Raw genomic sequence first — 101,910 nt, forward strand, 5'->3', positions numbered from 1 at the left:
CCGTCCTTCGTGACGCTCACCAGTCTTTAATCGCAACCAGAATGACGACAGAGCAGATGCTGCCAATCGTCGACAAGATGGATAAAGTTGGTTATCATGCAGTGGAGTGCTGGGGCGGCGCGACCTTTGACGCGTCCCTGCGTTTCCTGAAGGAAGACCCATGGGAGAGACTGAGAAAGTTAAGAGCCGGATTTAAGAACACCAGACTCCAGATGCTGTTCCGTGGACAGAACATTTTGGGCTACAACCACTATGCGGACGACGTGGTAGAGTATTTCGTACAGAAATCCATCGCCAACGGAATTGATGTCATTCGTATTTTCGACTGCCTGAATGATATCCGCAACCTGGAGACAGCTGTGAAGGCATGTAATAAAGAAAAGGGCGAGGCCCAGATCGCTCTGTGCTACACCCTGGGAGATGCCTACACCCTGGATTACTGGAAAGATATCGCTAAGAGAATCGAGGATATGGGAGCGGATTCCCTGTGTATCAAGGATATGGCAGGACTTCTGACTCCGTACAAGGCAGAGGAGCTGGTAGGCGCGCTGAAGGCGTCCACCAAACTTCCGATTGACCTGCATACCCACTATACATCCGGTGTGGCTTCCATGACCTACTTAAAGGCCGTAGAGTCAGGCTGTGACATTATCGATACGGCGATGTCACCGTTTGCCCTGGGTACCAGCCAGCCGGCTACCGAGGTTATGGTAGAGACCTTCCGCGGAACACCGTATGACACAGGCTTTGACCAGAATCTTCTGGCTGAGATTGCCGATTACTTTGCTCCGATGAGAGAAGAGGTATTGAAAAATGGCCGCCTGAATCCGAAGGTGCTTGGCGTAAACATCAAGACTTTACAGTATCAGGTGCCTGGCGGTATGTTGTCCAACCTGATTGGCCAGCTGAAAGAGGCGGGCAAGGAAGACAAGTACAAAGAGGTTCTGGAGGAAATTCCGAGAGTTCGTAAGGACTTCGGCGAGCCGCCGTTAGTAACCCCGTCTTCCCAGATTGTAGGTACTCAGGCTGTTATGAATGTCATCAGCGGCGAGCGCTACAAGATGGTTCCGAAGGAGTCCAAGAAGATTATGCTTGGCGAGTTCGGTCAGACGGTAAAACCGTTCAACCCGGAGGTACAGAAGAAGATTATCGGCGACGAGACACCAATCACATGCAGACCGGCCGATTTGATTCCACCGCAGCTGCCGCAGTTCGAGAAAGAATGCGCCCGCTGGAAACAGCAGGATGAGGATGTCTTATCCTACGCTCTGTTCCCGAAGGTAGCGGAAGAGTTCTTCAAATACAGAGAAGCACAGCAGACCAAGGTAGACCCTGCCACCGCGGATACGGCGAACAAGGCTTATCCGGTATAAATAAAAGAAGAGAAGAGCCATGGGAAGTTTCCTGTGGCTCTTTTTATGTAAATAACTGTTGGAAGATGTGGGAAAATGTAGTATAATTTGTAACAGGGTATTTTTAAGATAATCTTACAAAACTGGCAATTATTTGAAGTTTTTCTCTTTTTATTGACGGGGGATTGAATTATCCTTATAATGGGTAATATGTCATAATATGTAAAATAACGATGAAACGTGTACTGGAGAACGACACATGAGAAAAATGAGATACAAACATGGCCTGGCGATGTTTATGGCTATGTTGTTGGTTATAAATGCATGTCTATTTTACGTCAAGCCGTCTATGGAGAGCTTCGCCTATACGGCGCGCTCGGCCACCATCAACGCTTCCAATCTGAATGTGCGAAGCGGTCCGGGTACTACATATTCCGCTATTACAAAGTTATCGCAGGGAACGGCAGTCACAGTTGTCGGGGAGAAGACCGCGTCCAACGGCGCCCTGTGGTATGAAATCAGGTTCAGCGGCACAAACGGTGCGGAGACCACCGGCTACGTGCTGAATACCTACGTGAAATTCCCCGTCTCCTACCAGACCTCAGCGGATTTTGAGGCGTATCTGACGGCTCAGAAATTCCCGGACAGTTATAAGGATGGACTGCGGCAGCTTCACGCCCAGTATCCCAACTGGGTCTTCACCGCCCACCACACCAATCTGGACTGGAACACCGCGGTGGACAATGAGAGTGTAGTAGGACGAAACCTGGTGGCGACCGGAAGCGTTTCCTCGTGGAAATCCATCGCCGACGGCGCTTACGACTGGGACGCCAGCAAATGGCCCGGATTCGACGGCAGCAACTGGGTGGCGGCATCCAGAGACATTGTAGCCTACTATATGGACCCAAGGAATTTTCTGGATGATACCTATATCTTCCAGTTTCTGCTTCAGAGCTACGACAGCTCCGCCCACACGGCGGCAGGTCTGGAAACCATGGTGAAGGGAACCTTTCTGGAGAGCACGGCAAGCGGCGGGGGAAGCCCCTCCGGAGGGAGCAGTCCAGGAGGCACAAGCTCCGGCGGCTCTTCAAGTGTAGGGCCAGGAGGCGTATCCTCCGGCACGGACAAGAACAACAGCGGCAGTTCCGGAGGCGCCAGCGGCGGACCGGGAACTTCCATCAATAGTAATGAGGTAAAACTGGAGGCGCCAGGCGCTTCCATCAGCAGCAAGGACAGAGACCGCCTGATGGTTGCCCTTGGACCGGGAATGACAGGTGGGCCGGGAAGCGTCGGCTCCGGAAGCAGTCCTTCCTCCGACGGCTCCGGCAGTGCGCCTCTTTCCGGCAGCAGTTCCTACGTGGACATTATCATGAATGCAGGCGCCCAGTCGGGAGTGAATCCCTACGTGCTGGCGGCCATGATTCTCCAGGAGCAGGGCAAGGGAACCAGCGGGCTGATATCCGGCACCTATTCCGGATACGAGGGCTACTATAACTTCTTCAACGTGGAAGCTTACCAGTCCGGCTCCATGAGTGCCATCGAGAGAGGGCTCTGGTACGCGTCCCAGTCCGGCACCTACGGCCGGCCCTGGAATTCCGTGGAGAAATCGATTCTCGGCGGAGCGCAGATATATGGGGAGACCTACGTAAAGGCGGGACAGAACACCTTTTATTTGAAGAAATATAACGTACAGGGAAGCAATCTCTACAAGCACCAGTACATGACCAACGTGCAGGGAGCGGCCTCCGAGGGCGCCATCTACGCCAAGGCATACAGCAGTGAACTGAAGAACACGGCGCTGGAGTTCCGGATTCCGGTTTACAACAACATGCCGGCTGCGGCCTGCGCGAAACCGACCCAGGATGGCAGCCCCAACAACAAGCTGGCAGGGCTTGGCGTAAATGGATTTGCATTGACGCCGACCTTCAACAAGGATACCACCTCCTACAACCTGATTGTGGATACGTCCGTATCCCAGGTAACCATCAATGCGGCAGTCATTGATTCCACCGCGTCCGTAAGCGGCGCCGGAACCGTGAACCTGCAGGGAGGCGGCAACGATATCACCATAGCGGTGACGGCACAGAACGGTTCTGTGAGAAATTATGTGATTCATGTGGTTCGTCAGCAGAATGGACCGACCAATGACGGAAGCGTCAATTCCGGAATCACGGGCAACAGCCCAGGCACCAGCCCAGGCACCAGCAGTCCGGGTGGAAATACCGGAAGCAGCGGCACTGGCAGTCCGGGCGGCAGTCCCGGAAACAGTGGCGGCAGCGGCACCAGCAGTCCGGCGGCTGGTTCCACCGGCGGTCCGGGAGCCAGCAGTGGTTCCGGCTCCTCGACAACGAACAGCGGCCCGGGCGGCAGTGACATTGTCATCATCCCGTAAGGGGAGGCCCGGACAGGAGCAGTTTCAGTGGATAACATGGATATAACAGGAGATATTATGAAAATTAAAATGAGACAGTTTTTATCAAGTGTGGTAATCGCCGCCGTCATGGCGGTTGTGATGCCGCTCGGAACGGTGACTTCCTATGCGGCCACCGAGGGGCGGATAGCATTTTCCGATAAGACAGCTTCCGTGGGAAGCGAAGTTGAGATTAATATGAAGGTGACAGTGAGCGGGAACGGGGCGTTGAACAATGCCACGGTGGTGCTTTCCTATGACAGCTCCACGCTGCAGTTCATCAATGGAACAGGCGCCAGCGGCGGTGCGGGTACCGTCCGCATTTCCGTGGGCGGAGATACCGCGGATGCCAAGGAGCTGTCATCTACCCTGAAATTCAAGGCGATTCAGGCTGGCGCCTCCAAGATATCCGTCAATACCCAGGAGGTATACGATTCGGAAAACCAGGTCGTGAACATCAGCCAGCTGGGCAGTTCCACCATCACGGTGCAGGCGCCGGAAAATGCGTCCACCGAGGCGGCGCTGGCGAATCTGCAGGTGTCTCCGGGCACGCTGACGCCGGCATTTTCCCCGGATGTGTTTGTGTACTCGGCAAGCGTTGACGCCGATGTGAGCAAGATTACCGTCGATGCCCCGGCAAAGGATGAGAAGGCTTCCGTTGTTCTCTCCGGCAATGAGGATTTACAGCCTGGGGAAAACCAGGTGGTGTGCCGGGTTGTGGCGGAGGACGGAGCTACGGTCAAGGAGTATGTGATTACCGTGACCCGTGCAGGTGGAGACGCGGCAGGCACAGAGGTGCCGTCAGGCTCTATCGCGGTGGAGACACCGGCCAAGACCGTGACCATTATCCCGCTGGATGAAGGGGTGACGATTCCGGCAGGCTTTGCGGAATGCACGATTAAGATTGACGGACAGGATGTACAGGGCTGGATTTGGGCGACAGATACGGAGCACAAGTACTGCGTCTTCTACGGAATGAATGAAGCGGGCGAGAAGGGATTCTACCGTTATGATTTGGCGGAGAAGACCATGCAGAGATATTTCCAGGATCCGGCTGCTGAGACGAACGTGTCCATGGAGGATTACGCGAAGCTGGCGGAAGAGCACAACTCTCTGCTGGAGGATTACAAGCTGCGTCTGTATATTATTGTTGGTCTGGGTGTTGCGGCGGCGCTGCTGCTGATTATTGTGATTGTCCTTCTCTCCACCAGAAGAAGAGGCGGCGGGGATGACGAGTACACCAACTATGAAGAAAAATTAAATGATAAGAGGGAGCCTATCCGCCGCGCGGCGGAGGGACTGCCAAGCCAGAGAGCCAGAATCCAGGCGGAGAGGCTGGAGGAGGAACCGGTGAGGGAACCCGTAAGGGAGCCAGCCAGGGAGCGCGTCAGAGAGACGCCGAGGGTGGAGAAACCTGTGGTTCCTGAGGAAGAGCCGGTACCGGCATCCACTCAAGGTCCGACGAAGCAGACCACCTTTGTGCCGAAACCAATTGTGACTGTTTCGGCGGTTCAGAGGACGCAGAGACCTCCGTCACCGGAGCCTGCATCCCAGATGGAACCGGTTCGTCAGCCGGCGCCGCAGTCACAGCCACAGCCGGCGCCACAGTCAAGGCCGCAGCCTAAACCGCAGCCACAGCCGGCTCCGCAGTCTAGGCCACAGCCAAAACCACAGCCGGTTCAACCGCCGACCTTCGGTTACCAGGTGGACGATGACGATGATGAGTTCGAGGTACTGGATTTAGATTAATAAGCAACAAGCAGGGCTGTCAAAGCGATTTGGCAGCCCTTTCCTGTGGAAGCTAGAAAGAAATATCTTGACGGAATTCCATTCTTGTTATAGAATCACTATAACAGGTATAACGAAAGATGGTGAAGGTATGGTATTAACAATTGATTTTAACAGCGATGAAGCAATTTATATCCAGCTCAGGAACCAGATTATCCTGGAGATAGCCATGGAGAGAATCCATGAAGGGGATTCCCTGCCCTCTGTCAGGCAGCTGGCAGACAACATCGGAATCAATATGCACACGGTGAACAAAGCCTATTCCGTGCTGCGTCAGGAGGGCTTTGTGAAGCTGGACCGCAGAAAAGGGGCGGTCATCTGCCTGGACGTGGATAAGCTGCAGGCCTTAGAGGAGATGCGGCAGCGTCTGGCCGTGGTGCTGGCCACCGGCATCTGCAAGGATATCAGCCGGGAGGAAGTGCACCAGATTGTGGACGAAATTTATGACATTTTCCAGAATGGAGGAAAATAGACTGGTAACAGCCACCAAATATCAGAGATGGAGGAGCCTTATGTTATGCGAGAGATGTAAGATTCGGGAAGCGAATATTCAATATACGGAAGTGATTAACGGTGTGAAGACAGAGCACCATTTCTGCGCCCAGTGCGCAAAAGAGATGGATTTTGGAGCTTATTCCGCCATATTTGACGGGGAGTTTCCGCTTGCCAAGCTGCTGTCCGGGCTTTTGGGGGCGGAGGCGCCCACGGAGCGCCAGGACAAACGCCAGAAGATTGTGTGCCCCACCTGCGGTTTAAGTTATGAGGAGTTTGTGAAGGACAGCTGTTTTGGCTGTGCTGACTGCTACGGGGTGTTTGACGTGCTGATTAATGAGAATATCAAGCAGCTTCAGGGCAGTGACTGCCACAAGGGCAAACGGCCTGTGTACCAGCGCGGGAGTGCTCCGGAGGATAAGGTGGAGGAGACGGCGGGAGTTCACAGCTCCGTGGAGGAAGAAATGCGAAGCCTGGAAATCCGCCTGCGGGACGCCATCCGTCTGGAGGAGTACGAGATAGCCGCCCAGTGCCGCGACAGAATCCGGGAGTTGAAGCAGACCGTGGATACCCACGAAAATACGGAAAAAGGGGAGGAGACCAATGCGTAGATGGTTTGAAGAGATAGAGACGGGGAAACCCAATATCATTTCCAGCCGCATCCGTCTGGCACGGAACTGGAGCGAATACGTATTTCCTTCCAGATTGAGCGCTGAGGCCAGCGCCGAGGTGGTGGAACGGCTTCACCGGGGGCTTTCGGACCTTGGGGAGCTGGATGACAGAACCTATGTGTATGCCGGCCTTGACGAGCTTTCGGAGTTGGACCTTAGGGCCCTGAAGGAGCGGAGAATCCTGAATTCCTCTATCCTGGCAAAGAAATCCCCGGTGGGACTGCTGTTGTCGGAGAAGGAGGATGTGAGCCTGGTACTCAACGGGACGGACCATATCCGTCTTCAGGTGTTGTCGGCAGGCATGCATTTAAACGAGTGTTATCAGACGGCGGAGCGGATTGACGACTATATCAATGCCAGATTTCCCTACGCCTTCGACGATAAATATGGCTATCTGACCTCATTTCCAACGAATGTGGGGACGGGTCTTCGGGCGTCGGTTATCATCCACCTGCCATCCCTTTCCCTGGGCAAAAAGTTCGGAAGCCTGCTCTCGGACATGAGCCGTTTTGGCGTGTCGGTGAAGGGTGTATACGGGGAGGGCCGGGAAAATTACGGCGCCCTCTACGAGATATCCAACCAGACCACCATGGGGCGGACGGAGAAGGAACTGATCGAGCTGGTGGCGAGAGTGGCCGGCCAGTTGAACGACCAGGAGAACCAAGTCCGCCAGATGGCGTTAGAAAGCCACAGGCTGGAGCGGGAGGATGAGGTATATAAATCCTATGGCGTGTTAAAATATGCCAGAAGGCTCAGCATGAAGGAGGCCCAGACCTTCCTATCCCAGTTGATGGCGGGTGTCGCCGACGGGATACTGGAGCTTTCGGAGCCATGCCCGGTATACCGGCTGATGCTGGGGATTCAGACGGCCAATTTACAGAAATTATCGGACAGACCTCTTGACAAGGAAGAGCTGGATATGGTGAGAGCCGCCTATCTTCGCAAGGAGCTGCCGGAGATTAAGGACTAGATTGAGGAGGAAAACAACATGACAGATAGATTTACGGCGAAAGCCAAGGAGGCCATCAGTCTTGCCGTGGACGTGGCGGAGGGCCTGGGCCACAGCTATGTGGGCACCGAGCATCTGCTGCTGGGACTGATACAGGAGGGGACAGGCGTTGCCGCCAGAGTCCTGGAGGAGTGCGGCGTCAAGGAAGAGAAAGTGATGGATTTGGTGAGCCAGCTTATCACCCCCAACCAGTCGGTGCGGGTGTTGGAGCCGAGCAGCTACACTCCAAGCGCCAGACGGGTGCTGGAGAACAGCTACAAGGAGGCGGTGCGGTTCAAAGCCCAGCTGATCGGCACGGAGCATCTGCTGATAGCCATCATCCGGGAAAATGACTGCGTGGCGTCACGTCTTCTCAACACCATGGGAATCAGCATCCAGCGTCTCTATGTGGACTTGCTGGCGGCTATGGGGGAGGACGCCCCCACCATGCGGGAGGAGCTGGCCAACGCCAGAACCTACAAGGGAAAGGCCAACACACCGACCCTGGACAGTTACAGCCGGAACCTGACCGAGCTTGCCAGGGAAGGGAAGCTGGACCCGGTGATTGGGCGGGAGCAGGAGATTCAGCGTCTGATTCAGATTCTGAGCCGCCGTACTAAGAATAACCCCTGTCTGATTGGGGAGCCGGGCGTTGGAAAGACCGCCGTGGTGGAGGGACTGGCCCAGCTGATTATCGAGGGCAATGTGCCGGAGACCATCGCCAGTAAGCGGGTGGTAACTCTGGATTTGTCCGGCATGGTGGCCGGCTCCAAGTACCGGGGCGAGTTTGAGGAGCGGATTAAAAAGGTGCTGGCCGAGGTGATGGAGGACGGCGAGGTGCTGCTGTTTATCGACGAGATTCACACCATCATCGGCGCGGGCGGCGCGGAGGGGGCCATTGACGCCTCCAACATTTTAAAACCGTCCCTGGCCCGTGGGGAGATTCAGTTAATCGGAGCCACCACCATCGAGGAGTACCGGAAGTATATTGAGAAGGATTCGGCTCTTGAGCGGAGATTCCAGCCGGTGACGGTGGAGGAGCCGTCGGAGGACGAGGCATTTGCCATCTTAAAGGGACTTCGCGGACGGTATGAGGAGCATCATCACGTGAAGATTACGGATGAGGCGCTGAAGGCGGCTGTGAAGCTGTCGGCCCGCTACATTAATGACAGATTCCTGCCGGACAAGGCCATCGATTTGATTGACGAGGCGTCCTCCAAGCTGCGTCTCACCAGCTTTGTGGAGCCGGAGGAGATCAAGAGCCTGGAGCAGGATATTGTGAACCTGGAGAGACAGAAGGAGGAGGCCATCAAGGCTGAGGCCTACGAGAAGGCCGGGGATATCAAGAAGAAACAGGCGAAGAAGCAGGAGAAGATTGAGAAGCTGCGTGACAAGTGGCAGAAGGATAAGACTACCAGAAAGCTGGTGGTGAGTGAAAATGAAATCGCCGACGTGGTGTCCGGCTGGACCAAGATTCCGGTGCGGAAGCTGGAGGAGGAAGAGTCCGAGCGTCTGCGCCAGCTGGAGGGAATCCTCCATGAGCGGGTGATTGGCCAGGAGGAGGCGGTTTCCGCGGTGGCCAGGGCTATCCGGAGAGGCCGTGTGGGCCTTAAGGACCCGAAGCGTCCGATTGGCTCCTTCCTGTTCTTAGGGCCTACTGGCGTGGGAAAGACGGAGCTTTGTAAGGCATTGGCGGAGGCCATGTTCGGCACGGAAAATGCCCTGATCAGGGTCGATATGTCGGAGTATATGGAGAAGCACAGCGTCTCCAAGATGATTGGCTCCCCGCCAGGATATGTGGGCTACGAGGAGGGCGGCCAGCTAAGCGAGAAGGTGCGCCGGAATCCTTATTCCGTGATTCTGTTTGATGAGATTGAGAAGGCCCATCCGGATGTCTTCAACATTCTCTTACAGGTGCTGGACGACGGCCATATCACCGACGCCCAGGGGCGGAAGATTGACTTTAAGAATACCATTTTAATCATGACCTCCAACGCGGGGGCGGAGAATATTATCTCGCCGAAGCGTCTGGGCTTTGCGTCGGTGGACGACAAGAACGAGCGGTACCGCTTCATGAAGGAGCGGGTGATGGAAGAGGTGAAACGCCTGTTCAAGCCGGAGTTTTTAAACCGGATTGACGAGATTATCGTCTTCCACCCGCTGACGAAGGAGAACATGAAGGATATCGTTTCCATCATGCTGGAGGTGATCCGGAAGCGGACGAAGCAGCAGATGGATATCGCCATCCAGGTGACCGACGACGGCAAAGAATTCCTAATTGAGAAGGGCTATGACGAGAAGTACGGGGCGAGACCGCTTCGGAGAACCATCCAGAGCCAGGTGGAGGACAGACTGGCGGAGAAAATCCTGGATGGGGAGATTCATTCCGGCGACGAGGTGGAGATAACCAAGGCGGATGAGGGGCTTCACTTTGAGGCGAAAACATTGCTTAAGAAGTAATTAAGAAGTGATAAAATGTCTAGCCATTTGAAACAGTTTAGTGTATAATCTAGATAAACCCAAGGGGCATGCCGTTCTGGTTTCTGCCCCGCGGGGAAGATGCGCCAAGCGCAGATAAAGAGTGCAGAATCAAGGGGATTTGCACGACGGCCTGTAAAGGATAAGCGAGAACAATATACTAGGAGGGCAAACAAATGCCGGTAATTGAAGAATTAATCCGTTCCGAGTCAGACGGAAGCATCAGTTTTGGTAACTACAAGCTGGATAAGAAATCCAAGTTGGAGAACTTTGAGCATAATGGGGACTTATATAAGGTGAAAACCTTCTATGAGATTACAAAATTGGAGAGAAACGGCATGTTTGTCTATGAGTCCGTTCCAGGCACCGCGGTGGAGCATTTTGAGGCGGCGGACTGGGGCGTGGAGTTCCTGGTGGAGAGCGATAAGGATGCCCAGATTACCGTGCAGCTGGAGGATGACGTGGAGTATGCGGTCACCGTTGACGGCGTGTCCGTAGGCGGGATGAAGACCAATATGAGCGGCAAGTTAAATGCCAGCGTGGAACTGAACGAAGGAGTTCCGGTACAGGTCCGGATTGTGAAACGGGAAGAATAAGAAGAATAGAAGAGGGGCTGGCAGACCTGCCAGTCCTTTTTTGGAGCTTGGAGGTCATATATGGCGAAAGCGAAGGCAACCGCGTTTTTCTGCAAGGAGTGTGGTTATGAGTCTAGCAAATGGATGGGGCAGTGCCCCGGATGCCGGGAGTGGAACACGTTTGTGGAGGAGCCGGTGGGAAAAAAGGAGCCGGTGTCAGGGCGGAAGACACCGCTGGTGAAGATCAAGCCCTCCCGGATCGAGGAGATTAATATTGAGGAGCAGGACAGAATCCGGACCGGGTATCCGGAGCTTGACCGGGTACTGGGAAGCGGCATTGTGGCCGGTTCTTTGATGCTGGTGGGCGGCGACCCCGGAATTGGCAAATCCACCCTGCTGTTACAGGTATGCCGCAATCTGGCGGCCCAGGGGCAGAAGGTGCTCTATATCTCCGGTGAGGAGTCCTTAAAGCAGATTAAACTGCGGGCGAACCGCATCGGGGAGATCACCGGGGCCCTGCTGTTTCTGTGTGAGACCAATCTGGATGTGATTCAGGGGACCATCGAGGAGGAGAAGCCGGACGTGGTGGTGATTGACTCCATTCAGACCATGTTCCGGGACGAGGTGTCCTCGGCCCCGGGCAGTGTGAGCCAGGTGCGGGAGTCCACCAACCTGCTGATGCAGATCGCCAAGGGCCAGGGCATCGCTATCTTTATCGTGGGTCATGTGACGAAGGAGGGCGTGGTGGCCGGGCCTAGAGTGCTGGAGCATATGGTGGATACGGTATTGTATTTTGAGGGGGAGAGAAATGCCTCCTACCGGATACTGCGGGGCGTGAAGAACCGGTTTGGCTCCACCAATGAAATCGGCGTGTTTGAGATGCAGGAGGCCGGGCTTGTTGAGGTGGCCAACCCGTCGGAGTATATGTTAAGCGGCCGGCCGGAGGGGGCCTCAGGGGCCGTGGTGGCCTGCTCCCTGGAGGGAACCAGACCCATCCTTTTGGAAGTCCAGGCATTGGTCACCCAGACGAACTTCGGTATGCCAAGGCGGACGGCGGCCGGTACGGACTACAACCGGGTCAACCTGCTGATGGCGGTGCTGGAAAAGCGCTGTCACTTTGAGATGTCCCGCTACGACGCCTACGTCAACATTGCCGGCGGCATGAAGATGAACGAGCCGGCCCTGGACTTGGCCATCGTGATGGCGCTGGTGTCCAGCTTGAAGGACCGGCCGGTGGACGCCAAGACCATTATCTTCGGCGAGGTGGGACTCTCCGGTGAGGTCCGGGCAGTCTCCATGGCGGACCAGCGGGTCTACGAGGCGGTGAAGCTGGGCTTCGACACCTGCGTCCTGCCCCAGATCAGTCTGGACAAGATGAAGAAGACGGATAAGATACGGCTGGTAGGGGTGAAGAACATCCGGGAGGCCATTGCGCTGTTATAGGTATCAAGTACGAATTGTGTCAATTTTTTGAAAAATTTTCTCCAAAAATGTTGACACTGCTCTATTATTATGGTATTATACTCAGGCATGCGAAAATAACGCATCGAAGGGGAATAGTTCAATGGTAGAGCAACGGTCTCCAAAACCGTAAATGGGGGTTCGAGCCCCTCTTCCCCTGCTTGAAGAAACAGACAAAAAAGACGGCCAAAGTCCTTATTAAAAAGGGGTTGGCCGTCTTTCTTTGTTTCATGGCTTTTTGTTCCATTCATAATGATACATCTCCAAGCATTTTTCGCCCTGTTCTTCATAAACGCTTTTATATGCCTACTTTGTTGTCTGCGTTCTGGTGATATCAAAGGCTATGGTATCACTACCATAAGATATCATTTGTATTTTATACCCGTCAAAGTCTAAATAGACAGCGCCATAATAATTACGCGCCGGATATCCTTTGGAAATCAGTTCCTCCGCATATGCTTTGCTTTCTTCATTGGACGTAAATACCCAGCTGGGTGCGTCTTTGATCACGTCTTGAATGCAGCCGCCAAATTTCTTTTGTGCCCAGCTGCCCTTTGGATAAGCAAAACAGGATACCTTTAAAGCCATATTGTCCTCTGTATAAGAGACCTTATAATGTGTCTTTTCATATGTTAAACTACCACCAAATGTTTGACTTCCTGTTTCTCTATATTTTGCATTATTTTCTTCACGTGAATGCGTCAGTAAATCACAGGCAATCAAATCAATTCCATCTTTGTTATATATTCCATCCTGGCTCTGCATATTCTCGGACTGGCGCAAGTCATCTATTCCAACATATCCTTGATAACCTTCATTCATAAGAAATACTTTATCGGTACAGTACCAACGCATACTTAATTTATAATCGCCGCTGTCTACCTTCCACCATACACTATCCAATATATCAGGAATTCTACTTTTTAGTTCGAATCCCATGTCTCTTAACAATGCGTCCTTTTCTATTGTGTCGGCAACTCCGTCTCCATTTGCTTGATGATTTGGATAGTAAAACTTTAATAACCATGTATGATTCAGATCAGTACGGCTTGGAGAAACCGTTAAAGAGGAAGCCCGTTCGGAGTATAAAGGCGAAGTCTTTTCATAGTTTATGCCAGAGTATGTCACTTCAAATCCATTTGCGTAAGTTACAATCTTGTCATATCCATATTGTGAGCTTTCAGACACTTCACCGTATTTGGCATTTTCCCCACGGGTATGCATAATCATCTCCATGGCAATTTTATTGACGCCATAGTGATCATAGACATTGTCTTCCAAATTTGTTGTTATACTGCCTTTTGAATTATCATGTTCTGTTTCGAATCTTTGAGTCTGTATCACGCCAGTAACTGTCCAAGCACCATTATCGTTAACGGTATAACCATCCGGTGTTGTGGTATTGGTCAACAAATAGCCGTCAGCACCGAAGTAATAGCATTCCGCCACACCATCCTGATTTCCGTCGATCCACTGCCAGGTATTTGCCGGGTGCGTGCCGTTATCCTCCTGCCACTTCCAGCCGGTCGTGTCCTGTGTCCACTGTCCTGCCAGTGCCGTCATGCTCATGGACGCTGTCATCATGATTGCCGCAAAAAACTGTAATCGTGTTTTTTCTTTTCATAAGGTATTTCTCCTGTTCGATATTGGTTATTTAACTACATTTTATCGCTATTATTCGATTATTTCAATAGCTGAAATAAAACAATCCTTTTTTAGTACTGTAATATGTGGTTGGACTCATGCAGCTGGGTGATACATTTGAAATTACATTGTCACAGTTCTAGAAGATCGTTGTGGGGCAAGCTTGAAAAGGTAATTATTTGATGCTATAATTTAGTTTCTAAAGGAGACTAAAATAGTCTTGTGTTACATCTCCAAATAACGCTTGTAGCAGTAGACCGGAATTCCAGAAACAGCATGGAACAGCAGAGGAGGTAATTGTAGTACCTGGGTACTATAAGGAGGCGAAATGGTTTGAATATGGAAGACAATCAGCAGGAAAACCGTTCTGACGGTTTGGATATCATAGCAGCCAAACGCTGTCTCCGTCAGGAGATCAAGGAGCGGCTGAAGACATTGACGGAGGAGGAATGCCAAAAGGCGGACCGGGAGATAGGGGAGCGGTTGTTTGGGTTGGAAGCGTGGCGGGAGGCGGACGTGGTCTTTTGCTATGTCAGCACCGGGCGGGAGGTCGACACATCGACTATTATCGCCCGCGCCCTGGAGGAGGGAAAACGGGTAGGGGTTCCTCTCTGCACCGCCCCGGGAGTGATGGAGGTGCGGCAGATTGAGGGGGCGGAGTCATTGATTCCCGGTCTCTATGGAATACCGGAGCCGAAGCGGGACTGTCCCCTGATTGACCCGGAGGAAATCCATCTGGCTGTGGTTCCGGGGCTGTCCTTCACGGCGGACGGATTCCGGCTGGGGTACGGCGGTGGTTATTATGACAGGTATCTGCCCCGGGTAAGCGGCCTGAAACTGGCTCTCTGCCGGGAAAAATGCTTAAGCAGCCAGCTGCCAACGGAGCCCCACGATATGCCGATGGACGGTGTTCTCACAGAACATTCGACATGGATTTCATTTCATAGTGTAAAAGTATGATATTTTTCACTAAAATTTACGGATTTTTAGAAACACTGTGACGGGAAACGATATAGAAAATAGCGTAATTTTTCAAAATCATAAACTGATGACATCCAAAATCACTAAAAGAGAGCACAAAATCTGGGCGGTTCACATAAAAAATATACAACAAATTGTTGATTTTCGGGCCATGAAACGAAATTTGACATATTGGCCCAATCATGATATAAATAATTCAGCACCTTTGAAATGGTTTGTTTTGTAAAGAAGGAGTGATATGATGAAACAGAGAAGAATTATGTTGCCGACCCTTGAAGATGCGAAGGAGTTTGTTGCAGAGGCTTCCAAGTGCGATTTTGATATTGACTATTTTTTATAATCGAGTAGTGATAGATGCAAAGTCCATTTTGGGAGTATTGAGCTTAGACTTAACTCGAGTGCTGACCGTAGAATACAACGGGAACAACGAGGACTTCGAGGCTTATCTCGACACCAGGGCGGCAGGAAAAATGACAGCAGCGTAGTACTTGAAGAAAAAGAGGGAATTGTAAGAATACTTACAGTTCCCTTTTTTCGTATCTTCTTATATAATGGTAGAAGACGAAATGAGCGCAGAGGAGGAACCCGTGATGGCGGATGAAAAAACATGTATCAGAATATCGGTCCGCAATCTGGTGGAGTTTGTCTTAAGCTCAGGCGATATAGACAACCGGCGGACCTCCGGGGCGGAGAAGGACGCCATGCAGGCGGGGAGCAGAATCCACCGGAAGATTCAGAGGCGGATGGGGGCCAACTACCAGGCGGAGGTCACCATGAAGCATGTGGTGGAGGCCGACGAGTTTCAGATTGCGGTGGAAGGGCGGGCCGACGGCGTGATCAAGGAACTGACCGGCGGCGTCACCATCGATGAGATTAAGGGCGTCTATATGGATATCGGCCACCTGGAGGCGGCCATCCCGGTTCACCAGGCCCAGGCCATGTGCTATGGGTATTTTTACTGTTATGACAATCAGCTGGATGTCATTACCATCCAGGTGACTTACTGCAATATCGAGACGGAGGAAATCAGGCGGTTCCAGGTGGACAAAACCTTTGAGGAACTGGAATTCTGGTTCCAGGGACTGATTCACGAGTATTTGAAATGGGCCACCTACCTCTACCAGCACGGCATCCGGCGGAAGGAGTCGTTGAAGGAGCTGGATTTCCCCTACCCTTATAGAGAGGGGCAGAAGGAGCTGGCGGTGTCGGTGTACCGCTCCATTGCCCGGGGGAAGAATCTGTTTATCCAGGCGCCCACGGGCGTGGGAAAGACGTTGTCCACCGTGTATCCGGGACTGAAAGCCATGGGGGAGGGGTACGCGGAGAAGCTGTTTTATCTGACGGCTAAGACCATCACCAGGAGTGTGGCGGAGGAGACATTTACCATTTTACGGGAACATGGGCTCTATTTCCGGACGGTGACGATTACGGCAAAGGAGAAATTGTGCTTTCTGGAGAAGCCGGAGTGCAACCCGGACGCCTGTCCCTACGCGAAGGGGCATTACGACAGGGTCAATGACGCGGTGTATGAGATTATCCACCGGGAGTTCGGCATCACCAGGGAGACGGTGCTTTCCTACGCCATGAATTACCAGGTGTGTCCCTTTGAATTCTGTCTGGATATCACTAACTGGGTGGACGGGATTGTCTGTGATTACAATTATGTGTTTGACCCCAATGTGAGGCTGAAGCGGTATTTCGCCGAGGGAGTGCCGGGGGGCCGTTACCTGTTTCTGGTGGACGAGGCCCACAATCTGGTGTCCCGTGCCAGGGAAATGTTCAGTGCCCAGGTGATAAAAGAGGATTTCCTGCTGATGAAGAAGCTGCTAAAGGGCCGTTCGCCCAAGCTGGTGAACTTGTCGGAGCGGTGCAACAAAATGCTTCTGGAGATGAAGCGGGAGTCGGACGGCTATGTGATACGGGAAAGTATCAACCTGTTTGTCCAGGCGCTGATGACGCTGTTTGGGGAGCTGGAGACCTTCATGGAGGAGAACCGGGAATTCCAGGACAGGGAGCAGGTGCTGGATTTTTACTTTGAGGTACGCAATTTCCTGGGGATTTTCGACCGGGTGGATGACAATTACCGGGTTTACACGGAAATGCTGCCAGACGGCAGATTTATGCTGCGCCTGTTCTGCATCAATCCGGCCAGGAATCTGGCGGAGTGTCTGGATAAGGGGCAGAGTACGGTATTTTTCTCGGCGACACTGCTGCCGGTGCAGTATTATAAGGAGCTGCTCAGCGGGAATCTGGAGGACTATGCTGTCTACGCGGAGTCGCCATTTCCAAAGGAGAACCGTCTGCTGATGGTGGCCTCCGATGTGAGCAGCAAGTATACCAGGCGGAATCAGCGGGAGTATGAGAAAATCGTGTTCTATATCAAGGAGACTGTCCGCGGACGGGAAGGCAATTATATGGTATTCTTTCCCTCCTACCAGTTTTTGCGGGAGGTGGAGGAGGTATTAAACGCCATGCCGGAGGAGGAGAGGACCTTCCACTGGATTGCCCAGGAGAGCAAGATGAGAGAGCAGGAACGGGAGGCATTTCTGGAGGAGTTTGAAAGCTTCGGACAGGGACAGTCCGGGACGCTGGTGGCCCTGTGCGTCATAGGCGGCGTGTTCTCGGAGGGGATTGATTTGAAGGAGGACCGGCTCATCGGCGCCATCATCGTGGGAACCGGCCTGCCCATGGTCTGTACGGAGCAGGATATTCTAAAGAACTACTTTGATGAGAAAGAGAAGCAGGGCTTCGACTTTGCCTACCAGTATCCGGGCATGAACAAAGTCATGCAGGCAGCCGGCCGCGTCATCCGCACCATGGAGGACAAGGGGATTATCCTGCTGTTAGATGAGCGCTTCCTGCGAAACGATTACCAAACCCTGTTCCCCAGGGAGTGGGGCGAGTATTATGTGGTAAACCGTGGCTGCGTGGGGCAGGCGGTGGAAGATTTCTGGAATGGGGTGTCATAGGGGAGAGATATGTTGGGAGAGGTGTCATTGCCATGGCTGGTATGGTCAGTTATGGGATGGCACTTTTTTCATAATTAGAACGTTTTATGCAACGCTTTGCACTGATTTTCCGACTATATAGGTAGAAAGCGGCACAACCATCCGCTTCGCAAAGCCGGCCGGAAGGGCGGCAATTCATGCAAAAGAGGTGAACGATGAACAATCAGGAAATTATTGAATTATTCTGGCAGCGCTCGGAGCGGGCGATTACGGAGACAGCCGCCAGATTTGGCGTTTACTGCCGTTCCATCGCCTGGAACCTGCTGGGAAACCGGGAGGATGTGGGGGAATGTCTCAATGACACCTGGCTGGCGGCCTGGAATCAGATACCGCCGGACCGCCCCCGGAATCTCGCCATCTATCTGGGGAGGATTACCAGAAACATCGCTCTGGACCGCTATGACTACTATCATGCAAAAAAGCGGGACTGCCAGATGAGCCAGCTGCTGTCGGAACTTCAGGAATGTACCGCGGCGGTGGACAGTGCGGAGCAGGTGTATGTGGCAGGGGAGGCATCCCGGCTCATTAGCCGATTTTTGCGGGAGCAGGAGCCGGAGAGGCGGACCGTCTTTATCCGCCGATACTGGTATGGAGATTCCATCCGCACAATTGCAAAGAATACGAAAACCAGTGAGAGCTATGTCAAATCCCTGCTGTTTCGCATGCGCAAATCGCTTCGGGAATATCTGGAGCAGGAAGGAGTGAGTATATGAATCCGAGGGAATTGTTTTTGGAAATCGGGGAAATTGACGAGGAACTGATAGAGGAGGCTATAGGGGCTGACCGGGACATGAGGTTGTCACAGCGCCACCGGACGCCAAATCGCCCAAATCGCCATTTATTATCTCATAAAAAAGGAATCACGGCCGCCGCGGCTGTCCTGATTATCGTCCTGGCCACCGTAACCTGGTCGGGAGGATTTACCGCCCTGGCATCCAGAATCAGCAATTACATCAGTGGAATCGTCCGAACGCCCGATGATGTGACGGATTTGGGCTCCGCCGGCTCTCTGAATATAGGAAGAGTGGATGGTCTGGACGAGACACTTTGCAAATACTACACCTCTTTTCAGGATATGGAGAAGGATTTGGGGCTGAATCTGTTGGAATACAGCGAGCCCTATGAGCTGACTATGGGAGGAAAGGCACGGCCAATTCTGTTACAATATTTTGACTACAATGAATCCGCCTCGATTTCCGTTCCGGTCACCATCACGGAGGAGGATGGCAGTTCCTACACCTTCTCCTACGAGATGGACTTCCTGACGGGAAACGATGGACGGCTGGGAACGTTCGGATTTGCGGGAGAGGTGGAGATGGAACTGGAGACCTACCCCCACCCCAATCTGGATGTCCCCGTGGCGCTGGTCCGCCAGTCAGACGGCTACGCCAACGCCTGCTTTATCTATGAGAATGTCCGATATTCCATCCTTGGAATCCGGAATGAGGAAACACTGAAAGACATAGTGGAAAAATTAAAATAATTTATCACAAAATATCCATAAACTGTCTGGCCGCCTGGGAAATGGGCAGATTCTCATTGAAGGCTACCACAATCTGTCTGGCGGGCAGATCCTGTTCCAGTTTCAGCACGAAGAGGTCTCTGTCATCTTCCGGGATGCAGAAATCCGGGACAAAGGCAATGCCTAAGCCGATGCGGGCCAAATCAATCAGCAAATCATTGCTGCTGAGCTCGATCTCCGGAACCAAATCCAGCTGTGATTTCTGGAACATGGCGTGGAGGAATTCGCTGGTGGTGCTCTTGCGGTCCAGCATCAGGATGGGGTAGGGCTGGAGTTCCAGCAGGCTCATCACCTTATCCTGAAGCGGGAAATATTCCCGGTTGGCGACAAACACGTCCCGGAACTCCCTGAGAACCCGGGGCGTGTGGGCGGTTGAGAGGGCGGAGTTGGGGTGGTTGATAATGATAAAGTCAACCTGCCCGTGCTCCAGCAGTCTGGCGCACTCGATGGAGGTCTGGTTCGTCACCTTGATATGGACATGGGGATACATCTTATGGAACTGGTTTAAGTAAGGCAGCAGGTAATACCGGCAGATGGTGTCGCTGGCACCGATGCGCAGCTGGCCGCCGTTTAGGGTGTTAGCCTCCAAAAGCTGGTTCTCCCCCTGCTTGATCAGATTCATGGCCGGCTCAATATGTTTAAACAGAATCTCCCCCTCCGGTGTCAGCTGGACCCGCTTGGTGCTGCGGATAAACAGCGTCTGGTTCAGCTTCTTCTCCAGCACCTTGATAGACTGGCTGACCGCGGACTGGGAGATAAACAGCTGCTTGGACGCCTCCGAAAAACTCAGCGTGACAGCCACGTGGTAAAAGACCTTGTACAGTTCATAGTTGATATCCATTATTAGCCCTCCTTATAACTAAGATAATCCTATCACATTAACTGATGGATTGCAACAGGCTGGATGGGGAAAAAACCATTTACTGGCAGAGACGGGCGTGATATACTATCATTGCGCCGTGGACAGACAAAGACCGGAGATGCATTGGAATGACATCACGGCCAGGCACAATCCAGGTGCATTCAGGAAATAAGGAAAAGGAGTAACAAAAGGAATGAGTGAAGATATCTATCAGTTATACCTTGATGAAATAGAAGCCATCCCGCCCTGTGATATGGCGGAAAATGCCGCGCTGTCGGTCTCGCTGTCGGCGGGGGACGAGCTGGCGAAGAAGCGGCTGGTGGAGGGAAATTTAAAGACGGCCCTCACCCACACAAAGGAGTATTTAAATCGCGGCGTGACCGTCAACGATCTGATTCAGGAGGCCAACATGGCGCTGATGCTGGCTGTGGAGAGCTACGGCGCCCTTGCCGCCGCCAGGATGGCGGAGACCGGAATGGAAGGGCAGGAGGCCCATCTGGTGGAGGGCGCCTTCGAGCAGTATCTGGGCCTGAAAATCAGAGAAGCCCTGGATGCCGCCGTAGAAGCCCAGGCTGCCGAGTCGAAGGTGGAGGAGGAAATGCTGGCAAGAGTCAACGTGATGAAGGATATTTCCCAGACCATGGCGGAAGAACTGGGGAGAGAGGCGACCGTTGAGGAGCTGGCAGAGCGGCTGAAGATGACGGTGGAGGAAGTGAAGGACATCATGAAGCTGACGCTGGACGCAATGACATTGAATGGAGAGTACGAGGAATGAACATCTATTTCATCCGCCACGGACAGACCGACTGGAATATAGCGGGAAAGATACAGGGAAGCACAGACATTCCCTTAAATGAGACGGGCCGCCGCCAGGCCCAGTACCTGGCTGACGGCATGAAGAGCAGACCGGTAGTCAGGATTTTTTCCAGCGCCCTCGGCCGGGCCCTCGAGACGGCCGGCGCGGTGGGCGCGGCGCAGCAGGTGGCAGTAGAGCCCATCGACGGCCTGGAGGAAGTAGGCTTTGGCCAATGGGAGGGTATGAGTTGGGACGAAATCATGGCCCAATACCCGGAGGAGTACCGGCGCTGGTGCCTAAACCCGGTGGAAGTATCGCCGCCCGGCGGTGAGCTTCAGGGGGAAGTCTGGCTCCGCTGTAAGAAAGCCATGGACACCATCCTTTCAAAAGCGGCGGAGACGAAGGGTGACATCGCGGTGGTATCCCACGGGGCCACCCTGGCTTACATCATCCAGTATCTGATGCGGGAGCACCCTCTGGAGGAGGAGCTCATCGTGCACAACGCCAGCATTACCACTGTCACGTACAGCCCGCTGACTGACGACTTTGTACTTGTGGATATGAATAATACGGAGCATCTGCATTGAGCAGCCGGCCCGGAAGCGTGAGGAGATTGTTATCGACATCATTCTTCCGGGTTTTTTATTGACAAAAATTGTCAAATATGTTAATATCAGTAATAGTTACTAATATTAGAATGAACGAAAGAAGAGGGACTTTTATGAGCAAACACTTATTTGCGGATATCCGTGTGCCCATTGAGCAGGATAATCCATCCATTATGAGACACGAGGAGCGCTGCATCAAATGCGGCCAGTGCAAGCAGGTCTGCCGGGATATGATAGGGGTGGAAGGCCATTACCAGATGTGGAAGACCGGGGACACCGCCATCTGTATCCACTGTGGCCAGTGTGCCAATGTCTGTCCGGTTGACTGTATCACGGAAGTGCCGGAGTGGCAGAAGGTTCAGGAGGCCATCGACGATAAGGACAGCATCGTGATATTTTCCACCTCCCCGTCCGTCCGCGTGGCGTTGGGAGAATCTTTTGAGATGGAGCCTGGAAGTTTTGTGCAGGATAAGATGGTGGCACTGCTTCGTGCGCTGGGAGCCGACTACGTGCTGGATACCAACTTCTCCGCCGATTTGACCATTATGGAGGAGGCCAACGAGCTGATCCGCCGGATTCAGAGCGACAACATTCCCATTCCCCAGCTGACCAGCTGCTGCCCGGCCTGGGTGAAGTTTGTGGAGACCTTCTATCCGGAGTTCAAGGAGAATCTGTCCACATCGAAAAGCCCCATCGGCATGCAGGGGCCGACAATCAAGACTTATTTTGCCAAGAAACAGGGGCTGGACCCGAGAAGGATTGTCAATGTGGCCGTGACGCCCTGTACCGCCAAGAAATTCGAAATCCGCAGGGAGGAGATGTGCGACGCCGGAAAAGAGCTTGGAATCCCCGGAATGCGGGATATGGACTATGTGATTACCACCAGGGAGCTGGCCGAGTGGGCAAAATCGAGAGGGATTGATTTCACCGGGCTGAAACCGGAGCGGTATGACAGTCTGATGGGAGAAGCGTCCGGCGCCGGCGTCATTTTCGGCAATACGGGCGGCGTGATGGAGGCGGCAGTCCGCACGGCCTACGCGGTGCTCACCGGCGAGCCGGTTCCGGAGAATTTGCTGAAACTGGAGGCAGTCCGCGGCATGGAGGGAATCCGGGAGGCGTCTCTGACCATCAACGGCATCAAGCTGGATATCGCCGTGGTGTACGGCACGGCCAACGCAAGAATCCTGCTGGACAAAATAAAGGCGGGCGAGAAGTTTTACCAGTTCATCGAAGTGATGACCTGCCCGGGCGGATGCATCGGCGGTGGCGGCCAGCCGAAGAATATCCTGGCGGACGGCGATGAAATCAGAAGGAAGCGAATCAGCGGCCTCTACCGGAAGGACGAGAGCATGAAGCTGCGCCTCTCCCACGAGAATCCGGAGATTACCCAGGTGTATGACGAGTTCTATGAAACTTCGGGAAGTGAGAAGGCGGAGCGCATGTTACATACCGCCTACATTGACAGAAGCGGGGATTTGAATCAGCAGTAACGGCTGAGAGATTGCCGTTGACAGGCAGCGTCCATTGTGATAGTATGTAGATAGTCGATATATAGATTATCTATATAGTATCACAAGAAAGGAGAAGCTGCAAATGGCGATTGACAAGAGTCTTGTTTCCGGCAGCACCGGGATGCTGCTTTTGAAAATGCTGTCGGAAAAGGAAATGTACGGATATGAGATGATTGAGACGCTGGAGTCCAAGTCCAACCACGTCTTTGAGCTGAAGGCGGGGACGCTGTATCCTCTGCTTCACTCTATGGAGTCCCAGAATCTGCTGACCTCCTACGAGCAGGAGACCGGCGGCAAAAAACGGAAGTATTACAAAATCACGAAAGAGGGCAGAAAAGCCCTGGGAAAGAAGCAGCAGGAGTGGAAGGAATATTCCGAGGCCGTGATGCAGGTGTTGGGAGGTGTCAGCTTTGGAAATGCGTGAATATCTGGACACCTTAGTGGAGCAGATTCGTTTTAAGAAAGCAAGGGAACTGGTGGAGGAAGAGGTGAAAAGCCATATCGAGGACCAGATGGAAGCATACCGGGCCCAGGGCATGACGGAGGCGGAAGCTGAAGAAAGGGCCGTCCGCCAGATGGGAGACCCGGTGGAGGCCGGCGTGGCGCTGGACAGAGTTCACCGGCCGGGGATGGACTGGCGGCTTGTGGGACTGATCGCCTTTTTGAGTCTGGCGGGACTGGCGGTTTTGTACGTCCGGTGCGGACAGAATGGGGATTACGCCGGGTTCTGGAAACAGTGCATCTACATTGGAGTTGGTTTTCTCCTGATGATGGCGGTCTGTCTGATGGATTATAGCGCGGTGGGGAAATATGCGGTTCCCATGTGGTGCGGACTCGGCGCGCTGATTCTGATTGCGGCAGTATCCGGACCGATGGTAAATGGCGCCCGGTATTACATCCGGTTGAGCAGCTTCCATATGGAGATAAAGAATTACATCTATCTCTATGTGCCCATTTATGCCGGAATCCTGTACCGCAGCCGCGGCGGCGGATATTTGTCGCTCATCAAATGCGGACTGTTTCACGTCGCGGCCATGCTGGTAAGTCTGATGGCCGTCACACTTCCCATCTGCCTCGACGTGACCGCCGTCTGCCTGATTCTCACCTCCATTGCTATCTGGAACGGATGGTTCGCGGTGAGAAGGAGAAATGCCTACGCCCTGCTAGGCCTGTCGGTCTTATCCGTGCCGGCCCTGCTGATGGGATTCGGACTTTGGAGAATGTATCCCTATCAGATCAGGCGGATTCAGGCAATTTTGAATCCTTATAAGGATTCAAACGGAGCCGGCTACCTCCCCTCCATCATCCGGGAGACATTAAAAAACGGCTCCTTGCTGGGGCAGTCCGGCGAGCCGGTGGCGGATGTATTAAAGGGTGTCAACACAGACTATGTGCTGACCCATCTGGTATCCACCTACGGATATCTGGCGGCAGTGTTCCTGGTGATCCTGTTTGCGTTGCTTCTGCTTCACATTTTCCACGCCCTGTCCCGTCAGAAGAACCAGCTGGGCCAGATGATAGGGCTGGGCTGCGGCTTCGTATTTGCCCTTCAGCTGTTTCACGGTGTGATGCTGAATCTGGGAATCGGTTTTATGACTGTGGGAATCCCATTTCTCTCCAACGGCCAGAGCGTGACCATAGCGGCCTATCTTCTGATGGGTATGCTGCTCAGCATTTACCGGTACAAAGATGTCGCCGTGGACAAAAAGGCTTCCTATCAGAAAAAATACCGGATTCGCATCGAGAAAATTTGAGCGTAACTGCCGGTTTCGACATTAAATAAACAAATCTAATAAATGCCATAAGATATATTAATTATACTTATTGATATGTCTTATGGTATTATTATATTCAGGGGGATGGGGAAACCATCCCGGCGAATAAAATTCACACCATTCAGAATCCCACAAACACAGGAATTCAAGGAGGACCAATATGAGCGTCAAGAGAATCTACGTCGAAAAGAAACCGGAATACGCAGTCAAGGCCAACGAGCTGAAATCGGAGATTGCCAGCTATCTGGGAATCAGCACCGTGAGCGATGTGCGGGTGTTAATCCGCTATGATATCGAGAATCTGTCGGAGGCCACCTACGAGGCATCGAAGGGGACCATTTTCTCCGAGCCGCCTGTGGACACCCTGTATGAGGAGACATTTCCAAAGGAAGAGGGAGATGTGGTATTCTCCGTGGAGTACCTGCCGGGCCAGTTTGACCAGCGGGCGGATTCCGCCGAGCAGTGTGTGAAGCTGTTAAAAGAGGATGAGGAGCCGGTGATTCAGTCGGCCACCACCTATGTGATACACGGTGATGTGACACCGGAGCAGGTGGAAGCCATCAAATCCTTCTGCATCAACCCGGTGGATTCCAGGGAGACTGACAGCGCCAAGCCGGAGACTCTGGTGACGGTTTTTGAGACACCGGCGGATGTGATCATCTTTAACGGTTTTCAGCATTTTGAGGAAGAGAAGTTGCTGGAGTTGTACCAGTCCCTGAATCTGGCCATGACCTTCAAGGATTTCCAGCACATTCAGAATTACTTTGTGACGGAGGAGCGCAGGGACCCGTCCATGACGGAGATCCGTGTCCTGGACACCTACTGGTCCGATCACTGCCGCCACACCACCTTCCAGACGGAGCTTAAAAATGTCACCTTCACCGAAGGCGATTACAAGGCCCCCATCAAGGAGACCTACGAGCAGTATCTGGCTGACCGGGAAGTCATCTACAAAGGCCGTGACGACAAGTTCGTCTGCCTGATGGATTTGGCTCTGATGGCCATGAAGAAATTGAGAAGCGAAGGCAAGCTGGAGGATTTGGAAGTATCTGACGAGATTAATGCGTGCAGCATTGTGGTGCCGGTGGAGATCGACGGAGTGGGGGAGGAATGGCTGGTCAACTTTAAAAACGAGACCCACAACCACCCAACGGAGATTGAGCCATTCGGCGGCGCGGCTACCTGCCTGGGCGGCGCGATCCGCGACCCGCTTTCCGGCCGTACCTATGTCTACCAGGCTATGAGAATCACCGGCGCGGCAGACCCGACCAAGTCATTAGAAGAGACTCTTCACGGCAAACTGCCCCAGAGAAAGATTGTGACCGGAGCCGCCAGCGGATACAGCTCCTATGGCAACCAGATTGGTTTGGCAACCGGATACGTAAAGGAAATCTATCATCCCAACTACGTGGCCAAGAGAATGGAAATCGGCGCGGTCATGGGCGCGGCTCCGAGACGCAATGTCATCCGTGAGACCTCCGACCCGGGCGATATCATTATCCTGTTAGGCGGACGTACCGGACGTGACGGCTGCGGCGGTGCGACAGGTTCCTCCAAGGTTCACACCGAGGAGTCCATCGAGACCTGCGGCGCGGAAGTTCAGAAGGGAAATGCTCCCACCGAGCGGAAAATCCAGAGACTGTTCCGCCGCGGGGAAGTCAGCAAAATTATCAAGAAATGTAACGACTTTGGAGCCGGCGGCGTGTCCGTAGCCATCGGAGAGCTGGCTGACGGTCTAACCATCGACTTAGATAAGGTGCCAAAGAAATATGCGGGTCTTGACGGAACCGAGATTGCCATCTCCGAATCCCAGGAGAGAATGGCCGTGGTCATCGACCCGAAGGATGTCGACACCTTCCTCGCCTACGCGGCGGAGGAGAACTTGGAAGCCGTGGCTGTGGCCGTGGTAACCGAGGAGCCGCGTCTGGTGATGAACTGGCGCGGGAAAAATATCGTGGATATCAGCCGCGCGTTTCTGGACACCAACGGCGCCCACCAGGAGGCCGACGTGGTGCTGGAAGTGCCAGTGAAGGAGGGGAACCCCTTCGACAGAAGCGAAGTTGGCGATGTCAAAGAGACCTGGCTGAACATGCTGAAAGGCCTCAATGTCTGCTCCCAGAAGGGGCTGGTGGAAATGTTTGACGGCTCCATCGGCGCCGGCAGCGTGTTCATGCCTTACGGCGGAAAATACCAGCTGACCGAGACCCAGTCCATGGTAGCCAAATTGCCGGTGCTGGAAGGAAAGACGGACACTGTTACCATGATGAGCTACGGCTTTGACCCATATTTATCCAGCTGGAGCCCTTACCACGGAGCCATTTACGCCGTGCTGTCCTCCGTGGCGAAGATTGTGGCCGCCGGCGGTGATTACAGCAAAATCCGGTTCACCTTCCAGGAATATTTCCGCCGGATGACCGGGGAAGCGTCCCGCTGGAGCCAGCCATTTGCGGCGCTTCTGGGAGCTTACAACGCACAGCTGGGATTTGGGCTGCCGTCCATCGGCGGCAAGGACAGTATGTCCGGAACCTTTAACGAGATTGACGTGCCGCCGACACTGGTTTCCTTTGCGGTGGATATCGCAAGCCACAAGCATATCATCACACCGGAGTTTAAGAAGCCGGGCAGCAAGCTGGTGGTATTTCAGATTGAGAGAGACAACTACGATTTGCCGGTGTACGGCCAGATTATGGACGGCTACGCCAAGCTGCATGAGGATATCAAGGCGGGCCGCATCATTTCCGCCTATGCGGTGGAAGGCCACGGTATGGCTGAGGCGGTCAGCAAGATGGCTTTCGGCAACAAGCTGGGCGTGAAGATTGAACACAATGTGGACAAGAGAGACTTCTTCGGCGCCGGCTGGGGCAATATCGTCTGCGAGGTGCCGGACGGCAAGGTGGGCGAACTGTCCATCACCTACACCGTGATTGGCGAGGTGACGGATACCGGCCTGCTGGAATATGCGGATACCGCTATCACCATGGACGAGGCCCTGGACGCCTGGACCGGGACACTTGAGGATGTATTCCCGACTAAGTCCGGTGTGAAGCAGACTGCCGTGACTGACAACTGTTACGAGGCGAAGAACATTTACATGTGCAAGCATCAGGTGGCGCAGCCAAATGTCTTCATCCCCGTATTCCCAGGCACCAACTGTGAGTACGACAGCGCCAGAGCCTTCGAGCGGGCCGGCGCCAGCGTGGTGACGAAGGTATTTAAGAACTTAAGCGCGGAAGATATCAGAGAGTCCGTGGAATGTTTCCGAAAAGAAGTGTCCCAGGCCCAGATTATCATGTTCCCTGGCGGCTTCTCCGCAGGCGACGAGCCGGAGGGCTCCGCCAAATTCTTCGCCACGGTATTCCGAAACCAGGTGATTAAAGAGGAGATAGAGGCCCTGCTTTCGAAGCGAGACGGCCTGATGCTTGGAATCTGCAACGGCTTCCAGGCTCTGATTAAGCTGGGACTGCTGCCGGAAGGCACTATCGCCCAGCAGCGTCCGGATTCCCCGACTCTGGCCATGAACACCATCGGACGCCACATCTCCAAGATGGTCTACACCAAGGTGGTATCCAACAAGTCCCCATGGCTGGCCGGCGCCGAGCTTGGCGGCGTGTACTGCAACCCGGCATCCCACGGGGAGGGACGGTTTGTGGCCAACGACGAGTGGCTGAACAGACTGTTTGAAAACGGCCAGGTTGCCACCCAGTACGTGGATGACAACGGAACGCCGACCATGGACGAGTTCTGGAATCCAAACGGCTCCTACATGGCCATTGAGGGCATTACCAGCCCGGACGGAAGAATCCTGGGCAAGATGGCTCACTCTGAGAGACGGGGCGAGGCCGTGGCCATGAACATTTACGGCGAACAGGATTTAAAAATCTTCGAATCCGGCGTAAAATATTTTAAATAATAAATTTATCAAAAAACGTGCATACTAATCCTGTCATAGAAAGAAAACACTCGTGAAGCCTGCCATTTGGGCGGCTTTCCCGGGGAGTTTGGTCTGAAGGAGGAATATGCGATGACAAAGTTGGATTGTAATGTAACAAGCTGTCTTCACAATGCGGATAACTGCTGCTGCAAGCAGGCAATTATCGTGGACGGCCAGGATGCCAAGGATAAACAGGAGACCTGCTGCGGAAGTTTCGACGAGAACCGTGACGGTGCCTTCCACAACCTGTTCAAGACACCGGAGAGCCGTCTGGAAGTGGACTGCGAAGCCGTGAAATGCGTCTACAACGAAGACCGCCACTGCACCGCCGAGCACATCGGCATCGCCGGCGACGGAGCCACCGAGGCAACACATACCGAGTGTGCCACATTCAAGGCGAAATAAGACAGGACCGCAAGTCCTGCACAGAGCATGCAGCAAAAAACGCAGTTACCGAAAGGGACGATAAAATGTCTCGTAGCGGCAGCTGCGTTTTTCAGTTACGTGTCATCGAATATTCCTGAAGCATTACAGAATCATCACAAAAGTCCCGGCGGTAATCAGCACGGCGCCGATGATGGTCTTCACGGACATGGGCTCGTGGAGAATCACGAAAGCCAGTATCAGCGTAATCACAATGCTGAACTTGTCCACAGGAACCACCTTGGATGCCTGTCCAATCTGGAGCGCTTTGTAATAACACATCCAGGAAGCGCCGGTTGCCAGACCGGAGAGGATTAGAAAGAGCCAGCTTCTCTTACTGATCGCCGAAATCCCGCCCTGGGTATTGGTCAGGAACACCATCCCCCAGGCCATAAGTACCACGACCACCGTGCGGACGGCCGTAGCCAGATTGGAGTTCACCCCGTCAATTCCGATTTTGGCCAGAATGGAAGTGAGAGCGGCAAAGACAGCCGAGAGCAGCGCAAGCACGAACCACATACAGGTCCTCCTTTTTAAAAATGTTATCGTTTCCTTCTATTATCAGTTCCAGAATAACTATACTATCCGGCGGGGGAAAATACAATAAGAAAAAAAGTACTTGACTTTTCCCCACGGAAATAGTATAGTAATACAGGTTATGAAAATAACTGACAGGAAAGCAGGTATCCACCTCACCTCGGCACAAGCGCGTGACCCTGGTTCATATGAGAGAATACATAGCCGTGTGCTGTGTTTTAGACGTATGGTGGATAGAGTATGTTCTATCTGCTTTTTTATTGCAAATTCCAATATTTAATCACACTTTATGGAGGTGCACGACAATTAGCGATTTAATGATTAACGAACAAATCAGAGACAAGGAAGTTCGACTCATTGGGGAGGACGGAGAGCAGCTGGGTATCGTATCCGTGAAAGATGCCTTACAGATGGCCAAGGACGCGGAACTGGACCTGGTGAAGATTGCCCCTACTGCAAAGCCGCCTGTTTGTAAGATTATCGACTACGGAAAATACCGTTACGAACTGGCAAGAAAAGAAAAAGAAGCAAAGAAAAAGCAGAAGACGATCGAGGTGAAGGAAGTACGTTTGTCTCCGAATATCGATACGAATGATTTGAACACGAAGACCAGCGCCGCCCGCAAGTTTTTGGAGAAGGGCGATAAGGTGAAGGTGACTCTGCGCTTTAGAGGTCGTGAGATGGCACATATGTCAAAGTCCAGATACATCCTGGATGACTTTGCACAAAGCCTGGCTGACATTGCAGTGATTGACAAGCCGTCAAAGGTAGAAGGAAGAAGCATGGTCATGTTTTTAACTGCTAAAAAAAGTTAAAATAGATAATTATCAAGGAGGAAAATACAATGCCTAAAATGAAAACAAGCAGAGCAGCAGCGAAGCGTTTCAAAAAAACCGGAACAGGAAAATTAGTAAGAAACAAAGCTTACAAATCTCACATCTTAACTAAGAAGTCCACTAAGAGAAAAAGAAATCTTAGAAAAGATATCGTTACGGATGCAACCAACGCAAAAGTAATGAAGAAGATTTTACCATATTTATAATTCGAGGTTAAGAAGGAGGAATCACCGATGGCAAGAATCAAAGGCGGTATGAACGCTAAAAAAAGACATAACAGAGTGTTAAAGATGGCAAAAGGCTACCGTGGCGCTCGTTCCAAGCAGTATAGAGTAGCAAAACAGTCCGTAATGAGAGCATTAACCAGCTCTTATGCAGGCAGAAAAGAGAGAAAGAGACAGTTCAGACAGTTATGGATTGCCCGTATCAACGCAGCAGCCCGTATCAACGGCTTATCTTACAGCAAGTTCATGTATGGACTGAAGCTGGCCGGTGTTGAGATGAACCGCAAGATTTTATCCGACATGGCGATCAACGATGCAGAAGGCTTTGCAAAACTGGCAGAGCTGGCAAAATCCAAGATTGCTTAATCGATCAATAAAATATCATTACGATAAAAAGGACGTTCCTGAGCCATAGTACGGCGGCGGGAACGTCCTTTTTTGATGTTTAAAGGCACAAAAAAAGAACATGGCCCATCACAGCCATGTTCTCCCGAACAGAAAAAACTCCCTGAGTTGGACTCGAACCAACGACACCGCGGTTAACAGCCGCGTGCTCTACCGACTGAGCTATCAAGGAATAATGAGGATATCTTTTTATACCGCTCATAGAATGTATTATACTAGGATGACGGAGATTGTCAAGAGGGTAAATGGAGAAAATGAGGAAGATTTTTTTCGGCCATTAAGATACCGTTAAGCATTGGCCCCCAACATTGATTTTCCATAAACAGGATGATATACTCACGGAAATTGATGAGATTATCAAAACAGAAAGGAACTTATCATGCATCGCTATCTCAGGAATTTAAGCCCTGCCAGGCTGGTTGTACTTGGATTTGCATCGGTAATTTTGCTAGGCGCCCTGCTTTTGTGGCTGCCGGTGTCCGCCAATGAGGGAGTCCGTGTGTCCTTTCTCGACGCGCTGTTTACTTCCACCAGCGCCGTCTGTGTCACCGGTCTGATTGCCATCGACACGGCGGAGCATTTCAATGTGTTTGGCAGGACGGTGGTGGCCCTGCTGATTCAGATAGGCGGCCTGGGGGTTACCTGCGTGGGCGTAGCCTTTATCCTGTTTGCCGGGAAGAATATCGGCATCAAGGGCCGGGTGATTATCCGGGACACCATGAACTTAAGGTCGGTGAAGGGCGCCATCAGTCTGGTGAAAGCCATTCTGTTTATGACACTCTGCTTTGAGCTGGCGGGGATGGCGCTCAGCTTTCTGGTGTTTGTGCAGGATTATCCGCCGTTGACGGCCCTCGGCATCAGCGCCTTTCACTCGGTGGCAGCGTTCAACAACTCGGGCTTTGACATATTAGGCGGCCTTAGGAACCTGATTCCTTACCAGGGCAACGTGCTCCTCAACCTGACAACCTGCGGGCTGATTATCTTTGGCGGCCTGGGCTTTCTGGTGATTAAGGAAGTGTGGGAGGTCCATTCCTGGAAGAAGTTTTCCTTACATACCAAGGTGGTTCTGGTGATGACGGTGACTCTTCTGGCCGCAGGCACCATCCTTTTGAAGCTTTCGGAGGACATCACCTGGCTGGGAGCATTTTTCCAGAGCACCTCCGCCAGGACAGCGGGATTTTCCACCTACCCCATCGGGGAGTTTACGGCGGCCGGTCTGTTTGTGCTGATAATCCTCATGTTTCTCGGTGCGTCACCGGGGTCCACCGGAGGCGGTATCAAGACCACCACCACCTTTGTCCTCTGGCGCAGCGTGCTGGGGGCGGCGACCAACCAGCGGTGCGGGGCATTTAAAAGAAGGATTCCCGACGAAATCGTGTCCCAGGCCTATATCATCACGGCCATCGCCGTGGCGGTGGTCTGCGTGCAGACGTACCTGATGTGCATCGTGGAGCCGGAATACAGTTTTCTCCAGCTGCTTTTTGAGGTCGTCAGCGCCTTTGGCACGGTGGGACTTTCCACAGGCATCACACCCCAATTGGGGGCATATGGGAAAATGATTTTGATACTGACCATGTTCATCGGCCGTCTGGGGCCGTTGACCATAGCGACCATCTGGACATTCAAACCCATGGCTGGCGCCTGGTATTCGGAAGAAGATGTGACAATCGGTTAAAGATGGTGATAGAAGAAAAGAAGAGGGAGATCAGAACATGAGCAGAAAACAGGGTGGAATTGAATTTGGCATTATCGGTCTGGGGCGTTTTGGCTACGCGCTGGCGGCGTCTCTGGCGGAAGCCGGCCGGGAAGTGATGGTGATTGACAATACTGAGAGTAAGGTAAAGCAAATCAGGAATCTGGTGGCGGAAGCATTTGTCGTCCAGGATTTGGAGCGGGAGACGCTGGAGAGTACGGGGATACAGAATTGTCAGACGGTGATCGTCTGCATCGGAGAGCAGATAGACAAGAGCATTTTGACAACACTGAACGTGATATCCATGGGCATCCCCCGTGTCATCGCCAAGGCCACCAGCCGGGACCAGGGCTGTGTGCTGGAGAAAATCGGGGCTGAGGTTGTCTACCCGGAGCGGGATTTGGCCCAGCGTCTGGCCATGCGCCTGATATCCCCCCACGCCCTGGATTTTATCCGGCTAAATGACGACATCACCGTCTCCGAGATTGTCCTGACCCCGGTTCTGACCGGCCAGACGGTCCAGGAGGCCGATTTGCGCCGCCGCTTTGCCTTAAACATCATCGCCCTGGAAAACGGAACCACCACCGAAATCGAGGTCCGCCCGGACTACCGGTTTGTCAGCGGGGACATCATTGTGGTGATTGGAAAAAAAGGAGAATATCAGGCGGTTTGAGCAGTTTTTGTCGGAGGCATAAAAGAATGACTGGCCGGAACTGGAATATTGTTTTAGAAAAATTTGCAAAAATGTGGGGGTGCCAAGCATATGTTACATTGGCTGCATAGAACCTCTTATTATCCTTATGATGACTGCGATCTACCTTCCGTTATGGCGTGGCGTAAATGGCTTTATTAGTTTGTGCCAGAATACCCTGTTTCTTGAGGAAATGATAGAGACCAGGAGGGGAACGTTGATAGCCGCGTTGTCTGAGTTTGACCCAGAAAACAATCAGGCCGGCATGGGGATTACGTCTGCGCATATCAAAAATCAGCTTCCTTTCATCGGTAGTATGTTGATTGGGGTGATAATGAGGGTATCTGGAATGTTTAGCACAAGTATATTTTTAGTGTTTAAAATATTTTTACTCCATTATAAGCCATTCCATCATTTATAGCCTCTTGAACGTTTGAGTAACCTAATTCTCTTGCTCTGTTATCATCATAAATTCTATTTCCTGACCAACTAACTTCCGCATAATTTACTTTTGCTGTTGCAGCAGCTTTTTTTCCTGCACCTGTCCAAGTTTCATAAACCTTATAAATAATCAGCAGAAAAATAAAAGGACTTATTATTAATTGTAAAATAGAAACTTCAATTATGTAATTTATTTTTTTCATTTTTAGATTTCTTAGAATTAAAATTATAAAAGGAATAAAAAATAATATGGCAGCCATTAAATTACCCTTTAAAACATCTCCTAGAATAATGGGCAATAACCACATCAAAACCATTAAAAACTTATTGAATCCACCTAAAGCATTATAACCTGTTTCTAATCCTATTTTTTTTAAAAAACTTCATAATCTCTCTAGTACCTCCATTATATATACTTGTGCTAATCATACTTACGATAGTAAGTATAACATTTTAACAAAAAAAAATCTATGTATTTATGAAAATTTTATTATAAAATAGGTATATTTTTTGTACCTTTATAGTTTGTACTGGCATTGAGTACCTACGATGGTAGGTATAACTTTTTGATTGAATTAAATCTATAATTTTATGTAAAGATAATTATAGAAAGAAGGTACACAAATGCCGTATGATTATAGTCCATTTTGGGAAACAATAAAAGAATTAAACATTTCTACCTATCAATTAATAAATAGAGGAGTGAACAAGAGAACTATACATAAGCTAAAACATGGAGAGGTACTAACAATTTTAACATTGGCACAACTCTGCTGTATCATTAAAGTACCAATTGAAAGAGTTGTAAGGATAAATATAGACCAAATGGATAATTAATCTGGTCTTTTAGTTTTCAGTAAATAAGAATAGTCTAATAAGAAATGGGTCCGCCCCCCCAACGTGACTTTGGGGTGGAATTTAATTTTACAAACGAGGATGGAATATTGTTTTAGAAAAAATTTGCAAAAAAACGCTTTACAAAAACGGAAGTTAATGATAATATAATCTAGGCTGTTTCAGAGGACTGAGAATTCTGAAGCACCGCAGCGCGGGAGTGCTGGAATTGGCAGACAGGCAAGACTAAGGATCTTGTGGGTGTATGCTCGTGTGGGTTCAAGTCCCATCTCCCGCATGATGCAGAAGTGGCGGAATTGGCAGACGCGCACGGTTCAGGTCCGTGTGGTGGTAACACCTTGAGGGTTCGACTCCCTTCTTCTGCACGATGAGCTCAGACCTTTGAGCAATCAAAGGGACTGAGCTTTTTTAGTGCGTAAAATTAAGACGGGAGGGTCTCATGAAAAAAATAAACCAATGTGTAAAAAGAATCGGAGCCGCAGTCGTTCTCAGTGGGTGTCTGTTGTTGACCGGCTGTGGGGAGAAGAGTGGAACGGAGGCCGTGAAACTTGACAAGAACAAACCGGTGGACATTACGGTATGGCATTATTACAACGGCGCCCAGGAGGCAGCATTTGCCAGAATGGTGTCGGAGTTCAATGACACGGTGGGAAAAGAGCAGGGCATCTATGTGGAGAGCCACAGCAAGGGCAATGTGACGGAGCTGGAGACGGCGGTACTGGCGGCCAGCCGGAAGGAAGTGGGCAGCGACGCCATGCCAAATCTCTTCTCCTCCTACGCCGATACGGCTTATGAGCTGGAGAAGGAGGGGGCGCTGGCAGATTTGGCTCCCTATTTTACGGCTGAGGAGCAGGCGGAATATTTGGATTCCTACATAGAGGAGGGGCGGATTGGTTTAAATGGAGAGTTAAAGATTTTCCCGATTGCCAAATCCACGGAAGTGCTGATGCTCAACAAGACAGTCTGGGATGAGTTCGCGGCGGACACGGGCGTGACGGAGGACAGTCTGAAGACAGTGGAGGGCATCACGGAGACAGCCGCCCTCTATTTTGACTGGACGGACGCCAAGACTCCGGATGTCCCCAATGACGGCAAAGCCTTTTATGGCCGTGACGCCATGGCGAACCTTTTTATCATCGGTTCCATGCAGCGTGGCGTGGAGCTTTTCCACGTGGAGAACGGGAAGGTGACACTGAACGTTGACAGGGATGTCTTTTATGAAATATGGCAGAATTATTACGTGCCGTATGTGAAGGGGTATTTCGGGGCCTATGGCAGATTCCGCTCGGATGACTTAAAGATTGGAGAACTGGCGGCCTACACCGGCTCTATCGCCTCCGCCGGCTATTTCCCGGACCAGACGGAGATTGGCGACAAGATTACCCCTATTGAGTGCCTGGTAATGCCGGCTCCCATATTTGAGGGAGCTGAGCCCTACATTATCCAGCAGGGCGCCGGTATGGTTGTGGCAAAGGGAACGAAGGAGCAAGAGTACGCCTCCGTTGTATTTTTAAAATGGTTCACCGAGGCGGAGCGGAATACGGAATTTGGCTGTACCTCCGGGTATATTCCGGTGAAGAAGGAGGCCAATAATAAAGAAACGCTGGACGCGGTGATTCAGGATAAAAACCTGGAGATGTCCACCAAGGAGTACGACACGCTTCTGACTGCCTATGACATGGTGGCCACCAGCAATCTGTACACCAACAAGGCATTTGACGGCGGGGCAAAAGCCAGAAAAGTGCTGGAATACGGGCTGTCCGACAAGGCCGCGGCTGACAGGGAACAGGTGCTGCAGCTGCTGGAGGAGGGGAAGACTCTAGAGGAGGCGGCCGGCAGTTTTATTACGGAAGATGCGTTTAACGTATGGTTTGAGGAGATAAAGAAGGAACTGGAGTCCAGTGTGGCCCTTCCATAAAGGGGAAGGAACCGGACATCATTCTGTTTGGAAGTAAGGGAACCTATGTTGAAAAAAAAGACGATATTGAAAATGTTTCTAATCCCCCTGGCGATGGTCATGGTGGTGCAGGCCGCAATCTCTTATGGCACCCTTGTGCTCAGCGGCATGAGCGGCTATTTAAACGACTATTCCGTGGGAATTATGGAACAGATTGTAAAAAACCGAAATCTGATACTTGAGAATAATATGGTTCACCGCTGGTCTGACATCAGCGGTGAGAGCCAGGCCGCCAATGCTCTTCTGGAACGGATCATGGAGGAGCGGGAACTGGAGGCGGATACCTTTCTTGAGGATGAGAACGCAAAGCAGGAGTTTATGCAGGAAATGCTGACCCCTGTCCTTACCATGCTTCGAAGGAACGGAGTCAACGGCGCTTACCTGGTGCTGGCGGACGGCCTTCAGGAGGAGACGGATGAGGGATATAAATGCAGCGGTTTTTATTTCCGGGATTCGGATGCCTTTGCCAATCCCCAGGACTACTCGGACCTGTTGATGGAGAGAGGGGACTATGAGTTCTCCCACGAGTTAAAGATTCCCTTTGACACCATCTGGACGAAGAAATTCCGCTTTCAGAAGGAGGGCAGTCTGGATGCTGACAACTTTTTCTATCAGCCATACCGGGCGGCTCTTGACAATCCTGGGGCCAAGCCGGAGAATCTGGCTTACTGGGGAAAACTCTTCTGTCTGGAAGACAATATGGTCCGCGACAGCTACCACATGATTTCCTATTCCATGCCGTTGATCTCCCAGGAGGGAGAGGTCTACGGCGTTCTTGGAGTGGAGCTTTCGTCCGACGCGCTGGATACGCTGATTCCGAAGGAGGAGTTAAACCAGGGCAAGGAGAGCGGCTATATTCTGGCGGAATACGACGGGGAAGGCGGTCTGGTTCCCTTCTACACGAGAGGCTATGTGGCGGAGCGCAGCGCGAAGACGGGAGTGCCGCTGAATCTCAAGGAGACGGGATATCCCACCCTCCATCAGATTGAGACGGAAGACGGTGCCAGGGACAGCAAAAGCTACTATGCCGATGTGGCGCCCTTCGCCATCTACAATATCAACACGCCCTTTGAGAACCATGGATGGGCCCTGATTGGCGTCCAGGAGAAATCGTCTCTGTTTGGAATCAGCAACCGCATCATGAAGAGCGTGTTGACGGCGGTTTTTGTGGCCCTTTTGTTTGGCATCGTCAGCGTGTTCGTCCTTATGAAGCATTTGACGAAGCCCATCAGCGTTCTGGCGGACTGGATTCGAAAGGTCAGAAGAAATACGGTGCTGGACTACAAGAAGACAGACATTGTGGAGGTGGATGACCTCTACGAGGCGGTAAATGAGTTGACGGAACGGCAGAGAGCGGCGGAAAATGCCGCCCTGGAGGAGAAGGAGCGCTATCGTCTGGCCCTTCAGAGCAGTACCGATATTATATTCACTTACAATATCGACGAGGATACCATCGATGTCTACAATATCTCCGACGGCGGGAAGCGGGAGAGCCGTGAGGAGCATTTGACCAGAAGTGTTCTGGAAAATCTGGATATCCTGGAGGAGGACCGGCTGGCGCTGGAGCGGATTTTCACAAATCTGGAGCCGGAATTCAAGATTTCCTTCTGCTACTGCACCAAGAAAAATGGCTGGCAGTGGATGGAACTTTCTGGCAAAACCATCCTGGAGCGCTCCGGACGAAAGAGCAAGGCAATCGGAATCATCCGAAACATCAACGAGCAGAAGATGAGAGAGCAGCAGGCCAGCCGGGCGGCCCGGATTGACGCTGTCACCGGTCTGTACCGGGAGGAGATTGGCCGCGAAATCATCCGCTCACAGATGGAGTTTGGAAAGCGGGGCTGTCTGGTTCTGCTGGATGTGGATGGCTTCGGGGATATCAACGAGCAGTATGGAATTGACTTTGGTGATGCCGTGCTGGAGGAGCTTGGCAGGATGATATCCCGCTTGCAGAAACAGTACCTCCAGGATGGGCTGACTTCGGTTTCCTACCGAGCCGGTGGGGACGAGATGGTTCTGTGGCTGTGCGGGTTTGACAGAGGGGAGACCCTGCAATTCCTGGGCAGTATGAAGGATATGATGAAGCAGTTTGACCAGGACGGGGATTTCGAACTCTCCGTCACGGCGGCTGCCATAGAGACAGGGGAGAAGGAGGCGCCGTTTGACCATCTCCTTGGGACACTCTGCGGTGTCATGGCCTATGCCAAGAAGCGTAGAGCCGGCCTTTGTACCTTTGCACAGGAGATTCCGGAGACGGAGCGTCTCGCGGAGAGTGGCGGAAAACGCCGCATCAATGAGATTGCAAGCACCGGGGATAACATGTCCCTGAATCTGGTGACCAGGGCCTTCAACCTGTTTGCCAGAGGCGGAAAGGCCGGCCCGGTTCTCGCCGTTCTCTTTGCGAAAATCGGGGAGCGCTACGGCGTTCAGGCCGTGTTTATGAGTGAGATACGCCTGGATTTCAACTCCTCCAACCTCTTCAGGCAGTGGCATGCGGGGGAGGAGATTCCTTATGACGGCGGGATTTATCACTTTAACGGGGAGGAACTGGCCGGATGCAGGGAGAAGCTGGCTTCAGGTCTGGTTACCTTTCATGGTGAGGAAGGCTTTGAGGAGGGAGAGAGAAGACTGCTTCACATCCGGGATGGATTTGCAGGGCTCAGCATTCCTCTGTATGATGGCGGGAAGCTGATGGGAGCTATCACGCTGATTGAGAAGGCGGCCGGCAGTCCTTTGGATGAGGCGGCGTATGCGGAACTTCAGGAGATTGCCAGAATCGTGGAGACCAATGTGAACCGGGAGCGCTATGATTTGGCCAGCCGGGCCAAGAGCGAGTTCCTCTCCAGAATGTCCCATGAGATTCGGACGCCGATGAATGCGATTATCGGCATGACCACCATCGCGCTGAAGGAGCAGGGACAGCCGGAGCAGGTGGAAGGCTGTCTTGTGAAGATTGAAGAGTCCTCCAAGTATCTGCTGAGTCTGATCAATGACATTCTGGACATGAGCAAGATCGAGAGCGGCAAGATGAAGCTGGCTCTGGGCAGCGGCAGTCTGAGAGAGCTGATTGACGGGACCGAGGACATTGTGAGACAGCAGATGGAGGAGAAGCATATCACCTATGTGCAGGAGGTGGACTTAAGTCACTGCTGGCTTGTGGCGGACTTCATGCGTCTGAAACAGGTGCTGTTAAATCTCCTGGGCAATGCGGTGAAGTTTACGCCGGAGGGCGGAACCATCACCCTGACCATCCGGGAGAACCGCTCCGAGAGTTTCGGGAAACATGACGGAAGGGCGGAGATTTATTTCGCGGTGACGGATACGGGGATTGGAATCAGCTCCGAGCACCAGGAGAGAATCTTCGACGCTTTTGAGCAGGCCGAGAACAGTACGGCAGCCGCTTACGGAGGCACCGGACTGGGACTCTCCATCAGCAGCCGCCTGGTACATATGATGGGCGGCGAGATTCATCTGGAGAGCCAGGCAGGACAGGGAAGCTGCTTTAGCTTTACGCTGGGCTTTCAGACGGTGGAAGAGCAGGATATGGAAGGCAGGAAGCGTGTGGAGGACGAGACCGTTGACTTCACCGGCTGCCGGGTGCTTCTGGTGGAGGACAACAAGCTGAACACGGAGATCGCGGTATCGATTCTTGAGATGCAGGGCTTTGAGGTGGAGACAGCGGAGAACGGACTCCTGGGCGTGGAGCGTTTTGAGGAAAGCATACCGGGTTACTATGATTTGATTCTCATGGATATCCGGATGCCGGTGATGGACGGCTTAGAAGCGGCCGAGACGATCCGCCGCCTGAACCGGAAGGATGCCAGAACCGTCCCGATTATCGCCATGACGGCCAATGCCTTTGACGAGGATATGAAGAAGTCCATCGACAGCGGTATGAACGGCCACCTCACCAAGCCGGTGGATATCAAAGAGCTGATACGGACCGCCGGGGAGGCCATTCGAGAGAGCCGGAGCGGAAACGGAAACAATCAGAATATATGATATTAATTCAACAATTAAAACAATAGAGAAAAATGTTGAAAATAATACAAAATAAAAATTGACAAAACTGGAATTCTATACTATAATTAAGTTCGTTGCTGCAAGACAGCGACATGCAGAAGTGGCGGAATTGGCAGACGCGCACGGTTCAGGTCCGTGTGGTGGTAACACCTTGAGGGTTCGACTCCCTTCTTCTGCATTTCACGATGACAATGCGAATCCGGATTCAGCCGGGTTCGCATTTTTCGATTGGGGAACAAGTGGACGCGGATGCGTGGAAGGAAGAAAAAGACAGGAAGATGGAGGAAGGTATCATGCAGGATATCATGCTGGACGGGGCGGACAATGTAAGAGATTTTGGAGGGACGGTCAATCGTGAGGGACGGGTGATCCGTCCGGAGCTGCTGATCCGCAGCAATCATTTGAATGCGCTGACAGAAGCGGATGTGAACCTTCTGTCCGTGGAATATCACCTGAGAGGAATGATTGACCTGAGGACGGATGCGGAGGTGCGGGAGCGGCCGGACGCCAGCGTGCCGGGGGCGGAGTGGATTCACCTTCCATTATTTGAGGAGCGGGCCGTCGGCATTACCCATGAGAAGATGACGGACCTATCCATGATAGCGGGTTCCATGCCGGATATGGCTTCCCTCTACCGGCTGATTGTTACCGATAGCTTTTCCACGGCACAGCTGGGCCGGGTAATGCAGGTGATTATGGAAATGGAGACGGGAGCGGTTTTATGGCACTGCACGGAGGGAAAGGACAGATGCGGAGTTGTGTCGGCCCTGGTGCTGGAACTGTTAAACGTGGACAGAGAGACCATTTTTGAGGACTATCTGGCGACAAACCGGGCTTCCACCAAGCGGGCTGACGCATACGAAAAAGAGGTCTTAAAGAAGACCGGAGATGAGACCATGGCCCGGAATGTGCGGAACCTGTTTCTGGCGGACCGTTCTTACCTTCAGGCAGCATTCGATGCCGTGGAGGATTCATACGGCTCTATGGAGCGGTTCTTTGAGTCTGAGCTTGGAATCAGCGGGGAAAAGAGGGCCAAGTTCCAGGAGAAATGTCTTGTATAAAATGGAATTGCTTCGGGAACGATCATTCTGGCGGGGCGGCAGGTGACAGCGGAAAGCTGACCACTTACCGCCCCGTTTCTGCCACTTACTGAAAACCGGTTTACATTTGCACCGGAATATGGTTAGATGGGGACATGGAAGGGGGGATGAGATGAAAATCCGGATTGAGCTTGACGAGAGTCTGACGGAGGACGAAGTGGTCATCCGTTCCAGCAGTTTGGGGGAGCAGGTGCGAAAGATTGAGCAGGCGGTCAGCGAGATTGTGAACGCCGGGCAGAAGTTTGTGTTTTATAAAGACGACACCGAATATTATCTGCCGCTGGATGCCATCTGCTTTTTCGAGACGGAGGGAAATGTGGTCTACGCTCACACGAAAAACGACATGTTTTTGGTGAAGTTAAGGCTTTATGAACTGGAAGAACGGCTGCCCGGTGTGTTCATGAGGGTATCCAAATCCACAATCCTGAATATCAAGGTTGTGTACGCGCTGACGCGCACCATCTCATCCACCTGTCTGGTTCAGCTTCAGGGAACTCATAAACAGGTGTATGTGTCCAGATATTATTATAAGCCGCTGAAAGAACGGCTGGAGGGAAAGAGGTAAGAGACATGAAAAAAGAAAATCTATTCTGGGGGCTGTTCTTCATCGTGGGAGCGATTGCCCTGATCGTCAATAAGCTGGGACTTCTGGGAGGAATCAGTCTGTGGACCATATTTTTTACCGTGTTTCTGGCAGCCATGCTGATCAAGAGCGTGATGCATAGAAGCGCGTCGGGGATTCTGTTTTCCATAGCATTTTTGTGTATCCTGTACGATAAGGAACTGGGAATTACGGCTTTGACTCCCTGGACGGTATTGGGGGCGGCGGCCCTTGGCAGTATCGGCTGCTCCATGCTGTTTCAGCCTTGGAGAAAAAATCATTGGGAGCATCACGGAAATGAAGAGTTTGAGATGGAGACCATAGAGGGGGACAGTATCCATTTAAGCACGTCATTTGCCGGGAGTATCAAATATATTAATTCTGACGATTTTACACACGCCAATTTGAAATGCAGTTTCGGCGCCATGAAAGTGTATTTTGATAATGCGGTCATTCAGAATGGGCAGGCGGTTGTGGCGCTGGATGTCTCCTTTGCGGGAGTCGAACTGTTTGTTCCCAAGGAATGGCGTGTGGACAATATGGTGGACGCTTCCCTGGGCGGGGTTGAGGAGAAGAACAGAAGTATTTCTACCGGGACGCCGGTGTTAAAACTGACAGGCAAGTGCAGCTTTGCGGGAATCACGATTATCTATGTGTAAGAGTATGGACTGACATGGGAGAGGGGAGCGGAAACATGAACGAAGTAATCAAAAGCCTGATGGAGCGCAAATCCATGCGGGTCTATCTGGATAAGGAAATCAGCGCGGAGGATAAGAAGGCGATTCTGATAGCGGCCATGGCGGCGCCGACGGCGGGGAACCAGCAGCTGTATACGATTCTGGATATCACGGACCAGAGCCTGAAAGAAACGCTGGCAAAGACCTGTGACAACCAGCCGTTTATCGCCAAGGCGAAGATGGTACTCATCTTCTGTGCCGACGCGAAGAAGTGGCAGGATGTATTTCTGGAGGCCGGGTGTAATCCCAGGGAGCCGGGAGTGGGTGATCTGATGCTGGCTGTGGAGGACGCCGTGATAGCGGCCCAGAACGCGGTGACGGCGGCGGAAAGCCTGGGAATCGGCTCCTGCTACATCGGGGATATCATGGAGCAGTGTGAAACGCACAGAGAGCTTCTCCATCTGCCCAAATACGTGTTCCCGGCTGCCATGGTGGTGTTTGGCTATCCGAACGAGCAGCAGAAGGCGAGAAAGAAGCCGGAGCGGTGCCGCCTGGAGGATGTGGTCCACGAGAATTATTACCGGGAGATGGACGGGGAGAAGCTGCGGGAAATGTTTGGCAAAGAGTATCCGGACAGAACCTTTGAGGAGTGGGCGGATGCGTTTTGCAGGCGCAAGTACAACAGCGATTTCTCGCGGGAGATGACCCGCTCGGTGGGAGAGTATCTGAAGGATTTTGAATAGGGAAGAGAGTATACAGGAACAGGCCAGCTTGTCAGCGGTGTTTTACCGCCGACGGCTGGCCTGTTTGTTAGGTTGAGGTTTTGATATTACTTGTCTTCTGTATAGTATACGTCTTCTTCCGTATCGGAAATATCTGTTGTTCGGTCTATGATGTCAGAAGGCGCCGACTGTGCCGCTTTCTTGATCCGCTCCCGTCCACGTCGTCTTCTCGTGAAGAAGAGAATCACCAGAACAATAAGCGCCAGCGGCAGCCATATGGGGCTGGTGGTAATCAGCCAAATCAGGAAGCCGGTCATAAACGCTGTCATGGCGTCCGCATTTTTGGACAGTCCGCTCTGAATCCGCTGGCCGAAGGTCTCCGGTGAGGTGGGGGTGTAGGTGGTCACTTCCTGGATGCTGAGACTCACGGTGCTGTACTCCACTTGGTTGTCATACAGTCTCAGCTGGGACTCCATGGATTCCAGCTCGTAGCGAATCTCCGACAGACGCTTCTCCAGCGTGATAACCGCGTCCAGGGATTCCGCCTTTTCTAACAGCGCCCAGATCCGGTCCTGCTCCACGATGAGAGATTTCTTCCGGCTCTCCAAATCACTGTACTGGAGGGTCACATCCGAGGTGGATTCATAGCGGTTGGTAATGTTGCCGTTCTGCTCCACCGTGGTGATAAAGGAATCCAGCTTCTCCTGGGGGATGCGGGCGGTGATGGAAGCGTACCGGCGACGGGGCTCGTTGTTGCCTGTCATGCTGGAGCCGGTGACGCTGGAATCCTGGGTATAGCCGCCAAGGGCGGTTATCTGGCTGCTGATGGTCTCCAACAGGCCGTCAAAGTCGCTGGTCTCCACGTCCATATTGGCGTTGCGAATCAGTTTGCGGCTGGCCGGCTGCACATTAAGGTTTCCGGTGGAACTGGTCAGCCCGCCATCCTCCGGTGAGACCTGGTCGTATTCCATGGCCGCTGTCTCCTGGTAGACTTCTGCCTTGTTGTCGTAGGAAGCGGCCGTGGTCTCCGCCATATAGGCCGAAGAACTTTTGCTGGCGCCGCACCCGGTCAGGAATAGCGCGCCTGCCAGAATGGCGGCGGCCGCCCCGTACCGGCGGGTAAAACATTGTTTTTTCATAATTTCTCCTCCTTTATATCAGATAATTTACACAATTATCTTATAGTTTTAAGATAACACATCTGATTTTTGAATACAATGGGAGGCAAAAAGGATTAAGAAAATCTATCGGAAATTATCAGAAACCGGAGCATTTTCTATTGATATCACATCAAAAAACACCGGAACCCCTCCGATGAGTCATCATCCGAAAGGTCCCGGTGTCGTCTGCAATTCCGTCTAATATTCAAACACGTAAGAATCCATAGTCTGGCTGTTGTTAATCAGCGCGTCGCTGTTTAACTTCTTCTGCCGCAGTCCCTTATCACTCTTTAACAGCGCGCTGTAAATAATGTCCGTCACATAGAGATACATCAGGTTGTCCGACAGCGCCGTGGTGTTGTTGGCAATCAGCTTGTCCGACACGATGAACTTGTAGTCCGACAAATCGCCAAGCTTGGGGGAATCCACGCTGGTGATGGTCAGATTCTTCCCGCCCCGGTCAGTGGAGGCGCTGGCCGCCTGGTAGATATCCTTCATCATAATGCTCCGCGCGATAAAGATGGACAAATCGCCGGGGGCCGTGTTGGTCACCTGAAGACTGATGCTTAGGGGGTCCGTGAAATCCTTGGCCCGGATGCCGGCCAGCTCCAGCTTGTAGCGGAACTCCCTGGCGGCAAAGGTGGTGTTGGCCAGGGCATAGAGATTGATGCACCTGGCATTCTTTATCATCTCCGCGGCTCCAAAGACGGTTTTCTCGTCCAGCAGGGCCGCCGTGTTGTTCAACATGCTCCGGTAATCGGAGGTGATGGAGGAGATAAAATTCCCGCCGGAGGAAGAGGGGGTCTCCTGAACCATATTGTTGTAAAAGCTCTCCTGCGCCAGCGCAATCTTTAATCCATTGAAGCCCTTGTAGCCCAGCTTCTTGCAGAAGCGGTTAATGCTGGCTTCCGAGGTGCCGGTCTCATCGGCCAGGGCGGTGATGGTGGTGGTGAGAATCTGCTCGGCATGGTTGATGACATACTGGCTGATGGCGTTCTCGCTCACGGTAAAATTGGGCTGCATGGAGATTATTTTAGAAATAACGGTTGATACCATATCCTGCTCCTTATATTAAGAAAATAACTCGTATTCGTATTTCCAAAAGTATACCATATTTCCAAAACATTTGCAAATAATGACTTGTGATGAAAATGTAAATCAAATATATTGACAGCAAATGAAAATAGTGATAGTATAATAGCATAAAAATACCGAGTGGATGGAAAACAATGTGATGAAAATGCACAAAAATAGACTCTGATAATGAAAATTTTGATTTGCAATGAAAATCAAACGTCAAAAAAGACCAGTCAGAATTTCCAGTTTTAGCTTTCCAGCCCCACGGTATCGTTTAGAGGAAAGGAGAAGGGATGAAAAAGTTTTGCTATGAGACGCAGTATGATGTGATTGTAGCAGGCGGCGGGGTATCGGGAACCGTGGCAGCCATAGCGGCGGGCCGGATGGGCGCGAAGGTTCTGATCGTGGAACAGAGCGGCTATTTAGGCGGTGCGCTGACCGGATGCGGTGTGGGACCCATGATGACATTTCACGCCGGGGAGAAGCAGGTGATACGGGGAATCATGGAGGAGATTGTGGAGCGGCTCAAAAACGATGGTTATTCCACCGGCCATATCTACGACACCATGCAGTATATCAGCTATCTGACCCCGTTTAATGCGGAAGGACTGAAGGTGGTCCTGGATGAAATGACGGAGGAAGCCGGCTGTCAGGTTCTGTTTCACACCTTTATCGGCGGTGCGGAATGTGAGGGCGGCAGGATAACCGGTCTGACGGTGTGCAACAAAGACGGCATCCATAAGCTGGAGGCGGCGGTATACATAGACGGCACCGGGGACGGGGACGTGGCATCATTTGCGGGAGCGCCCATGACCAAGGGAAGAGAATCCGACGGAGCGGCCCAGCCCATGACCATGAACATGAAATATGTGAATGTGGATACGGCGGCCATCAAGAACCATATCCGAAATCATATTGAGGATTTCTCCCGCCACCAGGGCAACGAGGAGCTGATGGACACGGTGAGCCGGTTCTCCTTCTGCGGATTCCAGGAAGAATTCCGGGCGGCGGAAGCGAGAGGTGAGCTGGAGATTAAGCGGGAGGATGTGCTGTGCTTTGAGACGGATCGGCCGGGCGAGTACATTGTCAACACCACCAGGATTATCGAGCATGACGCGGTGAACGCGGCCAGCTTGAGCGACGCGGAAGTGGTGGGGCGGCGGCAGTGCAGACAGCTTGACAGATTTCTGAGAAGCCATGTTCCTGGATTCGAGCATGCCCTGCTGGAATTTACGGGTCCCAGTGTGGGAGTCAGAGGTTCCAGACAGCTGTCCGGGAAATACACACTGACGGCCGAGGATATTTTGAAACGCAGGGAGTTTGACAGCGTGATTGCCCATTCGGCTTATCCCATCGATATTCACAACCCCAAGGGGCTCGGGACGGACAGCCGGTTCCTGTCGGAGAAGGGGACCTATTACAGCATTCCCTATGAGACGCTATACTGTGAGGATATCACAAACCTGCTGGTGGCAGGGCGGTGCATCTCCGCTTCCTTTGAGGCGCAGGCGGCGATTCGGACGACACCGACGGCCGGAACTTTGGGCCATGCGGCCGGAGTGGCGGCGGCATTGGCGGCGCAGGCGGCCAGAAGCGCAGCGGGGGCAGAAGCCAGATGTTACGGCGAAGTGGCGAAGGTGGATGTGAAAGAACTGCAGCGCCATCTAGTGGCCCAGGATGCGTTTCTTGATTTGAAAGAATGACAGAGGCGAAAGAGTATCAAGCAGGAAAAGGAAAGCGTTTAGGAAAAAGTTTTAAAAGTTGAAAGAACAAAAGAGAGAATGGTAATGAAGGAGGATTTTTAGATATGACAATTCAGGTGATTGGAATACTTGGGTTATTTGTGTTGATGGTAGTGCTGATGATGACGAGAAAGCTGCCTACCATCCTGGCGCTGCCGATTATGGCGGTGGGTATCGCGTTAATCGCTGGAATCCCGTTTATCGGCGGGGAGTTCAGCATTGCCAAGGATGTGCTGGAAGCGGGCTCCATGAGAATGAGCACGGCTATCGCCGGATTATTCTTCGGCGGATTTTTCGGCAAGGTATTGAGCCGTGTTGGCATTACCAATACCATTATCCGCAAGGCGGCGGAGATGGCAGGTGACAAACCGCTTCCCATCGCGTACGCGTTTCTCATTGTGACATCCATTATATTTGCGGCTTCCAACGGTCTTGGCATGTTCATTCTGGTTGGAACCATCATTGTACCGATTATGATCAGCGCTGGTTTAAGCCCGCTGGTGGCCGGAACCATTCTGCTGCTGGGCAACGGCATCGGTGTTACATTTTCCGTTGGAACCCTGGGTGTGTATATTGATACCCTGGGACTGCCGCTGGAGACCGTGACCCAGTATTCCTTCCTGTGTGCGGCACCATTGATTGTAGTTTCCGTGATTATGGTTTATGTGATGATCAAATCCGGCGGCAAGAAGAGAAAAGCATGGGCAATGCCGTCATCCGATATGGGAAGCGAGAAAAATGTGCGCTCCATCGCATTGATTTCCCCATTGATTCCTGTAGTTCTGGTATTTGCACTGAAGCTTCCGCTGGTACCGGCTATCTTAATCGGAATCGTGTTAACCCTGATTCTTGCAACACCGAAAAACGCAGTTCATGTGGTATCCAGCTCCTTCGTGGAAGGTATCCAGGAGACGGCCGGCGCCTGCGGACTGATGATTGGCATCGGTATGGTATTGAAGGCTGTTATGGCGCCTGAGGTAGCGGCAGTGTTAGAGCCGGTTATCAAAGCTATTATCCCGTCAAATGCAGTGATGTTTGTCCTGGTGTTCGGACTTCTGTCCCCACTGGCGATCTACCGTGGACCGTTAAATGTGTGGGGCCTTGGCTCCGGTATCGTGGCCCTGCTGGCTTCCTGCGGCATGAACCCGGTTGCGGCTATGGTGGCTTTGAGACTGGATTCCAACGTGCAGGCAGTCTGTGACCCGACCAACTCCCACAACGTATGGGTGGCCGATTTCACCAAGACCGACGTTAATGATTTCTTAAAGAAGACCATTTTGTGGATTGCAGTTTCCACCCTTGCGGGACTTATCGTTGCCAGCTTTGTGGTACTGTAATGCAGTGACAGCAGTTAGGAAAAGAGGAGAGTACATCAGGCTATGAAGAAGAAAGTAAGAATAGGAATTGACGTAGGCGGAACGTTTACGGACGCGGTTGTCATTGACAGCACCACCTATGACGTGATTGCGAAGAAAAAGATTCCGACCACCCATGAAGAGGGCGTGGCGGTGGGCGTGGTGACGCTGATTAACCAGCTGATGGAAGAACTGGGGATAGCGCCGGAGGACGTGGTGTTTATCGCCCACGGCACCACCCAGGCCACCAACGCGCTGCTGGAGGGTGACGTGGCCAGTGTCGGCATCATCGGCATGGGAACCGGCATGGACGCCAGAGGAGCGAGGAATGAGACATCTGTGGAGAACATCGAGCTGGCTCCTGGGAAATTCTTAAAGACCAGCCATACCTTCCTCGATTCCAGGGCAGTAAATGACGGCAGCATCCGGGCCGCCATCGACGAGGTGAGAGGCGCCGGGGCGGAGGTCATCGTGGCCTCCGAGGCGTACAGTGTGGATAACCCGGAGCATGAGCTGGCCGTCCAGGAGGCTGCCGGGAAGCAGGGACTTTACTGCACCGGCGGACATGAGATATCCCAGCTTTACGGCCTGAAGATGAGAACCAGGACAGCGGTTGTCAACGCGTCCCTGATTCCGAAAATGATGGAGACCGCCAACATGACGGAGCGGGCGGTGATTGACACCCATATCCAGTCCGGACTGATGATTATGCGGTGCGACGGCGGCGTGATGAGTATCAATGAGGTGAGAAAACGCCCCATCCTCACCATGCTGTCCGGCCTGGCGGCCGGGGTGGCCGGCGCGCTGATGTATGAGAAGATTTCCGACGGAATCTTTTTCGAGGCCGGCGGCACCAGCGTGGATATCTCCGTGATTAAAAATGGTAAGGTAATGATAAAATACGCCCAGGTGGGCGGACACAAGACCTATTTGCAGTCTCTGGACGTGCGGACGCTGGGCGTGGCCGGCGGCTCCATGGTCCGGGTCAGCGACGGGAAGATCGTGGACATCGGGCCACGCTCGGCTCACATTGCCGGGAAGGAGTACGAGTGCTTCCAGGAGGATGGGACACTGGATGGCGCCAAGGTGCTGTTTGTCAGCCCCAGAGCGGATGACCCGAAGGAGTATGTGCTGGTTCAAAATCCTGCCGGGAAGGAGTACTCCCTGACACTGGCCGGAGCGGCCAACCTGCTGGGCTACGTGCCGGAGGAGGATTACGCCAGAGGCCGGCAGCAGCCGACGAGGGCGGCCTGGGATGCCCTGGGAGCCTATCTTGGCTGTACCGGCGAGGAGGCCGCCAGGAAGACCATGGATTTGGCCATGGATAAGCTGGTGGATGTGGTGGAAGAGCTGATCGACGAGTACGAGCTGGACACCAAATTCGTCACCCTGGTGGGCGGCGGCGGCTCTGGGGCCGTCATTGTCCACGCGCTGGCCGAGCGGATGGGCGTCAAATCAAAGATAGCCAAGAACGCCCCCTATATCTCCACCATCGGCGTGGCGCTTGCCATGGTGCGGGAGCAGATGGAGCGGACCATCGCCAATCCCACGGAGGAGGACATCAAGAAAATCCGCCGGGATATCATCGAGAAAATCGTGAAGTCCGGCGCCAACGAAAAGACGGTGGACGTGACCATCGAGGTGGATGCCCAGAAAAATATTTTGAGGGCCATCGCCACGGGGGCCACGGAGCTGCGGCAGAAGGATTTGGGAGCGGCGGATTTGAAACAGGAGGAACTTCAGACCATCTCGTCGGAGGCCCTGGGGACACCAAAGGAGGAGACAAACTGCGTGGCCGCTTCCGGCAGATGGAATGTATATGAGGCGGTCACGAAGAAAAAGGTGCTGGGATTCTTCAGCCAGAAGAGCCGCCGTCTGTGCGTCATCGACCGGGAGGGCGTGGTCAGGCTGAAAAAGGAGAAGGCGGAGTACTTGAAGTTCGCCAAGGGCAGAAAGAACAGCGAGTTTGCGGAGTTCCTGGACGCCAACACCACCTTCTCGGACGCCAACGCCACCATTCCGAAGGTATTTATCTTCTACCGGGAGAAAATGCTGGATTTAACCGGGATGCAGAGCGCGGAGCAGCTGAATTCCATTTTGGATATGGAGATTGAGGGGCTGGAGGACAGCGAGGAGCTGATTGCGGTGGCTTACAAGTAGAAGACCATTTATATGGAAGGAGGGGAGCGGAAATGATATCGGATGAAGCGCTTGCCATGTTTGAACTGAGTAATGATTTGCTGGTTGGGAAGATTGCCAAGGAGCGTTATCCTTACTATGTCAATGCATCGCTGAACCTGGGGCGGGAAGCGGCCGGGCGGGTGAAGGAGTCGGGCACCGTCGACATTTTCCAGCCTTATGAAGAAGCGGGGATGGAAATCATCTACGAGGAGAAGAGCGGGGAGCAGTACGGGGTGTCATTCCGCGCCCAAAGCGAGTACGGGAAGGATGGGAGTGCGAAGGTGATGATTTACCGGCAGTCCATCGCCGAGCTGGCGAAACACAGCCGGGAGGTGGAACTGACGGAGGAGGAGGCGCTTCGCATCCATCTGGCCCATGAGTATTTCCATTATCTGGAGTACCACAGCAGTGAGATTCGGGACGAGAGGACGATGAAGTATTATGAGCACGGGTTCGTGTCGGATTATCTGGAGCCGGTGGAGCTTAGCAGGATATTTGGCAGAAGGCGGACGGGCGGAATCCTGCGGTGCAGTGAGATTGCGGCCCACGCCTTTGCAAAAGAGCTGATTGGGATATCCATTCTTCCTAATTACTTTGACTACGCTTATTTGATGGCGGAGGGAAAGGTGCGGGAGGCGGACTTCCTGGAGCGGGTGAAGGAGTACGAGGCATTATTCTGAATATCGAAATGGCAGCAGGCGGGGAATTCCATGAAGATGGGGGCCCGCCTGTATTTTTTATGTCATGATATCGTAGGAACCGACACTTTACTTCTCTGGCTGATGCGGTGATGAGGGCCGCTTTCCGCTCCCAGGTTCCGGGCGGTTTTGGAGGAAATTAGAAATAAACTAGTAAAGACAGGCAATTTGTTATATAATATCTGAAAAAGCAACAATTAACATTTGACAAGGAGAAATCAATCAACATGCTTACATTGGAAAACCTGTCTTTTGGTGTGCAGGATGAAAAGGGACAGAAGGAAATCATCCGGGAACTGAATTTGACGATACCGGACAATCAATTTGTGGTGATTACCGGACCTAACGGTGGTGGCAAATCGACGCTGGCGAAGCTGATTGCCGGGATAGAGATGCCGACGGAGGGACGGATTGTATTTGACGGAACAGATATCACGCAGGCCGGGATTACGGAGCGGGCCAACATGGGAATCAGCTATGCGTTTCAGCAGCCGGTGCGTTTTAAGGGCGTCCAGGTGCTGGACCTGATCCGTCTGGCGGCGAAGAAGAAGCTGTCGGCGGCGGACGCCTGCACTTATCTTTCAGAGGTGGGACTGTGCGCTAAGGATTACATCAACCGGGAGGTCAACGCCAGTCTCTCCGGCGGGGAATTAAAGAGAATTGAGATTGCCACGGTGCTGGCCAGAGGGACCAAGCTGTCGGTGTTTGACGAGCCGGAGGCGGGGATTGATTTGTGGAGCTTCCAGAACCTGATTCAGGTGTTTGAGCGGATGAGGGCGAAGACAAATGGCTCCATCCTCATCATTTCCCATCAGGAGCGGATTTTGAATATTGCCGATGAAATAGTGGTAATTGCCGATGGTGTTATCACCAATCAGGGACCGAAGGACGAGATTCTCCCGAAACTGCTGGGGACGGCTTCCGCTGTGGATGCATGTAAATATGGGCAGCCGTATTCCGGAAAGGAGGACGAGTAGGATGGCAGACATCATGAAGGTAGACCAGATACAGATGCGCCTGCTGGAGGAAGTGGCAGATTTACACGAAGTGCCGGCGGGGGCTTACAATATCAGAGCCAACGGGCAGTTAGCGGGGCGGGTGAATTCCGCCAACATCGAGATTGTGTCCAAGGAGGACGGAACTGGGATTGACATTCACATCAAGCCGGGGACAAAGCGGGAGAGCGTGCATATTCCGGTGGTGTTGAGCCAAAGCGGCCTGACGGAGATGGTGTACAATGATTTTTATATCGGGGATGACGCGGACGTGGTGATTGTGGCGGGCTGCGGCATTCACAATGGCGGTGACAAGGATTCGGAGCATGACGGGATTCACCGGTTCTTCCTGGGGAAGAATGCGAAGGTGAAATACGTGGAGAAGCATTACGGCGAGGGCGACGGTCAGGGAAAACGGATCCTGAACCCGGGCACGGAGGTCACCATGGAGGAGAACAGCTACATGGAGATGGAGATGGTGCAGATTAAGGGGGTGGATTCCACGAAGCGGAATACCACGGCCAATCTGGCCGCCGGCGCCAAGCTGATTATCCGGGAGCGGCTGCTGACCCATGGAAGCCAGGACGCGGTCAGCGGGTTTGTGGTGAATTTAAACGGGGACGGCTCCAGCGCCAACGTGATCTCCCGCTCAGTGGCCAAGGACGATTCCAGCCAGACGTTTCTGGCGGAGATTAACGGAAACGCCAAGTGCGCCGGACACTCGGAGTGTGACGCCATTATTATGGGAAATGCGAAGATCAGCGCGATTCCAAAAATCACCGCCAACAACACCGACGCCGCGCTGATTCATGAGGCGGCGATTGGAAAGATTGCCGGGGAGCAGCTGATTAAGCTGATGACGCTGGGACTGACCGAGGCGGAAGCGGAAGCGCAGATTGTGAATGGATTTTTGAAATAGGCATGGGACCGGGGCTTCCTGCATAGACTGGAAGAAAAAACAGGTGATGTATCATGCCGGACCAGAAACTGGAAAATCAGTTAAATCTTGCACTGGAGGCCACGCCGGACGAGCGGGAGCATTCAGGGGAATTGAATATCGGGTATAATCCCGAGGAGCGGACGTGGGAGCTGATTGTCAAGCACTCGGAGAGTATTGACGAGCTGAAGGAGCTGGGGATTTTGATTTATCCCCTGATTAACAATTACTCGATTCTGACGGTGCCGGAGTCTCTGATAACCACGGTCAGCAATCTGCCGCAAATTGAATATATTGAGAAACCTAAGAGACTGTTTTTTGCCATTAACCAGGCGAAGGCAGTCTCTTGTATTGATTATGTACAAGTGGAGGGGAGCGCCTACAACCCTTACCTGACGGGGCGGGGGATTATTGTGGCGGTGATTGACTCCGGGATTGATTACTACCACAGTGATTTTCGAAATGAGGACGGGAGCACCAGAATTCTGGAATTGTGGGACCAGACCATCGACAGAGTCTATACGAGGGAGGAGATCAATGAGGCGTTAAACCGCGGCAGCCGGGCGGCGGCCCGTGAGGTGGTTTCTTCGGTGGACGGCAGCGGCCATGGCACGGCGGTGGCCGGGATTGCGGCCGGAAACGGGCGGGAGAATAACGGGCAGTACCGTGGCGTGGCCTTTGAGAGCGAGCTGCTGATTGTAAAGATGGGAGTGCCGGACCCGGAGGGATTTCCCAGGACCACGGAACTGATGAAAGCCATAGATTTTGTGGTGAGGCGGGCGGTGGATTATCACATGCCGGTGGCCATCAATATCAGCTTTGGAAATACCTACGGCTCCCACGATGGCACCAGCCTGCTGGAAACCTATATTGACGCGGTGTCCAACTACGGCAGGGTGGTGATTGCCGTGGGGACCGGCAATGAAGGAGGGCGGGGCGGACATATTTCCGGGACGCTTGCGGAGGGGAATCCGGTGGATGTGGAGTTATCCATTTCTCCTTATGAGACGGGATTCAGCGTTCAGCTGTGGAAGGCTTACACGGATGAGTTTCAGATCAATCTTATCACCCCGTCGGGGGTGGACTTTGGGCCGTTAATACCGGCGGCCAGTCCACAGACGCTGACCTATGAGAATATGAGAATCCTGATTTATTACGGGGAGCCCAGCCCGTACAGCCAGGCCCAGGAAATCTATTTTGATTTTATTCCCATAGGAACTTATTTGACCAGCGGCATCTGGACCTTTCGGCTGACGCCCAGGAAAATTGTCAGCGGCCGCTATGATTTCTGGCTTCCGGCCAGCAGCATTTTAAACCAGTCCACCTATTTTCTGGGCTCCACCCAGGATACGACCCTGACCATCCCGTCCACCGCGGCCATGGTGATCTCCGTGGGCGCCTACGACGATTCCTACCAGTGCTACGCCGATTTCTCCGGCCGTGGCTACACCCGCCTGACAGACCAGGTCAAGCCGGACCTAGCCGCCCCCGGCGTCAACATCGTAGCTCCCAGAAACGGCGGCGGCTATGCCCCCGTCACCGGCACCTCCTTCGCCACCCCCTTCGTGACCGGAAGCGCCGCCCTGCTGATGGAGTGGGGCATCATCCAGGGCCACGACCCCTATCTCTACGGCGAAAAAGTCAAAGCCTACCTAAGAAGAGGCGCCCGCCAGCTCCCCGGCTTCCCCGCCTGGCCCAATCCCCAGCTGGGGTATGGGGCGCTGTGCCTGCGGGATTCGCTGCCGTTGTGAGAGTGAAAAAGTGATTGATAAAGAATGGTGAAGATGTTATGATAACAATACTATCGCAGATAATCTGTCTGCTTTTGTATCATGGCATGTTCGCCATTTTTCCGTTTTATATACCAAAATATACTGGGAGGTTCATGAATGAAGAAAGACAAAATTGTAATTTCATTTGATGAGAAGGGGCACAAAGTAGTTGTAATTAATGAAATACTTTTCTGGGGTAAAAAAAGTATTCCATGGGGAAAAGTGGAAGATTATTTGAAACGCTATATTGGAGAAATTGTCAAGGTGGCCGAAACAGAGGAGATAATCCATATTGATAATGATTTTCCGGACGAGTTTAAGGGCTCAGAGGATACGAAAAGAGTCAGAGGAGCAAATGCGAAGGCAAAAGCAAATTCTGTACAGGGAATTCTTGAGATGATTCATATTTCCAAAAAAGTATCCGAGATGGAGAATAAGAAAACAAAAAATGAACGAAAAGCCAGTCGGGGATGGTATCGTTATTTGACAAGATTTGCATTACCGGTTTTACTTGATGAGACAAATATTTCTCATTATAATGTTTATCTGGCAACGCTGATTGTGAGAGTGGATAGAAGGGGGATTTTGCATCTGTACGATGTGATAAATATAAGTAAAGAAAACAGTATCGCTTCTTTTACATAAAAAATAAGAAGCGAGCACCCCGCTTTAGTGACATGCACTTACGGTATAAACCAACTTCTTACATAGAATATTGTAAAGGAAAATTCTGATTACGTCAAGCAAAAAAGTCTGTATTTCAATATAAAATTCAGTGCTTCTCTTCATCCGCATTTTATAGTATACTAAATCTTATCAATTGCCGCTTTCCGGAATGAATGGGATGCAGGCATAGCAGAAATCACAAAATAGTATAGGAAAAGAACAGGAGAGAAACCCATGGGAATGACAACACTTTGTTATATAGAACGGGGCGACGAGTATCTGATGCTGCACCGGGTGTCGAAGAAGAATGATGTGAATAAGGACAAATGGATCGGCGTGGGCGGGCATTTTGAGAATCAGGAGAGTCCGGAGGAGTGCCTGCTGCGGGAGGTGAAGGAGGAGACGGGGCTTACGCTGACTTCTTACCGGTTCCGGGGGCTGGTGACCTTTATTGAGGAGGGCTGGGGGATGGAGTATATGTGTCTCTATACCGCGGACGGCTATGAGGGGGAAATGATTCCCTGCAATGAAGGAAATCTGGAATGGGTGAAGAAAAGCGAGCTGGACAATTTGAACCTCTGGGAGGGGGATAAGATTTTCTTCCGTCTTCTCCGGGATGAAGCGCCCTTTTTCTCCCTGAAGCTGCGCTATCAGGCCAACGAACTGGTGGAAGCGGTGCTGGACGGGAAGGCGCTGGAACTCCCACAGCCGTGACGGAAGCGGCCAGTGCTGGAAGCAGTCAGTGATGGAAGCAGTCAGTGACGAAAACGGCCATGCCGCCGCCACTCAGCTATCCGGCTGACCATTTTTACGATATGCAGTAGGGCGTATCCCCATGATGCGGTAGAAGCTGTTGGAAAAATGATTGGAGCTTGAAAATGCCAGCTCCCGCGCAATCTGCGTGACGGTCATATGGCTGTCGCGCAGCAGCTGCGCACCGTATTCCATCTTGCAGTTTAAAATATATTCCTGCGGGGAGAGCGACAGCGCGGACTTGAACAGTTTGTAGAGATAAGTCTCACTGACCCCGCAGATGCGGCTCAATTCCTCCACCCGGATGGTCTGGTTCAAGTTGCCCGCAATATAACTTGTGGCCATATTCAAAACAGAATCCGAGTGACGTGCGGTCGTCCTGCTCCCGGCTGTCCTTCTGTCATAATGGCCGCGAATCAGCTCCATCAGAATCATTCCAAGATAGCTGTGAATTTTCTTATAATATCCGGGCCGCCGGTCCTCATATTCTTCCATAATCGTATGAAAATAAAACTCAACCTTAGAATGGCTGGCATGAAAGACATTGACCCCGCCGCCGGCTCCAAGCATTCTGACAAAATTCTGTGTGAGATGGTGGGGCAGGACACTGAAATACAGGTACAAAAACTCCGGCACATCCTCCGGCCGGTTTCCCTTGGCGCTGTACACAGTGTTGGCCGGCGTGTACAGTACATCCCCCCGCTTCAGCGTCACCGACTGCTGGTTGATGGTGTAGGTGATAGGCCCCTGGGTGACATAGATAATCCGGTGGAAGGGCAGTACCGCATTGTGAGTGGCGTTGGACTTCCTGGGCCGGAAATGGCCGAAGGACTCCGCCCGCAGCTGATACTGCTCCAGTTTCTGGGACAGTGCATCCTCCGTCAGATATTCCAGCTTTTGAAAATTTGAATTTGTAGAATACACAATCCCACGTCCTTTCCGGCCAGGCCAGTTTTAGGTCTTTCAATCATTTCCATACCCGCCCATCTAAAATATCATGATTTCTGTATAAAATGTAAGGATTTCCGTATGATTTTAGTATAACAAACCTCTATACTAATTACAACAGACATTTCCCAGCCAGGATGTTTCCGGCCAAAGAATGTTAAAAAAATATCAATAAAAAGAGGAGGAGTTACTTATGAGAAAAGCGAAACAGGCCATGGCCCTTGCCATGACTGCCGCCCTGGCCGCAGGCCTGATGAGTGGATGTTCCACCAAAAAGGCAGCCGTGGAGGAGCCAACAACAGCCCAGGAGACCACCGCCGCCGGCACCACGGCAGCAGAGGAACCGGAGACAACTGCAGCACAAACCGTCACCTACGATGAGGAAAAGAATGCGGATGTCATCATCGTCGGGGCCGGAGGCGCCGGCTTATCCGCCGCCATCGCCGCCGTGGATGCAGGCGCGAAGAGCGTCATCATCGTGGAGAAGCTGGGCAAAACCGGCGGTTCCTTAAACTTCACCAGCGGTTCCATGTCAGGAGCCGAGACCATTATCCAGGAGCTGGACGGCATTGAGGACACCAAAGAGTCCTACGTCCAGGACATTCTCTCCAATGGAGCCCATCTCGGCAACGAGGAGCTGATTCGCGAGTATGTGGACGCGGATGTGGACATGATTCAGTGGCTGTGGGACCACGGTCTCAGCGACAATGAATTCTCCATGCAGAACGACAAGCGGAGCGTCTTCGCCCCGGAGCACCAGCTGTACTCCATTCAGAGAACCTACAAACCAAAAGTGGAGGACAAGACGAAATATAAGTCCGCCGTCCACGAGATTCTGGACACCGAGGTGGCCGGATACAAGGAAATCACCATCGACTTCTACACCGAAATCACCGAGCTGGTGGGCAACGACAAAGGTCAGGTCCTGACGGCCATCGGCACCAACAGCGACACCAAGAAAACGGTCCGCTACAACGCTGAAAAAGGCATCATCATGGCGACCGGCGGTTATTCCGGCAACCCGAAAATGATGGGAACCTACGCAAAGAACGGTGAGAGCTACCTGGTAGGCGGCGCCGACAGCGCCGACGGCAAGGGCATCCGCATCATGCAGATGGTGGGAGCAAATGTAGACGAGAAAAACTTATCCTACATCCCGTCCTTCCCCATGGGCCTGGAATTTGCCGAGGGAAAGGGTTCCATCGGCGACGTCTACACCTGGAAGACCGGCGGCATTTACGTGAACCAGGAAGGAAAACGGTTTGTCAATGAGACGTTAGACGAGGTGGTTCCGAGAGAGACCGCTTTAGAGGAGCAGACCAACGCGGTTCAGTACAACATTTTCACCGACAAGATCGTGGAAGATTTAATCGCCAACAACGCGGCCACCATGTGGAATCTGTTTTACGCGCCGGAGGACGGCATCGGCCACAAGCTGATTCAGAGCGCCTCCTCCATCGAGGAGCTGGCAGGCAAAATCGGCGTTCCGGCCGATGCCCTTCAGAAGACGGTGGACGATTACAATACCGCTGTGGATTCCAAGGGAACCGATGAGTTCGGCCGTGATTTCAGCGGCACAAAGACGGCCTACAATCTGGCGGTCAACAAGATTGAGGGCGATACCTATTACGCGGTGCCAATCAAGGCGCTGGTAGTCATGACTCTCGGCGGCGTTACCGTCAATAAGGAGATGCAGGTGGTGGACGACAATGGAGCGGCCATCCCAGGCTTATACGCAGCCGGTGAAGTGGTAGGCGGAATCTGGGGCAAATATGTGTCCGGCGGAACCGGCGTGATGGGACCGGTGGTCTTCGGAAAGATTGCGGCCCAGAATGTGATGAATCTGGATTTGGCGGAAGGGAAAGAAACGGCCCCATCCTCTTTCGTGCTGGACGAATCCCTGTTTGAAGCGAAAAAGGTGGAGAAATCCGCTTACGATATGACCGGCTTAAAGGACGGCAGCTACAAGGCCACCGTGGACGGCCAGAACGGCCCTATGACCGTGAGCGTCACCGTGACAGACGGCAAACTGGCGGAGGTAACCATCGTAAGCAACAACGAAACCGAGAATATCGCCGGTCCGGCCCTGGAGAAGGTACCTGCCGCCATGGTAGCTGGCAATACCCCCGACGTGGACGGCGTGACAGGAGCCACCCTGACCAGCGGGCGCATCATGGACGCTGTCATCCAGTGTCTGGACCAGGCAAAATAGAATTTGGCAGAAACATGAATCAAGTAAAAAGGCGACAGATAGTTTCCAATATCTGCCGCCTTTTCCAATAACCGTTTTCTTCAGACTATATTCAGATTAGCAATTCAAGTATGCAGAATCGTATCCATATAAACCCGGGAATCGCAGTATTCCACTGCTGCATCCCCAAAGACCTTAACTTTATTAATGGCGTCAGAATGCCTGTCATGGTGGATAAATTCATTACAGTCCGGGTCTTTTACCACTGCATCGCAGGCTTCAAATAACTCTCTTACCAGTTTTTTATCTTCACCCAAAACCATGTGGCTCATAAAAATAGAATCAAATTCGTCCATTCGGGGAACCAGATGAAGCAGTTCATTGCGCAGGGCTTCCACGGTACAGAATTCTCCGTGAGGTATCTTTGAATAATCAATGCCGTTGTCGCCTAAACCTGCAACGAACAGCAACGTATCGCCACCATATAGAATACGGTCCTGTTTATCCAAAAAACAGCAGTGGGCCGGGTCATGACCTGGCATGAAAATCATTTCTACCTCATAGCCATCTCCCAAATCAAAAACCGTATGATTTTTGCAGCCGATAATCTCATAAGGACGAAATGGAACAATATCGGCAATATCAAAATCTCTCCAAAGTCCTTTCCCCTTTTCATCGACCAGATGCTCCCACATATGGGAGTCCTGCCCGCGCAGTATGGGCACGGCATATTCATGGCAGTAGACGCGGTCAAACTGACAGTTTCCATAGCAGTGGTCAATATGCGGATGAGTATTAACTACGATAAGGGGCATATGTCCGGTTAATTCATCTACCAGCCCTTTAAGATTTCCGATTCCAAAACCAGTGTCGATAAGTAACGCTTTTTCCGGCCCGATGATTACATGAATCCATGGGTCCCCATGCCCGTCAAAACTACGTGTAAAAATACTGTAACCATTGTCAATCAAGTGAAAGACACTTCCAAATGGAAAGACGGGATATTCTTTTCCCAAGGGAAGAATGGATTTTTTCCATGCCTGGCTTCTGGTTTCCCGTACATGTTCCGGTTTTACGATATTCATGTCAACAACCTCCATGTTTCATCTGTTTTCAGTTATTTTGTTACCATTTATTATAAATGTCAATAACTTGACAAGCAATGCGGATTATATTACGATTAATAACAAACAGGAATAATTGGGGAGAAGATGGGGGAATGATTTACGATGGATATGGAGCATATCAGGGAGTTTACGGTATTGGCGGAGATTGGGAGTTTTACGGAGGCCTCCCGCCGTCTGTCCATTTCCCAGCCGGTGCTGTCAAAGCATATTAAAATGCTGGAATTGGATTTAGGGGCACAATTATTTAAGCGGAATAAACGGTCAATGGAATTGAGTGAATATGGGAAATTGCTTTTGCCCTATGCGCAGCAGATTGTACAGATTCAGAATGAAGTTGCAGATGCATTTTCTTCCAGACATCACGCCATCGCTGGTACGTTGACAATTGGAGCATTGCCAACAGCATCCTACTATGGATTGGGGGATGTGATATCTGGTTTTATTCAGGAAAATCCACATGTTTCAATTAACATGATTGAAGGAGACTATCACGGGTTAATCGAAATGTTGACCCAGCAGAAATGTGATTTTGCTTTTGTGAGGGAAGTAGAAGAGCCACAGAATCATTTTGCACGGATTCCGTTTGCCATGGATAAGCTGACAGCGGCCCTTCCGGAAGACCATCCGCTGGCAAAAGAGGAAGCGATACCACTTCAGCTGCTGAAAGAGGAACCGTTTATCTTTTCATCGGAGGAAACATACAGCTATCGATTCTGTATGAAGGCCTGTAAGGAAGCCGGATTTGACCCTAACATCGTTTATACCAATAACAATGGGAAGAATCTGTTAGACATGGTACGGAAAGGTGTGGGGATAACTCTGGTGAACAAACGGCCGGCGGATGTCAGAAAAGGCGAGGGAATTGTATTGGTGAACCTTACGCCGGAGGTGAGAACTCAGGTTAGTATTTATTATAACCGCTCAATGAACCTTTCCATTGCGGCCAGTCATTTTTTAATCTATGTCAACCGCCATGGAGAAAGTCACAGCACGGACGAAAAAGAGAAGGGGTAGCAGGATATGGAACTGGATTATTTGCGCGAATTTATCACTGCAGCTGAAATCTGCAATTTTTTTGAGACATCTGAACAGTTGTTTATCTCTCAGTCAACACTTTCCCGCCATATCAGAAGTATTGAAGAAAATCTGGGTGTGGCGCTGTTTGACCGCACGCCCCGAAGCATGAATTTAAACCACTATGGTAAGATTTTTTTAAACTATGCCAAAGAGATTGTGCGCTTGGAGGACGAATGCCATCGGGTTCTGGAAGCAGAGCAGAAGGAGGCGGACGATACGATTCATGTATCTACAATTAATAGTTCAAGTGAATATCTTATTTCAGAAGTATTTCTTCGTTTTAAAAACCGTTATCCGGAATATCAGATGAACATCTATGAGGCGGACTCCACATTTAACATGGAAAAACTGCGTAAAGGGGAATGCGACTTTGCATTTGTAATTGAGGCAGACCGGGAGAATACGGAATTTGGACGTATCGTTTTAACCAGTGATGAGCTGGTGGCGGTGCTGCCAGCAGACCACAGGCTGGCCGTGGGGAGGGAGCCGATTCGAATGGGGCAGTTGAGTGGGGAGCCGTTGCTGCTGTTTGGAAAAAACAGCTTCCTGTATAATCTGTGCATAGAGGAATGTGAGAAGGCAGGTTTTTTCCCCAGAATCGTGTTTACCAGTTACCGCTCAGAAACCATCATGAATATGGTGAAAAAGACAATGGGAATTGCGTTAATGCTTGAGAAGGAGGTACAAGGCTATTTGACAGACGACATCGTAATTGTAAAAATTGTGCCGGAGATAAAGGTGGATATGAACCTGCGCTATCGGGAGGAGCTAATGAACCGTCACATAAACCGATGTTTTATCGAATGTGTAAAAAATATAGAACAAAAAGGATGAGAACATCCCGCCAGCGATAAGGTGGCGGGATGTCTTTTTGTAAAAGAACAATATACACAAAAACGGACGAAAGGTAATGAAAAGGAATCGAAAAAACTGCCAAATAAAATTCGATTATTCCATTTTGTATAGGAAATATTGCAAAAAATGGTTTGCTGAATAGAACAGAAAATTGTAAAGTGTTATCAGAACGAAACCTTAGCAAACTAATAAGGAATAAGAAGGAGGATACTATGAAAAAGTTATTTAAGCAATTCAGTGCAGCCGGACTGGCGGCTGTCATGGCAGTTACCCTGGCCGCATGTGGCGGCGGAGACTCCACTACCGGAAATCCGAGCGTGGACAGTCAGGCGGAACAGACAACGACAGCAGATGGGGAGAAAATGGCAGGCGGTCAGCTGGGGGCAAAAGAACTTAGCGGTGACGCGCTTACTTCTCTGCTTAAAATGCCAGAGAACTGGACAGAGAAGGACGCAACGGAAACGGTGGTTTACCAGAGCAGTTCTGCGATAAACTCTCTGGATAAATGGAGTCAGTCAGCCGGTGATACTACATTTATGATGGATTATCTGGTATTTGACGGATTGATTAACAAGGATGAGGAAGGAAATCTCATTCCGTGGCTCGCAAAATCCTGGGATATGGCAGAGGATTATACAAATATTACATTCCATCTCAGAGACGATGTATACTTCACCAATGGAGTACAGATGACTGCGGATGATGTAATCTTTTCATTTGAGCGTCTGCGGGATGATAAAGAACATTTGCCTGATTCCAGTGTGAAGAGCTGGAGAAATTACATAGGAGAGTTGGAAAAGATTGATGATTTTAACTTTGTTTTAAACTTCAGTGCACCAATGCCTGAATTCTGGACACTTGTGGATACCCCGGATGTACAGATCATCTGTAAGGAGGCATTTGAATCTACACCGTATGAAAAATTCTGGCAGAATCCGGTTGGAAGTGGACCATATGTAGTGACGTCTTTTGACGGAGCGAACTCGATTGTAGAGTTTGACTTAAGAACAGATGAACATGGATATTGGGGATATGATTATGCGGACCGTTATACTAATGTAAAACATATTACTTTCCAGTATTCACCGGAGGATACGACCCGTGTTTCTTCCCTGCGTACCGGGGAAGCCAATGTCATTAACAACGTTCCAACAACAGATGTGGAGCCCCTGTCTCTGGAAGGGTACCACATGGAAAATCTGGTTCCTGCAACATATGTATTCCTTCAGGTTTCTTGCGGACCGGACAATCCGTTCAGCAACCGGGACTTGCGTGAGGCACTGTCTCTTTGCATTGACCGCCAGCTTATAGTAGACGCACTGCTTGATGGATATGGACAGGCCTGTACCTATCCAAGTTTAGAGCATGATTTGGGATACCGGGAAAGTCCGCGGTATGAATATAACCTGGAACGGGCCAAGGAACTGGTGCAGTCGTCCGGCTATAATGGGGAAACTCTGAAATTTGTTTATACAACAAGCACGGTTTCCATTGCGACCGAGCTGTGTCAGGCAATTCAGTCTATGGCAGCATCCGCAGGATTAAATGTGGAAGTGGTTCCGCTGGAAGTTGCTGTTTATGATGATACCCGTATGAACCGGGATTATGATATCTGCCTGGCATCTATCGGCAAAAGTGGAAATATGTGGTTTAAAACGGCGGCAGAAGTAGTAGGAAATGACCGATTCAATACCGGTCTTGACAATGAAGAACTGATGGCATTGGGAGTTCGGATGCAGTCCGAGATGGATGTGGAGACCCAGGACAAGATTCTTGCAGAGATGTATGAGATGGAACTGAAAGAATTTGAGCCAAATCTGTATTTATACTGGCCTACGATTGTATACAGCTGGGATAGTAACATCCATGGTATTTCTTTCCATGGACATAAAATCGGTGACTTGAGTGCAATGGTTTGGAACAAGTAGGCAGATAAACGGAGGGAGTAATCATTGAAGAAAAATATGATTCGAAGGATTTTAGCATCCTTTATCGTTTTGCTTGGTGTGACGCTGGTAGCTTTTCTTCTGGTGCGTTTGGGCGGTGGTGACCCGGCCCGTATGATGGCAGGTGATACGGCGACACTGGAGGAAGTAGAAGAGTACCGTATCCGAATGGGGCTTGATAAACCGTGGATTATCCAGTATCTGACCTATATGAAAGGACTTCTGAAAGGTGATTTGGGGTATTCCTGGAAATATGGAATGAGTGTGTCGGAAATACTGTCAACCCGTCTGCCCCAGACTCTGATACTGAGTTTGTTTGGCTTTGGCTGGGCCTGTGTATTTTCCATTATTCTTGGTGTAATAGCTGGGGTGAAACAGGGGACGGCCGTTGATTTTGGAGCCATGTTCTTTGCAATTATCGGTCAGGCTATGTCAACGGTATGGCTGGGATTTATGCTTATCCTGCTGTTTGGGGTTAAATTGGGATGGCTTCCAATCCAGGGGATGGGTGGCTTTAAAAATATGATTATGCCGGGGTTGTGTATTGGATTTGGTTTTGCAGCGAACCAGACACGTCTGATGCGTTCTGGCATGGTAGATGTCATTCGGGAAGATTATATCACAGCAACCCGTGCGAGAGGAATTTCCAAAGGGGTCACTTATATGAAATACGCCTTCCGTAATGCTTTGCTTCCCATTATTACCAATATTGGAGGGCAGTTTGGAAAACTGCTTGCAGGAGCTACGGTCGTGGAGAATATTTTCAACTGGCCGGGAATGGGCGCGCTTCTGGTTCAGGCAATTAACACCCGTGATTACCAGCTTGTTCAGTCTATTCTGTTGATATCATCGGTGATGCTGGTGGTGGGGAATCTGCTTGCGGATATACTGTACACCGTGGTAGACCCGCGGATTTCGTTTAACTAAGGAGGGAGATTCAGAATGAAATTAAGTACGGTTCTCAGGCGAATGAGAAAAAGTAAATTGTTCATGATTGGATTCAGTCTCCTTGTAGTTATCATTGTGGTATGCTTTACGTCCAAATTTTGGGTACAATGGGATTCGGAGGAATCCAATCTGCTGGCCAGACTGGCGCGGCCGGATTGGTTTACGAACGGTTTGAAGGGACATCCCTTCGGGTGTGACCCTCTTGGACGAGATTTACTCACCCGTCTGCTGGAAGGTGGCTGGGTATCTCTCAAGATTACATTCCTGGTGACGGTAATCAGTATGTTTTTGGGTTCCATGGTGGGGTTGGTCAGTGGATATTATGGAGGGAAGATAGATTTAATTATCATGCGGTTCTGTGATGTCTTACAGGCAATTCCCCAGTTGATGCTGGCGATTTGTGTTGTGGCAGTGATGGGAACCAGTATGGTTAATCTGATTTTTACACTTAGCGCAACCGGGTGGGTGGCAACAGCCCGGTTGGTGCGCGCGACAGTTCTGGGTATGAAAAACAAAGAATTTATTTCGGCATCTAAGGTTCTTGGAGCCAGCGGTAAACGGATATTATGGAAAGAACTGTTTCCAAATACGATTACACCCTTGATGATTTCAGCCAGCGGACATTTTGGCGGAACAATCCTGGTGGAAACCAGCTTAAGCTATTTAGGCATGGGTGTTCCGGTGCCAACGCCGTCCTGGGGAAACTTGATTTCTGATGGCCGTACCTACATCACTTCCGCACCGTGGGTCGTTATCGCACCTGGAATTGCTCTAATGCTGACGGTACTGGCATTTAACTTTATGGGCGACGGTATCCGTGACGTTTTTGACCCGAAAAATACCAACTAGAGGAGAGAGGTGGAGAAAAGTGGAAAAAGAACTGTTGCGGATTGAGAATCTGTGTGTGGAGTATCGTTCTGGCGGTGGTGTATCAAAAGCTGTGAATGGGCTGAATCTTACCATTCATAAGGGGGAAGCTCTGGGCCTGGTAGGAGAGAGTGGAGCAGGAAAAACAACGACGGCGTTGTCAGTGATGGGACTTTTACCGGACAAAGTAGGTTACATTACTCAAGGGGATATCCGGTACTGTGGGGAATCCCTTTTAAATAAAAAGAGCAGAGAACTGGACCAGATACGTGGAAACAAGATTTCGATGGTATTTGCGAATCCGCTGACATCCTTGAATCCGGTGTTCACGGTTGGGCATCAGATTGCAATGGGGCTGCGCAAACATAAAAAATTGAGTAAAAAAGAGGCACAGCAGGAGGCAGCCAGACTTTTGGAAATGGTGGGAATCGCTTCCTACCGTCTGGATGATTATCCCCATCAATTTTCAGGTGGGATGCGCCAGCGTGTTGGAATTGCGGCCGCGCTGGCCTGCTCCCCGGAGCTTCTTCTGGCGGATGAACCGACAACTGCTCTTGATGTAACCATTCAGGCACAAATACTGGAACTGATGGAAAAGCTCCAGAAAGAGTATTCCACATCGCTGGTAATGATTACCCATAACCTGGGAATTATCGCGGAGCTTTGTCAGAAGGTTGCAATCATGTATGGAGGGGAGATTGTAGAGTATGGAAATGTGCAGGAAGTGTTTGAGAACCCGAAGCACTGGTATACTTATGGGCTGCTTCATGCCATTCCAAAACTGACTGGGGAGAGACAGCCGCTGGAATCAATTCCCGGCTCGGTTGCGAATTCTCAGAATCTGCCGGAAGGATGTAAATTTCATAACCGCTGTGCGCACTGTACAAACCGGTGTGAAAAAGAAAATCCTTCTTTGATAAAAATCAATGAACATCATTATGCCGCATGTTGGGAGGTGCCAAAAAGCCTATGACGGAGTTAAAAAATGAAACTAAGCCGCTTATAAAAGTGCGGGATTTAAAAATGCATTTTGATATTCCAGGAAAAGGAAAACTTCATGCAGTTGATGGTGTTTCCTTCGATATTATGCCGAATGAGACTGTTGGCCTGGTAGGGGAGAGCGGGTGTGGGAAAAGTACGGTTGGAAACGTGATGATCCGCCTGCTTAAGGCGACCTCCGGGCATGTATATTTTGATGAAACTGATGTAGTCACAGCAAAGAATCGAGAACTGGCAGAAATTCGCAAGAAGATGCAGATTATCTTCCAGGACCCGTACTCCTCCTTGAATCCGAGGGAAACCATCCAGACCATTCTGGCAGACCCCTATCAGATACATCATATGGCGTCGGGCGCCGAACTGAAGAAAATGGTCCGGGAGCTGGCGGAATCCGTAGGCCTGGAGCCCTATGTGCTGGATAAATTTCCTCATGAACTGGATGGAGGCAAACGTCAGCTTACGGGAATTGCCAGAGCACTGGCATTGAAACCTAAGTTCATTATCTGTGATGAGCCGGTTTCAGCACTGGATGTGTCTGTTCAGGCAACCATCATCAATCTGCTGATTGAGATGCAGAAAAAGATGGGACTTTCCTATCTTTTTGTCTCCCATGATTTAAGTGTTGTACGGCATATTTCCAATCGTGTTGCGGTGATGTATCTGGGGCAGATTGTGGAACTGGCGCCTACGGATGAAATTTTTAATAATGCGCTGCATCCATATACCATTGCCCTGCTTTCGGCGGTGCCAAAAGTGGACTTTCACGACCAGGCGAAACGGATTGTCTTAAAAGGAGATGTTCCAAGCCCTATGAACCCAAAGCCAGGATGTCGTTTTGCATCGCGTTGTCCCATGGCACAGGAATTTTGTAAGGACGAGACACCGAAATTGCGGGAAGTGTCTTCCGGTCACTGTGTGGCATGCCATTACTGGAAAGAAGCGCAAAACCTTCTGGACAATTAACAAGACAAAATTGGAGGCTTGAAACTATGAAAACAAAACAGGAATGGTATGATGAGCTTTACGAGTATCATTTGCAATGTCGTCATTATATTGATGAATATAAGGCCTTTGAGGCGGAGTCTTATCAGAACTTTATACAGATAGAGCGGGAGGCATTTCGTATGCTGTACCGTATCAATCTGGAAACAGGAAATGCAACCATGCCTGAGGGATACGGCGAGAGTGATTATGAGGCGATGATTCACCGGCTGCATGAGGCGGAAGAGGCATTGGTCTGCCTTCATAATCCGGAGGAAGATAAAATTCCAATCTGGAATGGAGACAACATCCCGTGGGATAGGATTCCAAAAGATATCTGGACAAAAAACAGTTATGATGCCGCTGATTTTAAACCGCATCTGGTGTCTTTTCTGCAGGACGATGGTATGTCTCACCCTGCTGTGATTGTGATGGCCGGAAGTGCCCGTTTTAACATGCCGGAGGCATTTCCACCAGCAGTATTTTTTCAAAAACACGGTTATCAGGCATTTGTTTTGAATAATCGGATTGCATTTGGAGAAGAGGAACGCAAGACAGCCAACCGTGCAATGGATTTACAGAGAGCAATCCGTCTGATTCGGGCGCGGGCGGAGGAATTCCATGTAGACCCCGAGCGGATTTGTATCATGTGTTGTTCTCTGGGAAACCGTCTGGCCATTGATATGATTAACAAATTGGGAATCCGCACGATTCCATCAAGAGTGGATAATCAGTATCTGCCAGATGAGATTGACCGGGTATCGGCATCGGTTTCCGCTTATATCTCTTTGTATCCGGCTACATTTTTATCGGATACACAGATGAATTACAAGGACTTTCCTCCTGTATTTGCGGTTATGGGAAATGAGGACCGCTCCATGTGGCGGATGATGCCGTTCTTTTACAACCTTATAATGAATGATGTGAAGGTAGAATTGCATCTATATGATGGCGCGGGACATGGATTTGCCCTTGCAAACGAGAAATATGCAATGGAGCAGCAGGGGACGATTGAGCATGCGTGGGAAGAATGGACCCATCTGCTTCTTATGTGGCTGGACCGCCAGCTTAAGAGGGAGTGAATATGGGTCAGGCAGTGATTGGAAAACAAAGTACTGTAAAAGAACCGGTCAATATATGGAACCGGACATTTATCAGTGTATTTCTGACAAATGGGATGATGTATCTGGGGCAGCAGATGGTTCAGCCGCTTATCACTTCCTATGCCAAAACGCTTGGAGCGACGGAGACCGTGATTGGCTTAGTGGCCAGTGCATTTACAATTACGGCAATTCTGCTGAAGGTGATATCGGCACCAGCCATTGATACGTACAATAAAAAATATTTATTGTGCGGAGCCATGTGCATAATGGGAACTGCCTATTTAGGATTCGCTTTTGCGGGGACCGTACCGGCCATCTTTGGCTTTCGTCTGCTTCAGGGGTGTGGACAGGCATTTACTACTTCCTGCTGTCTGGCATTGGCCACAGATGCACTGCCGCAGAAGAAACTGGGACAGGGAATTGGTGTTTTTGCGTTGGCTCAATCTGTTTGTCAGGCAATCGGCCCGACTTTGGGGAAGTTTATCCAGAGTATATTCGGATACGGAACAACATTTTTGACGGCGGCGGTGTTTATGTTTTTAGGTGCCTTCTGTGCTTTGTTGATCCGGAACCGCTATGAGAAGACAAGGCGGTTCCAAATTTCCCTGCACAGTATGATTGCCACGGAGGTAATGGTGCCGGCGGTGACCCAGTTCTTTCTGGCCTTTGCATATTGTTTAATTAATTCTTATTTATATATCTTTGCAGAGTCGCAGGGGGTGACCGGAGGAAATATTGGATTTTTCTTCACTATATATGCTGGCACATTGTTGATATCCAGGCCGCTGGTAGGAAAATTGACGGACCGTTATGGGACATTCAGGGTTGTGATACCGGCTATTGGATTTTTTGCTCTTTCCTTTTTGATGATTAGCTGTTCGACGACACTGTGGATGTTTTATGTGGCAGCCTTTGTTTCGGCGTTCGGATATGGCGCATGTACCCCGGCCCTCCAGGCCCTTTGTATGCGTATGGTGACAAAAGAACGTCGTGGGGCGGCAAGCTGCACCAATTATCTTGGGACGGATTTCGGATTCCTGTTTGGACCTTTGACAGCCGGATTTATTGCAGAGAAAATGGGTTATGTGATGATGTGGAGATTAATGCTGATTCCGTTGTTTTGTGCGGCCATGGTGATGGTAGTGTATCGTGACAGGATTCAGAAAGGATAGAGAGGTGAGATATGAAATCGAGAGTGTTGATAGAACAGGAACCGGTGGACCCTATAAGCAGCGCATGGATGAAACAGCTTCGAAATTTTAATCGAACAAAATGCGTATATGAGATAAATCCTTATGTGGAGGTATACCGGTTCCGTGACAATGTTTATGGCCTTTTAACGGACAGTGCTGACGGAATGGGGGCCCCTTGGATGTATTTGGTAATCGGCAGCCAAAGGGCTATGTTGATTGATACCGGTTTCGGAATTGGGAATCTAAAAGGACTGGTGGACGAACTAACAGGAGGAATGCCGCTGATTGTAGTGAACACACATGCTCATTTTGACCATTGTTATGGGAACTGTCAGTTTGAGCAGGTATACTGTCATGAATGGGAGGCGCCATATCTGGAAGCAAAACAGGACAGCCATATCTGGGATTATCTTTTTGATGAGCAGGGAAAGAATCGCTGGTGTGAGTTTGACAGGGCGGACATCATTTCATTCCGGCGTTATCACGTTGTACCATGTCAGGATGGCGCCCTGTTCGATTTAGGAGATGGGTATGAGGTTGAACTGATACATACGGCCGGTCATTCGCCGGGGCATGCAGCGTTTTTAGATAAAACTAATCGAATTTTGTTTTGCGGGGATGATTTTCTGAGTATGCGTGTGGGTATCGGCGGTCCAAAGCCTGGAATGCCTTACGGAGACTATGCAACGGTACATGCGTTTTGTAAGGAGACGGAGAAACTTGCTGGCCGCCTTGAAGAGTTTGATGCATTATTTCCGGGACATTTTGTTGTGGATATTGATAGCAGGGTTGTCCTGGATATGCTCAGGGTACTTAAGGAAGTAGTAAAAGCCCCTGGGCAATATGATTATCAGGAGTTAAACAGACGGGGGGTCATGAATTATTTCCGCTTTGTAAAAGGACTGGGAGTTTTGGCTTACAACTCCGAGAGCATTTAAATTCATCACAATCAATTCTAGGAGGGAAAAACATGGCGCTTGGTATTGTTAAAACAACTTGCGGTTTGATAAAAGGCGAGGAATATGGCGGTGATTATAGTGGTATTACCGTTTTTAGAGGAATTCCTTATGCGGCTCCGCCTGTGGGAAACCTGCGGTTTGCACCGCCGGAGGATCCGGCCTGCTGGGAAGGAATTCGTGAATGTACCCAGTTTGCTCCGGCTGCGGTTCAGACTCCCCTGTCTGACCGGCACGCTAAGGAATATTATTATGATGGCTTTCCGGAAATGAGTGAGGATTGCCTGTATTTGAATGTATGCAGTGGTGCACAGGCAGCGGGTGAAAAGCGGCCTGTGTATCTGTGGTTTCATGGGGGAGGTCTTACCAACTGCTATTCTTATGAAAAACAATTTAATCCGCAGGTATTGGCTAAAAAGGGTATCGTTGTAGTAACAGTCGGCCAGAGACTGAATCTTTTTGGATATCTGGTGCTGCCACAGCTGGATAAGGAGCAAAATGGAAAAAGCGGTAATTATGGTTTTATGGACCAATTGAAGGCGTTGGAGTGGGTGGTTTCCAACATTTCCGCATTTGGAGGAGACCCGGACTGCATCACAGCAGGTGGGCAATCCGGCGGCTGTCTGAAAGCGGCTATGCTGGCGGCGTCCCCGGCAGGTAAAGGAAGAATCCGAAGGGTCATTAGTCATAGTGGATTAAAATGGATGATTCCATTCAAATCCAGAGAAGAAGCTGCGGAGATTGGTAAAAAATATCTTGCTCATATAGGTCTTCCGAAGGATATTTCACCGGAAGAACTCAGAAGTCTGCCAACGGAGCAGCTTTATAGTATGACGGCTGGCAGAGCAATTATGCCGGGAGATATGGTGCCTGATGGAGATTTGATTCCTTATGAAACAGTGGCGGAATGTTTTGAACACTTTCTTGGACAGGTGGACTTTTTGAACAGTTGCAATCTGGGAGAGGTCCAGATGGAGGAAATACGCAGCGCAGATGCGTTTTACCGTCATTTTAAAGAACTGCTGGGAACCTTGTATGACGCCTATGATTTTGAACAGCTGGTTCAAGTGGAGGATGAGGAAGCATGGCTGATGAGTCAGAAGCTGGCAGTTCTTGGGCTGGCAAAACGGGAAGGGATGAATGTCAGCCGGAATTTAATGCTGAATCAGATGTTCGGGAGATATATGGACGCTCATGCACCTGGTTCCCATGTCTATAACGGGCTATGGACACACCGAATACCGCTGACAGGAGAAGACTTGGGCAGCGAACGGGACTGTGATGTGGCTCTTGCATGGCATTCCACTGAGTTGTGGTTTACGTTCGCGTCTCTGCGGGAAGGGGTACCGCCGGACCGTCCATGGAGAGAAGTGGATGTTAGGATGGCCAGACTGCTGAGTTCTTATTGGGCCAATTTTATCCGAAGCGGAAATCCAAACGGAGTAGGTCTGCCATTCTGGCCGGAATCCACGAAAGATTACGGATATCTGGAACTAGGTGAAGAGATGAATGCGCATCAGGGAATTCATAGCAGGCTGGATGAACTGATACATGCATTTGTGCAGAAGGAATATCGTTTGGACTTGTAAGAAAGAAGGAGGGATATTGTGGGACAGCAGGCAGAGTTAAAAAATCAGTACTTGACAGTTACCGTCCGGCTGCCGGAGGAGAATCCAAAAACACAGCGGTTTGACACGGCGGCTGTAATTAGTCAGGTGGTTTTGAACGGAAGGCATACATTTTGTCAGCCAGAGCAGCTTTTGCAGCACAGAGTGAATACGGATGGCTGCGGTCTGTGCTCGGAATTTTTGTGGAATGATTTGCCGAAAGAGGTAAAGGCAGGGGAGTATTTTCCGAAGCTGGGAGTGGGAATTTTCACACAGCCGGAGGATAATCTCAGGTTTGATAAATGGAGAAAGTACGAAGTATCCCGGTTTGAAAAATCGTGGAGTGTGGGAAAAAACGAGGTGCTGTTTGAGGAAATTCCACGGCTGTGTATGGGGATTGCCGCCCATATTTTCAAGCGGGTATCCATCTATCAGAATACGTTGACGGTGTCCACTACCATTGAAAATTTGGGAAGCAGAAAATTGGAACTCAGTGAATTTCAGCATAACTTTGTGGCAATTGATGATTTACCTGCGGGACCAGGATACTGTCTGGAACTGCCATTTGCAGGGGGATTGGATGACGGTACATGGGAATTTCATGCGCTTGACCGGGAGGGCGTTCCAGCAGAAGTAATTGAGCCACCAATTTATATCAAAGGACAGAATATGTATTTTCATGAGTCAATGGATCAGAAAACCTTACATAAAATAACATTGAATCCGAATATCCGTACACTACCGGAATATAGCTGGCGGCTTAAACATGAGAAAAGTACGGCATCAGTGGAGGAAATAATACATTTCCTTCCGGAAAAATTTTCTTTATGGAGTATTGAGCATGTGATTAGCACGGAAGTGCATTGCAAAATATCTCTGGAACCGGGCCAGAGAATGAACTTTGTCCGCACCTGGAGGTTCGAGGATGAAAAAACTCGTTTGATGGAGCAGGCATAGAAGACAGTATAAAAATGAAAGGAGTGTGCAGAGTGGAAAATCATACATATGCACTGGTTGGAAACTGGAGAATACAGGATGGGACAAAAGGATTTTCCGTATACAGCTATGATATGGAGACTTCACATATGGAATGTATCCATACGATACTGGAGCATGTATCTGTTGGGATGCAGTATCTTGACGAGGAGAGGGGCATTGTCTATGTGGTTGATGAGCGTGGAGACAGCCGGGAGCAGACCGGGGGCGGTGGTTATGTGCTGGCCATCCGGATTGACCGGGAAAACGGCCATGCAGAACTGATAAACGAGGCATCCTCCCTTCTTCCTAAGCCCTCCTATGTATGGATGGACAAATCGAGGAAGTATCTGCTGGTGGTTCATCATCTGAATGACTACTATATCAATAAAATTGTCAGAAAGGAAGATGGAGGATACGGCTCGGAGGTTCAGTATGATGATGGAGGAATTGTTGTATTCAGGCTGGAGGAAGACGGGAGTATAGGGGAGATTTGTGATGTCCTCATCGTGAAAGGCGAACGTGAGAATCCGGACCATGCGGTTCCCCATCAGCATTGTATTTTGGCAGATTCCACGGGGGAGATCTATGCGGTCTGTGACAAAGGACTGGACAAGGTATTCACCTTCCGGCTGGACCGGGACAAAGGAAAGCTGTGCCCGTTGTCAAGATATCCGGTGAAGGATGGAAGCGCTCCGCGCTATTGTGCGTTTCATCCTGGGAAACCCTTCCTTTTCGTGGATTTTGAGCAGCTGCCGGAGGTGCACTCATTTCAGGTGGATATGGCGTCAGGAGAATTGAAACTGGTGGGGAAAGCACCGCTGATTTTGGAAGAAACGGTACTGCCTGACGGGATTGTTCTCTATGCGGCGGATATCATTGTACATCCTAAGGGAACTTATCTTTATGTGTCAATCCGAAATGCTGATATGATTTCTGTTTATGATATCAAGGAAGATGGAAGCCTTCGGCTGAAACAGAATATCTCAGCAGGGGGAATTGACCCGCGGGGACTTTGTATTACACCGGACGAGCGATATCTGCTGGTCACTCATGTGCGGACTGCGGACATTGGTTCTTTTCGGATTATGGAGGATGGAATGCTGACTTTGACGGAAGAGGGTGCACAGGCTATCCGTCCGGGTAACATCAGAATTATGGAAGGATAAAAAGGAAGGCCATAAGAAGTAAAACTCTTCATGGCCTTCCTTTTTTCGGTTTAATCAGATAGAAGTTTTCGAGAGCGCCATTTGCCACTGAGAAAATATACAAGTACCAACAGCGCCGGCAAGGTACGTGAAAGGGCGGTTCCCCAAAAATACCCGATGGCTTCCATGTGGAGGATGCGGGTGAAAATTAAACTTAGGCCAATCCGGCAGATGAATCCGTCCAGTACCCCCACAAAGAACCCAAGAGATACATTCCCACAGCCGGTTACCATGGCCTGGAAAGGCCCGGTTACTGCGGATATCAGAAAGTGAATCCACATGATATGCAGGTATATGACTCCATATTCCAGAACCTCGGAATCAGTAGTAAAGATTCCAAAGACGGCCTTTGGCCATGTGGTGCAGATAAAGACGGCCAGTATCGCAGTCAGAAGACAGGAGCCAAAAGACCACCAGATTGTACGGGCGGCCCGGTCTTGTTTGCGAGCTCCCAGACATTGACCAACCATGGCTCCGGCGGCCGTGTCGATTCCAAGAATAAAAACTTCACAGAACTTTTGAATTTTATTTCCAATACTGTTGGTGGCTGATACGGTCAGTCCGTAAGCATTTAAATTGGCGTTGACCCAGAGCATGGAAAAACGAACCAGAATTGTTTTTGCAAGCTGAGGAATACCAAGTACCATAATCAGTTTGAAGCATTGCCAGTCAATCTTAAAAAAAGAGGGGCGAAGTTCAAATTCAAACTGCGTCCGGTGACGATACATATAGTAGAATGCGGCGAGAAAAGCCCCAATTTGGGAGAGGGTGGTTGCAATCGCGGTACCGGCAGCATCCATATGGAATACGACAACCAGAGCCAGGTCTGAAACGATATTTACGATAGCGGCGATGATGATAAAATACATTGGCCGTTTGGATTCCCCCATTGCCCGCAAAACACCACAGACGGCATTGTAGCCGAAGATAAAGGGCAGGCCGAGAGAGGTGATGATAAGATATTGGGCAGCTTGAGTATATGCTTGTGAAGGACAGTTTAACAGGTTAAGAATCTGTTTGTGCAGGCCAATACAGATAACTGCAAACAGAATGGACAGCACCATCATTGTGGTGAAAAGTGTGCCGATAGCCTGTTTGGATTTTTTAGTTTCCTGTGCTCCAATCAGCTGGGCCAGATATATTTGACCAGCTGTGGAAAATGAGGTTGCAATGGGGGTCATCAAATCGGAAACCTCTCCTCCGATTGATACCCCGACAGTGCCATTGCTCCCCACAAACTGGCCTATGATGATAAGGTCAACCATGGAATAGAGCTGTTGAATCAGGTTGGTTAATACAATTGGAATGGCAAAGATGAGCAGAGTCGAAAGAATTGGTCCTTCCGCCAGATTTCTTCCAACTTTTTTTGATGCTGCAGTGGACATGTCAGTTCTCCTTTCTTGGTGCTATAATTATTATAAAAGCCGCTGAAGAAAGGAACAAATTTGTTTTTGTTAACAATTATGCAAAAACGGAATAACTGAAATGATTGGTTAAATTGGATAATAATTGTTGCCGAATCTCACACAATATGATAAAATGTACTAAACGAATACTCGGTTGATGATTCCGGGAGAGACCGCCAGTCAGGATGGCGGCGCCGAAGGGGAGAGAAACTCTCAGGCAGAAGGACCGGAATCGGACGAAACTCTGGAAAGGCGAGAAGCGCCACCGACGAGGCACCCCGGAACGGCACAGTGATTCTATCGGGTAATCTTTCAGGTACGAAGACAGGGCATACAACAGTTTTTTGTTGTATGCCTTTTTCTATGTTCAAAATTTAACAATGTATAAGGAGGGAAAGAAGCATGGAATTAAAAACACCGTTATATGATATTCATAGTACCTACGGTGGGAAAATCGTTCCGTTTGCCGGCTACCTGCTTCCGGTGCAGTATGGAAGCGGCGTGATAGCGGAACACATGGCAGTGAGAAAGGACTGCGGCCTGTTTGACGTGTCCCATATGGGAGAGATTACCTGCATCGGCAGCGACGCGCTGAAGAACTTAAACCATCTGCTGACCAACGATTTCACCAGCATGAAGGACGGCCAGGCCAGGTACAGTCCCATGTGCAACGACGGCGGGGGCGTGGTGGATGACCTGATTGTATACAAAATCAGGGATGACCATTATTTTATTGTGGTAAATGCGTCCAACAAGGATAAGGATTACGCCTGGATGAAAGCTCACGAGTTCGGCGACGCGGTCTTTGAGGATATCTCGGAGACGGTGGGCCAGATCGCGCTCCAGGGTCCGAAAGCCCATGAGATACTGGCAAAGCTGGCCAAAGCGGAGGAGATTCCGGAGAAATATTACAGCGCGGTCTTTGACGGCCATGTGGCCGGAGTTCCCTGTATCATCTCCAAGACAGGATACACGGGAGAGGACGGCTACGAGCTTTACATGGCGGCTGCGGACGCGCCGGCTTTGTGGGAAGCCCTGATGGCGGCCGGCAAAGAGGAGGGCCTGATCCCCTGCGGTCTGGGGGCCAGAGACACCCTGCGGCTGGAGGCGGCCATGCCGCTTTACGGTCATGAGATGGACGACGACATTTCCCCGCTGGAAGCAGGTCTGGGGTTTGCGGTCAAGATGGGCAAAGAGGAGTTTGTGGGCAAGGAAGGAATTGAGAAACGCGGGGAGTTGACGAGGAAGCGTGTGGGCCTGAAAGTGACCGGCCGCGGAATCATCCGGGAGCATGAAAATGTGTTCGTTGGCGACAAACTGGTTGGCCAGACCACATCCGGCACCCACTGTCCGTACCTTGGATATCCGGTGGCCATGGCGCTTCTGGATATTGCATACACGGAAGTGGGCACCCAGGTGGAAGCGGAAGTGAGAGGACGGAGAGTCCCGGCGGAAGTGGTGGCGCTGCCATTTTACAAACGCCAGAAATGAGAGAACAGGAAGAACAATCATAAAAAATCATATAACGAGGAGGAATCACAATGAATTATCCCAAAGAATTAAGGTATGCGAGAACCCACGAGTGGGTAAAAATGGAAGGTGACACAGCGGTCGTCGGCTTGTCAGACTATGCCCAGAATGAGCTGGGTGACTTAGTATTCGTCAATCTCCCGGAGGTGGGGGACCAGGTGGACGCCGGCGAGACCTTTGGCGATGTGGAGTCCGTAAAAGCCGTCTCCGATTTGAACTCCCCGGTCACCGGCACCGTCACCGAGGTGAACGAAGAACTCTTAGACGCCCCGGAGCTTATCAACTCCGACCCATACGGCGCCTGGCTCATCAAGGTGGAGCCGGTGGAGGCCGAGTCAGACCTTCTCGACGCCGACGCATACGAAGCATTGATCAACGAGGAAAATTAAAACAGGGGGAATCAGCATGGGTTCTTATGTTTCAACAACAAAGGCGCAGCAGGAGGAAATGCTCCGGGAAATCGGCTATGAGGATTACGACGCCCTGTTTTCCCACATTCCGGAAAATGTGCGCTTGAAGGAACTGGCCATACCGGAAGGCTGTTCTGAGCTGGAAGCCGGCCGCCGGATAACGGCCATGGCGGATAACAATATCATTTATCCCCATATTTTCCGCGGCGCGGGCGCCTACTACCATTACATACCGGCAATTGTGAAAAGTGTAACAACCAAAGAAGATTTTGTAACCGCCTACACCCCCTACCAGGCAGAAATCAGCCAGGGGAACTTACAGGCTATCTTCGAATTCCAGACCATGATATGCGAGCTGACCGGCATGGACGCCGCCAACGCATCGGTCTACGACGGAGCCACCGCCGCGGCGGAGAGCGTGTTCATGTGCAAAGACAGAAAGCGGACGAAGGTGCTGGTATCCGCCACCACCAATCCACAGGTGCTGGAGACGATGAAGACCTACTGCTTCGGCCGTGACACCGACATTCTCGTAGTCCCCGCCAAAGACGGCGTGACAGACAGGGAGGCCCTGGCGGAAATGCTGGACGCTTCGGTATGCTGCTTCTACCAGCAGCAGCCCAACTACTACGGAATTCTGGAGGACTCCAAAGCCCTCGGTGAGCTGGTTCACGGCGCCGGCGGCAAATTTATCATGGGTGTGAATCCCATCGCCCTTGCCATCATGGAAACGCCGGCCCAGTGCGGCGCCGACGTGGCCGTGGGAGAGGGCCAGCCCCTTGGCATGCCTCTGGCATTTGGCGGCCCCTACTTAGGATTCATGGCGGCCACCAAAGAGATGATGAGAAAACTCCCCGGCAGAATCGTGGGAGAGACCGTGGACACGGATGGAAAACGCGGCTTCGTGCTGACCCTTCAGGCCAGAGAACAGCACATCCGCAGGGAGAAGGCCAGCAGCAACATCTGCTCCAACCAGGCCCTCTGCGCGCTGACGGCATCGGTGTACCTGTCCGCCATGGGGCCGGAGGGACTGAAACAGGTGGCGACACTCTGCACCTCCAAGGCACACTATCTGAGAGACAAACTGGAGAGAGCAGGATTAAAACCGGTCTATGACCAGCCATTCTTCCATGAATTCGTGACAGAATGCCCGGTGGACGGCAAAGTCCTGATGTCCCAGCTGGAGAGCAGGGGCTTCCTGGGCGGTCTTCTTCTGGAAGACAAGCGGATACTCTGGTGCGCCACGGAGATGAATGAGAAGGCGGAGATAGACCGACTGGCAGAGCTGGTGAAGGAGGTGTGTGGCTGATGAAACTGATATTTGAGAGAAGCGTACCGGGCCGCAGATGTGATATTCTGCCCCAATGCGACGTGCCGGTTGTGACTTTAGACGGTCATGAGCGCCAGGGAGCCCTTCATTTGCCGGAGGTCTCCGAGCAGGACATCAGCAGGCATTACACGGAGCTTGCCAAGGCCACCCACGGGGTGAACGACGGTTTCTATCCCCTGGGCTCCTGCACCATGAAATACAACCCAAAGATTAATGAGGAAATGGCATCGCTTCCCAAGTTTACCCGCATCCACCCCCTTCAGCCGGAATCCAGTGTCCAGGGCTGCCTGGAGGTGCTTAAGACGGCGGAGACCCTGCTGTGTGAGATTACCGGCATGGATGAGATGTCCTTCCAGCCGGCGGCCGGCGCCCACGGGGAATTTACCGGCCTGCTGTTAATCAAGGCGTATCATGAGAGCCGTGGCGACAAGGGGCGAAAGAAAATCATCGTTCCCGATTCCGCCCACGGCACCAACCCGGCCAGCGCGGTGATGGCTGGATTTGAGGTGGTCAATATCCCCTCCCAGGAGGACGGCTGTGTGGATTTGGAGAAGCTGCGGGCCGCTGTGGGAGAGGACACGGCGGGACTGATGCTGACCAATCCCAATACGGTAGGACTGTTTGACAAAAATATTCTGGATATCACCCGCATCATCCATGAGGCCGGTGGGCTTAATTACTATGACGGGGCCAACCTAAACGCGGTGATGGGCATTGTACGGCCGGGTGATATGGGCTTTGACGTGATTCATTTAAACCTGCACAAGACATTTTCCACTCCTCACGGAGGCGGCGGGCCGGGAAGCGGACCGGTGGGCTGTAAGGAATTCCTGGCGGAATTTCTGCCTGGGAAACAGGTGGTGAAGGCGGAAGACGGCGGATATCATCTGGAGCAGAAAGCATCCTCCGTCGGCATGGTGAAATCATTTTACGGAAATTTCCTGGTGGTGGTAAAGGCATTGACCTACATCACGATGCTGGGAAAACAGGGAATTCCTGAGGCCAGCCGCAATGCGGTTCTGAACGCCAACTACATCAGGGTCAAACTGTCGCCCTATTACCATATGCCATATCAGGAGACCTGCATGCATGAGTTTGTCATGAGTCTGGAGCAGGAGAAGCATGAGATAGACGTATCGGCCATGGACATCGCCAAGGCGCTGTTAGATTACGGCATCCACCCGCCGACCATGTACTTCCCGCTGATTGTCCACGAGGCGCTGATGGTGGAGCCGACGGAGACCGAGTCCAGGGAGAATCTGGATGAGCTGATTCACGCGTTTGTGGAGATCTATGAGACGGCGAAAAAGGACCCGGAGAAAGTCCGCACCGCCCCCCATTTTACCATGGTGGGACGCCTCGACGAGGTGGCGGCGGCCAGAAATCCGAGACTTAGGTACGAATTTGAGACGGAATGCGACTGCTGACAGGAGACGAGACCAATGATACGGAAATTGAGAACCATAACCAGCACGACCACCGTGCCATACGACAACATGGCGCTGGAAGCCTACCTGCTTCACCATGTGGAGCCGGGAGAATGCATCCTGTACCTGTGGCAGAACCGGCGCACGGTGGTGATTGGCCGGAACCAGAACTGCTTTGCGGAGTGCAAATGCAGCCAGCTGGAGGAGGATGGAGGATACTTAGCCCGCCGCTTATCCGGCGGCGGTGCCGTCTTCCACGATTTGGGCAACTTAAACTTCACCTTCCTGGTGAGAAAAGAAGATTACAGCGTGGAAATGCAGACGGAGGTCATTCTCCAGGCGGCGAGAATGTACGGCATCGGGGCGGAGCGCACCGGCCGCAATGACATTGTAGTGGACGGAAGAAAATTCTCCGGCAACGCCTACTATCAGACCGGCGACTGCTGCTACCACCACGGAACGATACTGATACAGGTGGACAAGGAAAACATGTCCCATTACCTGAATGTGTCGAAGGAGAAACTGCAGTCCAAAGGGGTGGAATCCGTGAGAAGCCGCGTGGCCAATTTGACGGAGTTCGCGCCCCAGATGACGGTGGACGGGATGAAAGAGCGGCTGGTGAACGCGTTTTCGGGCGCCTATGGACTGCCGGTGGAGCGGATTGAGCCGGAGGAGATGGATAACAGGGAGCTTGCATCCTTCCGGGAGCAGCTGTCCTCCTGGGAGTGGCTTTACGGGAAGAAACTGCCCTTTACCTTCCAGGCAGAGCAGCGATTCCCCTGGGGAGGCGTCCAGTTACAGATGGAGGTGGACGGCGGAATTGTGCGGGAAGCCAGACTCTACTCCGACGCCCTGGATGTGGAATTGATACCGCGTCTTGTTAATGCGCTGGAAGGCCGGAAATACCAGGCGGGGACCATGATGGAGGCGATTGATGGACTGACGGTGGAGAACGAGGTCCAGGAGCAGATGAAGTGTGATATCAGCCAGCTGATTCACAGTTCCATGTGATTGTAAATTCGGCTTTGAGTCAGCAATCCATACATATACAATCCTAAATACCAGAACAGCAAAATACCACATAAAGGGGGAATCATAGATTGGCAACCGCATATGATTTAATCGTAATTGGCGCGGGTCCGGGAGGTTATCCGGCGACCCTGCGGGCCGCGGAACTCGGCCGCCGGACAGCCGTCATCGAGTGTCGGGAATTGGGAGGAACCTGCCTAAACCGTGGCTGTATCCCCACCAAGACCCTGCTTCACGCCACCGGTCTCTACCGTGAGACTCTAAAGGCCAGCGAAGCAGGACTCCGGGCCGAATCATTGGAGATTGACGGCCCTGCCCTTCGCGCAAGAAAAAACCAGGTGGTGGAGACCCTGCAAAACGGCATCGCCGCCCAGTTCAAGAAGCATAAAGTGGACGTATATTACGGCATCGGAACCATAGAGGGCGAGCACCAGGTAACAGTAACGCCAAATAAAGGGGCCGGAGAACTATCCGAAGAAACATCCGAGGGACCACATGCCGAAACACCCGGCAATCAACCCAGCGCCCCCATCCACCTGGAAGCCGCCAGCATCCTCATCGCCACCGGTTCCACCCCGGCCGCCCCGCCGATTCCCGGCAGCAGTCTGGAGGGCGTGGCGGACAGCGATATCATGCTGGAGGAAGTCAACATGTCGCTCAAATCCCTCGTCATCATCGGAGGCGGCGTCATCGGCATGGAATTCGCCCAGATATACAGCGACATCGGCTGCCAGGTCACAGTCCTGGAAGCCATGGACCGGATTCTCCCCGGCATGGACCGGGAAATCGCCCAGAACTTAAAAATGATAGGCAAAAAGCGAAACATCGACATCCACACAGGCGCCATGGTCAAAGAAATCCAAAAAACCTCTGACGGCTCCCTCCTCTGCCGGTACGAAGAAAAAGGCGGGGAGAAAGAAGCAGCAGGAGAGCGGGTTCTCATCGCCACCGGCCGCCGCCCCAACACGGCGAATCTGTTTGGGGAGTCCATGAAGGGCAGAATCGCAGAAACCCGTGGCTGTATCCAGGTGGACGATGATTACCGCACCAGCGTGCCCGGCATTTACGCCATCGGTGACGTCATCGGCGGCATCCAGCTGGCCCACGCGGCCACGGCCGAGGGAATCACCGCCGTGGAACACTTATTTGGTCACAAACCCAGATATTCCGCCGCTCTCATTCCCTCCTGTGTCTACACCGATCCGGAGATTGCCGTGATTGGAATGACCGCGGAGGAGGCGAAGGAAGCCGGCATAGAGGTCATCACCGGCAAGTATCTCATGTCCATGAACGGCAAATCCCTTCTCTCCGGCCAGGAGCGCGGCTTTATCAAGCTGACGGCCGAAAAAGACAGCCGCCAGGTCATCGGCGCCCAGCTGATGTGCGCCAGGGCCACGGACATGATAAGCACGCTGGAACTTGCCATCCAGAATCATCTGACCGTGGAGCAGCTGGCAGAACTCATCCTGCCTCACCCCACCTTCTGCGAGGGAATCGGGGAAGCCGCCTTCGACATGGTGGAGCGGTAGAAACGCAGCAGGCAGCAAAGCAGCAGGCAGTACATAACATAGTCTATGACGAATCAAATAACCCATCATCCAGCAAATTCTCACAACAGGTGTCTCCCTTCAATTGGGGTCAGACACCTGTTATTTATTTAACGAACAAGGTTACAACACTCCCATTTGTCAGTATATTTCATAATTATTTGAAATCTGTCCACCACCTGCCTCATTTGCAATTAGGGGTAGGAATAAAACAGAAAATGTGATATAATTTAAGATAACTTTGCATAGAATATGGTAGAATATCATAGCTCGTTTGTACATACCATCTGAGAAGGAGGGTACATGATGAACATCAGGGAAGCGGCGGAGCAGTGGGAGGAGAAATATTTAAGTCCCTATGCGGCACTGAGCAGAAACACCTTGGGACGTGATATCCCGGAGGAACTCTGTGACATCCGGCCGGAATATCAGCGGGACAGAGACCGGATTATCCACTGTAAGGCATTTCGGAGACTGAAGCACAAGACCCAGGTATTTCTGGCGCCGGAGGGCGACCACTACCGGACCAGACTGACCCACACCCTGGAGGTAGCCCAGATTGCCAGAACCATTTCCAGAGCCCTGTGGCTCAACGAGAACCTGACGGAAGCTATCGCCCTGGGCCACGATTTGGGACATACCCCCTTCGGCCATTCCGGGGAGCGGATATTGAATGAGATATGCGAAGACGGATTTGCCCACTACCGGCAGAGCATCCGCGTGGTGGAGAAATTGGAGAAGGATGGGAAGGGACTCAATCTGACCAAAGAGGTCCGTGACGGTATTTTAAATCACCGCACCTCCGGCCATCCCAGTACCCTGGAGGGCTGTGTGGTCCGCTTATCAGACAAGATTGCCTATATCAACCACGACATTGACGACGCCATCCGGGCCAAAATCTTTGTGGAGAGTGATTTGCCGGAGGAATACACCGACATTCTCGGCCACAGCGTCAGGGAGCGGTTGAACACCCTGATACACGACATTATCGAGAACAGTCTGGGAAAACCGGAGATACTCATGTCTCCAGGGATGGAGGAGGCCATGAAGGGCCTGCGCTCCTGGATGTTTGAAAATGTCTACAAGAACGAGATACCTAAAGCCGAGGAAGGCAAGGCGCAGCAGCTGATTGTGGCGCTGTATGATTATTATATGAAACATGTGGAGAAGCTGCCGGAGGAATACCTGCTCATGATGGAGAGAAACCAGGAGAAGAAGGAGCGGGTGGTCTGCGATTACATAGCAGGCATGAGCGACAGCTACGCCATTGATAAATTTGAGGAGTTATTTGTACCGAAAGCCTGGAAGGCCCTGTAAGCCATCCGGCCAGCCGGTAACGTAACTCCACACAGAATCATGTAAGGAGGAACTTCATGTATTATCCAGAAGACGTAGTGGAAGAAGTAAGGATGAAAAATGACATCGTGGACGTGATATCCGGATATGTGAAGTTGACGAAAAAGGGAAGCAATTATTTCGGGCTCTGCCCGTTCCACAACGAGAAGTCGCCGTCCTTTTCCGTAGCGCCGGCAAAGCAGATGTATTACTGCTTCGGCTGCGGGGCCGGCGGCAACGTCATCACCTTTGTCATGGAATACGAGAACTATTCCTTCAGCGAGGCGCTTCAGATGCTGGCCGACCGGGCCGGCGTGACGCTGCCAAAGGAGGAGTATTCCAAGGAGGCGAAAGCCCAGGCGGATATGCGGGCCACACTGCTTGAGATCAACAAGCTGGCCGCCAACTATTTTTACTACCAGCTGGGACAACCCCAGGGCAAAATCGGATATGACTACCTGAGACGGAGGGAGTTGAGCGACGAGACCATCCGCCGGTTCGGCCTTGGTTTTGCCAACAAGACCAGCGACGATTTATACCAGTATTTAAAGAAAAAAGGCTACAACGACGCCATTTTAAAAGAGACGGGCCTTGTAACCATCGAGGAGCGGGGCACCCACGACAAGTTCTGGAACCGGGTCATGTTTCCCATAATGGATATCAACAACCGGGTCATCGGTTTCGGCGGCCGTGTCATGGGGGACGGAACTCCCAAGTACTTAAACTCCCCGGAGACCAAGCTCTTTGACAAGAGCCGGAATCTGTACGGCTTAAACTACGCAAGGACGTCCAGAGAGAAATACATATTAATCTGTGAGGGCTACATGGATGTGATTGCCATGCACCAGGCGGGCTTTACCAATGCGGTGGCCTCTTTGGGAACCGCGTTTACCACCCAGCACGCCGCCCTTTTAAAACGCTACACCACCCAGGTCATCTTAACCTACGACAGCGACGGCGCCGGCACCAAAGCGGCCCTTCGTGCCATTCCCATCTTAAAGGAGGTGGGCATGTCCATCAAGGTGCTGAACATGGAGCCATACAAAGACCCGGACGAATTTATGAAGAATCTGGGCGCCGACGCCTTTAGAGAGCGGATTGCCCAGGCGAAGAACAGCTTTATGTTCGAGATTGATGTCATCAAGAAAAACTATGATATGGGCGACCCGGAGCAGAAGACCGCCTTCTACAACGAGGTGGCGAAAAAACTGCTGGAATTCCAGGACGCGCTGGAGCGGGATAACTATCTGGAGGCGGTGTCGCGGGAGCATTTCATCAACTATCAGGATTTGAAACAGCTGGTGAACCGGCTGGGAAGCCGTCTGGACATGACGGTGAAACGCCCGGAGCGTGAGGAAGCGCCGGAGCGGAAGAAAAAGGAGAAGGACGACGGAAGCCGCCGCTCCCAGAGACTGTTACTCACCTGGCTGATTGAGAACCCGGAGCTGTTTGACAAAATCGAAGGAATTGTCTCGGCCAATGACTTCCGGGAGGATTTGTACCATCAGGTGGCCGTCATGGTCTTTGAGGGACATGCCAGGGGAGAGGTGAATCCGGCGGGCATCCTGAACCATTTTATTAACGACGAGGAACAGTATAAAGAAGTGGCGGCGCTTTTCAACGCCAGCTTAAAAGAGTCACTGGACAACGAGGAGCAGAAGAAGGCTTTTTCGGAGACCGTCATCAAGGTGCGCAAACACAGCCTGGATGAGGCCAGCCGCAATGCGAAAGACATCACGGAACTGCAGGAGATTATCAAAGCACAGAGTGCCCTGAAAGACTTGAATATTTCGCTGGATTAGGGTAACAATATAGGCAAGTTATGGAAGGATGGACGCTATGGACGAGAAGGAAGTTGGATTTGAAGAAAAACTGGAGCTGTTGCTGTTAGAGGCGAAAAAGAAAAAGAACGTACTGGAAAGCCAGGAGATTCTGGATTTCTTCAAGGGCGAAATACTGAGTCCCGAGAAGCTGGACGCCATTGACGACTTCCTGGAAGCCAACAAGGTGGACATTCTCCGCATCGGACAGGATGACGATATTGACCCGGATTTATTCATCGAGGAAGAGCTGGAAGAAGAGGAAGATATCGATTTAGAGCATCTGGATTTGTCCATTCCGGAGGGCGTCAATTTGGACGACCCGGTCCGCATGTATTTGAAGGAGATTGGCAAGGTGCCCCTGCTCTCCACGGAGGAGGAGATTGAGCTGGCCAAGCGGATGGAACTGGGGGACGAAAACGCCAGAAAACGTCTGGCGGAGGCCAATCTGCGCCTTGTGGTCAGCATTGCCAAGCGCTATGTGGGCCGCGGCATGCAGTTTTTGGATTTAATTCAGGAGGGCAACTTAGGACTCATCAAAGCGGTGGAGAAATTTGACTACACCAAGGGTTATAAATTCAGTACCTATGCCACTTGGTGGATTCGCCAGGCCATCACCAGGTCCATCGCCGACCAGGCCAGAACCATCCGTATTCCGGTGCATATGGTGGAGACGATCAATCGCCTTATCCGTATTTCCAGACAGCTGTTGCAGGAACTGGGGCGGGAGCCGCAGCCGGAGGAGATCGCGGCGCGGATGGATCTGCCGGTGGAGCGGGTCCGCGAGATCATGAAGATATCCCAGGAGCCGGTTTCCTTAGAGACCCCCATCGGTGAGGAGGAGGACAGCCACTTAGGCGACTTTATCCAGGACGACCATGTGGCGGTGCCGGCGGACGCGGCTACCTTTACGCTGCTTCACGAGCAGCTGATGGAGGTGTTAGACACGCTGACCGAGCGGGAGCAGAAGGTCTTAAAACTGCGGTTTGGTCTGGAGGACGGCCGCCCCAGAACCCTGGAAGAGGTGGGACGGGAGTTCAATGTGACCAGGGAGCGCATCCGCCAGATTGAGGCCAAGGCCCTTCGCAAGCTGCGCCACCCGAGCAGAAGCAAAAAATTAAAGGATTATCTGGACTAATACAGAGCAGACAACAGGAGTATACATGAGATTATCAAAACGTCTGGCACTGGTTGCTTCGTTTGTCAACGAGGGAAGCAGCCTTGCCGATATCGGAACAGACCACGGATACATTCCCATCGCGCTGACGCGGCAGGGAAAGGTAACCAGAGCCATCGCCATGGATGTGAGGAAAGGACCCCTAGAGCGGGCCAGAGAGCATATCCGGGAATATCATCTGGAGGAGCGCATCGAGACGAGACTCAGCGACGGAGCAGAACGGCTGAAGGCCGGGGAAGCGGACACGGTAGTCATCGCCGGCATGGGCGGCGAGCTGGTGATACATATCCTGGAGGGCGGCCGCCATCTGTGGGATGAGGTGGGCCAGTGGGTGCTGTCTCCCCAGTCGGAACTGGACAAGGTGAGAACCTATTTGCAGGAGAACGGGTTTGTCATCACCAGGGAGGACATGGTGGAGGAGGACGGGAAATATTATACCGTTATGGACGTATCCCGCGGCGTCATGGAAGAGATGAGCCAGGCAGAGCGCCTGTACGGAGCATATTTGATTCGGCATAAGAATCCCGTTCTCCGGGAATTCTTAAAAAGAGAAAGAGACCAGCTCTTAAAAATCAGAGAGCAGTTAAACGCCCAGAGCACGGACAGCGCCAGAGCGCGTTTAGCGGAGCTTACAAGGGAGCTGGACTGGAACAGGGAGGCACAGGATGAAATGCAGTGATATCATAAGACATCTGGAGCGGCTGGCGCCAGCGGATTACGCCTGCGACTGGGACAATCCAGGTCTGCTGGCAGGCAGGAGCAGCAAAGAGGTTCACCGCATTATGATTGCGCTGGACGCCACGGACGAGGTGATAGAGCAGGCGGTGAAGGAAGATGTGGACCTGCTGCTGACCCATCACCCCCTGATTTTCGGTTCCCTGAAAATGATCAACGATATGAGTTTTGTGGCGAGGCGGGTAGTCAAACTGCTCCGCCACGATATCGCCTGCTACGCCATGCACACCAATTTTGACAGCGCGCCGGGAGGAATGGCGGATTTGGCGGCGGCCCGTCTTCATCTGGTGGATACGCATATTCTCGACTTGACCGGCGTGTCACCGGAAGGCGTGCATTATGGCATCGGCAAGGTGGGATATCTTCCGCTGGCCATGAGCCTGGAGGAGTTAAGCCGGGAGGTGAAGCGGGCTTTCGGACTTCCATTTGTGCTGGTTTACGGGATGGAGGAGACGAAGGAATCCATACGGAAAGTGGCCATCTGCCCCGGCTCCGGCCGCCATATGGTGGAGATTTCGGAAAAATGGGGGGCCCAGGCGCTGATAACCGGCGACATCGGCCATCACGACGGCATTGACGCCGTGGACGGAGGAATCGCCATTATCGACGGTGGTCATTACGGATTGGAGCATATTTTCATAGACTTTATGGATACTTATATAAGAGAGCAGGTCGACGGGAACCTGGAGATTGTGAAAGCGCCCATCAAATTCCCGGCGTCTGTGCTGTGACATGAATATTGACACGAGACATTGAACCGGAATAAGGAGGATTCTTGTATGGCAGTGGTTACCATAGGGGGAGAGAAGAAGGAGTATGCAGTCGGTACCACTTACCTTTCCATCGCGGAGGAATATCAGCCCCAGTTTGACAACGATATTATCCTGTTTTTCGTCAACGGAAAGCTGTGTGAGCTTCACAAGAAGGTGACAGGGGACTGCACCATCAGCTTTGTGACCACCAAAGACAAACCGGGGCTTCAGACCTACCAGAGAAGCGCCACGCTGATTATGCTGAAAGCCTTCTACGAGATTGTGGGGGTGGAGCATATTGAGAAAATCTCCGTGGATTTTTCCATCGGCAAGGGATTTTTTGTGGAGCCGAGAGGGGATTTTGAGTTGACCGATGAGCTGCTGGAGGCGGTGAAGGCCAAGATGCGGGAGTATGTGGAGGCCAGACTTCCCATTATGAAGCGCAACGTCAACACCGACGAGGCGGTGGAGCTGTTTACCAGGCATAGGATGTATGACAAGGCCAGACTGTTCCAGTACCGCAGGGTTTCCAGAGTCAACATTTACAGCATCGGCAATTTTGAGGATTATTTCTACGGGTATATGGCCCAGAATACGGGGTATATCCGGTATTTTGATTTGGTGAGGTATGAGCACGGGTTTGTCCTCATGCTTCCCACCAGAAAGGACCCGAAGACAGTGCCGCATTTCGACTCCACCAGGAAGCAGAAGCTGTTCCAGGTGCTTAAGGAGTCCTCGGAGTGGGGCGAAAAGCTGGGAGTGGCCAACGTTGGCGCCCTCAACGAGATGATATCCTGCGGCAAAGCCAACGAGCTGATCCTGATACAGGAGGCCCTTCAGGAGAAGAAAATCGGTCAGATTGCGGAGATGATCGCGGAGCAGAGAGGCAAGAAATTCGTCATGATTGCCGGCCCGTCCTCCTCAGGAAAGACCACCTTTTCCCACCGGCTGTCCATCCAGCTGAAGGCGCTGGGCATGAATCCTCATCCCATCGGTGTGGACGACTACTTTGTCAACCGGGTCAACAGTCCCAGGGACGCGGATGGAAATTACAATTATGAGGTATTGGAATGTCTGGATATCAAGCAGTTTAATGAGGACATGACCAACTTATTAAACGGGAAAACAGTGGAGATGCCCCGGTATAATTTCATCACGGGGATGCGGGAGTACAAGGGCGATTTCCTGACCATGGGGGAGGACGATATCCTGGTGATTGAGGGGATTCACTGCCTAAACGACAGATTGTCCTACACACTCCCCAAGGAGAGCAAGTTCAAGATCTATATCAGCGCCCTGACCCAGCTAAATATCGACGAGCACAACCGGATACCGACCACGGATGGCCGGCTGATCCGCAGAATGGTGCGGGACGCCAGAACCAGAGGGGCCAGCGCCCAGACCACCATCCGCATGTGGCCGTCGGTGAGAAAGGGCGAGGAGGACAACATTTTCCCCTTCCAGGAGGAGGCGGACGTGATGTTCAACTCAGCGTCGGTGTATGAGCTGGCGGTGTTGAAACAGTACGCAGAGCCAATCCTGTTCCAGATTCCAAGGGATTCCGAGGAGTATTTGGAGGCCAAGCGGCTGTTGAAGTTTTTGGATTACTTCCTGGGCGTCAGCAGTGAGAATATTCCGCAGAACTCCATCGTGCGGGAGTTTATCGGCGGCAGCTGTTTCCGGGTGTGATGACGGCGGTAGGCGTAAGACAATCCGAAAATCCGGAAACGAGCCGGGGATTACGAAAGTTCCGCACTGGACAAACGAAGAAGAATATGATAAACTAAACCAGTTTGAGTAGGACAGATGGTCGCTGCCGCAGGAGCCGAAAGGCGGCGGGAGAGGAAAGTCCGGGCTTCACAGGGCAGGGTGCCAGATAGCGTCTGGCGGAGGCGACTCCAGGGACAGTGCAACAGAAATATACCGCGTGGCGAGGCCAATGGCTGCATCACGTAAGGGTGGAAGGGCAGTGTAAGAGACTACCGCCTGGCTGGTAACAGACAGGGCATATGTAAACCCCATCCGAAGCAAGGCCGAACAGAGAGCATAAGGCGGCCCGTCAGCTCTCGGGTAGGCCGCTTGAGCCCGGTGGCGACACCGGGCCTAGATAGATGACCATCCAACGACATAACCCGGCTTATCGTCCTGCTCAGACATTTAAAACCAATCAAAAAGCGCCATATCCCATCGGATACGACGCTTTTTTGTATTGGACTTACCGGCTGTATTTCTCCTCACAGTACAGACACCGATAGGTCTCCGTCTTCTCGTCAGCCAGATAGAACACGTCCGGAAGCTCCTGCTCAATGGAGGTGATGCACCGTGGATTCTTGCAGTGAATCACGTTGGTGATTTTCTTTGGCAGACGCAGGGCCTTCTTCTCCGCGATGGCATTATCCCGGATGATATTGACGGTGATGTTGTGGTCAATGTAACCCAGAACATTCAAATCCAGGTGTTCCATGGCGCCCTCAATCTTGATAATGTCCTTCCGTCCCATCTTGTTGCTCTTGGCGTTCTTGATGATAGCCACCTGGCAGTCGGTCAGCTTGTCTAACCCCAGATGGTAGTAGATATCCAGGCTTTTTCCCGCCTGAATGTGGTCCAGAACGATTCCTTCTTTTAATCCGCTGATATTTAACATGGTTTTTCCACCTCCAGTAATGTCATAATGAGAGCCATGCGCACATAGACTCCATACTGTACCTGACGGAAATAAGCCGCTCTCGGGTCGTCGTCCACCTCCACGGAGATTTCATTGACACGTGGAAGGGGATGAAGAACGAACATCTTTTCCTTTGCCAGCTTCATCTTGGCGTTGTCCAGAATGTAGCAGTCCTTCAAGCGGATGTAATCCTCCTCGTTGAAGAAACGCTCCTTCTGCACCCTGGTCATATAGAGGATGTCCAATTCCGGCATGGCCTCGTCTAAGTTGCCCACCTCTTTGAATTCGATGTTGTTGGCGGCCAGCACGTCCTCCCGGATGTATTCCGGAACCCGCAGTTCAGGAGGGGAGATGAGTACAAACTTGATGCCCGGATAGCGGACAAGGGCATTGATCAGGGAATGAACGGTACGCCCGAATTTCAAGTCACCGCAGAGACCGACCGTCATGTTGTCCAGACGTCCCTGGAGGGAGCGGATTGTCATTAAATCGGTTAAGGTCTGGGTGGGATGCTGATGACCGCCGTCACCCGCGTTGATGACCGGGATGGAAGAGTGGGTGGAAGCCACCAGCGGCGCGCCCTCCTTTGGGTGACGCATGGCGCAGATGTCGGCGTAGCAGGAAATCATGCGGATGGTATCCGACACGCTCTCCCCCTTGGCGGCCGAGCTGGAAGCGGCAGAAGAAAAGCCAAGAACACTCCCGCCTAAACTTAACATAGCGGATTCAAAACTCAAACGAGTTCGGGTGCTTGGCTCATAAAATAAAGTTGCAATCTTTTTCCCATCGCATACATGGGCATATTTGGGAAGGTTATGCTCGATGTCGGCAGCTAAGTCTAACAGCCGGTCAATCTCTTCCACACTAAAGTCTAATGGATTTAATAAATGTCTCATCAGTCTCTCCTTTCAATTTTGCTTCATACCATTATATAGTATTCTTTCATATATTTCTACAACTTTTTACAAAAATATGCTATACTTGTGAATCGTAAGGAAAAATTCCAAATTATTGATGTGTGTTTTTTCCATGTAAGGAATTTTTAAGGAACATTAAGAAATATCAGAGGGAAATATCATCATATTTATGTATAATAAATCTATACAAACAGTCGAAGGGGGCGAGCGGATTGGCAGACGTGATTGAGGAAGCGGCCAGGTCAGAAGAGAAGATAGCGGAAGAGACCATATCGGAAGAAGCGGTAAAAGAAGCGATTGCAGCCGAGACAGCGGCGATAGAGAGAGAGGCAGTGGAAGCAGCGGCGATAGAGACAGCAGCGGTGGAAACAGCGGCAGATGAGACAGCTGAGACAGCGGCGGCGGATTCCAGAATCCCCATCATACAGGTAAAGAATCTATATAAGATATACCGGGTTGGCGAGACCAAGGTCTATGCGCTAAACGGCGTGGACTTCACCATGTACAAAGGCGAGTTCTGTGCCATCGTAGGCCCCTCCGGTTCCGGAAAATCCACCCTGCTCAATATGCTGGCCGGTTTGGAGAAGCCCAGCAAGGGCGAGATTATCATCGGCAAGACCCACATTGAGAAACTGAAGGAGAACGAGCTGGTGGCATTTCGAAGAAGGCAGGTAGGCTTTATCTTTCAGTCCTACAACCTGCTCCAGACCTTGAACGCGGTGGAAAATGTGGCCCTGCCCTTATCCTTCCGGGGAGTTCCCAAGAAGGAGCGCAACGCCATCGCCAAGAAATATCTAAAAGAAGTGGGCCTGGAAAAGCAGATGAAGCATATGGCCAACGCCATGTCCGGCGGCCAGCAGCAGCGTGTGGGCATTGCCAGAGCGCTGGCGGTACAGCCACAGATCATCTTTGCGGATGAGCCGACAGGAAACCTGGATACCAAGACCACCCAGGAGGTGCTGAAACTGATGCGCCGGATTGTCCGGGAGCAGAATCAGACCCTGGTCATGGTTACCCATGACAACTACATTGCCTCCTTTGCGGACAGGCAGTTTCATATCGTAGATGGAAAGATATTCAAGATAGATGAACAGCACCATGATGAGGAAGAGGAGATTAGATAGTATGAAAAAGCTGAAAAAGGGACTTGTGATAGCGATGGCGGCGCTGATGATGTTTGGCAGCATTCCGGTACGGACCGCCTATGCAGGTATGATGGATACCACCAACAATGAGACCGTTATCTCCAGCGGGATAGCAAAAGGAAAAATCGGAAGAAGCATGTCGGTTTCCTTTACCATCCGGAACAACAGCGGTTCCGACTGGGAGAATGTGAAAGTGGCAATCGCCAACAGCGGGGGATACATCTCCGACAGCAGCTCGCTGGAAGATGACTATGTATTTCCGTTTGAGGTGACCAACAATACCTTTACCGAGCGCTCCATCGGACCGATTAAGTCGGGAAAGAGCCGCTCCGCCTCCGTATCCGCCAAAGTGCGGAGTGATATCAAGGAAGGCTACTACACCTTCCCGGTGGAAGTGCGGGCCAATGACGGCACCGTGGCGGAGGAGTATGTCAACATCTGGGTGACCGTGCCCAAGGACACGGATGAGGAAGACAAGGAGAAGACGGCCGCCTTCGTGATGGGCGAGAACCAGTCCACCCCCTACGGCGTTTACCCCAACGTGCTGAATTACAATATCAATCTGAGAAACTCCGGTTTGGTCGGCGCCAAGGACGTGACCGTCAGCATGGTGCTGAGCAAGGATTCCGCAGAATTTCCCTTTGACATCAACGATGGAAATTATGACAGAAACTTCGAGAAGATCGATGCCGGAGAGACCGTGTCCGTGCCTTACAGCATGGCCATCCGGGAAGATACATACAGCGGGTATTACCCCATTAAATTCAACATTACCTACCGCAACGCGGCGGACAGCGAGTTAAAAACCGAGGAAGAGATATTTTACGTCAGAGTCCGGAACAAAGAAAAAGACGATACCACCGGCGATTTCGACAAGAACAACCGGAAGCAGGCCAGACTTGTGGTGGACAGCTTTGAGACGAATCCTTCCAACATCATTGCCGGCGAAAGTTTTGAGCTGGTGCTCCGCATGAAAAATGCTTCCGCCTCCATTCCGGCCAGCAACATCCTGTTTGCCCTGGAATCGGAGAAGGACAGTGAAAACGGAAGCGCCGTGTTCTCCACGGAGTCCGGTTCCTCCGCCATCGCCGTCAACAGCATGGCGCCGGGGGAGGTCACGGAACTGCGCGTCAACATGCAGTCCAAGGCCGGCGTGGCCCAGCGTACCTATGCGCTGACCATCAAGGAGACCTACGACAGCCCGGAGTACAAGAACGCGGTGGAGTCCGTGGTGATTGATATTCCTTTAAGGCAGATAGCAAGGCTGAACACGGGAACCATCGAGGTGATGCCGGAGAGCATAACCGTGGGCTCAGAGTCCAACATCATGTTCCCAATCAACAACACCGGCAAAGTGATTCTCTACAATGTGATGGTGACCTTTGAGGCGGATTCCATCAAGCCGACGGACACCTATGTGGGCAATATCGAGCCTGGAAAGACCGGCAATGTGGACGTGATGCTGTCCGGCATGGCGCCGACTGCGGACGATGGCAAGATTAAGATGAATATCACCTACGAGGATGAGAACGGGGAAGTCCAGCCGGCCGTCACCAAGGAGCTGAGTCTGTATGTCACCGAGGAGATACCGATGGACTTTGGCGATATGGAAGCAGGCAATTTTGAGGATATGGGCATGGAAGAACCTTCCTTCTTCCAGAAATACAAGATGATTATCTTCCCGGCCATCGCGGTTGTGGTTGTTGCAGTTGTTGTAGTGATTCGAATCAGAAAGAAGAAAAAGGCAGCCAAGGAAGAGGGAATGGACGATGAAATTTCTTGATTTACTGAGCATGAGCGTTAACAACCTGCGGCGCCGGAAGCTTCGGACGGTGTTGACGGTGCTGGGGGTTGTGATCGGAACGGCATCCATCGTTGTCATGGTATCCCTGGGAATCGGACTGAAAGAACTGACCATGGAGCTCTATTCCTCCTACGGAAATATGACGTCCATCAATGTCTATTCCGCGGGAGGCGGGCGGTATGGGATGATATCGGAATCCGGAAGCTCCAAAAGTTCCTCCTCCGAGCCCCAATATCTGACCGATGATGCGGTAAAGCAGTTTGAGCGTCTGCCCCATGTGAAATATGTGTCCCCCATGCTGTCAACCAACGTGATATTAAAGCAGGGGGCCTATGAGACCGGCCTTAACATCACGGGGGTCAGCCGCCAGTATATGGAACAGATGCCCCTTGGCCAGGGCAAACTCCCGGAGCCGGGCAGCACGGAGCTGCAGCTTATTTACGGCAACGGCGTCCTCCAGTGGTTCTCCAATTCCAAGACGGGTGCCGGATACTGGGAGACCGGGGTATTGCCGGAGGTGGATTATATGAACAAACCCATGTTTGTCATCTTCGACACCAACGCCTACTACCAGACCCAGGGCGGCAACACGGATTCGAATGTAAAACCGCCGAAGAAATATATGATACCGGCGGCCGGCGTGGTGGAAGGCGGCGTGGATGATTACAACATGTACTCCTACTCGGTCTACGCGGATATTGATGTGCTGAAGGCACAGTTAAAGAAGATATACAAGAAGAATCCCATTCCGGGACAGCCGACCAACAAGAAGGGAAAACCCTACAACTACTTTATCTATGACCAGGTAGTGGTTTTTGCCGATGACATGAACAACGTGACGGATCTCCAGAAGCAGCTCAACGATATGGGCTATCAGGCTAACAGCCAGATGGAGTGGGTGGAGCAGTCCCAGCAGCAGTCCGACATGATTCAGGCGGTGTTAGGCGGCATCGGCGCCGTGTCCATGTTCGTGGCGGCCATCAGTATCGCCAACACCATGATGATGTCCATCTATGAGAGAACTAAGGAGATCGGTGTGATTAAGGTGCTGGGATGTGATATGAGAGCCATCCGGGATATGTTCCTGATTGAGTCAGGCTTTATCGGATTTATGGGCGGCGTGATAGGAGTGGGACTGAGCTATACCATCTCTTACGTGATGAATAAATTTCTTGCCCTCAGCCAAATGATGATGGGAGTGGAGGGAGACATCTCCAGAATTCCACCGTGGCTGGGATTTTCCGCTATCGGTTTTGCCATACTGGTAGGTATGGCGGCAGGCTTCTTCCCGTCTCTGCGGGCTATGAAGCTGAGTCCGCTGGCGGCTATCAGGAACGAATAACAGGAGGAAGCAGACATGTCATTTGAGATTGCAAAGTCACATTTGGAGAAGTTCGGCCTGGAAGACCGGATTCAGGAGTTTGAGGTATCCAGCGCCACGGTGGAGCTGGCAGCCCAGGCCGTGGGCTGTGAGCCGGCCAGGATTGCCAAGACATTATCCTTTTTGGTGGATGGCCGGGCCGTGCTGATTGTGGCGGCCGGGGATGCCAAGGTGGATAATCCCCGTTACAAGAATGAGTTTCACACGAAGGCCAAAATGCTGACGCCGGATGAGGTGACAGAGCTGGTTGGCCACAGTGTGGGCGGTGTCTGTCCCTTCGGCGTGAAGGAGGGCGTCCGGGTATTCCTGGACGAATCCCTGAAACGGTTTGAGACCGTCTATCCGGCCTGCGGAAGCGCCAACAGCGCGGTGGGGCTGACCATAGCGGAGCTGGAGCAGTGCTCCGGGTTCGAGGGATGGATTGATGTGTGCAAGGCCTGGCGGGAAGAAGAGCAGCAGTAGGTGAACGTACGAAAAAAAGTACTTGCACTTGGAAAAATCTTATTATATGATAGGTGGTAGAGACGTGCGACTGGCGGATAAGTGGGAAACCACAGGGGAGCACGTAGTGGAAGACAGCCGACCGCCTGGGCACGATTAATTGTGATGCCCAGGCGGTCTTTTTTTGTCGTTCATTGCCGTATCCTGGGTATCCCCACACCACCAAGGAGGAAGTTACACATGAACATGCTTGATTTATCAAAAGAGTTGAAGGAAAATGCTTACCCGGGCCGGGGAATCGTGATTGGAAGGTCTGCCGACGGGACGAAGGCGGTGGCCGCCTATTTCATCATGGGCAGAAGTGAGAACAGCAGGAACCGGGTATTTGTGGAGGAAGGCGAGGGCATCCGCACCCAGGCATTTGACGAGGCGAAGCTCTCGGACCCAAGCCTGATTATCTATGCGCCGGTACGGGTGCTGGGCAACAAGACCATTGTGACCAACGGGGACCAGTCGGACACCATTTATGAGGGGATGGACAGACAGCTGACCTTTGAGCAGTCCCTGCGCTCCAGAGAGTTTGAGCCGGATGCCCCCAACTACACCCCCCGGATTTCCGGAATTATGCACCTGGAGAACGGAAAGTTCCACTATGCCATGTCCATCTTAAAGAGCAACAATGGTAATGGGGACGCCTGCAACCGGTACACCTTTGCCTATGAGACTCCGGTGGCGGGAGAGGGACATTTTATCCATACTTATATGCATGACGGGAACCCGCTGCCAAGTTTTGAGGGGGAGCCGAAGCTGGTTGGCATTCCGGATGCGATTGACGAATTTACGGCTCTGCTGTGGGAGAACCTGAATGAGGAGAACAAGGTGTCGCTGTTTGTGCGGTTTATGGATATTGAGAGCGGCGCTTATGAGACCAGAATTGTGAATAAGAATCAGTAAAAAATGATAGGATAATGTCAGCAGCAGGGCTGAGAAGGAGAGAGAACGATGAACGAATTGGAATTAAAGTACGGCTGTAACCCCAATCAGAAACCATCCAGGATATTTATGCGGGGTGATAAGGATCTGCCCATTCAGGTATTGTGCGGCAGACCTGGGTATATTAACTTTATGGATGCCTTCAATGGCTGGCAGCTGGTGCGGGAGCTGAAGGCGGCGACCGGGCTTCCGGCGGCGGCTTCCTTCAAGCATGTATCCCCGGCCGGTGCGGCGGTGGGACTTCCCCTTGATGAGACGCTGGCGAAGATTTACTGGGTGGATGACATGGGAGAACTGTCTCCGCTGGCCTGCGCCTACGCCAGAGCCAGAGGGGCCGACAGAATGTCCTCGTTCGGAGATTTTATCGCCCTGTCGGATGTGTGTGACGTGGACACGGCCAGAATTATCAAGAGAGAGGTGTCCGACGGAGTGATCGCGCCAGGGTATGAGCCGGAGGCGCTGGAGATCTTGAAGGCGAAGAAGAACGGCAATTACAACGTGATTCAGATGGACGAGACCTATGTGCCGGAGGAGATTGAGCGCAAGCAGGTGTTCGGCATCGTGTTTGAGCAGGGAAGAAACGAGTTAAAGATTGACAAGGAGCTGCTCTCCAATGTGGTGACGGCCAACAAGGACATTCCGGAGAGTGCCATAAGAGATTTGTGCATTTCCCTGATTACCCTTAAGTATACGCAGTCCAACTCCGTGTGCTACGTGAAGGACGGACAGGCGATTGGCATCGGCGCGGGACAGCAGTCCAGAGTTCACTGCACCAGGCTGGCCGGAAGCAAGGCTGACAACTGGTATCTGCGCCAGGCACCCCAGGTGCTGGGACTTCAGTTCGTGGACGGCATCCGCCGGGCCGACAGGGACAATGCCATTGATGTCTATATCGGCGAGGATTACATGGATGTGCTGGCCGACGGAATCTGGGAGAATACATTTAAGGTGAAGCCGCCCGTATTCACAAAAGAGGAGAAGCGGGCCTGGCTGGATGGAATGACCGATGTAGCCCTGGGCTCAGACGCGTTCTTCCCGTTTGGCGATAATATCGACCGGGCGTTTAAGAGCGGCGTGAAGTACGTGGCCCAGCCTGGCGGCTCGGTTCGTGATGACAATGTGATTGCGGCCTGCGATAAGTATGGCATGGCCATGGCATTTACAGGAATCCGCTTATTCCATCATTAGGCAGTCCGCGGGGCAAGCGTGGTTCCGCTTCGCTTTGCGGCGGTGAAAAAAGTATAAGCCTATAAAATATTGTAAAAGCACTTTGACAGCCACCCTGGCATAAACTAGAATTAAGTTTAGCTTTAGGGTGGCTTTCTTTGAAGACTTTTCCAAAACCGTTGACAGCCAGTGAGGAACGAGAGTACCTGGAACGCTACAAAGAGGGCGACCAGGAAGCCAGAAATGTGCTGATAGAACGAAATATGAGGCTGGTGGCCCATGTGGTCAAGAAATATCAGTATACGGATTATGATAATGAAGATTTGCTGTCCGTTGGCACCATCGGCCTGATCAAGGCGGTGAATACGTTTAATGTAGACAGGGGCTCCAGGCTGGCAACCTACGCCGCCAAATGTGTGGAGAACGAGATTCTCATGCTCTTACGCGCCCACAAAAAATACTCCAGGGAGGTATCTCTCTTTGAGCCCATCGGGGTAGACAAGGACGGGGAGACCGTCAGTCTGGTGGACGTGATTGAGATGGA

At 51.7% G+C, this 101,910-nt stretch carries 84 protein-coding genes, 5 tRNA genes, 1 other RNA gene, 2 pseudogenes and 2 riboswitches; of the genes and pseudogenes, 79 read left to right on the top strand and 13 right to left on the bottom strand.

Annotated features, from left to right (window positions below; genetic code table 11):
* The 10 genes from HMPREF9473_RS11050 to HMPREF9473_RS11095 form a co-directional block, all read left to right on the top strand.
* A partial coding sequence (locus HMPREF9473_RS11050) for an oxaloacetate decarboxylase subunit alpha (protein ID WP_006780193.1) occupies positions 1-1,373 on the top strand: 1,373 nt, incomplete at its 5' end.
* A gap of 238 nt (positions 1,374-1,611) precedes the next feature.
* Positions 1,612-3,744 (top strand): SH3 domain-containing protein, encoded by a 2,133-nt coding sequence (locus HMPREF9473_RS11055; RefSeq protein WP_006780194.1) that lies wholly within the window; start codon positions 1,612-1,614, stop codon positions 3,742-3,744.
* A gap of 57 nt (positions 3,745-3,801) precedes the next feature.
* Positions 3,802-5,511, top strand: a complete 1,710-nt coding sequence (locus HMPREF9473_RS11060; RefSeq protein ID WP_006780195.1) for a cadherin-like beta sandwich domain-containing protein — start codon at positions 3,802-3,804, stop codon at positions 5,509-5,511.
* A 130-nt stretch (positions 5,512-5,641) separates the two neighbouring features.
* Entirely contained in the window at positions 5,642-6,022 is a 381-nt protein-coding gene (locus tag HMPREF9473_RS11065; protein ID WP_006780196.1) for a GntR family transcriptional regulator, read from the top strand.
* Between the two features lie 40 nt (positions 6,023-6,062).
* Positions 6,063-6,653, top strand: coding sequence for a UvrB/UvrC motif-containing protein (locus HMPREF9473_RS11070; RefSeq protein WP_006780197.1), 591 nt, complete (start codon positions 6,063-6,065; stop codon positions 6,651-6,653).
* Positions 6,646-7,683 (top strand): ATP--guanido phosphotransferase, encoded by a 1,038-nt coding sequence (locus tag HMPREF9473_RS11075; RefSeq protein WP_006780198.1) that lies wholly within the window; start codon positions 6,646-6,648, stop codon positions 7,681-7,683. The genes HMPREF9473_RS11070 and HMPREF9473_RS11075 overlap by 8 nt, the downstream gene beginning before the upstream one ends.
* 18 nt (positions 7,684-7,701) lie before the next feature.
* A complete protein-coding gene (locus HMPREF9473_RS11080) occupies positions 7,702-10,161 on the top strand; it encodes an ATP-dependent Clp protease ATP-binding subunit (protein WP_006780199.1) in 2,460 nt (819 codons plus the stop codon).
* A 194-nt stretch (positions 10,162-10,355) separates the two neighbouring features.
* Entirely contained in the window at positions 10,356-10,775 is a 420-nt protein-coding gene (locus tag HMPREF9473_RS11085) for a hypothetical protein (RefSeq protein ID WP_006780200.1), read from the top strand.
* Positions 10,776-10,835: 60 nt separating this feature from the next.
* Entirely contained in the window at positions 10,836-12,197 is a 1,362-nt protein-coding gene (gene radA / locus HMPREF9473_RS11090) for a DNA repair protein RadA (RefSeq protein WP_006780201.1), read from the top strand.
* Positions 12,198-12,304: 107 nt separating this feature from the next.
* A tRNA-Trp gene (locus HMPREF9473_RS11095) sits at positions 12,305-12,375 on the top strand.
* A gap of 146 nt (positions 12,376-12,521) precedes the next feature.
* On the opposite strand, the gene HMPREF9473_RS26180 is transcribed toward HMPREF9473_RS11095, so the two are convergent.
* A complete protein-coding gene (locus HMPREF9473_RS26180) occupies positions 12,522-13,799 on the bottom strand; it encodes a hypothetical protein (protein ID WP_006780202.1) in 1,278 nt (425 codons plus the stop codon).
* A gap of 399 nt (positions 13,800-14,198) precedes the next feature.
* Between HMPREF9473_RS26180 and HMPREF9473_RS11105 the strand changes: the two genes are divergently transcribed.
* From HMPREF9473_RS11105 to HMPREF9473_RS11125, 5 genes and pseudogenes are all read left to right on the top strand, one after another.
* On the top strand, positions 14,199-14,819 hold the full coding sequence (locus tag HMPREF9473_RS11105) for a 5-formyltetrahydrofolate cyclo-ligase (protein WP_242830839.1): 621 nt from the start codon (positions 14,199-14,201) through the stop codon (positions 14,817-14,819).
* A gap of 262 nt (positions 14,820-15,081) precedes the next feature.
* Positions 15,082-15,325 (top strand): annotated as a pseudogene (locus tag HMPREF9473_RS11110) (HPr family phosphocarrier protein).
* A gap of 105 nt (positions 15,326-15,430) precedes the next feature.
* A complete protein-coding gene (locus HMPREF9473_RS11115) occupies positions 15,431-17,809 on the top strand; it encodes an ATP-dependent DNA helicase (RefSeq protein ID WP_006780206.1) in 2,379 nt (792 codons plus the stop codon).
* Positions 17,810-18,003: 194 nt separating this feature from the next.
* Positions 18,004-18,561 carry an RNA polymerase sigma factor gene (locus tag HMPREF9473_RS11120; protein ID WP_006780207.1) on the top strand — a complete coding sequence of 186 codons (558 nt, stop codon included), beginning with the start codon at positions 18,004-18,006 and terminating at the stop codon, positions 18,559-18,561.
* Positions 18,558-19,331: a hypothetical protein gene (locus tag HMPREF9473_RS11125; protein WP_006780208.1), complete on the top strand. Its 774-nt coding sequence runs from the start codon at positions 18,558-18,560 to the stop codon at positions 19,329-19,331. Before HMPREF9473_RS11120 ends, HMPREF9473_RS11125 begins: the two co-directional genes overlap by 4 nt.
* A 4-nt stretch (positions 19,332-19,335) precedes the next feature.
* Here the strand turns inward: HMPREF9473_RS11125 and HMPREF9473_RS11130 are convergent, their stop codons facing one another.
* Positions 19,336-20,211, bottom strand: coding sequence for a LysR family transcriptional regulator (locus HMPREF9473_RS11130; RefSeq protein ID WP_006780209.1), 876 nt, complete (start codon positions 20,209-20,211; stop codon positions 19,336-19,338).
* A 214-nt stretch (positions 20,212-20,425) separates the two neighbouring features.
* Here HMPREF9473_RS11130 and HMPREF9473_RS11135 point away from each other — a divergent pair, with 214 nt between their 5' ends.
* The 7 genes from HMPREF9473_RS11135 to HMPREF9473_RS11165 all read left to right on the top strand — a co-directional run bounded on the left by HMPREF9473_RS11135 (position 20,426) and on the right by HMPREF9473_RS11165 (position 29,258).
* Positions 20,426-21,007, top strand: coding sequence for a sigma-70 domain-containing protein (locus tag HMPREF9473_RS11135; RefSeq protein WP_006780210.1), 582 nt, complete (start codon positions 20,426-20,428; stop codon positions 21,005-21,007).
* The gene (locus tag HMPREF9473_RS11140) at positions 21,004-21,615 is read left to right on the top strand and encodes a histidine phosphatase family protein (RefSeq protein ID WP_006780211.1); all 612 of its coding nucleotides are present in this window, start codon (positions 21,004-21,006) and stop codon (positions 21,613-21,615) included. The genes HMPREF9473_RS11135 and HMPREF9473_RS11140 overlap by 4 nt, the downstream gene beginning before the upstream one ends.
* Positions 21,616-21,749: 134 nt before the next feature.
* Positions 21,750-23,126: a [FeFe] hydrogenase, group A gene (locus HMPREF9473_RS11145; protein WP_006780212.1), complete on the top strand. Its 1,377-nt coding sequence runs from the start codon at positions 21,750-21,752 to the stop codon at positions 23,124-23,126.
* A 103-nt stretch (positions 23,127-23,229) separates the two neighbouring features.
* Entirely contained in the window at positions 23,230-23,571 is a 342-nt protein-coding gene (locus HMPREF9473_RS11150) for a PadR family transcriptional regulator (RefSeq protein ID WP_006780213.1), read from the top strand.
* Complete coding sequence (locus HMPREF9473_RS11155; RefSeq protein ID WP_034858317.1) at positions 23,564-24,901, top strand: FtsW/RodA/SpoVE family cell cycle protein; 1,338 nt, start codon at positions 23,564-23,566, stop codon at positions 24,899-24,901. The genes HMPREF9473_RS11150 and HMPREF9473_RS11155 overlap by 8 nt, the downstream gene beginning before the upstream one ends.
* Positions 24,902-25,082: 181 nt before the next feature.
* Positions 25,083-28,832 (top strand): phosphoribosylformylglycinamidine synthase, encoded by a 3,750-nt coding sequence (locus HMPREF9473_RS11160; RefSeq protein WP_006780215.1) that lies wholly within the window; start codon positions 25,083-25,085, stop codon positions 28,830-28,832.
* 111 nt (positions 28,833-28,943) lie between these two features.
* Positions 28,944-29,258: a DUF1540 domain-containing protein gene (locus HMPREF9473_RS11165; RefSeq protein ID WP_006780216.1), complete on the top strand. Its 315-nt coding sequence runs from the start codon at positions 28,944-28,946 to the stop codon at positions 29,256-29,258.
* A 123-nt stretch (positions 29,259-29,381) separates the two neighbouring features.
* On the opposite strand, the gene HMPREF9473_RS11170 is transcribed toward HMPREF9473_RS11165, so the two are convergent.
* The gene (locus HMPREF9473_RS11170; RefSeq protein WP_006780217.1) at positions 29,382-29,795 is read right to left on the bottom strand and encodes an EamA family transporter; all 414 of its coding nucleotides are present in this window, start codon (positions 29,793-29,795) and stop codon (positions 29,382-29,384) included.
* Between the two features lie 335 nt (positions 29,796-30,130).
* Here HMPREF9473_RS11170 and infC point away from each other — a divergent pair, with 335 nt between their 5' ends.
* From infC to rplT, 3 genes are read left to right on the top strand one after another with little or no spacing between them, the layout of a single operon-like run.
* Positions 30,131-30,628 (top strand): translation initiation factor IF-3, encoded by a 498-nt coding sequence (gene infC, locus HMPREF9473_RS11175; RefSeq protein ID WP_006780218.1) that lies wholly within the window; start codon positions 30,131-30,133, stop codon positions 30,626-30,628.
* Between the two features lie 29 nt (positions 30,629-30,657).
* Positions 30,658-30,855, top strand: a complete 198-nt coding sequence (gene rpmI, locus HMPREF9473_RS11180) for a 50S ribosomal protein L35 (RefSeq protein ID WP_006780219.1) — start codon at positions 30,658-30,660, stop codon at positions 30,853-30,855.
* 27 nt (positions 30,856-30,882) lie between these two features.
* Positions 30,883-31,239: a 50S ribosomal protein L20 gene (gene rplT, locus HMPREF9473_RS11185; RefSeq protein WP_006780220.1), complete on the top strand. Its 357-nt coding sequence runs from the start codon at positions 30,883-30,885 to the stop codon at positions 31,237-31,239.
* A 138-nt stretch (positions 31,240-31,377) separates the two neighbouring features.
* Here rplT and HMPREF9473_RS11190 read toward each other — a convergent pair.
* A tRNA-Asn gene (locus tag HMPREF9473_RS11190) sits at positions 31,378-31,450 on the bottom strand.
* A gap of 207 nt (positions 31,451-31,657) precedes the next feature.
* Between HMPREF9473_RS11190 and HMPREF9473_RS11195 the strand changes: the two genes are divergently transcribed.
* A complete protein-coding gene (locus HMPREF9473_RS11195) occupies positions 31,658-32,953 on the top strand; it encodes a TrkH family potassium uptake protein (protein WP_006780221.1) in 1,296 nt (431 codons plus the stop codon).
* A gap of 37 nt (positions 32,954-32,990) precedes the next feature.
* A complete protein-coding gene (locus tag HMPREF9473_RS11200) occupies positions 32,991-33,644 on the top strand; it encodes a potassium channel family protein (RefSeq protein ID WP_006780222.1) in 654 nt (217 codons plus the stop codon).
* 82 nt (positions 33,645-33,726) lie between these two features.
* On the opposite strand, the pseudogene HMPREF9473_RS28740 reads toward HMPREF9473_RS11200, so the two are convergent.
* Together HMPREF9473_RS28740 and HMPREF9473_RS11205 are read right to left on the bottom strand one after the other, a co-directional pair.
* A pseudogene (locus HMPREF9473_RS28740) lies at positions 33,727-33,830 on the bottom strand (IS481 family transposase); the annotation flags it as partial.
* 209 nt (positions 33,831-34,039) lie between these two features.
* Positions 34,040-34,420: a hypothetical protein gene (locus HMPREF9473_RS11205; protein WP_034858318.1), complete on the bottom strand. Its 381-nt coding sequence runs from the start codon at positions 34,418-34,420 to the stop codon at positions 34,040-34,042.
* Between the two features lie 731 nt (positions 34,421-35,151).
* Between HMPREF9473_RS11205 and HMPREF9473_RS11210 the strand changes: the two genes are divergently transcribed.
* The 9 genes from HMPREF9473_RS11210 to HMPREF9473_RS11250 all read left to right on the top strand — a co-directional run bounded on the left by HMPREF9473_RS11210 (position 35,152) and on the right by HMPREF9473_RS11250 (position 44,059).
* A tRNA-Leu gene (locus HMPREF9473_RS11210) sits at positions 35,152-35,235 on the top strand.
* A gap of 4 nt (positions 35,236-35,239) precedes the next feature.
* Positions 35,240-35,323 (top strand) — tRNA-Leu (locus tag HMPREF9473_RS11215).
* Between the two features lie 74 nt (positions 35,324-35,397).
* Positions 35,398-36,876: an extracellular solute-binding protein gene (locus HMPREF9473_RS11220; protein ID WP_006780223.1), complete on the top strand. Its 1,479-nt coding sequence runs from the start codon at positions 35,398-35,400 to the stop codon at positions 36,874-36,876.
* A 45-nt stretch (positions 36,877-36,921) separates the two neighbouring features.
* Positions 36,922-40,917: an ATP-binding protein gene (locus HMPREF9473_RS11225; RefSeq protein ID WP_006780224.1), complete on the top strand. Its 3,996-nt coding sequence runs from the start codon at positions 36,922-36,924 to the stop codon at positions 40,915-40,917.
* A gap of 115 nt (positions 40,918-41,032) precedes the next feature.
* A tRNA-Leu gene (locus HMPREF9473_RS11230) sits at positions 41,033-41,116 on the top strand.
* Between the two features lie 7 nt (positions 41,117-41,123).
* Positions 41,124-41,999 carry a tyrosine-protein phosphatase gene (locus HMPREF9473_RS11235; RefSeq protein WP_080568820.1) on the top strand — a complete coding sequence of 292 codons (876 nt, stop codon included), beginning with the start codon at positions 41,124-41,126 and terminating at the stop codon, positions 41,997-41,999.
* Between the two features lie 151 nt (positions 42,000-42,150).
* Positions 42,151-42,603 (top strand): LytTR family DNA-binding domain-containing protein, encoded by a 453-nt coding sequence (locus HMPREF9473_RS11240; protein WP_006780226.1) that lies wholly within the window; start codon positions 42,151-42,153, stop codon positions 42,601-42,603.
* 5 nt (positions 42,604-42,608) lie between these two features.
* On the top strand, positions 42,609-43,298 hold the full coding sequence (locus HMPREF9473_RS11245) for a LiaF transmembrane domain-containing protein (protein ID WP_006780227.1): 690 nt from the start codon (positions 42,609-42,611) through the stop codon (positions 43,296-43,298).
* A 35-nt stretch (positions 43,299-43,333) separates the two neighbouring features.
* On the top strand, positions 43,334-44,059 hold the full coding sequence (locus tag HMPREF9473_RS11250) for a nitroreductase family protein (protein ID WP_006780228.1): 726 nt from the start codon (positions 43,334-43,336) through the stop codon (positions 44,057-44,059).
* 86 nt (positions 44,060-44,145) lie between these two features.
* On the opposite strand, the gene HMPREF9473_RS11255 is transcribed toward HMPREF9473_RS11250, so the two are convergent.
* A complete protein-coding gene (locus HMPREF9473_RS11255) occupies positions 44,146-45,177 on the bottom strand; it encodes a DUF4349 domain-containing protein (protein ID WP_006780229.1) in 1,032 nt (343 codons plus the stop codon).
* A 219-nt stretch (positions 45,178-45,396) separates the two neighbouring features.
* Positions 45,397-46,254, bottom strand: a complete 858-nt coding sequence (locus HMPREF9473_RS11260) for a MurR/RpiR family transcriptional regulator (protein WP_006780230.1) — start codon at positions 46,252-46,254, stop codon at positions 45,397-45,399.
* 314 nt (positions 46,255-46,568) lie between these two features.
* On the opposite strand from HMPREF9473_RS11260, the gene HMPREF9473_RS11265 reads away from it, so the two are divergent.
* From HMPREF9473_RS11265 to HMPREF9473_RS11305, 9 genes are all read left to right on the top strand, one after another.
* Positions 46,569-47,978, top strand: coding sequence for an FAD-dependent oxidoreductase (locus HMPREF9473_RS11265; RefSeq protein WP_006780231.1), 1,410 nt, complete (start codon positions 46,569-46,571; stop codon positions 47,976-47,978).
* A 104-nt stretch (positions 47,979-48,082) separates the two neighbouring features.
* The gene (locus HMPREF9473_RS11270; RefSeq protein WP_006780232.1) at positions 48,083-49,354 is read left to right on the top strand and encodes a hypothetical protein; all 1,272 of its coding nucleotides are present in this window, start codon (positions 48,083-48,085) and stop codon (positions 49,352-49,354) included.
* A gap of 42 nt (positions 49,355-49,396) precedes the next feature.
* On the top strand, positions 49,397-51,532 hold the full coding sequence (locus tag HMPREF9473_RS11275; RefSeq protein WP_006780233.1) for a hydantoinase/oxoprolinase family protein: 2,136 nt from the start codon (positions 49,397-49,399) through the stop codon (positions 51,530-51,532).
* 32 nt (positions 51,533-51,564) lie between these two features.
* Positions 51,565-52,233 (top strand): hypothetical protein, encoded by a 669-nt coding sequence (locus HMPREF9473_RS11280; protein WP_006780234.1) that lies wholly within the window; start codon positions 51,565-51,567, stop codon positions 52,231-52,233.
* Between the two features lie 245 nt (positions 52,234-52,478).
* Positions 52,479-53,228: an ABC transporter ATP-binding protein gene (locus tag HMPREF9473_RS11285; protein ID WP_006780235.1), complete on the top strand. Its 750-nt coding sequence runs from the start codon at positions 52,479-52,481 to the stop codon at positions 53,226-53,228.
* Between the two features lies 1 nt (position 53,229).
* Positions 53,230-54,165 carry a SufB/SufD family protein gene (locus tag HMPREF9473_RS11290; RefSeq protein ID WP_006780236.1) on the top strand — a complete coding sequence of 312 codons (936 nt, stop codon included), beginning with the start codon at positions 53,230-53,232 and terminating at the stop codon, positions 54,163-54,165.
* 53 nt (positions 54,166-54,218) lie between these two features.
* Positions 54,219-55,934, top strand: a complete 1,716-nt coding sequence (locus HMPREF9473_RS11295; RefSeq protein WP_006780237.1) for a S8 family peptidase — start codon at positions 54,219-54,221, stop codon at positions 55,932-55,934.
* A gap of 138 nt (positions 55,935-56,072) precedes the next feature.
* The gene (locus HMPREF9473_RS11300; protein ID WP_006780238.1) at positions 56,073-56,600 is read left to right on the top strand and encodes a hypothetical protein; all 528 of its coding nucleotides are present in this window, start codon (positions 56,073-56,075) and stop codon (positions 56,598-56,600) included.
* A gap of 255 nt (positions 56,601-56,855) precedes the next feature.
* Entirely contained in the window at positions 56,856-57,335 is a 480-nt protein-coding gene (locus HMPREF9473_RS11305; protein WP_006780239.1) for an NUDIX hydrolase, read from the top strand.
* Positions 57,336-57,407: 72 nt separating this feature from the next.
* Here the strand turns inward: HMPREF9473_RS11305 and HMPREF9473_RS26185 are convergent, their stop codons facing one another.
* Positions 57,408-58,298 (bottom strand): AraC family transcriptional regulator, encoded by an 891-nt coding sequence (locus tag HMPREF9473_RS26185; RefSeq protein WP_006780240.1) that lies wholly within the window; start codon positions 58,296-58,298, stop codon positions 57,408-57,410.
* A 217-nt stretch (positions 58,299-58,515) separates the two neighbouring features.
* On the opposite strand from HMPREF9473_RS26185, the gene HMPREF9473_RS11315 reads away from it, so the two are divergent.
* Entirely contained in the window at positions 58,516-60,534 is a 2,019-nt protein-coding gene (locus HMPREF9473_RS11315; RefSeq protein ID WP_006780241.1) for an FAD-binding protein, read from the top strand.
* Positions 60,535-60,638: 104 nt separating this feature from the next.
* Here the strand turns inward: HMPREF9473_RS11315 and HMPREF9473_RS26190 are convergent, their stop codons facing one another.
* On the bottom strand, positions 60,639-61,598 hold the full coding sequence (locus HMPREF9473_RS26190) for an MBL fold metallo-hydrolase (protein WP_006780242.1): 960 nt from the start codon (positions 61,596-61,598) through the stop codon (positions 60,639-60,641).
* Between the two features lie 150 nt (positions 61,599-61,748).
* Between HMPREF9473_RS26190 and HMPREF9473_RS11325 the strand changes: the two genes are divergently transcribed.
* The 13 genes from HMPREF9473_RS11325 to HMPREF9473_RS11385 all read left to right on the top strand — a co-directional run bounded on the left by HMPREF9473_RS11325 (position 61,749) and on the right by HMPREF9473_RS11385 (position 76,316).
* Positions 61,749-62,654, top strand: coding sequence for a LysR family transcriptional regulator (locus HMPREF9473_RS11325; protein WP_187388704.1), 906 nt, complete (start codon positions 61,749-61,751; stop codon positions 62,652-62,654).
* Positions 62,655-62,660: 6 nt separating this feature from the next.
* Positions 62,661-63,551, top strand: a complete 891-nt coding sequence (locus HMPREF9473_RS11330; protein WP_006780244.1) for a LysR family transcriptional regulator — start codon at positions 62,661-62,663, stop codon at positions 63,549-63,551.
* 233 nt (positions 63,552-63,784) lie between these two features.
* A complete protein-coding gene (locus HMPREF9473_RS11335; protein WP_006780245.1) occupies positions 63,785-65,500 on the top strand; it encodes an ABC transporter substrate-binding protein in 1,716 nt (571 codons plus the stop codon).
* Positions 65,501-65,524: 24 nt separating this feature from the next.
* Entirely contained in the window at positions 65,525-66,445 is a 921-nt protein-coding gene (locus tag HMPREF9473_RS11340) for an ABC transporter permease (protein WP_006780246.1), read from the top strand.
* 15 nt (positions 66,446-66,460) lie between these two features.
* Entirely contained in the window at positions 66,461-67,315 is an 855-nt protein-coding gene (locus HMPREF9473_RS11345) for an ABC transporter permease (RefSeq protein WP_006780247.1), read from the top strand.
* A 19-nt stretch (positions 67,316-67,334) separates the two neighbouring features.
* Positions 67,335-68,306, top strand: a complete 972-nt coding sequence (locus HMPREF9473_RS11350) for an ABC transporter ATP-binding protein (RefSeq protein ID WP_006780248.1) — start codon at positions 67,335-67,337, stop codon at positions 68,304-68,306.
* Complete coding sequence (locus tag HMPREF9473_RS11355; RefSeq protein ID WP_006780249.1) at positions 68,303-69,295, top strand: ABC transporter ATP-binding protein; 993 nt, start codon at positions 68,303-68,305, stop codon at positions 69,293-69,295. The genes HMPREF9473_RS11350 and HMPREF9473_RS11355 overlap by 4 nt, the downstream gene beginning before the upstream one ends.
* A gap of 26 nt (positions 69,296-69,321) precedes the next feature.
* Positions 69,322-70,395, top strand: a complete 1,074-nt coding sequence (locus HMPREF9473_RS11360) for an alpha/beta hydrolase (RefSeq protein ID WP_006780250.1) — start codon at positions 69,322-69,324, stop codon at positions 70,393-70,395.
* Between the two features lie 2 nt (positions 70,396-70,397).
* Complete coding sequence (locus HMPREF9473_RS11365; RefSeq protein ID WP_006780251.1) at positions 70,398-71,588, top strand: MFS transporter; 1,191 nt, start codon at positions 70,398-70,400, stop codon at positions 71,586-71,588.
* Between the two features lie 11 nt (positions 71,589-71,599).
* A complete protein-coding gene (locus tag HMPREF9473_RS11370) occupies positions 71,600-72,547 on the top strand; it encodes an MBL fold metallo-hydrolase (protein WP_006780252.1) in 948 nt (315 codons plus the stop codon).
* 32 nt (positions 72,548-72,579) lie between these two features.
* Entirely contained in the window at positions 72,580-74,154 is a 1,575-nt protein-coding gene (locus tag HMPREF9473_RS11375) for a carboxylesterase/lipase family protein (protein ID WP_006780253.1), read from the top strand.
* A gap of 18 nt (positions 74,155-74,172) precedes the next feature.
* Positions 74,173-75,129 carry a hypothetical protein gene (locus HMPREF9473_RS11380; RefSeq protein ID WP_006780254.1) on the top strand — a complete coding sequence of 319 codons (957 nt, stop codon included), beginning with the start codon at positions 74,173-74,175 and terminating at the stop codon, positions 75,127-75,129.
* A 32-nt stretch (positions 75,130-75,161) separates the two neighbouring features.
* On the top strand, positions 75,162-76,316 hold the full coding sequence (locus tag HMPREF9473_RS11385) for a lactonase family protein (RefSeq protein ID WP_006780255.1): 1,155 nt from the start codon (positions 75,162-75,164) through the stop codon (positions 76,314-76,316).
* Between the two features lie 50 nt (positions 76,317-76,366).
* On the opposite strand, the gene HMPREF9473_RS11390 is transcribed toward HMPREF9473_RS11385, so the two are convergent.
* Positions 76,367-77,740, bottom strand: coding sequence for an MATE family efflux transporter (locus HMPREF9473_RS11390; RefSeq protein WP_006780256.1), 1,374 nt, complete (start codon positions 77,738-77,740; stop codon positions 76,367-76,369).
* Between the two features lie 175 nt (positions 77,741-77,915).
* Positions 77,916-78,000: riboswitch (glycine riboswitch) on the top strand.
* 163 nt (positions 78,001-78,163) lie between these two features.
* Between HMPREF9473_RS11390 and gcvT the strand changes: the two genes are divergently transcribed.
* From gcvT to rnpB, 13 genes are all read left to right on the top strand, one after another.
* The gene (gene gcvT, locus HMPREF9473_RS11395) at positions 78,164-79,252 is read left to right on the top strand and encodes a glycine cleavage system aminomethyltransferase GcvT (RefSeq protein ID WP_006780257.1); all 1,089 of its coding nucleotides are present in this window, start codon (positions 78,164-78,166) and stop codon (positions 79,250-79,252) included.
* Between the two features lie 50 nt (positions 79,253-79,302).
* Positions 79,303-79,680, top strand: coding sequence for a glycine cleavage system protein GcvH (gene gcvH, locus HMPREF9473_RS11400; protein ID WP_006780258.1), 378 nt, complete (start codon positions 79,303-79,305; stop codon positions 79,678-79,680).
* Between the two features lie 16 nt (positions 79,681-79,696).
* Positions 79,697-81,010, top strand: a complete 1,314-nt coding sequence (gene gcvPA, locus HMPREF9473_RS11405; protein ID WP_006780259.1) for an aminomethyl-transferring glycine dehydrogenase subunit GcvPA — start codon at positions 79,697-79,699, stop codon at positions 81,008-81,010.
* Positions 81,010-82,458, top strand: a complete 1,449-nt coding sequence (gene gcvPB, locus HMPREF9473_RS11410; protein WP_006780260.1) for an aminomethyl-transferring glycine dehydrogenase subunit GcvPB — start codon at positions 81,010-81,012, stop codon at positions 82,456-82,458. The genes gcvPA and gcvPB overlap by 1 nt, the downstream gene beginning before the upstream one ends.
* Positions 82,459-82,473: 15 nt before the next feature.
* Positions 82,474-83,469 carry a lipoate--protein ligase gene (locus HMPREF9473_RS11415; protein ID WP_006780261.1) on the top strand — a complete coding sequence of 332 codons (996 nt, stop codon included), beginning with the start codon at positions 82,474-82,476 and terminating at the stop codon, positions 83,467-83,469.
* Positions 83,470-83,558: 89 nt separating this feature from the next.
* Positions 83,559-85,016 carry a dihydrolipoyl dehydrogenase gene (gene lpdA, locus HMPREF9473_RS11420; RefSeq protein ID WP_006780262.1) on the top strand — a complete coding sequence of 486 codons (1,458 nt, stop codon included), beginning with the start codon at positions 83,559-83,561 and terminating at the stop codon, positions 85,014-85,016.
* Positions 85,017-85,340: 324 nt separating this feature from the next.
* Positions 85,341-86,351 (top strand): deoxyguanosinetriphosphate triphosphohydrolase, encoded by a 1,011-nt coding sequence (locus HMPREF9473_RS11425; RefSeq protein WP_006780263.1) that lies wholly within the window; start codon positions 85,341-85,343, stop codon positions 86,349-86,351.
* A gap of 56 nt (positions 86,352-86,407) precedes the next feature.
* Positions 86,408-88,171, top strand: coding sequence for a DNA primase (gene dnaG, locus HMPREF9473_RS11430; protein ID WP_006780264.1), 1,764 nt, complete (start codon positions 86,408-86,410; stop codon positions 88,169-88,171).
* 37 nt (positions 88,172-88,208) lie between these two features.
* Positions 88,209-89,327, top strand: a complete 1,119-nt coding sequence (gene rpoD / locus HMPREF9473_RS11435; RefSeq protein ID WP_006780265.1) for an RNA polymerase sigma factor RpoD — start codon at positions 88,209-88,211, stop codon at positions 89,325-89,327.
* A gap of 25 nt (positions 89,328-89,352) precedes the next feature.
* Complete coding sequence (locus tag HMPREF9473_RS11440) at positions 89,353-90,045, top strand: tRNA (adenine(22)-N(1))-methyltransferase (protein WP_006780266.1); 693 nt, start codon at positions 89,353-89,355, stop codon at positions 90,043-90,045.
* Positions 90,032-90,832, top strand: a complete 801-nt coding sequence (locus HMPREF9473_RS11445; protein WP_006780267.1) for a Nif3-like dinuclear metal center hexameric protein — start codon at positions 90,032-90,034, stop codon at positions 90,830-90,832. The genes HMPREF9473_RS11440 and HMPREF9473_RS11445 overlap by 14 nt, the downstream gene beginning before the upstream one ends.
* A gap of 48 nt (positions 90,833-90,880) precedes the next feature.
* Positions 90,881-92,542 (top strand): nucleoside kinase, encoded by a 1,662-nt coding sequence (locus HMPREF9473_RS11450; RefSeq protein ID WP_006780268.1) that lies wholly within the window; start codon positions 90,881-90,883, stop codon positions 92,540-92,542.
* A 105-nt stretch (positions 92,543-92,647) separates the two neighbouring features.
* An RNA gene (gene rnpB / locus HMPREF9473_RS26345) (RNase P RNA component class A) lies at positions 92,648-93,009 on the top strand.
* Between the two features lie 59 nt (positions 93,010-93,068).
* On the opposite strand, the gene HMPREF9473_RS11455 is transcribed toward rnpB, so the two are convergent.
* Both HMPREF9473_RS11455 and pyrB read right to left on the bottom strand, forming a co-directional pair.
* Positions 93,069-93,497, bottom strand: coding sequence for an aspartate carbamoyltransferase regulatory subunit (locus HMPREF9473_RS11455; protein ID WP_006780269.1), 429 nt, complete (start codon positions 93,495-93,497; stop codon positions 93,069-93,071).
* On the bottom strand, positions 93,491-94,414 hold the full coding sequence (pyrB, locus tag HMPREF9473_RS11460) for an aspartate carbamoyltransferase (protein WP_006780270.1): 924 nt from the start codon (positions 94,412-94,414) through the stop codon (positions 93,491-93,493). Before pyrB ends, HMPREF9473_RS11455 begins: the two co-directional genes overlap by 7 nt.
* Positions 94,415-94,797: 383 nt before the next feature.
* Between pyrB and HMPREF9473_RS11465 the strand changes: the two genes are divergently transcribed.
* The 7 genes from HMPREF9473_RS11465 to HMPREF9473_RS11495 all read left to right on the top strand — a co-directional run.
* Entirely contained in the window at positions 94,798-95,559 is a 762-nt protein-coding gene (locus tag HMPREF9473_RS11465) for an ABC transporter ATP-binding protein (RefSeq protein ID WP_138670076.1), read from the top strand.
* 1 nt (position 95,560) lies between these two features.
* Complete coding sequence (locus tag HMPREF9473_RS11470) at positions 95,561-97,363, top strand: COG1361 S-layer family protein (RefSeq protein WP_006780272.1); 1,803 nt, start codon at positions 95,561-95,563, stop codon at positions 97,361-97,363.
* Positions 97,350-98,726 carry an ABC transporter permease gene (locus HMPREF9473_RS11475; protein ID WP_006780273.1) on the top strand — a complete coding sequence of 459 codons (1,377 nt, stop codon included), beginning with the start codon at positions 97,350-97,352 and terminating at the stop codon, positions 98,724-98,726. The genes HMPREF9473_RS11470 and HMPREF9473_RS11475 overlap by 14 nt, the downstream gene beginning before the upstream one ends.
* Positions 98,727-98,741: 15 nt before the next feature.
* A complete protein-coding gene (locus HMPREF9473_RS11480) occupies positions 98,742-99,227 on the top strand; it encodes a YbaK/EbsC family protein (protein ID WP_006780274.1) in 486 nt (161 codons plus the stop codon).
* Positions 99,228-99,283: 56 nt separating this feature from the next.
* Positions 99,284-99,365: riboswitch (ZMP/ZTP riboswitch) on the top strand.
* An 81-nt stretch (positions 99,366-99,446) separates the two neighbouring features.
* The gene (locus tag HMPREF9473_RS11485) at positions 99,447-100,160 is read left to right on the top strand and encodes an IMP cyclohydrolase (RefSeq protein ID WP_006780275.1); all 714 of its coding nucleotides are present in this window, start codon (positions 99,447-99,449) and stop codon (positions 100,158-100,160) included.
* Positions 100,161-100,208: 48 nt separating this feature from the next.
* Entirely contained in the window at positions 100,209-101,387 is a 1,179-nt protein-coding gene (locus HMPREF9473_RS11490; RefSeq protein ID WP_006780276.1) for a phosphoribosylaminoimidazolecarboxamide formyltransferase, read from the top strand.
* A gap of 137 nt (positions 101,388-101,524) precedes the next feature.
* The coding region (locus tag HMPREF9473_RS11495) for a sigma-70 family RNA polymerase sigma factor (RefSeq protein WP_006780277.1) at positions 101,525-101,910 on the top strand (386 nt) is incomplete at its 3' end.

The organism is Hungatella hathewayi WAL-18680 (genome assembly GCF_000235505.1).
Lineage (GTDB): Bacteria > Bacillota > Clostridia > Lachnospirales > Lachnospiraceae > Hungatella_A > Hungatella_A hathewayi_A.

Excerpts from the sequence above, each read along its gene's own strand:
- HMPREF9473_RS11135 (WP_006780210.1), top strand. The coding sequence starts at position 20,426 with ATGAGTGAAGATATCTATCAGTTATACCTTGATGAAATAGAAGCCATC.
- pyrB (WP_006780270.1), bottom strand. The coding sequence starts at position 94,414 with ATGAGACATTTATTAAATCCATTAGACTTTAGTGTGGAAGAGATTGAC.
- HMPREF9473_RS11200 (WP_006780222.1), top strand. The coding sequence starts at position 32,991 with ATGAGCAGAAAACAGGGTGGAATTGAATTTGGCATTATCGGTCTGGGG.
- HMPREF9473_RS11085 (WP_006780200.1), top strand. The coding sequence starts at position 10,356 with ATGCCGGTAATTGAAGAATTAATCCGTTCCGAGTCAGACGGAAGCATC.
- HMPREF9473_RS11145 (WP_006780212.1), top strand. The coding sequence starts at position 21,750 with ATGAGCAAACACTTATTTGCGGATATCCGTGTGCCCATTGAGCAGGAT.
- infC (WP_006780218.1), top strand. The coding sequence starts at position 30,131 with ATGATTAACGAACAAATCAGAGACAAGGAAGTTCGACTCATTGGGGAG.
- HMPREF9473_RS11160 (WP_006780215.1), top strand. The coding sequence starts at position 25,083 with ATGAGCGTCAAGAGAATCTACGTCGAAAAGAAACCGGAATACGCAGTC.
- rpoD (WP_006780265.1), top strand. The coding sequence starts at position 88,209 with ATGGACGAGAAGGAAGTTGGATTTGAAGAAAAACTGGAGCTGTTGCTG.
- radA (WP_006780201.1), top strand. The coding sequence starts at position 10,836 with ATGGCGAAAGCGAAGGCAACCGCGTTTTTCTGCAAGGAGTGTGGTTAT.
- HMPREF9473_RS11470 (WP_006780272.1), top strand. The coding sequence starts at position 95,561 with ATGAAAAAGCTGAAAAAGGGACTTGTGATAGCGATGGCGGCGCTGATG.
- HMPREF9473_RS11130 (WP_006780209.1), bottom strand. The coding sequence starts at position 20,211 with ATGGATATCAACTATGAACTGTACAAGGTCTTTTACCACGTGGCTGTC.
- HMPREF9473_RS11220 (WP_006780223.1), top strand. The coding sequence starts at position 35,398 with ATGAAAAAAATAAACCAATGTGTAAAAAGAATCGGAGCCGCAGTCGTT.
- HMPREF9473_RS11440 (WP_006780266.1), top strand. The coding sequence starts at position 89,353 with ATGAGATTATCAAAACGTCTGGCACTGGTTGCTTCGTTTGTCAACGAG.
- HMPREF9473_RS11475 (WP_006780273.1), top strand. The coding sequence starts at position 97,350 with ATGAAATTTCTTGATTTACTGAGCATGAGCGTTAACAACCTGCGGCGC.
- HMPREF9473_RS11415 (WP_006780261.1), top strand. The coding sequence starts at position 82,474 with ATGATACGGAAATTGAGAACCATAACCAGCACGACCACCGTGCCATAC.
- HMPREF9473_RS11365 (WP_006780251.1), top strand. The coding sequence starts at position 70,398 with ATGGGTCAGGCAGTGATTGGAAAACAAAGTACTGTAAAAGAACCGGTC.
- HMPREF9473_RS11280 (WP_006780234.1), top strand. The coding sequence starts at position 51,565 with ATGATATCGGATGAAGCGCTTGCCATGTTTGAACTGAGTAATGATTTG.
- HMPREF9473_RS11140 (WP_006780211.1), top strand. The coding sequence starts at position 21,004 with ATGAACATCTATTTCATCCGCCACGGACAGACCGACTGGAATATAGCG.
- rplT (WP_006780220.1), top strand. The coding sequence starts at position 30,883 with ATGGCAAGAATCAAAGGCGGTATGAACGCTAAAAAAAGACATAACAGA.
- HMPREF9473_RS11450 (WP_006780268.1), top strand. The coding sequence starts at position 90,881 with ATGGCAGTGGTTACCATAGGGGGAGAGAAGAAGGAGTATGCAGTCGGT.
- HMPREF9473_RS26180 (WP_006780202.1), bottom strand. The coding sequence starts at position 13,799 with ATGATGACAGCGTCCATGAGCATGACGGCACTGGCAGGACAGTGGACA.
- HMPREF9473_RS11355 (WP_006780249.1), top strand. The coding sequence starts at position 68,303 with ATGACGGAGTTAAAAAATGAAACTAAGCCGCTTATAAAAGTGCGGGAT.
- HMPREF9473_RS11290 (WP_006780236.1), top strand. The coding sequence starts at position 53,230 with ATGGCAGACATCATGAAGGTAGACCAGATACAGATGCGCCTGCTGGAG.
- HMPREF9473_RS11245 (WP_006780227.1), top strand. The coding sequence starts at position 42,609 with ATGAAAAAAGAAAATCTATTCTGGGGGCTGTTCTTCATCGTGGGAGCG.
- HMPREF9473_RS11390 (WP_006780256.1), bottom strand. The coding sequence starts at position 77,740 with ATGTCCACTGCAGCATCAAAAAAAGTTGGAAGAAATCTGGCGGAAGGA.
- HMPREF9473_RS11285 (WP_006780235.1), top strand. The coding sequence starts at position 52,479 with ATGCTTACATTGGAAAACCTGTCTTTTGGTGTGCAGGATGAAAAGGGA.
- HMPREF9473_RS11105 (WP_242830839.1), top strand. The coding sequence starts at position 14,199 with ATGGAAGACAATCAGCAGGAAAACCGTTCTGACGGTTTGGATATCATA.
- dnaG (WP_006780264.1), top strand. The coding sequence starts at position 86,408 with ATGTATTATCCAGAAGACGTAGTGGAAGAAGTAAGGATGAAAAATGAC.
- HMPREF9473_RS11455 (WP_006780269.1), bottom strand. The coding sequence starts at position 93,497 with ATGTTAAATATCAGCGGATTAAAAGAAGGAATCGTTCTGGACCACATT.
- HMPREF9473_RS11490 (WP_006780276.1), top strand. The coding sequence starts at position 100,209 with ATGAACGAATTGGAATTAAAGTACGGCTGTAACCCCAATCAGAAACCA.
- HMPREF9473_RS11300 (WP_006780238.1), top strand. The coding sequence starts at position 56,073 with ATGAAGAAAGACAAAATTGTAATTTCATTTGATGAGAAGGGGCACAAA.
- HMPREF9473_RS11070 (WP_006780197.1), top strand. The coding sequence starts at position 6,063 with ATGTTATGCGAGAGATGTAAGATTCGGGAAGCGAATATTCAATATACG.
- HMPREF9473_RS11375 (WP_006780253.1), top strand. The coding sequence starts at position 72,580 with ATGGCGCTTGGTATTGTTAAAACAACTTGCGGTTTGATAAAAGGCGAG.
- HMPREF9473_RS11150 (WP_006780213.1), top strand. The coding sequence starts at position 23,230 with ATGGCGATTGACAAGAGTCTTGTTTCCGGCAGCACCGGGATGCTGCTT.
- HMPREF9473_RS11485 (WP_006780275.1), top strand. The coding sequence starts at position 99,447 with ATGAACATGCTTGATTTATCAAAAGAGTTGAAGGAAAATGCTTACCCG.
- HMPREF9473_RS11260 (WP_006780230.1), bottom strand. The coding sequence starts at position 46,254 with ATGGTATCAACCGTTATTTCTAAAATAATCTCCATGCAGCCCAATTTT.
- HMPREF9473_RS11195 (WP_006780221.1), top strand. The coding sequence starts at position 31,658 with ATGCATCGCTATCTCAGGAATTTAAGCCCTGCCAGGCTGGTTGTACTT.
- gcvT (WP_006780257.1), top strand. The coding sequence starts at position 78,164 with ATGGAATTAAAAACACCGTTATATGATATTCATAGTACCTACGGTGGG.
- HMPREF9473_RS26190 (WP_006780242.1), bottom strand. The coding sequence starts at position 61,598 with ATGAATATCGTAAAACCGGAACATGTACGGGAAACCAGAAGCCAGGCA.
- HMPREF9473_RS11255 (WP_006780229.1), bottom strand. The coding sequence starts at position 45,177 with ATGAAAAAACAATGTTTTACCCGCCGGTACGGGGCGGCCGCCGCCATT.
- HMPREF9473_RS11315 (WP_006780241.1), top strand. The coding sequence starts at position 58,516 with ATGAGAAAAGCGAAACAGGCCATGGCCCTTGCCATGACTGCCGCCCTG.
- gcvPB (WP_006780260.1), top strand. The coding sequence starts at position 81,010 with ATGAAACTGATATTTGAGAGAAGCGTACCGGGCCGCAGATGTGATATT.
- HMPREF9473_RS11325 (WP_187388704.1), top strand. The coding sequence starts at position 61,749 with ATGGAGCATATCAGGGAGTTTACGGTATTGGCGGAGATTGGGAGTTTT.
- HMPREF9473_RS11270 (WP_006780232.1), top strand. The coding sequence starts at position 48,083 with ATGACAATTCAGGTGATTGGAATACTTGGGTTATTTGTGTTGATGGTA.
- HMPREF9473_RS11155 (WP_034858317.1), top strand. The coding sequence starts at position 23,564 with ATGCGTGAATATCTGGACACCTTAGTGGAGCAGATTCGTTTTAAGAAA.
- HMPREF9473_RS11120 (WP_006780207.1), top strand. The coding sequence starts at position 18,004 with ATGAACAATCAGGAAATTATTGAATTATTCTGGCAGCGCTCGGAGCGG.
- HMPREF9473_RS11225 (WP_006780224.1), top strand. The coding sequence starts at position 36,922 with ATGTTGAAAAAAAAGACGATATTGAAAATGTTTCTAATCCCCCTGGCG.
- HMPREF9473_RS11370 (WP_006780252.1), top strand. The coding sequence starts at position 71,600 with ATGAAATCGAGAGTGTTGATAGAACAGGAACCGGTGGACCCTATAAGC.
- HMPREF9473_RS11080 (WP_006780199.1), top strand. The coding sequence starts at position 7,702 with ATGACAGATAGATTTACGGCGAAAGCCAAGGAGGCCATCAGTCTTGCC.
- HMPREF9473_RS11165 (WP_006780216.1), top strand. The coding sequence starts at position 28,944 with ATGACAAAGTTGGATTGTAATGTAACAAGCTGTCTTCACAATGCGGAT.
- HMPREF9473_RS11235 (WP_080568820.1), top strand. The coding sequence starts at position 41,124 with ATGACAATGCGAATCCGGATTCAGCCGGGTTCGCATTTTTCGATTGGG.
- gcvH (WP_006780258.1), top strand. The coding sequence starts at position 79,303 with ATGAATTATCCCAAAGAATTAAGGTATGCGAGAACCCACGAGTGGGTA.
- HMPREF9473_RS11170 (WP_006780217.1), bottom strand. The coding sequence starts at position 29,795 with ATGTGGTTCGTGCTTGCGCTGCTCTCGGCTGTCTTTGCCGCTCTCACT.
- HMPREF9473_RS11480 (WP_006780274.1), top strand. The coding sequence starts at position 98,742 with ATGTCATTTGAGATTGCAAAGTCACATTTGGAGAAGTTCGGCCTGGAA.
- HMPREF9473_RS11250 (WP_006780228.1), top strand. The coding sequence starts at position 43,334 with ATGAACGAAGTAATCAAAAGCCTGATGGAGCGCAAATCCATGCGGGTC.
- HMPREF9473_RS11275 (WP_006780233.1), top strand. The coding sequence starts at position 49,397 with ATGAAGAAGAAAGTAAGAATAGGAATTGACGTAGGCGGAACGTTTACG.
- HMPREF9473_RS11330 (WP_006780244.1), top strand. The coding sequence starts at position 62,661 with ATGGAACTGGATTATTTGCGCGAATTTATCACTGCAGCTGAAATCTGC.
- gcvPA (WP_006780259.1), top strand. The coding sequence starts at position 79,697 with ATGGGTTCTTATGTTTCAACAACAAAGGCGCAGCAGGAGGAAATGCTC.
- HMPREF9473_RS11425 (WP_006780263.1), top strand. The coding sequence starts at position 85,341 with ATGAACATCAGGGAAGCGGCGGAGCAGTGGGAGGAGAAATATTTAAGT.
- HMPREF9473_RS11060 (WP_006780195.1), top strand. The coding sequence starts at position 3,802 with ATGAAAATTAAAATGAGACAGTTTTTATCAAGTGTGGTAATCGCCGCC.
- HMPREF9473_RS11205 (WP_034858318.1), bottom strand. The coding sequence starts at position 34,420 with ATGGTTTTGATGTGGTTATTGCCCATTATTCTAGGAGATGTTTTAAAG.
- HMPREF9473_RS11075 (WP_006780198.1), top strand. The coding sequence starts at position 6,646 with ATGCGTAGATGGTTTGAAGAGATAGAGACGGGGAAACCCAATATCATT.
- HMPREF9473_RS11065 (WP_006780196.1), top strand. The coding sequence starts at position 5,642 with ATGGTATTAACAATTGATTTTAACAGCGATGAAGCAATTTATATCCAG.
- HMPREF9473_RS11445 (WP_006780267.1), top strand. The coding sequence starts at position 90,032 with ATGAAATGCAGTGATATCATAAGACATCTGGAGCGGCTGGCGCCAGCG.
- HMPREF9473_RS11240 (WP_006780226.1), top strand. The coding sequence starts at position 42,151 with ATGAAAATCCGGATTGAGCTTGACGAGAGTCTGACGGAGGACGAAGTG.
- HMPREF9473_RS11360 (WP_006780250.1), top strand. The coding sequence starts at position 69,322 with ATGAAAACAAAACAGGAATGGTATGATGAGCTTTACGAGTATCATTTG.
- HMPREF9473_RS11265 (WP_006780231.1), top strand. The coding sequence starts at position 46,569 with ATGAAAAAGTTTTGCTATGAGACGCAGTATGATGTGATTGTAGCAGGC.
- HMPREF9473_RS11125 (WP_006780208.1), top strand. The coding sequence starts at position 18,558 with ATGAATCCGAGGGAATTGTTTTTGGAAATCGGGGAAATTGACGAGGAA.
- HMPREF9473_RS11055 (WP_006780194.1), top strand. The coding sequence starts at position 1,612 with ATGAGAAAAATGAGATACAAACATGGCCTGGCGATGTTTATGGCTATG.
- HMPREF9473_RS11335 (WP_006780245.1), top strand. The coding sequence starts at position 63,785 with ATGAAAAAGTTATTTAAGCAATTCAGTGCAGCCGGACTGGCGGCTGTC.
- rpmI (WP_006780219.1), top strand. The coding sequence starts at position 30,658 with ATGCCTAAAATGAAAACAAGCAGAGCAGCAGCGAAGCGTTTCAAAAAA.
- HMPREF9473_RS11295 (WP_006780237.1), top strand. The coding sequence starts at position 54,219 with ATGCCGGACCAGAAACTGGAAAATCAGTTAAATCTTGCACTGGAGGCC.
- HMPREF9473_RS11345 (WP_006780247.1), top strand. The coding sequence starts at position 66,461 with ATGAAATTAAGTACGGTTCTCAGGCGAATGAGAAAAAGTAAATTGTTC.
- HMPREF9473_RS11115 (WP_006780206.1), top strand. The coding sequence starts at position 15,431 with ATGGCGGATGAAAAAACATGTATCAGAATATCGGTCCGCAATCTGGTG.
- HMPREF9473_RS11305 (WP_006780239.1), top strand. The coding sequence starts at position 56,856 with ATGGGAATGACAACACTTTGTTATATAGAACGGGGCGACGAGTATCTG.